This is a genomic window from Serratia sp. MYb239 (genome assembly GCF_002966855.1).
In the GTDB taxonomy this organism is placed as follows: domain Bacteria; phylum Pseudomonadota; class Gammaproteobacteria; order Enterobacterales; family Enterobacteriaceae; genus Serratia_B; species Serratia_B rhizosphaerae.
Map to the genome: position 1 here is coordinate 2,801,870 of NZ_CP023268.1, position 115,343 is coordinate 2,917,212.

Annotated in this window: 109 protein-coding genes and 1 riboswitch (2 of these 110 running past the window's edge); of the genes, 35 read left to right on the top strand and 74 right to left on the bottom strand. The window is 58.3% G+C overall.

Going from position 1 to position 115,343, the window contains the following annotated elements; translation table 11 throughout:
• From CLM71_RS13515 to CLM71_RS13540, 6 genes are all read left to right on the top strand, one after another.
• On the top strand, positions 1-823 hold the 3' portion of the coding sequence (locus CLM71_RS13515; RefSeq protein WP_105231465.1) for a tryptophan halogenase family protein. Its footprint begins 776 nt before the window's first position; the window shows 823 of its 1,599 coding nt (coding positions 777-1,599); the start codon falls outside the window, past its left edge; the stop codon is at positions 821-823.
• Positions 823-1,908, top strand: a complete 1,086-nt coding sequence (locus CLM71_RS13520; RefSeq protein WP_105231466.1) for a monodechloroaminopyrrolnitrin synthase PrnB family protein — start codon at positions 823-825, stop codon at positions 1,906-1,908. Before CLM71_RS13515 ends, CLM71_RS13520 begins: the two co-directional genes overlap by 1 nt.
• Before the next feature lie 43 nt (positions 1,909-1,951).
• Complete coding sequence (locus CLM71_RS13525) at positions 1,952-3,655, top strand: NAD(P)/FAD-dependent oxidoreductase (RefSeq protein ID WP_105231467.1); 1,704 nt, start codon at positions 1,952-1,954, stop codon at positions 3,653-3,655.
• A gap of 24 nt (positions 3,656-3,679) precedes the next feature.
• Positions 3,680-4,771 carry a Rieske 2Fe-2S domain-containing protein gene (locus CLM71_RS13530; protein WP_105231468.1) on the top strand — a complete coding sequence of 364 codons (1,092 nt, stop codon included), beginning with the start codon at positions 3,680-3,682 and terminating at the stop codon, positions 4,769-4,771.
• Positions 4,772-4,997: 226 nt separating this feature from the next.
• Complete coding sequence (locus tag CLM71_RS13535; protein ID WP_234008576.1) at positions 4,998-6,134, top strand: HNH endonuclease; 1,137 nt, start codon at positions 4,998-5,000, stop codon at positions 6,132-6,134.
• 17 nt (positions 6,135-6,151) lie between these two features.
• Complete coding sequence (locus CLM71_RS13540; RefSeq protein WP_158684815.1) at positions 6,152-6,625, top strand: YrhA family protein; 474 nt, start codon at positions 6,152-6,154, stop codon at positions 6,623-6,625.
• Positions 6,626-7,155: 530 nt separating this feature from the next.
• Here the strand turns inward: CLM71_RS13540 and CLM71_RS13545 are convergent.
• From CLM71_RS13545 to ftnA, 4 genes are all read right to left on the bottom strand, one after another.
• Positions 7,156-7,497 (bottom strand): YebY family protein, encoded by a 342-nt coding sequence (locus CLM71_RS13545; RefSeq protein ID WP_105231471.1) that lies wholly within the window; start codon positions 7,495-7,497, stop codon positions 7,156-7,158.
• Positions 7,498-7,565: 68 nt separating this feature from the next.
• The gene (gene copD, locus CLM71_RS13550; protein WP_105231472.1) at positions 7,566-8,447 is read right to left on the bottom strand and encodes a copper homeostasis membrane protein CopD; all 882 of its coding nucleotides are present in this window, start codon (positions 8,445-8,447) and stop codon (positions 7,566-7,568) included.
• A gap of 3 nt (positions 8,448-8,450) precedes the next feature.
• Positions 8,451-8,834 carry a CopC domain-containing protein YobA gene (gene yobA / locus CLM71_RS13555; protein WP_105231473.1) on the bottom strand — a complete coding sequence of 128 codons (384 nt, stop codon included), beginning with the start codon at positions 8,832-8,834 and terminating at the stop codon, positions 8,451-8,453.
• Positions 8,835-9,258: 424 nt separating this feature from the next.
• Positions 9,259-9,780: a non-heme ferritin gene (ftnA, locus tag CLM71_RS13560; RefSeq protein WP_105231474.1), complete on the bottom strand. Its 522-nt coding sequence runs from the start codon at positions 9,778-9,780 to the stop codon at positions 9,259-9,261.
• A gap of 387 nt (positions 9,781-10,167) precedes the next feature.
• On the opposite strand from ftnA, the gene CLM71_RS13565 reads away from it, so the two are divergent.
• The gene (locus CLM71_RS13565) at positions 10,168-10,398 is read left to right on the top strand and encodes a DNA polymerase III subunit theta (RefSeq protein ID WP_105231475.1); all 231 of its coding nucleotides are present in this window, start codon (positions 10,168-10,170) and stop codon (positions 10,396-10,398) included.
• A gap of 39 nt (positions 10,399-10,437) precedes the next feature.
• Here the strand turns inward: CLM71_RS13565 and pip are convergent, their stop codons facing one another.
• The gene (gene pip, locus CLM71_RS13570; RefSeq protein ID WP_105231476.1) at positions 10,438-11,397 is read right to left on the bottom strand and encodes a prolyl aminopeptidase; all 960 of its coding nucleotides are present in this window, start codon (positions 11,395-11,397) and stop codon (positions 10,438-10,440) included.
• Positions 11,398-11,660: 263 nt separating this feature from the next.
• Here pip and exoX point away from each other — a divergent pair, with 263 nt between their 5' ends.
• Entirely contained in the window at positions 11,661-12,329 is a 669-nt protein-coding gene (exoX, locus tag CLM71_RS13575) for an exodeoxyribonuclease X (protein WP_105231477.1), read from the top strand.
• A gap of 34 nt (positions 12,330-12,363) precedes the next feature.
• On the opposite strand, the gene CLM71_RS13580 is transcribed toward exoX, so the two are convergent.
• The 7 genes from CLM71_RS13580 to cspC form a co-directional block, all read right to left on the bottom strand.
• Positions 12,364-14,397 (bottom strand): S9 family peptidase, encoded by a 2,034-nt coding sequence (locus CLM71_RS13580; RefSeq protein WP_105231478.1) that lies wholly within the window; start codon positions 14,395-14,397, stop codon positions 12,364-12,366.
• 105 nt (positions 14,398-14,502) lie between these two features.
• Positions 14,503-15,156 carry a tellurite resistance TerB family protein gene (locus CLM71_RS13585; protein ID WP_105231479.1) on the bottom strand — a complete coding sequence of 218 codons (654 nt, stop codon included), beginning with the start codon at positions 15,154-15,156 and terminating at the stop codon, positions 14,503-14,505.
• 181 nt (positions 15,157-15,337) lie between these two features.
• A complete protein-coding gene (yebF, locus tag CLM71_RS13590) occupies positions 15,338-15,703 on the bottom strand; it encodes a protein YebF (RefSeq protein WP_105231480.1) in 366 nt (121 codons plus the stop codon).
• 63 nt (positions 15,704-15,766) lie between these two features.
• Positions 15,767-16,075, bottom strand: coding sequence for a N(4)-acetylcytidine aminohydrolase (gene yqfB / locus CLM71_RS13595; RefSeq protein ID WP_105231481.1), 309 nt, complete (start codon positions 16,073-16,075; stop codon positions 15,767-15,769).
• Positions 16,076-16,113: 38 nt separating this feature from the next.
• On the bottom strand, positions 16,114-16,434 hold the full coding sequence (locus tag CLM71_RS13600) for a YebG family protein (RefSeq protein WP_105231482.1): 321 nt from the start codon (positions 16,432-16,434) through the stop codon (positions 16,114-16,116).
• Between the two features lie 85 nt (positions 16,435-16,519).
• Positions 16,520-17,902 (bottom strand): ATP-dependent RNA helicase DbpA, encoded by a 1,383-nt coding sequence (dbpA, locus tag CLM71_RS13605; RefSeq protein WP_105231483.1) that lies wholly within the window; start codon positions 17,900-17,902, stop codon positions 16,520-16,522.
• A gap of 174 nt (positions 17,903-18,076) precedes the next feature.
• Positions 18,077-18,286 (bottom strand): cold shock-like protein CspC, encoded by a 210-nt coding sequence (cspC, locus tag CLM71_RS13610; RefSeq protein WP_015672709.1) that lies wholly within the window; start codon positions 18,284-18,286, stop codon positions 18,077-18,079.
• A gap of 243 nt (positions 18,287-18,529) precedes the next feature.
• On the opposite strand from cspC, the gene purT reads away from it, so the two are divergent.
• On the top strand, positions 18,530-19,708 hold the full coding sequence (gene purT, locus CLM71_RS13615) for a formate-dependent phosphoribosylglycinamide formyltransferase (protein WP_105231484.1): 1,179 nt from the start codon (positions 18,530-18,532) through the stop codon (positions 19,706-19,708).
• Positions 19,709-19,749: 41 nt separating this feature from the next.
• On the opposite strand, the gene CLM71_RS13620 is transcribed toward purT, so the two are convergent.
• Positions 19,750-19,995 (bottom strand): YoaH family protein, encoded by a 246-nt coding sequence (locus CLM71_RS13620; RefSeq protein ID WP_105231485.1) that lies wholly within the window; start codon positions 19,993-19,995, stop codon positions 19,750-19,752.
• A 68-nt stretch (positions 19,996-20,063) separates the two neighbouring features.
• The gene (locus CLM71_RS13625; RefSeq protein WP_105231486.1) at positions 20,064-21,074 is read right to left on the bottom strand and encodes a glycosyltransferase; all 1,011 of its coding nucleotides are present in this window, start codon (positions 21,072-21,074) and stop codon (positions 20,064-20,066) included.
• A 285-nt stretch (positions 21,075-21,359) separates the two neighbouring features.
• Between CLM71_RS13625 and pabB the strand changes: the two genes are divergently transcribed.
• The 4 genes from pabB (at position 21,360) to CLM71_RS13645 (ending at position 27,007) form a co-directional block, all read left to right on the top strand.
• Positions 21,360-22,733, top strand: coding sequence for an aminodeoxychorismate synthase component 1 (pabB, locus tag CLM71_RS13630; protein WP_105231487.1), 1,374 nt, complete (start codon positions 21,360-21,362; stop codon positions 22,731-22,733).
• Positions 22,730-23,308: a CoA pyrophosphatase gene (locus tag CLM71_RS13635; protein ID WP_105231488.1), complete on the top strand. Its 579-nt coding sequence runs from the start codon at positions 22,730-22,732 to the stop codon at positions 23,306-23,308. The genes pabB and CLM71_RS13635 overlap by 4 nt, the downstream gene beginning before the upstream one ends.
• Positions 23,309-23,754: 446 nt before the next feature.
• Positions 23,755-25,119, top strand: a complete 1,365-nt coding sequence (sdaA, locus tag CLM71_RS13640) for an L-serine ammonia-lyase (protein WP_015672717.1) — start codon at positions 23,755-23,757, stop codon at positions 25,117-25,119.
• Positions 25,120-25,396: 277 nt separating this feature from the next.
• On the top strand, positions 25,397-27,007 hold the full coding sequence (locus tag CLM71_RS13645; protein WP_105231489.1) for an EAL domain-containing protein: 1,611 nt from the start codon (positions 25,397-25,399) through the stop codon (positions 27,005-27,007).
• A 23-nt stretch (positions 27,008-27,030) separates the two neighbouring features.
• On the opposite strand, the gene CLM71_RS13650 is transcribed toward CLM71_RS13645, so the two are convergent.
• A complete protein-coding gene (locus tag CLM71_RS13650; RefSeq protein ID WP_105231490.1) occupies positions 27,031-28,578 on the bottom strand; it encodes a TerC family protein in 1,548 nt (515 codons plus the stop codon).
• Between the two features lie 547 nt (positions 28,579-29,125).
• Between CLM71_RS13650 and manX the strand changes: the two genes are divergently transcribed.
• The 5 genes from manX (at position 29,126) to mntP (ending at position 33,301) form a co-directional block, all read left to right on the top strand.
• Positions 29,126-30,091, top strand: a complete 966-nt coding sequence (manX, locus tag CLM71_RS13655) for a PTS mannose transporter subunit IIAB (RefSeq protein WP_105231491.1) — start codon at positions 29,126-29,128, stop codon at positions 30,089-30,091.
• Positions 30,092-30,145: 54 nt separating this feature from the next.
• Positions 30,146-30,946 carry a PTS mannose/fructose/sorbose transporter subunit IIC gene (locus tag CLM71_RS13660; RefSeq protein ID WP_105231492.1) on the top strand — a complete coding sequence of 267 codons (801 nt, stop codon included), beginning with the start codon at positions 30,146-30,148 and terminating at the stop codon, positions 30,944-30,946.
• A gap of 15 nt (positions 30,947-30,961) precedes the next feature.
• Positions 30,962-31,804, top strand: a complete 843-nt coding sequence (locus tag CLM71_RS13665) for a PTS mannose transporter subunit IID (RefSeq protein WP_105231493.1) — start codon at positions 30,962-30,964, stop codon at positions 31,802-31,804.
• 56 nt (positions 31,805-31,860) lie between these two features.
• The gene (locus tag CLM71_RS13670) at positions 31,861-32,331 is read left to right on the top strand and encodes a DUF986 family protein (protein WP_105231494.1); all 471 of its coding nucleotides are present in this window, start codon (positions 31,861-31,863) and stop codon (positions 32,329-32,331) included.
• A gap of 205 nt (positions 32,332-32,536) precedes the next feature.
• Positions 32,537-32,719, top strand: a riboswitch (yybP-ykoY riboswitch).
• 12 nt (positions 32,720-32,731) lie between these two features.
• A complete protein-coding gene (gene mntP / locus CLM71_RS13675; RefSeq protein ID WP_105231495.1) occupies positions 32,732-33,301 on the top strand; it encodes a manganese efflux pump MntP in 570 nt (189 codons plus the stop codon).
• A gap of 63 nt (positions 33,302-33,364) precedes the next feature.
• Here mntP and rlmA read toward each other — a convergent pair whose 3' ends face one another.
• A complete protein-coding gene (rlmA, locus tag CLM71_RS13680) occupies positions 33,365-34,183 on the bottom strand; it encodes a 23S rRNA (guanine(745)-N(1))-methyltransferase (RefSeq protein ID WP_105231496.1) in 819 nt (272 codons plus the stop codon).
• A gap of 159 nt (positions 34,184-34,342) precedes the next feature.
• Here rlmA and pgeF point away from each other — a divergent pair, with 159 nt between their 5' ends.
• A complete protein-coding gene (gene pgeF / locus CLM71_RS13685) occupies positions 34,343-35,056 on the top strand; it encodes a peptidoglycan editing factor PgeF (protein WP_105231497.1) in 714 nt (237 codons plus the stop codon).
• Positions 35,057-35,112: 56 nt separating this feature from the next.
• Here pgeF and cspE read toward each other — a convergent pair whose 3' ends face one another.
• From cspE to CLM71_RS13700, 3 genes are all read right to left on the bottom strand, one after another.
• On the bottom strand, positions 35,113-35,322 hold the full coding sequence (gene cspE / locus CLM71_RS13690; protein WP_002221949.1) for a transcription antiterminator/RNA stability regulator CspE: 210 nt from the start codon (positions 35,320-35,322) through the stop codon (positions 35,113-35,115).
• 41 nt (positions 35,323-35,363) lie between these two features.
• Positions 35,364-35,483, bottom strand: a complete 120-nt coding sequence (locus CLM71_RS13695; RefSeq protein ID WP_071823832.1) for a DUF2627 domain-containing protein — start codon at positions 35,481-35,483, stop codon at positions 35,364-35,366.
• A 293-nt stretch (positions 35,484-35,776) separates the two neighbouring features.
• Entirely contained in the window at positions 35,777-35,983 is a 207-nt protein-coding gene (locus tag CLM71_RS13700) for a hypothetical protein (protein ID WP_105231498.1), read from the bottom strand.
• Between the two features lie 284 nt (positions 35,984-36,267).
• Here CLM71_RS13700 and CLM71_RS23985 point away from each other — a divergent pair, with 284 nt between their 5' ends.
• Complete coding sequence (locus CLM71_RS23985) at positions 36,268-36,855, top strand: hypothetical protein (protein WP_158684816.1); 588 nt, start codon at positions 36,268-36,270, stop codon at positions 36,853-36,855.
• Positions 36,856-37,344: a lysozyme inhibitor LprI family protein gene (locus tag CLM71_RS13705; RefSeq protein ID WP_105231499.1), complete on the top strand. Its 489-nt coding sequence runs from the start codon at positions 36,856-36,858 to the stop codon at positions 37,342-37,344.
• Positions 37,345-37,399: 55 nt separating this feature from the next.
• Here CLM71_RS13705 and CLM71_RS13710 read toward each other — a convergent pair whose 3' ends face one another.
• Both CLM71_RS13710 and CLM71_RS13715 read right to left on the bottom strand, forming a co-directional pair.
• Positions 37,400-37,882 carry a type VI secretion system tube protein Hcp gene (locus tag CLM71_RS13710; protein ID WP_105231500.1) on the bottom strand — a complete coding sequence of 161 codons (483 nt, stop codon included), beginning with the start codon at positions 37,880-37,882 and terminating at the stop codon, positions 37,400-37,402.
• 259 nt (positions 37,883-38,141) lie between these two features.
• Entirely contained in the window at positions 38,142-39,152 is a 1,011-nt protein-coding gene (locus CLM71_RS13715) for an MBL fold metallo-hydrolase (protein ID WP_105231501.1), read from the bottom strand.
• A gap of 188 nt (positions 39,153-39,340) precedes the next feature.
• Between CLM71_RS13715 and CLM71_RS13720 the strand changes: the two genes are divergently transcribed.
• Entirely contained in the window at positions 39,341-39,637 is a 297-nt protein-coding gene (locus CLM71_RS13720) for a hypothetical protein (protein WP_105231502.1), read from the top strand.
• 37 nt (positions 39,638-39,674) lie between these two features.
• Here the strand turns inward: CLM71_RS13720 and CLM71_RS13725 are convergent, their stop codons facing one another.
• The 3 genes from CLM71_RS13725 to CLM71_RS13735 form a co-directional block, all read right to left on the bottom strand.
• A complete protein-coding gene (locus CLM71_RS13725; protein WP_105231503.1) occupies positions 39,675-41,063 on the bottom strand; it encodes an amino acid permease in 1,389 nt (462 codons plus the stop codon).
• 174 nt (positions 41,064-41,237) lie between these two features.
• Complete coding sequence (locus tag CLM71_RS13730) at positions 41,238-41,474, bottom strand: DUF4060 family protein (protein WP_105231504.1); 237 nt, start codon at positions 41,472-41,474, stop codon at positions 41,238-41,240.
• 60 nt (positions 41,475-41,534) lie between these two features.
• Complete coding sequence (locus CLM71_RS13735; protein WP_105231505.1) at positions 41,535-41,849, bottom strand: phage protein NinX family protein; 315 nt, start codon at positions 41,847-41,849, stop codon at positions 41,535-41,537.
• A gap of 164 nt (positions 41,850-42,013) precedes the next feature.
• On the opposite strand from CLM71_RS13735, the gene fos reads away from it, so the two are divergent.
• A complete protein-coding gene (gene fos / locus CLM71_RS13740; protein ID WP_105231506.1) occupies positions 42,014-42,439 on the top strand; it encodes a fosfomycin resistance glutathione transferase in 426 nt (141 codons plus the stop codon).
• A gap of 58 nt (positions 42,440-42,497) precedes the next feature.
• Here the strand turns inward: fos and CLM71_RS13745 are convergent, their stop codons facing one another.
• Both CLM71_RS13745 and CLM71_RS13750 read right to left on the bottom strand, forming a co-directional pair.
• Positions 42,498-42,770 carry a YebO family protein gene (locus CLM71_RS13745; protein WP_105231507.1) on the bottom strand — a complete coding sequence of 91 codons (273 nt, stop codon included), beginning with the start codon at positions 42,768-42,770 and terminating at the stop codon, positions 42,498-42,500.
• Between the two features lie 91 nt (positions 42,771-42,861).
• Positions 42,862-43,020: a PhoP/PhoQ regulator MgrB gene (locus CLM71_RS13750; protein ID WP_071889299.1), complete on the bottom strand. Its 159-nt coding sequence runs from the start codon at positions 43,018-43,020 to the stop codon at positions 42,862-42,864.
• A gap of 161 nt (positions 43,021-43,181) precedes the next feature.
• Here CLM71_RS13750 and CLM71_RS13755 point away from each other — a divergent pair, with 161 nt between their 5' ends.
• Positions 43,182-43,415 carry a YobH family protein gene (locus CLM71_RS13755; RefSeq protein WP_105231508.1) on the top strand — a complete coding sequence of 78 codons (234 nt, stop codon included), beginning with the start codon at positions 43,182-43,184 and terminating at the stop codon, positions 43,413-43,415.
• Positions 43,416-43,454: 39 nt separating this feature from the next.
• On the opposite strand, the gene CLM71_RS13760 is transcribed toward CLM71_RS13755, so the two are convergent.
• Positions 43,455-43,694: a DUF2766 family protein gene (locus CLM71_RS13760; RefSeq protein ID WP_015672738.1), complete on the bottom strand. Its 240-nt coding sequence runs from the start codon at positions 43,692-43,694 to the stop codon at positions 43,455-43,457.
• A gap of 177 nt (positions 43,695-43,871) precedes the next feature.
• Here CLM71_RS13760 and CLM71_RS13765 point away from each other — a divergent pair, with 177 nt between their 5' ends.
• Positions 43,872-44,084, top strand: coding sequence for a YccJ family protein (locus CLM71_RS13765; protein WP_061323113.1), 213 nt, complete (start codon positions 43,872-43,874; stop codon positions 44,082-44,084).
• Positions 44,085-44,525: 441 nt separating this feature from the next.
• Entirely contained in the window at positions 44,526-44,912 is a 387-nt protein-coding gene (locus CLM71_RS13770; RefSeq protein WP_105231509.1) for a helix-turn-helix domain-containing protein, read from the top strand.
• 821 nt (positions 44,913-45,733) lie between these two features.
• Here the strand turns inward: CLM71_RS13770 and CLM71_RS24150 are convergent.
• The 3 genes from CLM71_RS24150 to lysM all read right to left on the bottom strand — a co-directional run bounded on the left by CLM71_RS24150 (position 45,734) and on the right by lysM (position 46,775).
• Positions 45,734-45,898: a hypothetical protein gene (locus CLM71_RS24150; protein WP_172606273.1), complete on the bottom strand. Its 165-nt coding sequence runs from the start codon at positions 45,896-45,898 to the stop codon at positions 45,734-45,736.
• 24 nt (positions 45,899-45,922) lie between these two features.
• Entirely contained in the window at positions 45,923-46,138 is a 216-nt protein-coding gene (locus tag CLM71_RS23990; RefSeq protein ID WP_145961117.1) for a hypothetical protein, read from the bottom strand.
• Positions 46,139-46,328: 190 nt separating this feature from the next.
• Positions 46,329-46,775: a peptidoglycan-binding protein LysM gene (gene lysM, locus CLM71_RS13775; RefSeq protein ID WP_105231510.1), complete on the bottom strand. Its 447-nt coding sequence runs from the start codon at positions 46,773-46,775 to the stop codon at positions 46,329-46,331.
• Between the two features lie 258 nt (positions 46,776-47,033).
• On the opposite strand from lysM, the gene CLM71_RS13780 reads away from it, so the two are divergent.
• The gene (locus CLM71_RS13780; protein ID WP_105231511.1) at positions 47,034-47,225 is read left to right on the top strand and encodes a YebW family protein; all 192 of its coding nucleotides are present in this window, start codon (positions 47,034-47,036) and stop codon (positions 47,223-47,225) included.
• A gap of 70 nt (positions 47,226-47,295) precedes the next feature.
• Here CLM71_RS13780 and CLM71_RS13785 read toward each other — a convergent pair whose 3' ends face one another.
• From CLM71_RS13785 to CLM71_RS13815, 7 genes are all read right to left on the bottom strand, one after another.
• On the bottom strand, positions 47,296-48,375 hold the full coding sequence (locus CLM71_RS13785) for a porin (protein WP_105231512.1): 1,080 nt from the start codon (positions 48,373-48,375) through the stop codon (positions 47,296-47,298).
• Positions 48,376-48,993: 618 nt separating this feature from the next.
• Entirely contained in the window at positions 48,994-49,977 is a 984-nt protein-coding gene (gene astE / locus CLM71_RS13790) for a succinylglutamate desuccinylase (RefSeq protein WP_105231513.1), read from the bottom strand.
• Between the two features lie 34 nt (positions 49,978-50,011).
• Positions 50,012-51,352 carry an N-succinylarginine dihydrolase gene (gene astB / locus CLM71_RS13795; RefSeq protein ID WP_105231514.1) on the bottom strand — a complete coding sequence of 447 codons (1,341 nt, stop codon included), beginning with the start codon at positions 51,350-51,352 and terminating at the stop codon, positions 50,012-50,014.
• Positions 51,353-51,394: 42 nt separating this feature from the next.
• Entirely contained in the window at positions 51,395-52,867 is a 1,473-nt protein-coding gene (astD, locus tag CLM71_RS13800; RefSeq protein WP_105231515.1) for a succinylglutamate-semialdehyde dehydrogenase, read from the bottom strand.
• Entirely contained in the window at positions 52,867-53,901 is a 1,035-nt protein-coding gene (gene astA / locus CLM71_RS13805; RefSeq protein WP_105233402.1) for an arginine N-succinyltransferase, read from the bottom strand. The genes astD and astA overlap by 1 nt, the downstream gene beginning before the upstream one ends.
• Positions 53,902-53,953: 52 nt before the next feature.
• Complete coding sequence (locus tag CLM71_RS13810; protein ID WP_105231516.1) at positions 53,954-55,168, bottom strand: aspartate aminotransferase family protein; 1,215 nt, start codon at positions 55,166-55,168, stop codon at positions 53,954-53,956.
• Positions 55,169-55,717: 549 nt separating this feature from the next.
• A complete protein-coding gene (locus tag CLM71_RS13815; RefSeq protein WP_105231517.1) occupies positions 55,718-57,136 on the bottom strand; it encodes a PLP-dependent aminotransferase family protein in 1,419 nt (472 codons plus the stop codon).
• A gap of 231 nt (positions 57,137-57,367) precedes the next feature.
• On the opposite strand from CLM71_RS13815, the gene CLM71_RS13820 reads away from it, so the two are divergent.
• The 3 genes from CLM71_RS13820 to CLM71_RS13830 are packed head-to-tail and all read left to right on the top strand — an operon-like array spanning position 57,368 to position 59,936.
• Positions 57,368-58,771 carry a cytochrome ubiquinol oxidase subunit I gene (locus CLM71_RS13820; RefSeq protein ID WP_105231518.1) on the top strand — a complete coding sequence of 468 codons (1,404 nt, stop codon included), beginning with the start codon at positions 57,368-57,370 and terminating at the stop codon, positions 58,769-58,771.
• Positions 58,772-58,773: 2 nt separating this feature from the next.
• Positions 58,774-59,781, top strand: coding sequence for a cytochrome d ubiquinol oxidase subunit II (cydB, locus tag CLM71_RS13825; protein ID WP_105231519.1), 1,008 nt, complete (start codon positions 58,774-58,776; stop codon positions 59,779-59,781).
• Positions 59,781-59,936, top strand: a complete 156-nt coding sequence (locus tag CLM71_RS13830) for a DUF2474 domain-containing protein (RefSeq protein ID WP_370446954.1) — start codon at positions 59,781-59,783, stop codon at positions 59,934-59,936. The genes cydB and CLM71_RS13830 overlap by 1 nt, the downstream gene beginning before the upstream one ends.
• A gap of 30 nt (positions 59,937-59,966) precedes the next feature.
• Here CLM71_RS13830 and CLM71_RS13835 read toward each other — a convergent pair whose 3' ends face one another.
• The 18 genes from CLM71_RS13835 to CLM71_RS13915 form a co-directional block, all read right to left on the bottom strand.
• A complete protein-coding gene (locus CLM71_RS13835; RefSeq protein ID WP_105231521.1) occupies positions 59,967-60,236 on the bottom strand; it encodes a hypothetical protein in 270 nt (89 codons plus the stop codon).
• Positions 60,236-60,460: a hypothetical protein gene (locus CLM71_RS13840; protein WP_105231522.1), complete on the bottom strand. Its 225-nt coding sequence runs from the start codon at positions 60,458-60,460 to the stop codon at positions 60,236-60,238. The genes CLM71_RS13835 and CLM71_RS13840 overlap by 1 nt, the downstream gene beginning before the upstream one ends.
• Positions 60,461-60,633: 173 nt before the next feature.
• A complete protein-coding gene (narI, locus tag CLM71_RS13845) occupies positions 60,634-61,311 on the bottom strand; it encodes a respiratory nitrate reductase subunit gamma (protein WP_105231523.1) in 678 nt (225 codons plus the stop codon).
• A gap of 2 nt (positions 61,312-61,313) precedes the next feature.
• On the bottom strand, positions 61,314-62,039 hold the full coding sequence (narJ, locus tag CLM71_RS13850) for a nitrate reductase molybdenum cofactor assembly chaperone (protein ID WP_105231524.1): 726 nt from the start codon (positions 62,037-62,039) through the stop codon (positions 61,314-61,316).
• Positions 62,036-63,580, bottom strand: coding sequence for a nitrate reductase subunit beta (gene narH / locus CLM71_RS13855; protein ID WP_105231525.1), 1,545 nt, complete (start codon positions 63,578-63,580; stop codon positions 62,036-62,038). The genes narJ and narH overlap by 4 nt, the downstream gene beginning before the upstream one ends.
• Positions 63,577-67,338: a nitrate reductase subunit alpha gene (locus tag CLM71_RS13860; protein WP_105231526.1), complete on the bottom strand. Its 3,762-nt coding sequence runs from the start codon at positions 67,336-67,338 to the stop codon at positions 63,577-63,579. Before CLM71_RS13860 ends, narH begins: the two co-directional genes overlap by 4 nt.
• Before the next feature lie 333 nt (positions 67,339-67,671).
• On the bottom strand, positions 67,672-69,504 hold the full coding sequence (locus tag CLM71_RS13865) for a carbohydrate-binding protein CenC (protein ID WP_234008577.1): 1,833 nt from the start codon (positions 69,502-69,504) through the stop codon (positions 67,672-67,674).
• Positions 69,501-70,244: a glycosyltransferase family 2 protein gene (locus tag CLM71_RS13870; protein ID WP_105231527.1), complete on the bottom strand. Its 744-nt coding sequence runs from the start codon at positions 70,242-70,244 to the stop codon at positions 69,501-69,503. The genes CLM71_RS13865 and CLM71_RS13870 overlap by 4 nt, the downstream gene beginning before the upstream one ends.
• A 7-nt stretch (positions 70,245-70,251) precedes the next feature.
• Positions 70,252-71,307, bottom strand: a complete 1,056-nt coding sequence (locus CLM71_RS13875; RefSeq protein ID WP_105231528.1) for a glycosyltransferase family 4 protein — start codon at positions 71,305-71,307, stop codon at positions 70,252-70,254.
• Position 71,308: 1 nt separating this feature from the next.
• The gene (locus CLM71_RS13880) at positions 71,309-72,214 is read right to left on the bottom strand and encodes a glycosyltransferase family A protein (protein WP_105231529.1); all 906 of its coding nucleotides are present in this window, start codon (positions 72,212-72,214) and stop codon (positions 71,309-71,311) included.
• 84 nt (positions 72,215-72,298) lie between these two features.
• The gene (locus CLM71_RS13885; protein ID WP_105231530.1) at positions 72,299-73,147 is read right to left on the bottom strand and encodes an ATP-grasp fold amidoligase family protein; all 849 of its coding nucleotides are present in this window, start codon (positions 73,145-73,147) and stop codon (positions 72,299-72,301) included.
• Positions 73,140-74,423: a flippase gene (locus tag CLM71_RS13890; RefSeq protein ID WP_105231531.1), complete on the bottom strand. Its 1,284-nt coding sequence runs from the start codon at positions 74,421-74,423 to the stop codon at positions 73,140-73,142. The genes CLM71_RS13885 and CLM71_RS13890 overlap by 8 nt, the downstream gene beginning before the upstream one ends.
• 4 nt (positions 74,424-74,427) lie before the next feature.
• Positions 74,428-76,614: a polysaccharide biosynthesis tyrosine autokinase gene (locus CLM71_RS13895; protein ID WP_105231532.1), complete on the bottom strand. Its 2,187-nt coding sequence runs from the start codon at positions 76,612-76,614 to the stop codon at positions 74,428-74,430.
• Positions 76,615-76,635: 21 nt separating this feature from the next.
• On the bottom strand, positions 76,636-76,764 hold the full coding sequence (locus CLM71_RS24365; protein ID WP_255414250.1) for a hypothetical protein: 129 nt from the start codon (positions 76,762-76,764) through the stop codon (positions 76,636-76,638).
• 20 nt (positions 76,765-76,784) lie between these two features.
• Positions 76,785-77,834, bottom strand: coding sequence for a UDP-N-acetylglucosamine--undecaprenyl-phosphate N-acetylglucosaminephosphotransferase (gene wecA, locus CLM71_RS13900; RefSeq protein ID WP_105231533.1), 1,050 nt, complete (start codon positions 77,832-77,834; stop codon positions 76,785-76,787).
• Positions 77,835-77,908: 74 nt separating this feature from the next.
• Entirely contained in the window at positions 77,909-78,871 is a 963-nt protein-coding gene (locus CLM71_RS13905; RefSeq protein ID WP_105231534.1) for an NAD(P)-dependent oxidoreductase, read from the bottom strand.
• 174 nt (positions 78,872-79,045) lie between these two features.
• Complete coding sequence (locus tag CLM71_RS13910; protein ID WP_105231535.1) at positions 79,046-79,948, bottom strand: helix-turn-helix domain-containing protein; 903 nt, start codon at positions 79,946-79,948, stop codon at positions 79,046-79,048.
• Between the two features lie 673 nt (positions 79,949-80,621).
• Positions 80,622-82,016 carry a NarK family nitrate/nitrite MFS transporter gene (locus CLM71_RS13915; protein WP_105231536.1) on the bottom strand — a complete coding sequence of 465 codons (1,395 nt, stop codon included), beginning with the start codon at positions 82,014-82,016 and terminating at the stop codon, positions 80,622-80,624.
• Between the two features lie 353 nt (positions 82,017-82,369).
• On the opposite strand from CLM71_RS13915, the gene narX reads away from it, so the two are divergent.
• Positions 82,370-84,136 carry a nitrate/nitrite two-component system sensor histidine kinase NarX gene (gene narX, locus CLM71_RS13920; protein ID WP_105231537.1) on the top strand — a complete coding sequence of 589 codons (1,767 nt, stop codon included), beginning with the start codon at positions 82,370-82,372 and terminating at the stop codon, positions 84,134-84,136.
• A gap of 53 nt (positions 84,137-84,189) precedes the next feature.
• Complete coding sequence (gene narL, locus CLM71_RS13925; protein ID WP_105231538.1) at positions 84,190-84,849, top strand: two-component system response regulator NarL; 660 nt, start codon at positions 84,190-84,192, stop codon at positions 84,847-84,849.
• On the opposite strand, the gene CLM71_RS13930 is transcribed toward narL, so the two are convergent.
• Complete coding sequence (locus tag CLM71_RS13930) at positions 84,842-86,326, bottom strand: YchO/YchP family invasin (RefSeq protein ID WP_105231539.1); 1,485 nt, start codon at positions 86,324-86,326, stop codon at positions 84,842-84,844. The genes narL and CLM71_RS13930 overlap by 8 nt on opposite strands.
• A 254-nt stretch (positions 86,327-86,580) precedes the next feature.
• Between CLM71_RS13930 and CLM71_RS13935 the strand changes: the two genes are divergently transcribed.
• The gene (locus tag CLM71_RS13935; protein WP_105231540.1) at positions 86,581-87,870 is read left to right on the top strand and encodes an acyltransferase; all 1,290 of its coding nucleotides are present in this window, start codon (positions 86,581-86,583) and stop codon (positions 87,868-87,870) included.
• A 201-nt stretch (positions 87,871-88,071) separates the two neighbouring features.
• Positions 88,072-89,325 carry an EpsG family protein gene (locus tag CLM71_RS13940; protein WP_105231541.1) on the top strand — a complete coding sequence of 418 codons (1,254 nt, stop codon included), beginning with the start codon at positions 88,072-88,074 and terminating at the stop codon, positions 89,323-89,325.
• Between the two features lie 16 nt (positions 89,326-89,341).
• Here CLM71_RS13940 and CLM71_RS13945 read toward each other — a convergent pair whose 3' ends face one another.
• From CLM71_RS13945 to putP, 7 genes are all read right to left on the bottom strand, one after another.
• Positions 89,342-91,990 carry a nitrate reductase gene (locus CLM71_RS13945; protein ID WP_105231542.1) on the bottom strand — a complete coding sequence of 883 codons (2,649 nt, stop codon included), beginning with the start codon at positions 91,988-91,990 and terminating at the stop codon, positions 89,342-89,344.
• Positions 91,987-96,129: a nitrite reductase large subunit NirB gene (nirB, locus tag CLM71_RS13950; protein ID WP_105231543.1), complete on the bottom strand. Its 4,143-nt coding sequence runs from the start codon at positions 96,127-96,129 to the stop codon at positions 91,987-91,989. The genes CLM71_RS13945 and nirB overlap by 4 nt, the downstream gene beginning before the upstream one ends.
• Positions 96,130-96,138: 9 nt before the next feature.
• Positions 96,139-96,927 (bottom strand): ABC transporter ATP-binding protein, encoded by a 789-nt coding sequence (locus CLM71_RS13955; RefSeq protein ID WP_105231544.1) that lies wholly within the window; start codon positions 96,925-96,927, stop codon positions 96,139-96,141.
• Between the two features lie 10 nt (positions 96,928-96,937).
• Complete coding sequence (ntrB, locus tag CLM71_RS13960; protein ID WP_105231545.1) at positions 96,938-97,840, bottom strand: nitrate ABC transporter permease; 903 nt, start codon at positions 97,838-97,840, stop codon at positions 96,938-96,940.
• Positions 97,837-99,114: a CmpA/NrtA family ABC transporter substrate-binding protein gene (locus CLM71_RS13965; protein WP_105231546.1), complete on the bottom strand. Its 1,278-nt coding sequence runs from the start codon at positions 99,112-99,114 to the stop codon at positions 97,837-97,839. Before CLM71_RS13965 ends, ntrB begins: the two co-directional genes overlap by 4 nt.
• Before the next feature lie 269 nt (positions 99,115-99,383).
• Positions 99,384-100,637, bottom strand: coding sequence for a nitrate regulatory protein (locus tag CLM71_RS13970; protein ID WP_105231547.1), 1,254 nt, complete (start codon positions 100,635-100,637; stop codon positions 99,384-99,386).
• A 131-nt stretch (positions 100,638-100,768) separates the two neighbouring features.
• Positions 100,769-102,253, bottom strand: coding sequence for a sodium/proline symporter PutP (putP, locus tag CLM71_RS13975; RefSeq protein WP_105231548.1), 1,485 nt, complete (start codon positions 102,251-102,253; stop codon positions 100,769-100,771).
• 595 nt (positions 102,254-102,848) lie between these two features.
• Here putP and putA point away from each other — a divergent pair.
• Positions 102,849-106,820 (top strand): trifunctional transcriptional regulator/proline dehydrogenase/L-glutamate gamma-semialdehyde dehydrogenase, encoded by a 3,972-nt coding sequence (putA, locus tag CLM71_RS13980; RefSeq protein WP_105231549.1) that lies wholly within the window; start codon positions 102,849-102,851, stop codon positions 106,818-106,820.
• 176 nt (positions 106,821-106,996) lie between these two features.
• Here the strand turns inward: putA and CLM71_RS13985 are convergent, their stop codons facing one another.
• The 11 genes from CLM71_RS13985 to CLM71_RS14035 all read right to left on the bottom strand — a co-directional run.
• Entirely contained in the window at positions 106,997-107,275 is a 279-nt protein-coding gene (locus CLM71_RS13985; RefSeq protein WP_234008578.1) for a hypothetical protein, read from the bottom strand.
• A 211-nt stretch (positions 107,276-107,486) separates the two neighbouring features.
• Positions 107,487-107,669, bottom strand: coding sequence for a hypothetical protein (locus CLM71_RS13990; RefSeq protein ID WP_105231551.1), 183 nt, complete (start codon positions 107,667-107,669; stop codon positions 107,487-107,489).
• A gap of 284 nt (positions 107,670-107,953) precedes the next feature.
• The gene (locus CLM71_RS13995; protein WP_105231552.1) at positions 107,954-108,709 is read right to left on the bottom strand and encodes a sulfite exporter TauE/SafE family protein; all 756 of its coding nucleotides are present in this window, start codon (positions 108,707-108,709) and stop codon (positions 107,954-107,956) included.
• A gap of 36 nt (positions 108,710-108,745) precedes the next feature.
• Positions 108,746-109,795 (bottom strand): cell division protein ZapE, encoded by a 1,050-nt coding sequence (gene zapE, locus CLM71_RS14000; RefSeq protein ID WP_105231553.1) that lies wholly within the window; start codon positions 109,793-109,795, stop codon positions 108,746-108,748.
• A gap of 175 nt (positions 109,796-109,970) precedes the next feature.
• Complete coding sequence (gene tcyN / locus CLM71_RS14005) at positions 109,971-110,723, bottom strand: L-cystine ABC transporter ATP-binding protein TcyN (RefSeq protein ID WP_105231554.1); 753 nt, start codon at positions 110,721-110,723, stop codon at positions 109,971-109,973.
• Between the two features lie 4 nt (positions 110,724-110,727).
• Positions 110,728-111,390 carry a cystine ABC transporter permease gene (tcyL, locus tag CLM71_RS14010; RefSeq protein ID WP_054306766.1) on the bottom strand — a complete coding sequence of 221 codons (663 nt, stop codon included), beginning with the start codon at positions 111,388-111,390 and terminating at the stop codon, positions 110,728-110,730.
• Positions 111,390-112,190, bottom strand: coding sequence for a cystine ABC transporter substrate-binding protein (gene tcyJ, locus CLM71_RS14015; protein WP_105231555.1), 801 nt, complete (start codon positions 112,188-112,190; stop codon positions 111,390-111,392). Before tcyJ ends, tcyL begins: the two co-directional genes overlap by 1 nt.
• A 120-nt stretch (positions 112,191-112,310) precedes the next feature.
• A complete protein-coding gene (locus CLM71_RS14020) occupies positions 112,311-113,300 on the bottom strand; it encodes a D-cysteine desulfhydrase (RefSeq protein ID WP_105231556.1) in 990 nt (329 codons plus the stop codon).
• A 122-nt stretch (positions 113,301-113,422) separates the two neighbouring features.
• Positions 113,423-113,929: a flagella biosynthesis regulatory protein FliZ gene (fliZ, locus tag CLM71_RS14025; RefSeq protein ID WP_105231557.1), complete on the bottom strand. Its 507-nt coding sequence runs from the start codon at positions 113,927-113,929 to the stop codon at positions 113,423-113,425.
• Between the two features lie 25 nt (positions 113,930-113,954).
• Entirely contained in the window at positions 113,955-114,674 is a 720-nt protein-coding gene (locus CLM71_RS14030; protein WP_105231558.1) for an RNA polymerase sigma factor FliA, read from the bottom strand.
• Between the two features lie 186 nt (positions 114,675-114,860).
• Positions 114,861-115,343: the 3' portion of a FliC/FljB family flagellin gene (locus CLM71_RS14035; RefSeq protein ID WP_105231559.1), read on the bottom strand. The gene runs 579 nt beyond the window's last position; only the last 483 of its 1,062 coding nucleotides appear in the window; its start codon lies beyond the right edge, outside the window — the gene reads right to left on this strand; it ends in the stop codon at positions 114,861-114,863.

Consider the following 115,343-nt stretch of genomic DNA (forward strand, 5'->3'; position numbering starts at 1 on the left):
CGAACCCTACACCTCCTCGATCGCCATGAACGCGGGCTGGACCTGGAAGATTCCGATGCTGGGCCGGTTTGGCAGCGGCTACGTCTTCTCCAGCAAGTTCACCTCTCGCGATCGGGCCACCGCCGACTTCCTCAAGCTCTGGGGCCTTTCGGACAATCAGCCGCTCAACCAGATCTCGTTCCGGGTCGGGCGCAACAAGCGAGCGTGGGTCAACAACTGCGTCGCTATCGGGCTGGCGTCGTGCTTTTTGGAGCCTCTGGAATCGACGGGTATCTACTTCATCTACGCGGCGCTTTACCAACTCGTGAAGCACTTCCCCGACACCGCGTTCGACCCGCGCCTGGCCGACGCATTTAACGCCGAGATCGTCTACATGTTCGACGACTGCCGGGATTTTGTTCAGGCGCACTATTTCACCTCCTCGCGTGAAGACACCGCGTTCTGGCTCGCCAACCGGCACGAGCTGCGGCTCTCCGACGCCATCCAGGAGAAAATTGAGCGCTACAAGGCGGGCCTGCCGCTGACCACCACCTCGTTCGACGATGACACCTACTACGACACCTTCGACTTTGAGTTCAAGAACTTCTGGTTGAACGGCAACTACTATTGCATCTTTGCCGGCCTGGACATGCTGCCCGACCGCTCGCTGCCGCTTTTGCAACTGCGGCCGGAATCGATCGATAAAGCCGAAGCGATGTTCGCCAGCATCCAGCACGAGGCGGAGCGTCTGCGCACCAGCCTGCCGACAAACTATGACTACCTGCGCTCGCTGCAGAAAGGCTACGCGGAACAGTCGCGGCCCGCGTCGCCGGAGATCCTGTAGTGGAACGCGCCCTGGATCGGGCTGGTGCCTTCGCCGCCACCCACGCGGCCGTGGCGGCCTGCGACCCGCTGCAGGCGCGCCCGCAGGTACTGCAGCTGCCGGGCCTGAACCGTAACCAGGACGTACCCGGCATCGTCGGTCTGCTGCGCGAGTTCCTGCCGGTGGGCGGCGTGCCCGCCGGCTGGGGCTTCACCGAAGCCGCCGCCGCGATGCGGGACATCGGGTTCTTCCTGGGATCGCTCAAGCGACACGGACAAGAGCCGGCGGACGCGGTGCCCGGGCTGGAGCCGCTGCTGCTCGACCTGGCGCGCATCACCGAGATGCCGCCGCGCGAGACGCTGCTGCATGTGACGGTCTGGAACCCTTCAGCGGCCGACGCGCAGCGCAGTTATTCCGGGCTCGACGATGAAACGCACCTGCTCGAGAGCGTACGCATGTCGATGGCAGCGCTCGAAGCGGCCATCGCCGTGACCGTCGAGCTGACTGAGGTGCCCCTGCGCTCGCCCGCGTTTGCACAGGGCTGCGACGAGTTGGCCGCCTATCTGCAAAAAATGGTTGAATCGATCGTCTACGCGTACCGCTTTATCTCGCCGCAGGTCTTCTACGATGAGCTACGCCCCTTCTACGAACCGATTCAAATCGGAGGCCAGAGCTACCTTGGCCCCGGCGCCGTAGAAATGCCCCTGTTCGTGCTGGAGCATGTGTTGTGGGGCTCGCAATCGGATCATCCGGTTTATCTGGAATTCAAAGAGACCTACCTGCCCTACGTGCTTCCTGGATACCGAGCGGTCTACGCCCGCTTCGCCGGGAAGCCGGCGCTGGTAGACCGCGCGATCGCCGAGGCGCAAGCGGCCGGCGCGCAGGACGAATCCGTCCGGGCCGGACTGACGGCCCTCAACCGGCTCTTCGTGATCCTGCTGCGCTTCCGGGCGCCGCATCACCAATTGGCGGAACGGGTATACGAAGCCGGACGCAGCGGTCCCTCGGTCGGCAGTGGCGGATACGCGCCCAGCATGCTCGGCGACCTGCTCACGCTCACGCTGGCCGCACGTTCCCGCCTTCGCGCCGCTCTCAACCCGTCCTGACGCACGCGGCTGTCTGTTTCCTCTCATTAGGAGATTTGCCCTCATGACTCAGAAGAGCCCGGCGAACGGGCGCGATAACCACCACTTCGATGTGATCATCATCGGCTCAGGCATGTCCGGCACCCAGATGGGAGCCATCCTGGCCAAACAGCAGTTTCGCGTGCTGATCGTCGAGGCGTCGTCACACCCGCGCTTCACGATCGGCGAATCGTCGATTCCCGAAACCTCGCTGATGAACCGCATCATCGCCGATCGCTACGGCATTCCGGAACTCGACCACATCACGTCGTTCTACTCGACGCAGCGTTACGTGGCGTCGAGCACCGGCATCAAGCGCAACTTCGGTTTTGTGTTCCACAAACCCGGCCAGGAGCACGATCCGAAGGAGTTCACGCAGTGCGTCATACCCGAGCTGCCCTGGGGACCGGAGAGCCATTATTACCGACAAGACGTCGACGCCTACCTGCTGCAGGCCGCCATTAAATACGGCTGCACGGTGCTTCAGAATACGAAGGTGACCGAATTCCACGCCGATAAAGACGGCGTCGCGATTACCACCGCGCAGAACGAACGCTTCACCGGCCGCTATATGATCGACTGCGGAGGCCCGCGCGCGCCGCTGGCGATCAAGTTCAATCTCCGCGAAGAGCCGTGCCGCTTCAAGACGCACTCACGCAGCCTCTATACGCATATGATCGGGGTGAAACCGTTCGACGACATCTTCAAGGTCAAGGGGCAGCGCTGGCGCTGGCACGAAGGAACCTTACACCATATGTTCAAGGGCGGCTGGCTCTGGGTGATTCCGTTCAATAACCACCCGCGCTCGACCAACAACCTGGTGAGCGTCGGCCTGCAGCTAGACCCGCGTGTCTACCCGAAAACGGACATCTCCGCGCAGCAAGAATTCGACGAGTTCCTCGCACGCTTCCCGAGCATCGGGGCGCAGTTCCGCGACGCCGTGCCGGTGCGCGACTGGATCAGGACCGACCGCCTGCAGTTCTCATCAAGCAGCTGCGTCGGCGACCGCTACTGCCTGATGCTGCACGCGAACGGCTTCATCGACCCGCTCTTCTCCCGTGGGCTAGAGAACACCGCGGTGACTATCCATGCGCTCGCGGCTCGCCTCATCAAGGCACTGAACGACGACGACTTCTCCCCGGAACGCTTCGAATACATCGAACGCCTACAGCAAAAACTTTTGGACCACAACGACGACTTCGTCAGCTGCTGCTACACGGCGTTTTCGGACTTCCGCCTGTGGGACGCGTTCCACCGGCTATGGGCCGTCGGCACGATCCTCGGGCAGTTCCGGCTCGTGCAGGCGCACGCAAGGTTCCGCGCGTCGCGCAACGAAGGCGATCTCGACCACCTTGACAACGATCCCCCGTACCTCGGGTACCTGTGCGCGGACATGGAGGGCTACTATCAGCTGTTCAACGACGCCAAAGCCGAGATCGAGGCCGTAAGCGCCGGGCATAAGCCGCCCGAGGAGGCCGCAGCGCGGATCCACGCCCTCATCGACGAACGGGACTTCGCCAAGCATATGTTCGGCTTTGGCTACTGCATCACCGGGGAAAAACCGCAGCTCAACAACTCAAAGCACAGCCTGCTGCCGGCGATGAAGCTGATGTACTGGACACAGACCAGCGCGCCGGCAGAGGTGAAAAAGTACTTCGACTACAACCCGATGTTCGCGCTCCTCAAGGCGTACATCACCACCCGCATCGGCTTGATGCAGAAGAAGTAGCCGGCCGTTGAGGAGCCAAAAACAATGAACGATATTCAATTGAATCAGGCAAGCGTCAAGGCGCATCCCCCGAAGGCATACGACGCAACAACATCCGTGGCCGCAAGCTGGTACGTTGCGATACGTTCAAGCGACCTCAAGGACAAACCGAAGGCGCTAACGCTCTTCGGCCGTCCGTGCGTGGCGTGGCGCGGCGCAACAGGACAGGCCGTGGTGATGGATCGCCATTGCTCGCACCTCGGCGCGAACCTGGCCGACGGGCAGGTCAAGGACGGCTGCATCCAGTGCCCGTTTCATCATTGGCAGTACGACGAGCAAGGCCAGTGCGTTCACATTCCCGGCCACAGTCAGACGGTACGCAGCCTGGAGCCAGTACCACGCTCGGTGCGCCAGCCGACGCTGGTCACCGCCGAACGATACGGCTACGTGTGGGTCTGGTACGGCTCCCCGGAGCCGCAGCATCCATTGCCCGACATCGCCGCCGCCGACGTCGACAACGATGATTTTATGCACCTGCATTTCGCGTTCGAAACGACGACGGCGGTCTTGCGCATCGTCGAGAACTTCTACGACGCGCAGCACGCGGCCCCGGTGCACGAGCTCCCGATCTCGGCCTTCGAACTCCGGCTGTTCGACGATTGGCGCCAATGGCCGGAGGTCGGGCCGCTGGCCCAGTCAGGCGCGTGGTTCGGCGCTGGGATCGACTTCACCGTGGACCGCTACTTCGGGCCCTTCGGCATGCTGGCGCGTGCGCTCGGTCTGAACATGTCGCAGATGAACCTGCACTTCGATGGCTACCCCGGCGGATGTGTCATGACCGTCTCTCTGGACGGAGACTTCAAATACAAGCTGCTCCAGTGTGTGACGCCGGTGAGCGACGACAAGAACATCATGCACATGCTTATTTCGATCAAAAAGGTGGGCGGCGCCCTGCGCCGCGCGACCGACTACATGCTGTTCGGACTGCAGACCAGACAGGCAGCGCAGTACGACGTCAAAATCTGGAACGGGATGAAGCCGGACGGCGGCGGCGCGTACAGCAAGTACGACAAGCTGGTGCTCAAGTACCGGGCGTTCTACCGGGGATGGGCCGACCGCGCGGTCAGCGAGCGGTGATGCGTGAGTTGGGGGTCTTGCCCGGATGGGGTTCGGAGACGTCGTTTCGCCGGGTGCTTACAAACCTGATGAGCGGCGTCACAGTTAGCACGGTGTGAGGGTTCCGGCCATTTTAAAGCCTGTGATTATATCAGCCTTTACCTTAGTCACTCCCCTCGCGCATTGAAACCTTGGGCGTAGTTGGCTATGTTACGGCCATGTCAATTAACAAGGAATGTTGCTCATCGTGAAGAGGTTGCCTGATAACCTGTACCACCTGTTCTATGGGGAACTTGTACCTGAACTGTATGACCGGATCGTCACACCATCCCGTGCATGGGATAAAATTTGTCGCCGCTATACATTCGATCATAAAAGCGCCATAGGTTTTAGTAACTTTGGTTCAGATATCAAGGAACGCGTTGCCTGGGACTCTTCCCCGGTTGATGAGCAAGGCTATTATGCCAAGTCGATAAAACACAACATCGAGCATGGTGACGTTGTTTATATCGACACCAAGTCACTATGGAACCCGTTAGACTTCGCGTTTTACATCAATCATCAGGGGTTTCTGGTATCAAATTCTGGCTACAGCGCCTTTAAGCTTGATGGCGCCAACCGAATTATTCACTATTACGAGCAAGCTGTCGCATCGCGTCGCGGACAAAGCCGCCCGCGAGCTACCGTTCGGCCTGTTCCACAGCAGCCTCAAACCGCTAAAAAAGCGCTCAATACGTTAAATAGCAAAGCAGTTGGACGGTTGCTAGCCGCAGGCGGGATATATAACCAGAATGTGGAGGGGTTTGCTGAAACAGCAAAACAGCTCGGTGGAGAGGCTGCGGATGGATTTAATCAGGTTGCAAACCCTCAGTCTATTGGCTCGCTGATCGCACTATCATCCATCGTGGCCGTGGCAAAGCTTCCAAGTGGTGGCGTAGCCAATGTCAAATCACTGGAAGAACTACAACAATTCTTGGGTACATATAAAGGCGAGCGTAAATTACTGGATAATATCGATGTTATTAAGATGAACTATGTTCGACGCTCCAGAGAGGAAGCAAAACTATTACGCAGAGAATTTGATGGAAAAGTAAGGAAAAACTTTCTTAAGTCTATTTCTGATAACCCTGAGGTTACCAGAAGGTTTAACTCTGATGATTTAGAGCTCATAGCCAAAGGAAGGGTTCCTGAGGACTGGTCAGTTCATCATAAACTTCCATTAGACGATAGCGGAACTAATGACTTCAATAAGTTAGCTCTTATTAATGAGCGGTATGAACACGCTGTATTTACAACTACACAATCTCGTATTACCAGAGGAATGTCCTCAGGGGAGCCGCGTGAAGTACTTTGGCCTGTACCTAAAGGCGTTATCTATCCGTGAGATTTAAAATGAAGAATATGAATGATATTGTCGAAGAAATTCAAAAACTTGCTGAGTTGTTAGAGTACCCCGTGTACCCTGGTGTTACAGCTAACCTACCGTATTATGATTTCGGTAGGAAAATTGGCTCTCAGCAACATGATTTTTGGGCACAATATGGTCAGTTTATCCGTCTAATGGATGGTTTTCAGATAGATGGCATTCGTATATACGGCCTGGAAAATCATGGGAAGTCCAAGTATAACCGACTCATCGAATACAATGATGAACTAACCTTGATATCCCAAAAAGCCCCTAATGCTTATGTTGAATCATATGATCATCTAATCGTTATTGGAAATAATGGAACAGATACTTTCGTATACGACGTCCGTACACAAAAATGGGATATGCGGGATCGTATTGCCATTGATGAATCCTACGAATCTCATGACACATTTGAAAGTTTTCTATCCTCAGTAGTGAAAACTATACAGGTGAATAATGCCTAAAAAAAATTATAGATAGACCCTCTTCCCCTATCTGTAACTCTAGATAATGGAATATTTATCAGGTATATGATTTCCTGATAGACCCAGTGATTTGGTCGGGATTTTTTCCAAAAAACTTATCCCTATTCGTAATTTTCTTGGACAAGTTGAGCGCTTTCACCGAACGATGTAATTGCCGCCGTAGTGCTTAACCCAGTTGGCAACGACGATTGCATGCTTGCTTGATGCCGCCAGAAACGACAGTTCCCAGCGATGCGCGAATAACAATATAACACAATAAAATCAACAACTTAAAAAAAGACCGAATACGATTCCTATATTCGGTCTAGGGAAATGGCTCTTGGGAGAGAGCCGTGCGCTAAAAGTTGGCATTTATTGCAGGGCTTGTTCAGCCATGCACTTTAAGCGTAGCCTACACGGCGGCTTTTGCCAGCCAGGCGCACGGCGGGTGATAGTTTCCACGTGGCATTAAATGCGTACAGAATTCACCCGATTGTTAACCTATTGATAAGCCAACGCGACGACTGGCCCTACTTGGCGCACAGCGTTTGCGCACGCGCGCGGAACGGCTCGACGCTCATCTTTTCCCCGGAGTGATTGGCGTCATCCAGCAGGATGGTCGCCAGCGGCTGCGCACGTTGCTGGCCGGCGGCCACCTGCGCCTGGGCAATATCATTAAGCGGATACTGCATCAGCGTGCTGTTGTTCAGCACAAACAGCGCGCCGTCTTTACGGCACTGCAGGGTGACTTCCTCTTTGGTGAATGCCCACTGCTTGCCGAACTCCAGTTTGGTGACGTTTTCCAGACCTTCCGCGGCCAGTGCGCCGCCTGCGCCCGCCAGCAGTGCGAGGGCTAATAATGCACGTTTCATGTAATGACCTTCAGTAGCTATTTGGTTCAATTTTCCCGTAATCCGGGGGGATACCGCAAGTCGCAATATCACGTTGGCGCATAGGTGGCGAACAGGCTGACCAGCAGCAGTACCGCCCCGCCCAGCGCCAGCTCACTCCAACAGGCTAAGATTACGCCGCGCTGGGCCAGATTCGGCACGCTGTGCAACGCCGGCACGATCGCATACCGGTTGGTCAGCGCCACGCCCACCATCAGCAGCACCAGCGCGCTTTTTATCAGCAGCAAACGCTGATACGGCGACGATATATCCAGCGGCCAGCCGCCGACGATCATCAGGCCGTTGAGAACGCCAGTGATCAGCACCACCGCCACCGCCAGATGTCCCCAGCGGGAAAAACGGATCAGCGTGGTTACCGCTTCCGCACGCCACTGGGGCAGATGCAGGTAGCGCAGGCAGACCAGCAGCGGCAGCAGGCTGCCAAACCAGTAACCGGCGGCCAGCAGATGCAGCGCATGGCTGAGGCGGTGCAGCGTGCCGAACAGGCCGCTGTGCATCGCCGCATGGCCGATAAAGGCCATGCTGATCAACAACAATCCGCCGAGCAGCGCGCTCGCCGCGGCGCGCAGGCGCAGCGGCAACCACAGTGCCGCCAACGAACAGAGCGACAGCGCCAAATGCCAGCGCCACACTTCACCAAAGGTGGTGCCGAGCACCGCCAGCCAGATATCCCACTGATAGGTATCCTGCCAACCGTCCCCCATCAGGCCGGCCTGTACGGCCAGCAGCGCTACGGCTGAGACGGCGGCCGCCAGCGTCGAACCAGCCAGCCAAGGGCGCAGATCGCGGGAAAGTAACGCAGAGAGCCGCTGCGGCGACAGTAAGGCGGTGAACAAACCAATGCCGAACATCAGCATCACCGCCGTAAAGTGCACGAAGCGACACAGGACAAACAGAGTCGCCAGGGTCATCGGTTATTTTACGGTAAAGCTGTATTGGCCTTTGGTTTTATGTCCGTCAACGGAAACCACGTGCCAGTCGACCTGATATTTCCCCGCCGGCAGCACTTCCGGAATCGGAATGCTGGCTTTGGCATTATCCTTGGCGTCCAGTTGCAGTTTGCCGATTTTGACCGCTTTATTATCCGGGCCGATCAGTTTGACTTTGCTGAAGCCCGGTTCAATACCTTCCGAGAAGCTGAGCGTCAACGCCTGCGGCGCCGGGCTGACGGTGGCATCCGCCGCAGGCGTTTGCAATTTAAGGTGAGCATGCGCTAAAACCTGCTGCGAAGACAAACCGACAAACAGCGCGAACAGCGTGGCGAGCAGACGAGATGAGGAGCGAATTTTACCGATCACAGTGGTATCCCTTAATACAAAGATGAGGACGGAATACCCGTCAGCCTTCGGGGTGCAGGCAGCCTGGCGCTCCTGCCAGCCGAATAATACGGGTACTCGCGGGTCACGACCACGCCAGAGCCATATATCCCCTACGACCCGCGTTGCGTGCGGCAACCCAATTCATTGAGGGGGAGTCAGCAGCCCCGACCCGGCATGATGGCAACGCCGTGGGAACAGGAACAAACCGTGCGTGACGCACGCAGAAAACCTCTTCCGAACAGCGTATTCTGTTAGATCATAACGATGAGTTATCATCAAGTCGAGCACATCACTGCCATTTTTCAAAATGGCAGCACGTTTCGCTGTATAACCGCAATAACGGCAGGCATAAAAAAACCGCGCCGGCATTATCTGCCAGGCGCGGCTGTTTCCGGGCTGAAAATTACAGCTGGCCGTTGCTGTCTTCGCCGCCGGCCGCGCCCATTTTCTTCAGATCCTTGTCGATAAAGAACAGCGCTTTGCCGCTGGTACCGACCAGCGCCAGCTTATCCAGTACGGATTTGAACAGTTTCTCTTCTTCATGCTGCTCGGCAACGTACCACTGCAGGAAGTTGAAGGTCGAGTAATCATGGGTGGTCATCGCCACATGCGCCAGTTCGTTGATCTGACGGGTAATCAGTTGCTCATGTTCGTAGGTCTGCTGGAACACATCGGCCAGCGACTCAAACTCTACCGGCGGCGCGGCAATACTGCCCAGCACTGGCAGCGCACCGGTATCGCTCAGGTAATCAAACAGACGCTGCATATGCTGCATTTCTTCCTGTGAGTGCTCTTTCAGGAAGGCTGCAGCGCCTTCAAAGCCTTTATCCGCACACCATGCGCTCATCTGCAAATACAGGTTCGCTGAATAAAACTCAAGGTTGAGTTGTTCATTCAACTGCTTTGTCATTTCTTGCGTCAGCATAGTTATTCCTTTCAATTTTGCAGGCCAATATTTTATATGTGCCGTATTATGCACTGCCAAAAACAAAATAAAAACAGTTGATTTACATCAAATGATGATTAATTTAAATATTCTTATTTATCATTTGGTTAAAATTAAAACCCGCCAGTGTTAATATTTATGATAATTATTTTCATCTTGCCTGAGATCTAAAGGCGAATCATTCTTATTTGAAATAACAACAATAGATATCACAAATAAAAATAATGACGACATTAGCTGCCCAGCTATATAAAAATAATTATCATTACCCCGTAAGGCGCTCGCAGCGTCACGCCGGGCTTGCCAAGCGCTGCGCGGTGCATTACCTTCTGCGCAGATAAATGCGGTATCAGTAAGGAGCATAGCGTGGGATACAATCTGGCAGAACTCTCGAAAGAAGAGATGGACAAGGTTAACGTGGATTTAGCCGCTTCCGGCGTGGCGTTCAAAGAGCGCTATAATATGCCGGTGATTCCTGAAGTGGTGGAGCGTGAACAGCCGGAATACCTGCGCGACTACTTCCGCGAACGCGTCATCCACTACCGGATGGCGTCGCACAAGTTCTCTCGCCTGCCTTACGAACCGAAAAGCAAATAACAACAGCGGCGGATGCGGCTCTCCGCATCCGCCGCGCGCTTACACCGTTTTACCGGCAAAACGATCGGTAGCCAGCATCAGCTGGTGCAGAATCCCCGGTTCATCAAACGAATGCCCTGCCCCTTCTACGATATGCAGTTCAGCTTCCGGCCATGCCTGCGCCAAATCCCAGGCGTTTTGCACCTGGCAGGCCATATCATAACGGCCATGTACAATCACCGCAGGGATATGGCGAATCAGCGGCACGTTGCGCAGTAGCTGATCGTCGCTCTGCAAGAAGCCCTGATGGGTGAAATAGTGATTTTCAATGCGGGCAAACGCCAACGCAAAGTCATCTTCACCAAACGCCGCCGACTCGGTACTTGGCAACAGCGTGACGGTTTCCCCTTCCCAGATGCTCCACAGTTTCGCCGCTTCCAGCTGTACTTCCAGATCTTCGCTGGTCAGTCGCCGGCGATAGGCGGCGATCACATCCTGACGCTCCTCGGCGGAAAGAATCGACAGCACGCGCTGCCATTTTTCCGGAAAGAAGCGTGAGGCGCCATCCTGGTAATACCAGGACAGTTCCTGTTTACGCAGCGTAAAGATGCCGCGCAGCACCAGCTCGCTGACGCACTGCGGGTGCGTTTGCGCATAGGCCAGCGCCAGCGTCGAGCCCCAGGAACCGCCGAAAACCAGCCACTGCTCCACGCCGGCCATTTCACGCAGCCGTTCGATGTCGTCGACCAAATGCCAGGTGGTATTGTTGTCCAAACTGGCGTGCGGCCGGGAGCGCCCACAGCCGCGCTGGTCGAACAGCAAGACTTTATAACGCTCCGGGTCAAACAGCTGCCGATGATAAGGGGCAATACCGCCCCCCGGCCCGCCGTGGATAAACACCGCCGGTTTCCCCTCCGGGTTACCGCTTAATTCCCAGTAGATCCGATGACCGTCCCCGGTATCCAACCAGCCACTGTCATACGCTGCTAACGGCGGATATAACCCGCGTAATTGTTCCATTGCGCTTTCCGTCTCTCTGTGAATGATGCTTTCATCAAAGCCCATGCATGCCATCAGGTCAACGGCAAAACCTGAAAACTCCGACAGATAACGGGCAGTTCACGTTCGTTTGCTTAAAATGAATACGACCGGCTATTGCATTGCTTATCATTACGTCACCTTTCGGCGTTTTTCTCACCAGCGGCCAGCGCCTCTACGGCAACGAACGTTTGGCGACAAACTCAACAACCGTTATGCTGGGAGGAAAAAGAGGAAAGCATGACATGACGTTACGCATTATTGACACTGAAACCTGCGGCCTGGACGGCGGCATTGTTGAAGTCGCCTCCATCGATCTGATCGACGGTCAACTGGCCAATCCGATGAGTGATTTGGTATGCCCGGACCGCCCCATCAGCATTGATGCGATGGCCATCCATCATATTACGGAGGCGATGGTCGAGGATAAACCCCGTATCGCCGTCGCCATTAGCCGCTATCTCGGCAGTGATTACTACGTGGCGCATAATGCCGCCTTCGATCGCGGCGTGCTGCCGGAGATGCGGGGCCGCTGGATCTGCACCCTCAAACTGGCGCGCATGCTGTATCCGGATATCAAGTACGGCAACCAGTATCTGCGCTATGCGCTGAATCTCGACGTGCAGCTGCCGCAGGACAATACGCTGTATCCGCACCGGGCACTGTATGACTGCTACGTCACCGCCGCCCTGCTGCAGCGTATTATCAAGGACTCATCCTGGAGCGCCGAAGAGATGGCCGATATCACCGAGCGGCCCTCGCTGATAAAAACGTTTAAGTTCGGCAAATATCGCGGCCGGCTGATTGAGCAGATCGCCCAGGAAGATCCGGGCTATTTACAGTGGATGCTGAAAAATCTCACCGATCTCAACCCGGATATGAAACACACGCTGAAGTACTATCTGATTGGCTGACAGAACGGGCGGCAGCGCGGCCGCCCGTTCTGCTTTACTCGGCCAGCGACAGAATAAAGGCGTATTCCAGCGCGATATCCTCATAGGCTTTGAAACGGCCGGATTTACCGCCGTGGCCGGAATCCATATCGGTATACAGCAGCAGCTGACGGTCATCGGTTTTCAACTCACGCAGCTTCGCCACCCACTTGGCCGGTTCCCAATACTGCACCTGCGAATCATGCAGGCCGGTAGTCACCAGCAGGTGCGGATACGCCTGCGCCTGTACCCGATCGTAAGGGCTGTACTGTTTGATGTAATCGTAATACGGCTTCTCATTCGGGTTGCCCCACTCATCGTATTCGCCGGTGGTCAGCGGAATGGACTCATCCAGCATGGTGGTCACCACGTCGACGAACGGCACCTGTGCCACCACGCCGTGGAACAGCGCCGGCTGCTGGTTGATCACCGCCCCCATCAGTAAACCGCCGGCGCTGCCGCCCATGGCGTACACCTGCCCGGCGGCGCCGTAGCCCTGCTCAACCAGCGCTTCGGTGACATCAATAAAGTCGTTAAAGGTATTTTGCTTGTTGAACAGTTTGCCATCTTCATACCACAACTGCCCCAATTCGCCGCCGCCGCGAATATGCGCCAGCGCGAATACAAAGCCGCGGTCCAGCAGGCTCAGGCGGCTGCCGCTGAAGGCCGGATCCATACTGCTGCCGTATGAGCCATAACCGTACACCAACAGCGGATTGCCGCCCTGATTAAAACGGTCCGCCCGGTACACCAGCGAAACCGGCACTTCAACGCCGTCGCGCGCCTTCACCCACACCCGCTCGCTGCGGTAATTTTCCGGCGTAAAGTTATTCACCTCTTGCTGTTTGAGCAGTTTGCGCTCACCGCTGTCGAGGTTCAGTTCATACAGGCTGGCCGGGGTGGTCATGGAGGAGTAGCCATAGCGCAGCAGCGCGGTTTCCGGCTCCGGGTTGTAGTCCAGCCAGGTGACATAGGTCGGATCGTCGAAGGCGATACGCTGCTCTTCACCGCTGCACCAGTGGATTTGCCGCAGTTGCGTCAGGCCGGCGCTGCGCTCTTCCACCACCAGCCAGTCGCGGAACAACTCAAAGCCTTCCAGCATCACGTCATCGCGCGCGGCAATCAGCGTCTGCCACTGCGCTTCGTCCGCAACGTCGCTCTGGTACAGGCCGAAATTTTTACCGTCTTTGTTCGAGCGGATATAGAACGTCTGCCGATAGTGATCGATGGCATATTCATGATCTTTGCGGCGCGGCACGAAAATCTGCGGCGTCGCATCGGGCCGATCGGCGTCCAGCAGCAGGATTTCCGAGGTGGTGGTGCTGCTGAGGTGGATCAGGATATAGCGCTCTGAGGTGGTTTTTTCCAGCCCGACGTAAAAGGTATCGTCGGTTTCTTCATATACCAACCGATCGTTGGCCGGGTCCGTCCCCACGATGTGATGGTAGACCTGATACGGCAGCAGCGTCTGCGGATGTTTGCGCACGTAATACACGCTGGCGGAATCATTGGTCCATTCGAAGTTGCCGGAGGTGTTTTCCAGCACTTCTTCCGCCCAGGCGTCATTCTGAAGATGCTTAAAGCGGATGTCATATTGGCGGCGCGACAGGAAGTCTTCCGCCACTGCCATCATGCGGTTGTCCGGGCTGATGTCCAGACCGCCCAGGGTATAAAACTCGCGCCCCTGCGCCCGCTGGTTACCGTCCAGCAGCGTCTGCCAGGCATCGCTTTCCGCCGCCGGCTGGCGTACATAGAGCGCATATTCATTGCCGGGTTCATAGCGCGTCTGGTAGCGGTAGCCGTTGCGTACATAAGGCGCCGAGTGCTCCTGCTGCGGAATTCGCGCCACCATCTCTTGATACAACGCTTCACGCAGCGGCTGCTGCGGCTGCAGCATCGCGTCGGTGTAGGCATTTTCCGCCTGCAGATATGCCAGCACCTGCGGATCGCTGCGCTCGTCATCGCGCAGCCAGTAGTAGTCATCAACGCGGGTATCGCCGTGCAGCGTCATCGGATACGGGCGTTTTTCCGCCTTCGGAGGGGTCATCATTACCAAATCATCCACTTACGTCTATTGATGGGCGTAAGGGTGGCATGATTGCCCCTGCCTTAACAAGTAGGCGCCGCAGCTTTTATCCTGCGGCGCCGCATTGCATTACGCCAACTCACGCTTTTTCTGATTCACATCGCCCTCGATGCCCTGTTTCACATCGTCGGGAATTTTCAGCGAGCGCGCCAGCGCGTCAAGATAGCCGCGCTCCATAAAGTGATCGACATCGATCACCATACAGCTGAGGTAATACACTTCCAACGCTTCCTCTTCGTTCTTTACGCCGAGCGCCAGCGCATCGGGATTGAGCGGCTGTTCTATCGCCTGCTGCACCCAGGCCTGCGCTTCGTCGCCAATCTGCAGCTGCGTCAGGCTGTCGTCAATGGCACGACGCTCGTCATCATCAATATGACCGTCGCTTTTCGCCGCAAACACCAGCGCCTGCACCAGCCGCTTGGCGCGTAGATCGACCGGCGTCGACTGCATGCCGAACTGCGGCTCATCCTGATGGGTATCTTTCACCCGTGATTTGTATTTGTTCCACAGCACCGCGCCTGCCGCGGCGCTGCCGCCGATAATCAGTGCGTTTTTACCGAATTTACCGACCAGCTTGCGCGAGGATTTATTCGCCAGTAATACGCCAACCAATCCGCCCAGCGCGCCGGGCGCCAACAATTTGCCGATGCCTTCTGTACTGCTGTTCGCGCCTTTTTTTTGCCCCAACAGCGATTGAATCTGCTGCATCCAACTGTTTTTCATTGCATCCCCTCGCATGGATAGTAAAGCGAACGGGCACCTGTGCCGGAACGCTGCTAAAACTCCAGATTAGGGGATTTTTTGTCAATTAACGTATGGCGGGGAAAATTTGTGTGAGGCATTAGGCAAGTTGACAGGAAAGATTCGCCAATCAGGGCGCCTGCGTCGCGCCCTAGCGCAGGAGTTACTGCGGTTCGCTGTAAGCGATATCGCCGGTCTTGCAGTTAAGCGTGACGCGATAGGTTTTATCCGCCTTGCTGCCGCGCACCGTTAGCGGCACCTGCCAGAGGTCGTCCTCACCGCTGACCGCATCCGGGCTGACCCAGGCGACCGGCGTTGCGGTACCGAGCAGTTTTTTATCCGATGCCCAACGCGTGATGCGGTTTTGCAGGAAATCGCGCTTTACCTGTGCGGCGACGTCCGCCGCCTGCAGCCCGACGCACAGACCAACCTTCGCCGTCCGCTGCTCATGCTGCTGCGCCTGAGCACTGCCGGTAAAACCCAAAATAACCGCCAGCACGGTGGCCAGCCCCAATCCTGTTGCTCTCATATACCCTCCAGTTGTCATTACACTACCCGGAGAGCGCTGACTGGCATCAGGCCTGGCAGGCGATCAACATTTACGAAACACGATCGCAAACAGTTCATCCACCCCCGGATAGATCTCCTTGATAACCTGCCTCAGCGCATCGAGCGACATGTTTTCCTGCCTGGCGTGCTGTTCGGTCAACGCGTCCAGACGAACCGGCGTCACTGACAACACCTCGATAAAACAGAAAAACGCTCCGTCTTCGTGGCGACTGACGCGTAATACGTCGCCGGGCTGGAAATGCGATTCGCTGGCATCACGCAGGGTGATGGTTTTACGTTCGGCTAAAATATCCTGCTCGAAACGGCTGAAGAACGTGATTTCACCGCCCATCTTAGATCCTTTTTCATCACAATGCTGCAACATAGTGATTAAGCAGCCTGTTTTTCCGACGCGCTTCCCGCTTTTGTCGCCGCCTTCTTGTCACTCTTCGGTTTTGCCGCCTTAGCGTCCGCCTGCTGTGGCGCACCGCCGCGCAGAATGTGCGTCAGCATCTCTTTATGTTCCGCCAGGAAGAAGCTCAGCGTGTCACGCTGCTCTTCATCCAGCCCCAGCGGCGCCTGCTGCAGCCATTCACCGAGATTATCGGCCAGATCGAGCATTTTGTCGTAAGCGTCGGCTTCCTTTTTGCTGGCGAACGTCATTTTTTCCTCACCGTTTCTGACCACTACGTATTTAACTTCAACCGCCATGCGTATTCCCCAAAAGATTTAAATACTGTATATAAATACAGTATAAGTAATACCACGCGGAGGCACAAGCGGCCTCCGCGGTTAATTATTTCAGCAGGCGCGCCTTGCAGTTTTTCCCTTTGATTTTACCTTCACGCAGGCGCTGCAGCGCTTTACGGGCGCTGTTCTTGCGGATGGCCACATAAGCATGCATCGGGAACATATCAATTTTTCCGACCTCCGCCGCAGTCAGCCCCGCTTCGCCGGTCAGCGCTCCCAGAATATCGCCGGGACGAATTTTCGCCTTGCGGCCGCCGTCGATGCACAGCGTGGCCATCTCTGCTTCCAGCGGCGCGTTGCTCGCCCCGCTCAGTTCGCTTACCCGCGCCCACTTCAGATCTAGTTGCAGATACTCTTCCAACGCATGCGCCCGCGCCATTTCCTGCGGCGTACACAGCGTGATCGCCAGGCCGCTCATGCCGGCGCGGCCGGTACGGCCAACGCGGTGCACGTGCACTTCCGGGTCGAAAGCCATTTCGTAGTTCACCACCAGCTCAAGATCTTTGATATCCAGCCCGCGCGCGGCGACATCGGTCGCCACCAATACGCGGCAGCTGCGGTTGGCAAAACGCACCAGAACCTGATCGCGGTCGCGCTGTTCCAGGTCGCCATGCAGCGCCAAGGCGCTGATATCACGTGCTTCCAGCGCATCGCACACGCTCTGACAGTCGCGCTTGGTGTTGCAGAACACCACGCAGGAAGCCGGCTGATAATGCCGGATGGCGGCCAGCAGCAGCGCCGGACGCTGGTCGCGCGTCGTCTCATAGAAGCGCTGTTCGATGGTAAGCGGCGCATCATCGTCGTCCACTTCCACGCTGAGCGGCGTACGCTGTACGCGGGCGCTGATACGCTCAATACCGTCAGGATAGGTGGCGGAAAACAGCAGCGTCTGGCGCTGCGGCGGCGTATAGGCAATCACATCGTCGATATCGTCGGCGAACCCCATATCCAGCATGCGGTCGGCCTCGTCCAGCACCAGCACGTTCAGCGCGTCCAACTGCAGCGTTTTTTTACGCAGGTGCTCCTGCACCCGCCCTGGCGTTCCCACCACGATATGCGGCGCATGCACCAGCGAATCCAGCTGCGGCCCCATCGGCTGGCCACCGCACAGCGTCAGGATTTTAATATTCTGGGTAAAGCGCGCCAGACGGCGCAGCTCTTTGCTGACCTGATCGGCCAGTTCGCGCGTCGGGCACAGCACCAGCGCCTGCGTCGCCACCTGCCCGACATTGATTTTATCCAGCAGGCCAATGCCGAACGCCGCCGTTTTACCGCTGCCGGTTTTTGCTCTGGCGCGTACGTCCTGCCCTTGCAAAATTGCGGGCAGCGCCGCGGCCTGCACTGGCGTCATGGCGGCATACCCCAGTTCGTTGAGGTTGGCCAACTGTGCGGCTGGCAGCGACAGGGAAGAAAAGGAAACTGTGCTCACGGCGATAAACTCTTTATAGGCGGATGAAAAGGCGGCGCTGCCGGTCGGCAGCTTATCAGGGGCAGATGATAACAGAGAAGGCCCGGCGCCGTCATAATACCTGGCGGCCGTTCCCGGCGACTGCGCATAAAAAAACCCGCCTTAAGCGGGTTTTTTTGGCAGCGATGTCGCTAATTAGATAGCAACAACATCGGCTGCAGCCGGGCCACGTTGGCTGTCCTGGATGGAGAACTCAACCTGCTGGCCTTCAGCCAGAGTCTTGAAGCCATCGCTAACGATTGCGGAAAAATGAACGAAAACGTCCTTAGAACCGTCGGCTGGAGTGATAAAGCCGAAGCCTTTGCTTTCGTTAAACCATTTTACGTGACCAGTGATCTTAGCCATTTGACTTTCCTTTACTTGATAAACCTGCCTTTACGGCACTTACGGCGCGAAGGCCCTGCGTTATGTAGGTCTTCTTTCACCGCTGATTATTAACGCATAATCATGCCTACAGGGCAAATTTTTTCGTTTCTTCCGCCTATACGGTCTGTCGGCCGGCGGGCGCACCGGCTGGCAACACAATCGTTTTCGTATATACTGCGCGCTGATTTACATTGGCTTCATTTTCACATCAGGTACGAAATTATGCTAACTATTGGAACCGCCCTGCGCCCTTCCGCCACCCGAGTGATGCTGCTCGGATCCGGCGAATTGGGGAAAGAAGTGGCTATCGAATGCCAGCGTCTGGGGCTGGAGACGATCGCCGTTGACCGCTACGCCGACGCACCGGCAATGCACGTGGCGCACCGCAGCCATGTGATCAATATGCTGGATGGCGAAGCGCTGAAGAGCGTTATCGAACAGGAGCGCCCTGACTATATCGTGCCGGAGGTTGAAGCCATCGCCACCGCAATGCTGGTGCAGCTGGAACAACAAGGCCACCGGGTCGTCCCCTGCGCCGAAGCCACCCGCCTTACCATGAACCGCGAAGGCATTCGCCGTCTGGCTGCGGAAACGCTCGGGCTGCCCACCTCCACCTACCGCTTTGCCGATGATGAAGAGAGCTGCCGACAGGCAATCGCACATATCGGCTACCCTTGCATTATCAAACCGGTGATGAGTTCCTCCGGCAAGGGCCAGAGCCTGCTGCGCGATCCTTCCCAACTGAGCGCCGCCTGGGACTATGCCCAGCGGGGCGGCCGCGCCGGCGGCGGCCGGGTGATAATCGAAGGGCTGGTCAAATTCGATTTTGAAATTACCCTGCTGACTATCCGCGCCGTCGACGGCGTGCATTTCTGCGCGCCTATCGGCCATCGTCAGGAAGATGGCGACTACCGTGAATCCTGGCAGCCACAGCAGATGTCTGCCCTGGCGCTGGAGCGTGCGCAACAGATTGCCGCCCAGGTCGTTACAGCGCTCGGCGGTTACGGCCTGTTCGGCGTAGAGCTGTTCGTCTGCGGTGACAACGTCATTTTCAGCGAGGTTTCGCCGCGTCCGCACGACACCGGCATGGTCACGCTGATTTCGCAGGACGTCTCACAGTTTGCGCTGCACGTGCGCGCCTTTCTCGGTCTGCCAATCGGCGCCATCCGCCAGTTCGGCCCGGCGGCATCCGCCGTGATTTTACCGACGCTCGACAGCGGCGATCTGCGCTTTAGCGGACTGGATAAGGCGTTGGACGGCACCAATCAGCTGCGGCTGTTCGGTAAACCGGAGATTGCCGGACGGCGTCGTTTAGGCGTCGCGCTGGCCTGCGGCGACAGCACCGAGCAGGCAGTGGAGCGCGCCAAACAGGCGGCTGCAGCGGTTGTGGTGCAAGGTTAAACTGATGCGGGCGTAGCAGGACGCTGCGCCCGGAAATGATATCAATAATCGTCGTCGTCTTCGTGTTGCGGGTCAGCATCCTGACGGGGCGTATCCTGCCCATCGGGCGCGCTATCATCGGCCTCGTCTTCCTCATCAAACAGCACGGCAACCCGTTCTCCCTGATGCTTTTCACGAATTTCCTGTGCAACGCGGGCGATAGCTTCGCCGCTGCTCATGCCCTGCTCCATCAGCTGATGGATGCGCTCTGCGGCTTCCTGCTGTTCCTGGTGGTTCAGCGACGGCATTCCAAGCATGTTCTTATCTCCGGCAAATTTGGAGAGGGATTATACCGCGCGCCGCCGCCGCCGCAAGCTTAGGGTCGCGCGGCCTGTGAATAGCCGACATCCTCGCTTCGCCACCGCTTCAGACGATGGCGCCACAGCAGCACATGCCAGCCCTGTTTAATTCCGCGCGCATTGGCCGCCATCACTACGTCCATACCACGCTGATAGAACTCACGTACGATTTGCTGCTGCGCTGCCGGTTCCGGCTCGCGGCGAACGCTGTGGCAAATTCCCAGCGCCTCGCGGGTAATCTGCCAGTGAAACGCCGGGCGGATGGCAATGCGATCGGCGTAGCGTTGATTCAACGCCACCAGCATATCGATGATCTTCATATAATGACGCTGATAGTCGACGTTCGCCGCGCCGGTGCGGCGGCGGTTACTGATCGACTGGCCATGTACGCGCTGGCGATACAGCGGCGTGCTGAGATATTTCACCCGCCTGGCGTTAAACATCACCTCGGTAGTCCACGGAATATCCTGATGGTGTAAACCCGGTTCAAAATAGAGCCGGTGTTGTTTAATAAAATCAAGCCGATAAATCGCCAGCCATACCACGTGAATAAACTTCCGCGAATTTAATGCGCGTTCAAACCACCGAACCCCGCTAATAACGTCGGTGGATGCCAAACGCTGCGGCGGAATAATCGGCAGCAGCTCACCATTGTGCTCGAAATAACGCTCGCCGTTGCACTGCATCACATCCAGCTGATGTTTTTCCGCCTGCTCGATTAATGTTGCGTACATCTCCGGCGACAATACATCATCGGCATCAGGGAACGCGACATATTTACCACGCGCCACCGCCAGGCCGCGATTGCGCGCCACTGAAACGCCGGCATTATTCTGATCGATGACCTGAATATGTTCATAACGTGCGGCATAGTCGTGTGCTATTTCCGCGGAACCATCGGTAGCGCCGTCATTGACGATAATAATTTCCAGACGTTGTTCCTGCTGCGCCAATAAAGACTCAAGGAATGGCACCAGTAATTCGCCCACATTATGCATCGGGACGATAACGCTCAGCATTAACGACATAAATTTGCTCTATTACTTATTATCAGGTGGAAAGTTAACCTGTTTAATGTCACATCGCCCAACACCGCATGATTATCGCTGGCTGGAAAGTCTGGTATCGCCCAGAGCAATGTAAACACCGTGTAAATATTCGTGAATCTTTGCATATTTAAATTTCGTTTAAGGAGCAAAAAATGCTTCGCCGGCTATCCTTTGCCCTGCGCGTCAAACATGCGCACGATGCGCTAATGTGGCAAACTAACGCCCCAACACCGACGTTCCCGTTAGCCAGGTTTATAACAATTCATGACTGCTACCGCTCCGCACCTTAAATCCTTGCCTTATACCCGCGACATGCTGCTGCAGCTGTTTTCCCCGTTGTCCGCACAGCCGTGGGCCATGCTGCTGCATTCCGGCTTTGCCGAGCACTCCCATAACCGGTTTGATATTTTGGTGGCCGATCCCTGCGTTACGCTGACCACCCGCGGCGCGGCAACGGACATCCGCCATGGCGACGACTGCCTGAGTTCGACGGACGATCCTTTTACTCTGCTGCAACAGCAGCTATCAGCGCTGCCTTTCACCCCGCCGGCCGACGACAACCTGCCGTTTCAGGGGGGGGCGCTGGGGCTGTTCGGTTACGATCTGGGACGGCGGGTAGAAACGCTGCCGACGCTGGCCCGAGCGGAACTGACGCTGCCGGATATGGCCGTCGGCATTTATGACTGGGCGCTGATCGCCGACCACCAGCAACAGCGGCTCACCCTGCTGAGCTACGGCGATATTGAACAACGCTGGCAGTGGCTAAACAGCCAACGGCCGGTGCCGGCGGCGACGTTCCAGCTCACCGGCAGTTGGCAGGCGAATATGACGCGGGCGCAGTACGGCGAGAAATTTCAGCGCATTCAGCATTACCTGCGCAGCGGCGACTGCTATCAAATCAATTTGGCCCAGCGCTTCTCCGCGCCTTATCAGGGCGACGAATGGCAGGCTTTTCTGCGGCTAAACGACAGCAACCGCGCGCCGTTTTCCGCCTTTTTACGTCTGCCGCACAATGCGGTGATCAGCATTTCGCCGGAGCGCTTTTTATGGCTGGAGCGCCAGCAGGTACAAACCCGGCCGATTAAAGGCACGCTGCCGCGACTGGCCGACCCGCAACAGGACGCGGCTCAGGCGCAGCGGCTGGCCGAGTCGCCGAAGGACCGCGCCGAAAACCTGATGATCGTCGATCTGCTGCGCAATGATATCGGCCGCGTCGCGCAGCCCGGCAGCGTGCGCGTTCCCGAACTGTTCGTCGTCGAACCCTTCCCAGCCGTGCACCACCTGGTCAGCACCATTACCGCCCGCCTGCCGGCCGCTACGCCGGCGAGCGAACTGCTGCGCGCCTGCTTTCCCGGCGGCTCCATTACCGGCGCGCCCAAGGTGCGGGCAATGGAAATTATTGAAGAGCTGGAACCACAGCGGCGCAACGCCTACTGCGGCAGCATCGGCTATATCAGCGCCTGCGGCACCATGGACACCAATATCGCCATCCGCACGCTGATGACTGAAAACGGTCACATTCACTGCGCCGCCGGCGGCGGCATCGTGGCCGACAGCCAGGAACAGGCGGAATATCAGGAAACTTTTGATAAAGTAGGCAGAATCTTACCGCTGCTGGGGGAGTTTAACCCTTCGTGAACCCACCGACCTATCCCGATTCGCTGGCCGCCTTTATCAGCCGTTTTCAGCTACAGCTGCCGCAGGCGGTACAAACGCCGCACGGCGTACGCGCCGCCGCCGTGCTGGTGCCGATAGTATGCCGTGAGGAGCCTACGCTGCTGCTGACCCGACGCGCCGATACGCTGCGCAAACATGCCGGACAGGTGGCGTTCCCCGGCGGCAAGGCCGATCTGCAAGACGCCTCACTGATTGCCACCGCGCTGCGTGAAGCCGAGGAAGAAGTCGCCATTCCGCCTGCCGCGGTGCAGGTGCTTGGCCAGATGGCGCCGCTCGACAGCAGCAGCGGTTTTCGCGTGACGCCGATCGTCGGTCTGGTGCCGGCCGATATCCGCTTTCACGCCAATGAGGGCGAAGTGGCGGACGTGTTCGAAATGCCGCTGCACGAAGCCCTGACGCTGTCACGCTATTACCCGCTGGATATTCACCGCAACGGCTACCGCCACCGGGTGTATCTGTCCTGGTATCAGCGCCGCTTCGTCTGGGGGCTGACCGCCGCCATCATCCGTCGTCTGGCGCAGCAGGTCAGCCTGTAACCCCGCCTTTAAGTGATCTCCGTCACATCCCGCTCACGGACTATTCCGGGTTTCGGCACGAAAGCGATCGCCATCACTTCATCGGCCTGCCAATTCAACTATCTTGCAGGCCATTGAGGTTTTAAAAAAACTGTAAACCCTCTCTTAAACATTACGATATGCCTGTAAAATACGCTCAATCGGTATAAACCTCTAAGCAAATAGGGTTATGCCGACCGCGTGCGGTTAAGGAACGCCGGCGCGATGGCCCGAGAGACGCTCGGTACGACGCTGCTTACGGCAGGCGCCATGCCCGTAGCCATCACCCATTTTGTGACGCCACGGATTATTTAATTTCATGCGAAAAAGAGCGCCAAACCCGTAAGGCCTCTTTACAATATCGCTGTTCCCTGCGCGGTTTTTAACCGCTGCAGCCATAACAATATGCCTCTTTAAGGAGTTCTAGCGTGATTAGCGTTTTCGACATGTTTAAGATCGGCATCGGCCCGTCCAGCTCTCACACGGTTGGACCGATGAAAGCCGGCAAACAGTTTGTCGACGATCTGGTAAATAAAGGCCTGATGCCTTCTATCACGCGTGTTGCCGTTGATGTTTACGGCTCACTCTCATTGACCGGTAAAGGTCACCACACCGATATCGCCATTATTCTCGGCCTGGCCGGCAACCTGCCGGACAGCGTGGATATTGACGGTATTCCGGGTTTTATTCGCGATGTCGAACAGCGTCAGCGCCTGATGCTGGCAGGCGGCCTGCACGAAGTTGACTTCCCGCGCGACGGCGGCATGGTGTTCCGCAGCGACAACCTGCCGCTGCATGAAAACGGCATGTGCATCCACGCCTTCGCCGGCGATAAAGAAGTCTACAGCAACACCTATTATTCCATCGGCGGCGGTTTTATCGTCGACGAAGCGCATTTTGGCAAAGCCGACGTCAGCGAAGTCACAGTGCCCTATCCTTTCCATTCGGCGCGTGAAATGCTCGAGCACTGCCATAATACCGGCCTGTCGCTGTCCGGCATGGTGATGCAAAACGAGCTGGCGCTGCATAGCAAGCAGGATATTGAAGCCTACTTCGGCAACGTCTGGCAAACCATGCGCGCCTGTATCGACCGTGGTCTGAATACCGAAGGCGTGCTGCCCGGCCCGCTGCGCGTACCGCGCCGCGCCTCGGCGCTGCGCCGCATGCTGGTCGCCTCCGACAAACTGTCCAACGATCCGATGAACGTCATCGACTGGGTCAACATGTTCGCCCTGGCGGTCAATGAGGAAAACGCCGCCGGTGGCCGCGTGGTTACCGCACCGACCAACGGCGCCTGCGGCATCGTGCCGGCGGTGCTGGCCTATTACGACCACTTTATTGAGTCGGTCAGCCCGGATATCTATATCCGCTACTTTATGGCCGCCGGCGCTATCGGCGCGCTGTATAAGATGAACGCCTCCATTTCCGGTGCGGAAGTCGGCTGTCAGGGCGAAGTCGGCGTCGCCTGCTCCATGGCCGCCGCCGGCCTGGCCGAACTGCTGGGCGGCAGCCCGGAACAGGTGTGCGTCGCGGCGGAAATCGGCATGGAACACAACCTGGGGCTGACCTGCGATCCGGTGGCCGGGCAGGTACAGGTGCCATGCATTGAACGCAACGCCATCGCCTCGGTTAAAGCGATCAACTCGGCGCGAATGGCGCTGCGCCGCACCAGCGAGCCGCGCGTATCGCTGGATAAGGTGATCGAGACGATGTACGAAACCGGTAAAGATATGAACGCCAAATATCGCGAGACCTCGCGCGGCGGCCTGGCAATCAAAGTCCAGTGTGACTAAACCATAATAAGACCCCGCCAATCGGCGGGGTTTTTGTTTGTTTTTTCAGCCAATTAAAAACAATGAGTGACAACGTCACTCCATCATTCCTGACATGCTGTGCCTCTATCTCCGGTTTAACCCGCGTTTTATCCCTTTGTTCACGCCAACTGAAATAAATTATTACGCTATCATTTCCTCCTCTACCATCACGGCTAAAATTAGCCGAGAATCAGAAGGTAGGAGCAAGTCCGATGCTGTACATTGGATGACTTAGCGCAACAAGGATTCAACGTCGATGTTAATGACCCAATTTGCTGTCAACAAGTACCGCCATTATCGCTGGTTGCTCGCCGGCGCGGTTGGGTTGGCTATCCTGTTAATCTCATTATACATTCGCTACTATCAGGAAGTTAAAACCATCGAACGCAGCCAACAGCGGCTGGCGGCGCACACCATTACCAAAATAGAACGCCTTTTGCAGCCGGCCAGCGAGCAGGCCCGGCACACGATGGCGCTGGTCGGCCGCCCCTGCAGCACACTGACCGCGACGCTGCGTTATCGCGCGGCGCAGAACCAGGCGCTGCGCTCCGTGCTGTTGGTCAAAGATAACGACATTTATTGTTCCAGCCTGTTCGGCCAACGTCAGTATCAGCTCGACGCCCTCTTGCCACAACTGCGCCCGACCGCCGAGACGCAGTTGGTGCTGCGTCCGTCGCTGTCGGTGACCAAAGGCCTGCCGACGCTTGTCATGTGGACGCCGCAGGCTCAGGACGTCCACAGCGGCATTCTGCACGTGTTCAATATCGACCTGCTGTCGGATTTTTTGCTGGAGCCGCAACAGCCCTACGGCCAGCGTATCGTGCTTAACGTCGGCGCACAGAGTCTGGAGTATGCCAAACGAGAAATCATCGACAGCAACACCCTACGCGGTAACCTGCGCTATACCTCAGCCTCCGGACTGTATCCCTTCACCATCTCGCTGTTCGGTCCCTCAACCCAGCGAATGGCGCTCGACGCGCTGCCCGCCCATATACCGCTGGCATTGCTGATCAGCCTGCTGGCTGCCTATGTGGTCTATCTGATTACCGCCAATCGCATGAGCCTGTCTTACCATATCAGTCATGCCATCAACCGCCGCGAGTTCCAGGTTTACTGCCAGCCAATCATTAACGGCGCCAGTGGTCGCTGTCTCGGCATAGAAATTCTGTTGCGTTGGAACAGCAAACGACAAGGCTGGATCTCGCCGGACGTGTTTATCCCGCTGGCCGAGCAGCACGGGTTAATCACCCCCCTGACCCGCTTTCTGATGACCACGGTGGTGGAAAATCTGGCGCTGTTCCCGCCACGCCCTTCGTTTTATATCAGCATCAACGTCGCCGCCGAGCACTTCAACGCGCAGACGATCCTCGCCGATATCCGCCGCATCTGGCTGCCGGCCAACCCCATGCCGTCGCTGATGCTGGAGCTGACCGAACGCACCGCGCTGTCGGAGATTCAATACGAACATATTCGCGCGCTGAAAGAGCTGGGCGTCATGCTGGCGATTGATGATTTCGGCACCGGCCACAGTTCGCTCAGCTATCTGAAAAAGCTGAGTCCGGACGTATTGAAAATCGACCGCGCCTTTACCGCCGCGATCGGCACCGATGCCATCAACGCCACCGTCACCGATACCATCATCACGCTTGCCCACCGGCTGAAGTTAAAACTGGTGGCCGAAGGGGTGGAAACGGCCGAACAGGCCGACTACCTGTGCCTGCGTCAGGTCTATGCGCTGCAGGGCTATTACTTTGCCAAGCCGATGCCGATTCAGGAGTTCCCGCAGTGGCTGCAGCACTATGAAACGCACCAGCGTGCAGCGTCGGAAGTCCCCCACGCGGGGGGAGAAATGAAACCGGAGGCCTGAGCCTCCGGTGGGTGATTACTCGATTACTCGGGGTCTGCCTGTTCCGGCATTCCCTGACTGATCCTCACCAGTTCAATGCGGTATTCGGACGCCGCCAGGATTTCAAAGCGTAAACCGTTCTGTTCCAGCACTTCGCCCACCGCCGGCATCTGGCCGTAATGCGACAGCAGGAAACCGGCCAGCGACGCATAATCCTCCGTCGGGCTCACCAGATCCTGACAGTTCAGCGCCTGCTCCAGAGAATGCAGATCCGCACCGCCCTGCACCAGCCAGCTGTCGCCGTCGGCAACGATATCCGGCGTTTCATCCTCATCCGGGAATTCGCCGGCGATCGCCTCCAGCACATCCAGCGGCGTTACCAGCCCCTGCACCACGCCAAACTCGTTGGTGACCACCACCAGACGACCCTTGGCACGGCGCAGTACCGCCAGCAGGTTAATCACGTCCATGGTTTCCGGCACCACGATCGGCGGCGTACGTGCGGCAAACTCGGCGATATCCTCGCCCTGTTCCAACGCCACCAGCAGATCTTTGGCGCGCACCACGCCGATAACTTCATCCAGCTCATCACGGCACACCGGGAACAGGCTGTGCGGCGTATCCAGCAATTGCGCCCGCACTTCGTCGCGTGAGCGATCGCAATCGACCCACGAGATCTCAGTACGCGGCGTCATCACGCTGCGCAGCGAGCGCGAGGCCAGCGTCAGTACGCCGCTGATCATGTAGCGCTCTTCTTCCGCGAAGGCTTCATCCGCCGGTAGCAGTACGTCTTCCGTCGCCTGCTGCTGAGCACGCTGCTGCCCCATCAAACGCATAATGGCCTCTGCCGTACGCTCACGCATCGGCCGACGTTCCTGATGCTTGATAAAGTTGCGACGCGCAATCTGATTAAACAGCTCGATCAGAATCGAGAAGCCGATCGCCGCATACAGGTAGCCTTTCGGAATATGCAGGCCGAAACCTTCTGCGATCAGGCTCAGGCCAATCATCAGCAGGAAGCTCAGGCACAGCACCACAATGGTCGGGTGCGCATTGACGAAATTGGTCAGCGGCTTGGACGCCAGCAGCATCACCGCCATGGCGATCACCACCGCGGTCATCATCACCGGCAAATCGTTCACCATGCCGACGGCGGTAATCACCGCATCAAGCGAAAACACCGCATCAAGGATCACAATCTGCACCACCACCGCCCAGAACTTGGCATAACCGCGGTTGCCCTCATCCTGGTGCGAGTGCCCTTCCAGCCGCTCATGCAATTCCATGGTGGCCTTAAACAGCAAGAACACACCGCCGAACAGCAGAATCAAATCGCGGCCAGAGAAGCTGAACTCCGCCACGCTGAACAGCGGCGTGGTCAGCGTGACCATCCACGAAATCACCGACAACAGCCCCAGGCGCATAATCAGCGCCAGCGACAGGCCCAGAATTCGCGCCTTATCCCGCAGCTTCGGCGGCAGTTTGTCTGCCAAAATGGCGATAAACACCAGGTTGTCGATACCCAGTACGATCTCCAATACCACTAAGGTCAGTAACCCTGCCCAAATTGAGGGGTCCATTAAAAATTCCATGTCAGACTCCGGAAAAAGACAGATTAGCTAAGCGACGCGCAGGGGCGATGAATCGCATGTCGGACGCAGTGCGGCGGAAATAGCAAAAGTTCGGGGTGGTAGTACCGGGATATGGCCGGGCGGCCGTGATTGCTTGTGTGATGCCAGCAGGTGGCGGGTATAACCTTGGAAAACAGCGACTTCGGTGACAGTCCATAGGGTGGGCTGAGGCCCTTCACTCCTAATAATGAAAGAAGCGGATACTCTATCAGGAAAAATTTTACTGTCCAAGCCAATTTTAAATCGCCGCATTGATCTGCCAACAAGCTGAAAAAACATGCGATTTCTCTTAGTTAATAGCGGAGCAGCGTCACACTATTTATTTTTTCGCCCACTAAAATAAATGACGAAAGCAGCGGTCTATCCGGCCGGCCGGCTAACGCTGTACGACCAGGGCCGACTCTGCCTTGCCGAATTTCACCCATAATGGATCTGAACCGTGAAACTGACCGTCAGGAAGACGGCAAAAACAACGATCTGTACCTGAGGTTTAACGAGGAGGTAGCGAGTGGCAATAGCTATTATCATCGGCACACACGGGAGCGCCGCAGAGCAGTTGCTGAAAACGGCGGAAATGCTATTGGGCGAACAAGACAACGTCGCCTTTATCGATTTCGTTCCCGGAGAGAATGCCGAAACTTTAATTGAAAAATACCAGGAAAAAATCAGCGGCCTTGATACCAGCGGCGGCGTGCTGTTTCTGGTGGATACCTGGGGCGGCAGTCCGTTCAACGCTGCCAGCCGGGTCGCCGTCGACCAGCAGAATTATGAGGTGGTCACCGGCGTTAACATTCCCATGCTGGTAGAAACCTTTATGGCACGCGATGACGATCCGGGCTTTGATGAGTTGGTGGCCATCGCGGTGGAAACCGGCCGCGAAGGCGTGAAAGCGCTAAAAAAACCGCCGGAGGAAAGCCCCGCGCCTGCCTCCCCTTCGCCCGCACCGGCCAAGGCCGCGCCTGCCGTCGCCCTCGGCCCCAACGACCATATGAAAATCGGCCTGGCGCGCATTGACGATCGCCTGATCCACGGCCAGGTCGCCACCCGCTGGACCAAGGAAACCAATGTGTCGCGCATTATCGTGGTCAGCGATGAAGTCGCCGCCGACAACGTGCGCAAAACCCTGCTCACCCAGGTTGCGCCGCCGGGCGTCACCGCCCACGTGGTCGATGTGGCAAAAATGATCCGCGTGTGGAACAACCCGAAATACGCCAATGACCGCGTGATGCTGCTGTTTACCAACCCGACCGACGTCTGGCGTCTGGTGGAAGACGGCGTTGACATAAAGTCGGTCAATATCGGCGGTATGGCGTTCCGTCAGGGAAAAACCCAGGTGAACAACGCCGTGTCGGTGGATGAGAAAGATATTGAGGCGTTTAAAAAACTCAATGAACGCGGCATTGAACTGGAAGTCCGTAAGGTCTCGTCCGATACGCGTTTAAAAATGATGGACCTGATCAACAAACTTAATTAATGGCGACAGCCGTCATTATTCTACTCAGCGCTCTTGGTCAATAGGAGAAGTGCAATGGAGATAACCACGCTTCAGGTTGTACTGATATTTATCGTTGCCTGTATTGCCGGCATGGGTTCCGTGCTGGATGAATTCCAGTTTCACCGCCCCCTGGTCGCCTGTACGCTGATCGGCGTTATCCTCGGCGATATGAAAACCGGCATCATTATCGGCGGTACGCTGGAAATGATCGCCCTCGGCTGGATGAACATCGGCGCCGCGGTTGCGCCCGATGCCGCACTGGCCTCCATTATTTCCACCATTCTGGTTATCGCCGGCGGACAAAGCGTCGGCGCCGGTATCGCGCTGGCCATTCCGCTGGCCGCGGCGGGCCAGGTCTTAACCATCATCGTGCGTACGCTAACCGTCGCCTTCCAGCACGCGGCGGACAGTGCGGCCGAGCGCGGCAGCCTGCGCGCCATCAGTTGGCTGCACGTCTCCGCCCTGCTGCTGCAGGCGATGCGTATCGCCATTCCGGCCGTGATCGTTGCGGTATCCGTCGGCACCGCCGGGGTGCACGCGCTGCTGAACTCCATCCCGGAAGTGGTGACCACCGGCCTGAATATCGCCGGCGGCATGATCGTCGTGGTCGGTTACGCCATGGTGATCAATATGATGCGTGCCGGCTATCTGATGCCGTTCTTCTACGCCGGTTTTGTCACCGCCGCCTTTACCGATTTCAACCTGGTGGCGCTGGGGGTCATCGGCGTGGTGATGGCCGTGCTGTATATCCAGCTCAGCCCTAAATATAACAAGCCGCAGGTGGTTCAGGGCGGTCCCGCCCAATCGAACGACCTTGATAATGAACTGGACTAGGAATAGGTGAGAGAAATGGTTGATACCACTGCAGCTCAAAAGAAACTGACGCCGGCCGACGTTCGCGGCGTATTTATCCGCTCTAACCTGTTTCAGGGATCGTGGAACTTCGAACGTATGCAGGCGCTGGGCTTCTGTTTCTCCATGGTGCCGGCAATCCGCCGCCTGTACCCGGAAAACAACGACCAGCGCAAGCAGGCGATCAAACGCCACCTGGAATTTTTCAACACCCACCCTTACGTCGCTGCGCCAATCCTCGGGGTAACGCTGGCGATGGAAGAACAGCGTGCCAACGGTGCCCCCATCGATGACGCCGCCATCAACGGCATCAAGGTCGGGCTGATGGGGCCGCTGGCCGGCGTCGGCGACCCGATTTTCTGGGGCACCATGCGGCCGGTGTTCGCCGCGCTGGGCGCCGGTATCGCCCTGACCGGCAGCCTGCTGGGGCCGATACTGTTCTTCGTGCTGTTTAACCTGGTGCGTATACTGGTGCGTTACTACGGCGTGGCCTACGGCTACCGTAAAGGCGCCGATATCGTTAACGATATGGGCGGCGGCTTCCTGCAGAAACTGACGGAGGGAGCGTCGATTCTCGGCCTGTTTGTCATGGGAGCGCTGGTCAATAAGTGGACTACAGTTAACATTCCGCTGGTGGTGTCGAAAATCACCGATCAGACCGGACATACCACCGTTACCACGGTACAGACAATTCTTGACCAGCTGATGCCGGGCCTGATCCCGCTGCTGCTGACCTTCGGCTGTATGTGGCTGTTGCGTAAAAAGGTCAATGCGTTGTGGATTATCCTGGGGTTCTTCGTCATCGGCATCTTCGGCTACTGGATTGGCCTGCTGGGCTAGTTAACCACCGTCACGCCGGGGGCTTGCCCCCGGCTTTTTCAGTTAGGGAGTGTAAGATGTCGCTGACGGATATCGCCATCGTGCTGTTTATTGTCTTGCTGTTGCTGTACGCCATTTATGACCAAATCATCCAGGAGCGGCTCAAAGGCCCTACGCTGCTTAAAGTAAAACTCAAACGTCGCCACCGCATCGACAGCCTGATTTTTGTCGCGCTGCTGGCAATTTTACTGTACCGCAATCTGGTCAATCAGGGAGCGCCGCTGACCAACTGGTTATTAATCTCTTTGGCGCTGGTCGCCATATATCTTGCTTATATTCGCTGGCCGACATTATTATTTAAAACGCAGGGTTTCTTTTATGCCAATGCCTTTATTGCCTATTCCCGCATCAAGGCAATGAATTTAACCGAAGATGGCATTCTGGTGATTGCGCTGGAACAGCGGCGCTTATTGATTCAGGTCACCCAGTTAGACGACCTGCAAAAGATTTATGATTTTTTCATTGAAAATCAAAACATTAAAACGTAGCCGTTCACTTCCTATCGAATCCGGCGTCAAAAACGGTTAATTTATCCACGACGACGCCGATCCCTCTGCTTATTATTTCCACAATAACATCATCACTATCTGCTTTATTTTTCTCCTGCAATCATTTAATGAAAACAATTATCAATTTCATTAAATACCCCCAAGAATTAAACGTTGTCTTTGGCAAAAATAATATGATAAGGTTGCGTCCGTCATTGGGGAGTAGCCGGTTTCTGATTACGCACAATCAGAAACGCCCGTATCAACATACTCGTTTTGTCGTTTGAAACGTGGTGCGGGCAGCCAGAGTCAGGTTGGCGAGACCATAGGCACGTAACTCCGTCGTTTGGTTGGGGGTGGGTTGCGTGTATATGGAGCCGCCCGGCCGAGACTATTTCACATGAATCTATCCGCTACCCTGATCCTCGCTTTCGGCATGTCTATGGATGCGTTTGCTGCGTCTATCGGCAAAGGCGCCAGTCTGCATCAACCCCGTTTTCGCGAAGCACTCCGTACCGGCCTTATCTTCGGCGTCATTGAAGCAATTACCCCGCTGATCGGCTGGTCGCTGGGCCTGCTTGCCAGCCAATACATTATGGAGTGGGATCACTGGGTCGCCTTCGGCCTGCTGCTTATTCTCGGCGTGCGCATGATCGTCGGGGGGATACGCAACCGCCCGGACGAGGTTGAAAAGGTCAAACGCCACGGATTCTGGCTGCTGGTCGCCACCGCAATCGCCACCAGCCTCGACGCCATGGCAATCGGCGTCGGTCTGGCCTTCTTACAGGTGAATATCGTGCATACCGCCATGGCCATCGGCTGCGCCACCATGATAATGGCCACGCTGGGTATGATGATCGGCCGCTTTATCGGCCCGCTGCTGGGCAAACGCGCCGAAATCCTCGGCGGGCTGGTGCTGATCGGCATCGGGGTGAATATTCTGCTGGACCATCTGGGCTACCTGTCCTGACGGTCACATCAGGCATCGTTAAGGGCTGAACGCTGTTCAGCCCTTTTTTTCGCCCGGCCTATGCTACGCCTCACGGCGGTACAGGCTGATAGCAAAGTCCGTCTCACAATCAAAGACGTCGCTGGCCGCCAGCCGCTGCTGCACCTCCGGCGAGGCGCGCCAGGCAAATGGCGTCATCTGCAGCAAATTCGCCGCCTGCTCGCCCGGCAGCGCCATCGTATACGCCAGCCGTTCGCTGTGTTCACGTTGAAAACCGCTCAGCGTCTCATCATGCTCGTCATGTAGCTGAACCTGTTGATAAACCTGCTCTTTCAGCTGATATAAATGGCGCGGCGCCGGTGACACCGTCACAACCACCCCGCCCGGACGCACCACGCGCGCCAGCTCGGCCGCCTTACAAGGCGCATAGATGCGCAATACCGCGTCCAATGATGCATCGGCAAACGGCAGGCGATGGCTGGAGGCGACGCAGAACGCCACCTCAGGGTAACGCTTGGCGGCATAGCGAATGGCCACCTTGGCCACATCCAGCCCATAAACGGCCATCTGGCGCTGCTCTCGCAGCCGTTCAGACACCGCGGCGGTGTAATAGCCCTCTCCGCAGCCGATATCCAGCAGCGTCTGCGCATCGGCGCCCAGCGCATTATCCAGCAGCTCAGCCACTCGCTGACGTAGCGGCTGGTAAAATGCGCCCTCCAGAAAGGCGCGCCGCGCCTGCATCATCTCCGCACTGTCGCCAGGCTGCTTCGAGCGCTTGTGCTGTACCGGCAGCAGATTGACGTAGCCTTCCTTTGCACAATCGAACTGATGGTTATTTTCACAACGCCACTGTTGCTGGGTGAGCAGCAGCGGCAACTGGCACAACGGGCAAAGATAGGACATGGGTTTGGCTTCCAGAGAGATACGGCGCGGCTAGTCTAAATAAGCCCGGGTATTGATGCAAGGCGCGCCAGCGCGCGGTATACAGCCGACGCTAGCCAAAGCGGGAAAAAGCTCGCTACACTGGGTGCCTGTCTTTCAAATACGGATTGTTATCAGACCATGACCGATTATTCCGCACTGCTCAGCGCCATCCCGGCCATTCAGCACGGCTTTGGCAACAAAAGCGCGCTGCTGCCCGAATCGCTGCTGCCCTACCGCGATACGCTGCCCGAGAAAAAGCAGGTGCACGGCACACGTATCGTCGATGTGCTGCAGCCAGGGCAGCTCTGCGGCGAGGCAGACGGATTTTACACCACGCAGCCGGGCATTTTGCTCAGCGTGCTGACCGCAGACTGCCTGCCGGTGATATTCAGCCGCCGCGACGGTGCGGCGATCGGCGCTGTACACGCCGGCTGGCGCGGCCTGCTGGACGGTATTCTGGAACAGATGGCGCAGCGCATCGCGCACGATGACGATCCCGCCAACTGGGTGGCCGCCATCGGACCGGCTGCCGGCCCCTGCTGCTATGAAGTCAATGAAGAGCTGGTAGCGCAGTTTCAGCAGCGTCTGCCGCAGCCGCCCGCGCTGATCAGCCCGCGCTTTCGTCACCTGGATCTGGCCGCCATCGCCCACGATAAGCTGACGGCGCTGGGTTTTTCCGCCGTCGATCACACCGGCAGTTGCACCATCTGTACGCTCAACGATGAGCCACAACAGCCGCAGCGCTTTAAATACACCAGTTTTCGCCGCAACAGCCAACGTCGGGCGCAGGATCCGCAACATCCCGATATCAAAGGGCGTAATCAGTACGCCGCCATCATTATCAATCCCTGAATGACAGATACGAAAAAGCCCGCACGCTGGCGGGCTTTTTTTACAGCTGACGCTGATTAGATAGCAGTAACGTTTACTGCTGATGGACCTTTCTGGCCATCCTGGATTTCGAACTCAACGTTCTGGCCTTCAGCCAGGGTTTTGAAGCCGTTACCCTGGATTGCAGAGAAGTGTACGAACACGTCTTTGCTGCCGTCAGCCGGGGTGATGAAACCGAAACCTTTAGACTCGTTGAACCACTTAACTTGACCTTTGATCTTTGCCATCTTGAGTATTTCCTTTGGATTGTTTAAACCGCCCGTAGGCGTTACATAGACAAACTAGAGTCGTTACTGCTTGAGGCACTAAGATAAGGATCGGCAGAGAAGCGGTATTCAACGTTAACGTCTTTACTCAGAACTTCTTTACTGATAGAAATGCCACACATATACAGAACTGTACCTCGTTTTACCCAATTGCGTTATCACATACTCTGTATGCAATGGCAAGCCATTTTTAATCACTGATGGACGCGTCGCACATAATTGAAACGGTCAGCCGCGGCAACGGGCTGAACACGCTAAAATATGTTGAAGCTTTTCCTCTTTTCTGCTCTGCATCACGCATGCTCTGTACTCCCCGCCCCATCGGGAATTTAACAAAACTTTCGCTGCATATGCGTCGCTGAGCAAACGCTACAGGGCACGTTTTCTGACTTTAAGATTAAAGTTTTTTGAATATTTATGAATAATCTTCGCCGAACAATATTCTCCGCATTTGCTCCTGAGCGTTCCCGGTAACAACATGCAGGTTAACGCCGCCTGCGGCGATGAGGAACAGCGGTGTTAGTGTTAAGGCGTGCATGCGGATGCCCACCCGGCTCATTCGATATGGCCACAGCATCAACAGCGAATCGGCCTCTGCCGCCGTAAGCGATAAATGTGTCACGTTACAGGTTGCTTTGAATATCCATCTTGCTGCCTTATGACGTCATCACAAACCGTTAGGAATTCGCCCGTGTTTTCTCTCTTTTTTCTAATTTGTTTCCGTAGAAACCCGTCCGTTATTTCCCTCCCCCGAAAAAACTGATTATTACAACGAGTATTTGAGCGCCGTATCACACTCAATGCGGACAATTCCCCTTTCTCTTTGCAGAACGATTATTCAAAATCGGTGGTGCGTTTATTTTCTATACATCGACCAGGTCATTTTCTACGGATGGAGATTGAGTTATGTCAGAGCCAACGGTGGCGAGAGGAAAGTTTACTTATGATAACGAGGGTAATGATTCAGGAAAATGGAATTCACGACATTTACATTGGCCAGAAAAATACTCTGGCGTCACTATCGGCCGCGGCTACGACTTAAAACACCGCCAAAGGGAACAGGTCATTCGCGATCTTACCTGCGCAGGCATCAGCCAGGAGAAAGCCGAACTGATTGCCGGTGGCGTCAAACTGACGCGCGACGCAGCGCGAAATTTTGTACGTACTCATCGCGATCAAATCGGAGAGATCACCACAAGTCAGCAGATTCTGTTATTTAACCGAGTTTATGCTGAATATGAACGAGTGGCAAAACGTGTATATAAACGTCACGCAGCATCAGAAAATGGTTATATCCTTTGGGAGGACTTATCATCTGAAACCAGAGAGATTATTACAGATATGGTGTATCACGGCGTCGCCAACATAAAAACATATAGATCAGCAGCGAGAGATAACAAAGAGGAACTGATTAACCACATTCGGGATAATATTAATGGAGACCTTTCAAGACACAACGCCAGAATCAATTACCTGAGGAACAGTAAACAGTAAATGAACAATAAAAAAATATATCAATATTCGGCGCAAGCCATCCTGCTGCTACTCTCTGGTGTATGTTCTTCTTTTGCCGATGAAAGGAAACTCGCGGTTGTGCCAAATGTTGCCCAGCAGATAATTATTATACAACAAGAGAAATTATGCATCACTGAAGACTCCCGTGGCTCTAGCTCGCGTGCGATGGCCGAATGCGCCGATCTTTTGCTGTCAGACTCTCAACAGCAGCTGGATAACCGAATGGCCGAAGTCAAAGACTACCTGGCTTATTACGACCGCAGCACCAAGGGCTATGAAGACAACGGAAAAGAGTACCTGGCAGCGTTCAATAAATATTTGGCAACGTGGCGTGAGTATGTCAGCGCCAAATGCGGTTTTCTGTATTTTGAATTCAAGGATCCTGGTAAATATATAGAAACGCATACCTGCCAGGCAGCAGAAAACTACCAGCTGGAAACCTCACTGCGTCGCTTTGGCTCAAGTTAAGTTATCGGCATATCGCGCCTGCGTCAGGTGTCCTGCGCAGGCGCGTACTGACGTTTTAACAGCCCTGATTCTCTTTGATGTTCCAGCCAGCGGAGACTTCCGCGCCTTTTCCGCCTTTATCTGTTTGCTCCCAGTATTTATGCAAAACCTTAGCCGCCTGGAATTTATAGATAACAGGAATGATCGATTGCCTCAGATCGCCTTCATAGCGGGCCTCCGTGACTAAAACATCTTCCAGCGTCAAACGTAAATACTCAATGTTCTCGCCGCCGGCTTTATGGATAGCGAGTTCAACTTTGCTGATATGTTTACCGCTGGCGGCATACTGAAACAGCGTCGGCGTCGCCCTGTCGACATTGGTATAAATAACCAGATCGTCATAATGAACCTTACCCGCCCCGCCGCCGTTGCCGACGTGCATATTACCGGGTTGCGTGGCACCCAGGTCAAAGCCGGAAACATCAATCCATCCCTTATGCCCTGAATCTTGAGACTCACCGGAAACGCCATCCACCTTTAAAAACGCATTTGATGCCATTGCTCTCACCCATCCTTTTGGTTTGATTGAGGGCCAATCATAAATGAGGCATCCCCCTATCTAAAGAGAGGTTTCTGAATGGAATTCCGGCCTATGTTAAATATATTCTCGCCTCGCTTACGCGTCCGAATAACGGGTTATTCACAGCATGCCGCCGGCAATAACGGCTTCCCAGCGAGAGCACAAACAACGCATTAATCATTCCGGCGACAGTTCGCCTGCGGTGAAGGTAACAAGCACAATGACAGTCGCCATACCGTCAGGGCAATGCGATCTGCGCGCCGATTTTAATCGGCCGGAAGCCGTCCGGTTCAACGCCGGCAGCCTGCAGCGCTTGCCTAAGCTGCTCAGGCGGTTCATCCAGTGACTCATCCGCCAGTTCAAAAACGCCCCAATGCATCGGAATGGCGCGCGGCGCACCCAATTGTTGATACAACGTCACCGATTGCTGGGGATCCATATGCTGCTCTTGCATAAACCAGCGCGGCGCATAGGCGCCAATCGGCAGCGCCGCCAGATTAAACGGCCCCAGTCGCTGGCCTATCTCCGCCAGGCGTTCGGAATAACCGCTGTCGCCGGAAAAATAAAAGCGCAGCGCCGGGTGGTGAATCACCCAGCCGCACCACAATGACCGGTTGCGGTCCCAGAGAGATCGCATGCTCCAGTGCCGAGCCGGCACGGCGTGCAGCGCCGTCTCCCCCAGCGTCAGGCTGCCCCACCAGTCAAGCTCCTCAACCCGGGCAAAGCGATAACGGCGGAACCAGCGCTTCAGCCCCAGCGGCACCACCACGGTCGCCTGCGGGAAGCGCCGCGCCAGTTGCCGGATAGTGCGCCGGTCAAGGTGGTCATAATGGTTGTGAGAGATGAGCAGCACGTCCAGCGCCGGCAGTTGCGCCACCGACAGCGGCGCCGGCGTTTTGCGCTTCGGGCCGTAGAAACTCAGCGGCGACGCCCGCTCCGACAACGCCGGATCGATCAGGATATAACGCCCTGACAGCCGCAGCAGCAACGCCGCATGCCCCAGCCACCAGACGCCGTCATGTTCGCCGCCGAGATCCGCCGGTTGCCACCACTGCTCAACAAAACGCCGGTAGCCGGCCTGCGGCGGCGACGGCAAACCGAGCCGCTTACGCTCGTCCTGCCAGCGGCGTAAATCCCCTTCGCGCCGCAGCGACGGTTCCGGGTTGCGAAACCCTTGCGGCGTATGATGCGCCTTACCGGCGTCATAGTAGCGGTTAACCGCCCCTTTCTTGTTTGCTGCTCGCTTCACGGCTGACTCCTGCTGTTAATCTCCGCCACGTTAAGACGCCCCGGCAAAATAGCATACGGTGAGGCTGACCTTTTCGCCAATCGCGTTGTCTGAGTCACTGTAAGTTTTGCAGGGCCGACAAGAGCCTGTTAAGTATCTCTTAAGAACTTTATGTTTTACTGTTCGGGACAATCAGAAAAGGAGAAGTTATGGGTCGTTCATCATCACGCCAATCACGCAGCCGTCTGGGGCGCCTTCGCAGCGCGATGCGGGCGCAGGCGCAGTATTGGAAAATGTATGCCGCCATGAAACTGCGCCGCCTGCGCGTTCCGACGCCGCTGGTGCTGCTGGCCGGCGCCGTCATGAGCTTTTTTGTTCTGGGGCTGATGATGGCCAGCGTCGTGGCGATCGATATCATCACCACGCTGTTCCTGCTGTGTAGAAAAGTGTTCGGTGCGGGCCGTCATCCGCAGGGCAAACGCACTATGCCCGCCGGCAGCCGCTAAATCGTTCGGGAGGCGCCTGCTGCGCCTCCCTTAAAGCTTATGGCATGCGGCGCGTGCCGTTTTTCTTGACGGTCGCGGCGCGGCGGCGCGTGAGCGTAAAGCCTAACCACAACACCCCTATCCAGACCGGCATCAGCAGTACGGAAATACGAATGCTGTCAGTACAGTACATGATCAGCAAAATCATCGCCAGAAACGCCAGGCACAGATAGTTACCGAACGGATACCACAAAGCCTTGAAGTGCGGGATCACTCCCTGACGATTTTTTGCCGCACGGAATTTCAGGTGCGCCAGACAGATCATCACCCAGTTAATCACCAGCGTGGACACCACCAGCGCCATCAGTAATTCAAAGGCCTTGCCCGGCATAACGTAGTTAATCAGCACGCCGATCGAGGTCACCAGCGCCGACAGGCCAATCGACAGAATCGGCACGCCGCGCTTATTAACGCGCGTCAGCGCCTTTGGCGCATTCCCCTGCGTCGCCAGCCCGAACAGCATGCGGCTATTGGCGTATACTCCGCTGTTATACACCGATAGCGCCGCCGTCAGCACCACGACATTCAGCAACGTCGCCACCAGGTTGCTATCCAGCGCGTGGAAAATCATCACGAACGGGCTACCGCCCTCCACCACTTTCGCCCACGGATACAGCGACAGCAGCACGGTCAGCGAACCGATATAAAAAATCAAAATACGGTACACCACCTGATTGGTGGCCTTGGGAATACTGCGACGCGGATCGGCGGCTTCGGCCGCGGTAATCCCCACCATCTCCAGGCCGCCGAAGGAGAACATGATCACCGCCATCGCCATCACCAGCCCTTCCACCCCGTGCGGGAAGAAGCCGCCCTGCTGCCACAGGTTGTCGATGCCGGCTTCCGGGCCGCCGGTACCGCTGGCCAGCAGGTAGGCGCCAAAGAAAATCATCCCCATGATGGCGGAAACCTTAATAATGGCGAACCAAAACTCCGTTTCACCATAAATGCGCACGTTCACCAGGTTAATAAGATTGATCAGCACAAAGAACACCGCGGCAGATGCCCAGGTAGGGATCTCCGGCCACCAGTATTGAATATAGATGCCGACGGCGGTCAGTTCCGCCATACCCACCAGGATAAACATCGCCCAGTAGTTCCAACCGGAAAGGAAGCCGGCAAACTCGCCCCAGTATTTATAGGCAAAATGACTGAACGAGCCGGCAACCGGCTCCTCCACCACCATTTCACCCAGTTGGCGCATAATCAGAAAAGCGATAAAACCACCGATGGCGTACCCAAGCAGCACCGACGGGCCGGCCATTTTAATGGTCTGCGCAATGCCGAGAAATAAGCCGGTTCCGATGGCGCCCCCAAGGGCAATAAGTTGTATGTGTCTGTTTTTTAAACCGCGTTTTAACGGAGTATCCTGATGCTGACCGCCCATCTTATCCTCATATGGCTAGAAACCCTGCCGCAACTGCACAACGTTTCGCCAATCAATTATTGTATCTGCGGGCGGCTTTTTAACACTTAACCCCGAGTGCATCAAGGATTAGCGCCGGAAGCGTGCTGTCTCCGGCGCTGTTTTTCACCCGGGGAAGGATGGCAAACAGCCTGTTCAGCCCACCAGGCTGCACAGTTTCGTCAGCGTGCGCGCGCCGATCATCAGCGTTGCGACATAGGATTGACGACGCGTGACCACTTCAACCGCCACGCGATCGTTCTGATATTTGATAAGGTAGGTAGAGGGCCAGCCCTGACGACGCTGGCCGAAGCTTTCGGCATGACGGTCAATCGCCGCGTGGGCAACCACCAGATGGGCCAGGTTAGTATCACCTTTAATAATGCGTTTCATAAACAGCCTCCGCCACAGACAGTTCCGTTGTCAGATTATGGAAAACATTAACATTGTGTTTTAGTAAGACGCGTCGTCCGGCTGCTGGCTCAGCAGAAAGCAGATCATCGCGGCGCGCAGCGGGCTACTGCTGTCCGCCTGCCATTCTCCGTGAGCGGTGGAGATACGCGCCTGCCACTGCGATTGGTCGCAGTGTTCGGCGGGATTCAGACTGATTTTGTTGGCGCAGATAATCGGCCAGGCATCGGAGGGGTTCTTGCAGTAGTCTTTACCTTTGACGCCGCCGTAAGGGTACCATTTATCCGGATTTTCTCCGGTAAGCCTTGCAATACTGCGGTTTACCTCGGCGTCACTTTCTTCGTACCATTTAATCATCAGCTTTATCCATCTTTCGTAGGGTTGGCGCTACATTACGATGGCAATGCGACAGTTTTATGACATACAGGATTTACATTATCTGTATTAATGGATTTCGCCCGATACTGGCCGTCAACGGCGATTTACGCCGTATTTATTACTGAATCTCTGGAGAAAATGGCATGATCGCCGGACTGAACCACCTGACGCTCGCGGTACGCGATATTGAACGCAGTTTTCACTTTTATGTACGCACGTTGGGGTTAAAACCCCTGGCACGCTGGCGACAGGGGGCATATCTGGCCGCTGGCGACCTTTGGCTATGCCTGTCGCTGGACGACGCAGCGTCACCCTCGCCCGATTACACACATTATGCTTTCAGCGTCCCGCAGGCGGATTTTGCTACCAGCGTCGCGCGTTTGCGTCAGGCCGGCATTCGCGAATGGAAAAGTAACCGTAGCGAAGGCGAATCGCTCTATTTTCTCGATCCTGACGGCCACCGGCTGGAACTGCACGCAGGCGACCTCGCCAGCCGTCTGGCGGCCTGCCGGCGGCAACCCTATCAGGAGATGACTTTTTTTGAGGATGGTGAGAAGGCTGATGGTTAAAACTGAAACTGAGATAACCGACCGTGTCCTGCCGCCTTCTCACCAGAGATGAAGCGCCTTAGCGCTCGGGGATGACATCTTTGAATTCCATCGCCGGCCCGAAATCGTCATCGACAGCAGACACCGATTCACCGCGCGACTGGCGCGCTATCTGCTTCAGCAGCGCCGTTTGCTGCTGTTGCTGCTCGGCGATTTCCTGCAATAGACGAACCTGTTCGTTGGCCCGCACGCTGGCGCGGTTTACCAAAAACCACACCCACAATCCCAGCAACAGCGCGACCAGCGCAATCCCCAAAGAGAGCAGCGACGGAGAAAACCCTGCATCAGACATATACAACCCTACCTACAGCTAAATATCAGTCGCTATCTTACCACTCCCTCGCTGAACAAAAACATCCTTGTACGCACTGTTATAGCAGGATTTACCAAGGAATAATCCGAGTTATCGAACAGATCCCTAACGCAAAGTTTCCACCTTGATCACAATAGCTATCGAGGGCAAGCAGATTAAAGAACAGGCATGCCAGCACGGTCGCAACGATCAGCAGAATTTTGTTTCGCAACAAACTTAGCAGCCTCATTGTTACTCAGTTGACTTCCTGCAGTCTATCACAGGAAAGTTAAACGAAGTTTAACTCGCCGTTTAGATTTCCCCTTGCCGGTATGAATTTAAGAATGTTACGGTTGCGTCCCGCCCTCCGGCGTGGCTATATCACAGCAGCCTATTTAACAAGGAGTAGGAATGAGTAAGTTAATCAAACTGGTGGTCGTGGTGGCCGTGCTGTACGGTGCGCTGCTGTTTTCCGGCTATGGGGTACTGATCGGCAGTCAACAAAACGTCGCCGGGCTGGGATTACAGTGCAAATATCTCACCGCGCGTAATGTGGTAACCGCACAATATTTACACGGCGACAACGGGGTTATCGGCATTTCCGACTGCCCGCTGTTCAAGAAAATAGAAACGGTGGTGGACTAAGCGCACCACCGACCGGCCGCCTGTCCTGGGCGGCCTGGCTTAATCCTGCTTGAACTTCAGCTCAATCAAGGCAACGGCTTTTTCAATCGCCCGCTTGGTCACCGGATCGGCGCCCGCCGGATGCGTTGAAAAATCAATGCTCTTCAGCTGGCCGGCCATTTTGTCACGCACCTCGGTCGGCGCAATCACATCAATGACATCCAGAATCTGCTTAATCACCAGCTGGCAGGCGACCAGATCGGAGGCGATTTCCTGATCGTGAGTTAACGCATTGGACATAATCATTTCCTCTTTAAACAAACGCCGCACAGAATATCATGCTGATTGCGGCTTTGCCGCACCAAAGCCGCTTCAGCCTGAATTTTCAGTAAAACGGCGCATTCGGCATCAAAATCTGCGGCGTATTTGACCTATACTGGTAAGCATCATCAGCCAACATCACACAGGAGATGAGTTATGGCGAACCACAACGTGAAATCTTGGGCTACGTTGCGTGAAACTTCGGTTGAGATTGCCGAAGCGATTTTCGAACTGGCAGGGAATGATGAGGCGCTGGCGCAAAAGATCTGGGAGGAAGGCAGCGATAAAGCACTGGAAATGGCCTTCGCCAAAACCGACGCCGACCAGCTGTACTGGGGTGAAGAAACGGTCGAACGTAAAAACGTCTGACGGCCAAAGAACAAAAAGCCCGGGTGTCGCATACCCAGGCTTTTTCATGGAGTATCAGCGCCCTTTCCCGAGCGCGGCCAAAAAGAGCGTCACCGTTTCTCACCTCCCACGCCTTCCGCTTTCTTCACTCTCGCCGCCGGCGCCGCTAGAAATACGGCTACGCCAACAATGACAACCAGAGTAATAATCATGGTCGCTAACATAGAATCACCCCATCAACGCTGCGTTGTACGGTGGACTTTCTGCTGTTTGGTGCATATGCGGCCGGGCTACCTGATATCAGCGCAGCGGGGCTAGGGTTCAGATTAGCGGTATTCGTTATCGACTGACAAGCATTAGCGGTCGGATTATGTGACGCAGGTTGGCCACTGCGCGGCGTTTTTTGTCGGCGGCGGCAAGTTGTGTATACTCCCAGTATGTCGATCCCACACAGATGCACTGATGATACAAGAACATCACCTCTCGTTGGTCTGCGCCCTGAGTCAATGGGTTGAAACCCACCTTGGCCGTGTGATTCACCTTGAAGAGCTGGCGGAATACTCGGGCTACTCCCTGTGGCATATGCAAAAACTGTTTAAGGAAGCGACCGGCATCTCACTCGGCAAATATATCCGCGAACGGCGCTTGGCGGGAGCGGTTTATCAGCTGCGCAGCAGCAACGCCTCGATTTTCGACATCGCACTGGATTTTGGCTTCGGCTCGCAGTCCCACTTTACCTACATGTTCCGTAAGCGTTTCAATATTACACCCTATGATTTTCGCCAAGATCTCAGTGTCGATCTGCATATTGACCCACCGTTGCACGTTATCCATCAAAAAATGGCCTGAGCCTCGCCGGAAACAAAACGGCTGCCGGGTGGATTAATCAGATCGACATCCGACCAGTTGGTTATATAAAAATCTTTATAAATAATTTATAAATATAAAAAACCCGCCGCAGCGGGTTTTTTTATATTGTCTGCTGGTTTAATAAAACGCAGCTACTACCATAGCTGCAAGTGAGATCCAAAACACCGCCGTTGCAACAACAACATGGGATAATCTTGCACGATAGAGTATTTGGCTCATACTACCTCTCTTACTTCTTTCTGAAGGGCTGATAACCCGGGTCTTTCTAGGAAAGATCCTAGTCGTTTATGCCAGAGAATAACTTGCTTCAGATCACTATTTAGCTTAACAAGACTATTTATTAACAAACATGATTCATTGATCACAATAAATCAATAAAAAAGGCGAAAAAAGAATAAGAGATGTAAATGATATTCATTGCTGTAATCACAATGGCTGAATGGAGCCAGTCGGCAACGATTTTAATCGGCGTTCATATATATTAGGTTATATAAAAATAACTGATATCAATAAGCCAGCGGGGGCGGCAGGATGTGGCCATAAGCGCCGCAAGCGGATAACGCGGGAGCTTCACGCCGGACATGCCACCCATGCTCAATGAACGTCCCGTCACATTAAAGCGCCCGTAGCAAGACCGCCAATTACCGCATTTATAATAAGGTTAAAGCCGTTTCGATAATAATGGGTGCCACCGACGCAGTTCCCCAGCCAATAACCACACTCCGAGTGCGTCAATAATACGCTGCTCGTTCAGCCAGGCGGTAATGGGATGTTACGTTCAGCAGGCCGGCAGATTATAGCTATGGGTTTTTGATATAACAGCCTTTCACATCCAATTTATCATCGATGTGTTTTAGATCGGAAAAGTAGGTCATGCCAAACAGAACGGATACCACCAGCAAAGCGGAAACCAGCAGCCCGATAATGGCAATCAGTTTAGTTTCGTTATGGAGTTCATGCTCCATTTTCTCTCCCGTTGTTAAAAAGAATCACATCAGCCATAACGTGGCCGCCAAAGTGAAAAAAATCAACGTGCCCGATGCAACAAGCAACACCAAAACGGCAAATTGTGCGTCACCCAAGGTGTCGCGGTATGTTTTATCTTGCGGGGTGTTACGCCGTTGTCTCACGAGTTCTGTCTTCAGCATTTTATTGTTTTTTTGAAGCGATACCCGCCGCGCACTGGCGCAGGCCGTCGTTTGCACATCCGCTTCAAACCCCGAATCCCGCAGACGCTACCAACTTTCCCCCCGACGGTCAACAATCCCCGCCAGACCGGCCTGATACCAGCACGCAATATTCACATGTTTTATAAAAACAAAACTTTAATAAGACAAACTAATTAAAAATAACATAAAAAAAGCCCGATCGACGATCGAGCTTATCAATGCGTAATTACTGCGGAATACGCAGCACCTGTCCCGGATAAATTTTGTCCGGGCTGGACAGCATCGGCTTATTGGCTTCAAAAATCTTGTTGTACTGGTTGGCATCGCCGTAGACCTCTTTCGAGATCGCACTCAGCGTATCGCCTTTTTTCACGGTATAGAACGTGCTTTCACCCGCTGATTGAGCAACGGTGATGTGATCTTCCACGCCGCTGATGCCGGCCACGTTACCCACGGCAACCAGAATCTTCTCTTTCAGTTCCTGCGAAATACCGTCACCGCTGACCACCGCCTTACCATCAACCACCTGTACATCTACCTTGTCGGTATCCGGCAGGCCGCTCTTGTTAAGGTGCTCTTTCAGTTTAGCGCTCTGATCGGCCGCGTCTGCATTACCGGTCACTGTGTCCCACAGTTTTTCGCCTGCTTCTTTAACGAAGTTAAACAATCCCATATTCACTCCTGAGTTGAGGAAGAGATACCCCACCGTTGCCGCAGCAAGGCGGTAAGCACCACGTTCATTGCAATAAGACCCGTTAAGCTTAGCATCGCCGGGTGAATTTTCAATAAAACCCAATGGATTAGGCGGTTAGAGTAATCTGAAATTGGCCCTACCGATGATTAAATCATCACTAGGGTTAATGATTAAGCAGAAAAACCGTGCCACAATAGTGACAGCCTCGCGAATAATGGCAGAGGAGGAATCTGAACGATGTACGCTCTGGTGATGTTTGTCTGCTATCTGGACGGCGGTTGCACCGATATCATGGTGGATATTCTGCGTGACGAACAGCAGTGTCTGGTGGCAATGAAAGAACAGAACCTGCGCCACGCCGGCTGCTATCCGGTGGAGGACTTTATTGACGGCTTCTGGCTGCCCGCCAATGAGTATGCCACGTTTTGACAGCATGCCGGGACTGCGCCAATACGCAGTCCCGCTGTTTATCTTTGCCTGACGAGCCGGAAACGCGGCGTCAGAAGTGATAGGTCAGGCTGACCGCCACGATATCATCGTTGCTGAGCTTCAGCTTGTTATCATCGCTCAGCTGGTTAATCTGATAATCCACATAGGCGTACATGTTTTTGTTGAAGTAGTAGGTCGCGCCAACATCAAAATATTTCACCAGATCGGCATCCCCTATTCCTTCTATATCCTTGCCTTTCGACTGCACATAGGCCAGTGACGGACGCAGGCCGTTCTCAAACTGGTACTGCGCCACCAGCTCAATGTTCTGTGTCTTGTTGGCAAAGCCCTGCTCACCGTTGACGCTGATTGGCGTCATATTACGAGTTTCAGCATACATCGCCGCCAGATACACCTGGTTGGCGTCATATTTTACCGCCGTCGTCCAGGCGCTGGCCTTGTCGCCCTCACCGATTTTCGCGCGTTTCTGATCGCCGGTACGGTTGGAATCCGAGTAGGCCGCCGCAAAGCCGATGCCGCTGCCGCCGATATCCTGATAGTCCAGCGACAGGCCGTAGCCGTCGCCGTTTTGCCGCCGCAGCTCGCGGCTTTCATTTTTGCCCTGATACTGCAGCGCAATGTTCAGTCCCTCGACCAGGCCAAAGAAATCGCGGTTGCGGTAAGTCGCCAGGCCGGTGGAGCGGGCGGTCATAAAGTTGTCGGTATAGCTGTAGGAATCACCGCCGAACTCCGGCAGCATATCGGTGTAGGATTCCGCGTCGTAAACCACGCCGTAGTTGCGGCCATAGTCAAAAGAGCCGTATTGGCCGAAGCGCAAACCGGCAAAACCCAGACGGGTTTTAGTGCCGTTGCTGGCGTCGCTGCCCTCCGAGTTGTTTGCCTGGACATTGTATTCCCACTGGCCATACCCCGTCAGCCGATCGTTAATTTGCGTTTCACCTTTGAAACCGAAACGCACATAGGTCTTATCGCCGCCGCTTTCATCGTTATGAATAAAGTAGTGCTTGGCGTTGACCCGGCCGTAGAGATCCAGCTTATTCCCGTCTTTATTATAGATTTCTGCCGCATTGGCTAATGAGGACATTGCGCCCAGCGCAAGCGCCGCGCTTAATACACTGCGTTTCATCATTATTTTCCTGTTTATTTAGCTAAACCCTGCCCCTCACGCCCAATTTATACTTTGGGCTGTGATTGCTATCATTTAATATCTTATAAACGCCCCTAATAAGGGGCCATGTGACATTAGCATCATGAATCCTCACTGCAAATAAAAATTTGCGCAAAACAACGTGGATAAAGCATGATTTAATGTAACGTTATGTTAATGAAAGATTTTATTTAACGATATGATTTATAAATACTTTTGCACAATAAGTTATAACCAAAATGGTGCGACGCACCTTTTTGGTGCATAAAAATGAGAGGTGGCGCAATTTATCGGCAAACGCTATCGCAATGAAATTATTAGTGCGTTAATAAAAAGCGTTATTTAATTCACATTTCTTGCTTTGCTAATTCAGCGCGGTTCTTTAGCCAAAACTCGCATAATAGGAACCCTGCCGACAACAGACGGAACAAAACAAATCCTGATGGACTATTTTAAGATTAATAAACTCCGGGATGATGGCATACATCACCATCACCAAGTAATATCGGCCTGTTGTTATAAATTTTGTCTATGACAAAAAATCATAAGGCCCGGAACCGGGCCTTATTAATAAGAGAAACTATGCATCCGCACCGGCGGCTAAAATAGCGTACTGCGTTCAACCTCCGTCAGCAGCATACCGGCCCGTAACCCCAGCGCAACCTGCGGATTGGGGAACAAAATCCATTCCTTGGCATGTTGCACCCGATAGGCCTCACCGCTCTGCTCGCTGATCAGCCGGCCCTGCTCCAGCTCGGTAAAGTTGGCTGTATCATCGTTCAGGTGCAGCACAAAGTCCTGCTGGCGCTTAATCAGCGACTGCTCTACGTGGAAAACGCGGATCGCCGGCCCCTGACGCGGCGACGGCGCTTCGCCGCTGACCAGCCCCTGCAACGCACGGTTGATGGCGGCAAACTGCGCCAGATCGTTCTGTCCGAACGGACGCGCCTTGCCTAACTCCAGCGTACAGCTGGCCGCCGCCAGGTGCTCGCTGGTAAAGTGGCTGAAGGTGCCGCCCGGCGCCCGGTGAACCACCAGCGCGTCCAGTTCTGCCGCATCCAGCCGGGCAAGCAGCTGCGGGTGATAACTACGCGTCTGGAACGGTAAAATGCCAAAGCGCGGCAGGCGTGATTCGCGGATGGCGGTATGCAGATCGTAATGGAAGCGCTCTGCCGTTTCATGCTGAAAAAAGTTCGTCGCCAGCTGCTCCAGCTGCTGCGCGCGCGCCGTTTCGCCGCTGGCCGGAAAATCACGGTAGCGGCCGCCAAACATGCGGTTCATATCGGCATGCAGATAGCGCCGGTCGGCGCGCATTGCCGCCGGGTTGCCCAGCACCACCAACAAACGCACCGTCAATGTCCGCACGCTGCGTAAAACATCGCTGACCAGTTGGTTAAGCAGCTCAATCGGCGCGGTTTCATTGCCATGAATACCGGCGGAAAGCAGCACCGCCTGTTGGTAGCCCTGTTGCGGACAGATCTCCAGCAGCCCTTCCCCTAACCAGCGCCAGCGCAGCGTCGCCGTCTCCCCCTGCTGCGCCGCAGGCACTTCACCCGCCAAGGTCATGGCCAATAGATCAAACATGCATCCTCCGTCGGTTTAAATATATTTATCTGGCTCACTGCTGGAACGGATAAATCGATCCTAATCCCATGATGGAAGTCAGCGCATCCAACGCCTCCCGCCCTTCGCGCAGCAGCTGCGGATCGGCCAGGTCGGCGGCCGTCAGGCGGTCGCGGTAATAGCGATCGACCCAGTCATTCAGCGTGGCGAACAGTTGATCGCTCATCATCACCCGCGGATTAACGGCGCGCAGCTCTTCCTCGTTCAACGCCACCCGCAGCCGCAGACAGGCCGGGCCGCCGCCGTTGCGCATGCTCTCGCGCAGCGCAAACACCTGGATCTGGTCGATCGGCCCTGCGCCGGCCACCATATCATTCAGATAGCTCCACACGCCGGCGTGCTCACGTGACTCTTCCGGCACCACAATCATCATTTTGCCGTCGGGCTTGGTCAGCAGCTGGCTGTTGAACAGGTAGGTTTCCACCGCGTCTGCGACGGAAACCCGCGCCGTCGGCACCTCAATCGCCATCAGTTCGCTGTCGACAGCGGCCATTTTGCGGCGCAGCTCGTCCAGCGCCTGTCGCTGATGCAAAAACGCCTGCTGGTGATGGAACAACACCTGCTGATTACTGACCGCAATCACATCGTTATGGAACACGCCCTGATCGATGACCGCCGGGTTCTGTTGAATAAAGACCGTATGCTGCTCATCCAACTGGTGCAGACGGGCAATCGCCTCGCTGGCCTCACGCGTCTGACGCGCCGGGTAGCGTGTCGGCTCACATTCGCCGCCAAACTCCTGCCGGCCATAGACAAACACCTGCACCCCGCGCCGGTGGTAGTCGCTCCCCAGGCGGTTATGATTAGCCGCGCCCTCATCGCCGAACAGCGCCACCTGCGGCAGCGGATCGTGATGAACAAAATGGCGCGCGTCGCTGAATATCGCCCGCAGCGCGGCGGACGTGGTGTCCGCCTCAATCGCGCGGTGAAACTTATTATTCAGGTTGGCAGGGGTGAAATGTACTTTGCCATCGGCGCTGTCGGCCGACGGTGATACGGTGGCCGCATTGGCGGTCCACATCGACGAGGCTGAACCTACCGCCGACAGCAGGCGCGGTGAAGTGCGCTGCGCCTGCGCCAGCACCGCTTCATCGCTGCCGCTGAACCCCAAACGCCGCAGCGTCGGTAAATGCGGACGCTCCTGCGGCGGCAGCACGCCCTGCTGAAAACCGAGATCGGCCAGCGCCTTCATTTTCAGCAGCCCCTGTTTGGCCGCCAGTTTGGGATTGGAAACGCTGTTCTGATGCTGCGTAGATGCCTCATTACCAAACGACAGTCCGGCATAATGGTGACTCAGCCCCACCAATCCGTCGAAATTGACCTCATATCCCGCCATACGGCTCTCCCAGGGCCGGCAATCAGCCGGCCCCTTTCGCGATTAATTAAAGGACACGCCAGGGGACAAACTGGCCGGCATCTGCAAGGTTTCGCTTTCCAACGACGCCATCGGCCAGGCGCAATAGTCCGCCGCGTAGTAAGCGCTGGGGCGATGGTTGCCCGACGCGCCAACCCCGCCGAACGGCGCGGCGCTGGATGCGCCGGTCAACGGTTTATTCCAGTTGACGATACCGGCGCGCGCTTCCAGCAGCAGTTGCTCAAACTGGGCGCGCTGCGGCGAGATCAGTCCCACCGACAGGCCGTAACGCGTCTGATTGGCGATGCGTAGCGCCTGGTCGAAGTCGTCATAGCGAATAATGGTGGTCAGCGGCCCGAAGTACTCCTCGTCCGGCAGAGCCGGCACCTCGCTGACATCGATGATTCCCGGGCTGAGCAGCGCGCTGCCGCTTTCCAGCCGCTGCATGGTCAGCAGCGCCTTGCCGCCGAGCGACAGCAGGTGGTGCTGCGCCGCCAGCATTTTCTCTGCCGCCGGCGAAGAGATCACCCCGCCCATAAACGGCTGCGGTTCGGCGTCCCAGCGGCCGACGCGCAGCGCGGCCGCTACCTGCACCAGACGCTCGATAAAAGCATCGCCCTGCGCGCCGCGTTTCACCAGAATACGCCGTGCGCAGGTGCAACGCTGTCCGGCGGAGATGAACGCCGACTGGATAGCCAGATTAACCGCGGCATCGCAATCGTCGATCTCTTCCACGATCAGCGCGTTATTGCCGCCCATTTCCAGCGCCAGAATTTTCTCCGGCTGCCCCGCCAGCTGACGATGCAGCTGGTAACCGGTGCCTGCGCTGCCGGTAAACAACAGGCCGTCAATCTGCGGGTTGGCCGCCAGCGCTTCGCCGGTTTCCCGCCCGCCCTGCACCAGGTTGATCACCCCGTCCGGCAGCCCGGCCTGCAGCCACAGCTTCAGCGTCACCTCCGCCGTTAACGGCGTCAGCTCGCTGGGCTTGAACACCACGCTGTTACCCGCCAGCAGCGCCGGAACAATATGGCCGTTAGGCAGGTGCCCCGGGAAGTTGTAAGGACCGAACACCGCCAACACTCCGTGCGGACGGTGACGCAGCGTCGCCGCGCCGTCAGCCATTTCGCTGCGGCTTTCGCCGGTGCGGGCCTGGTAAGCCTGCAAGGAAATGCCCACCTTGCCGATCATCGCCTGTACTTCGGTCAGCGTTTCCCAGCGTGGTTTTCCGGTTTCACGGCTGATGGTTTCCGCCAGCTGCGCCTTATGTTCTTCCAGCAGCGCAGCGAAGCGCTTCACCAGCCGCTCGCGTTCGGCAAACGGCGTGCGCGCCCAGGCAGGAAACGCGCTGCGCGCCGCTTCGCAGGCGGCATCCACGTCGCCGGCATCGGCGCCGTTGGCCTGCCACAACGGTTGATTATCAACCGGGTCGGTTTTACTGAACGCCGCGCCGTGTCCCGGGCGCCAGACGCCATTAATTAACTGTGCCGCATGTGACATTAAACTTTCTCCTGTGTAAAAAGGGCCACCACGCGCACCGGGCTGCCCTGCTCCACGCCGAGCGCCGCAGCGGTGGCGGCGTTCATGTGCAGACGGTCGTCATACAGATCGGCCGCGACCAGCAGCGCGCGATAGTGTTGATAGTTTTCGTTGGCCACCAGCAGCAGCGGCGCATCGGCGCGCATCGGCTTCTCATCTAGCACCACTTTTACCAGCCGGCTGTGTTTCACCGCGCGGATATCGTCGATTTCCGCTTCCAGCGTCGGGCCGCCGTCGAAGATATCGACATAACCCTGATAGCGCAGGCCTTCGGCCTCCAGTAAACGGCGCGCCGGCACGGTGTGCGGATGCACTTCGCCAATCACCTGCTGCGCATCCTGCGACAAAAAATCAACGTATAGCGGGTGCTTCGGCATCAGCTCGGCGATAAACGCTTTCTGGCCGGTGCCGCTCAGATAGTCCGCCTCGGCGAACTCAATCGAAAAGAAGTGGCTGCCGACGTTTTCCCAAAACGGCGAACGGCCGTCTTCATCGGAAAAACCGCGCATTTCGGCAATCAGTTTGCGCGCGAAGCGCTCGCGGAAAGCGGCGATAAACAAGAAACGCACTTTAGACAATAATTTGCCGTTTTCACCGTGACGGTAGTCCGGATCGAGGAACAGCGTGCAGAGTTCGGAATGGCCGGTGTGGTCATTGCTGAGAAACAGCGTCGGCACCGTTTTGTAGACGCCCAGCGGCTTGGAGGCATGCACCTGTGAGCCAACCCGGAAGCTGTACCACGGCTCCGTCAGTCCCACTGCGACCTCAATGGCGCTGACGCCCACCACCTGCTGGCGCTCGCTGTCTTCCAGCACAAACAGATAGCACTGTTCACCGGGGGGAAGTTCGCCTTGCCAGGTTTTCAGCGCCCGCTCAATGCGTGCCGACAAGGTATCTTCATTTTGCGGCAAAGAGGTGAGGCCAATACCGGATTTACCGGCCAGCGTCAGCAGATCTGACAAATCACGACGCTCAATGGGGCGAATAATCATCATAATGCGAACCTCTACGTCATTCGGCGGCACCGCTGACGACGCCGCCGAGAAATTAGCTGCAAATACGTGCTACCGCTCGCGCAAAGCGCGCCAGACCTTCGCGTACGTCCGCTTCCGGGATCACCAATGACGGCGTGAAGCGCACCACATTCGGCCCGGCGATCAGCGCGATCACCCCTTCTTCATTGGCATACTGGGTAATTTGTTTGGCTTTGCCGGCATAGTCCGGCTTCAGCACGCAGCCAATCAGCAGGCCGCCGCCGCGGATTTCAGAGAAAATCGGGTACTGCTGATTAATTTTATTCAGCTCCTCGATAAACCACAGATGGCGCTGCTTCACCCCGTTCAGCACTTCCGGCGTATTGATCAGCGAGAACACCGCACCGGCCACCGCCGTCGCCAGCGGGTTACCGCCGTAGGTGGTGCCGTGCGTGCCGACGCCGAGGGTTGTCGCCAGCGCATCGGTGGTCAGCATCGCGCCGATCGGGAAGCCGCCGCCCAGCGCTTTGGCGGTGGTCAGCACATCCGGTACCACGCCGTACTGCGTATAGGCGTACAGATCGCCGGTGCGGCCCATACCGGTTTGCACCTCATCGAAAATCAGCAGCGCGTTGTGGCGATCGCACAGCTCGCGCAGCCCCTGCAGGAATTCACCGTCGGCCGGCAGCACGCCGCCTTCCCCCTGAATCGGCTCGACGATCACCGCGCAGGTGCGGTCGTTAATCATTTCCGCCGCTGCGGCCAGATCGTTATACGGCGTATGGGTGATGCCGCCCGGCAGCGGCGCGAAGTCCTGCGAATACTTCGGCTGCCCGCCGGCGGAAACGGTAAACAGCGTGCGGCCGTGGAAGGCATTGTTGAAGGCCACAATCTGGTTTTTCTCGGCGCCGAACTTATCCAGCGCATATTTGCGCGCCAGCTTCAGCGCCGCTTCGTTAGCTTCCGCGCCGGAGTTACAGAAAAAGACTTTGTCGGCGAAAGTGGCGTCAATCAGCATCTTCGCCAAGCGCAGCACCGGCTCGTTGGTATAACCGTTGCCCAGGTGCCACAGTTTGCCGGCCTGCTCCACCAGCGCCGCCTTCACCACCGGATGCGCATGCCCCAGCGCGTTCACCGCAATACCGCCGGCAAAGTCGATATACTCTTTACCCTGCTGATCCCAGACGCGGGAACCCTCGCCGCGCACCAGAATAAAATCGGCGGGAGCATAAACCGGGATCATCCAGTCGTCGAAAGACTGGCGGGTAACTGCGATTGGCTGTTCCATAGTGACCTCATGACGTAAGCGAAAAACAGATTTTTGAGCCGAAGGGCCGTTTCTGCACGGTAAAGCGATACAACAATACAAAAAACCGCTCGGAATCTGATGGCGCCTGGCGATGATAATGCTCTCTTTCACCGGCGTTTGAGATACAAATCTGTTACATAAAGGCGGTTTTTTACTATATCTGTCGTGTAGCTCAGCCAGCAACGGGCCATTAATGTTAACGGACAGTTAAAATACATGCCGTCTGATAAAGAGTGTAGAGCAGTTATCGTGCCAATAGCGGATTTGGGAGGTATTTCTCATTTTTTTTCGTTAAAACAACGGCTTATATTGCATATGTATGCAAGTTTTATGCATTTGTACTGCATAAATGTAAAAACGCAGCCTGAAAACGCCATAGGCAACGAAATACTATTCATTAGCAAAAAGTTTTGTTTTTTCTGATCGCGCTCGCAAAAAATAAGCGGCCTAACGAATGTCGGCCGCCCGGCCATGCGCCATTACGGTGCAAATGCTCTATTTTGCCCCAGCAATATGGGGGGAAATTCCCTAGGATTCTGGCGACAGCTGGCGGATCAGCTCGCCGAGGGTGCGGATCGCCGCCTCCAGCCGGTCACTCCACTCAAACGAGGCGTTCAGGCGGAAACAGTGGTTGAAATGGTCGCCGGTCGTAAACATACGGCCGGGCGCAATACTGATGCCCTGCGCCAGCGCGCGCTGGTACAGCGCCATCGCCGACAGGCCCGGCGCCAGCTCCAGCCATAAAAAATAGCCGCCGTCCGGCTGGCTGACGTTGACCGTCGGGGGAAAATAATGCGCAATCGCCTGACGCATCGCGCTTTGCCGCTGCGCCAGCAGGCGACGTAAACGCCGCAAATGCGTGTCATAACCGCCGTGCAGCAAGTAATCGGCGATCGCCATCTGCATCGGTACGCTGGCGGATACGGTGCTCATCAGCTGCAGACGCTGGATCTGTGCGGCATGCCGGCCGGCGGCGACCCAGCCGACGCGAAACCCCGGCGCCAGACACTTGGAAAAGGACGAGCAGTGCAGCACCAGTCCGTCCGTGTCCAGCGCCTTGGCCGGCAGCGGCCGTTCAGCGCCAAAATAGAGCTCGCCGTAGACATCATCCTCAATCAGCGCGATCTGCCGCTGCCGCAGCAGCGCCACCAGCCGCTGTTTATTGACCTCCGGCATCGTGGCGCCCTGCGGGTTCTGGAAATGGGTCATCAGCCAGCAGGCCTTGATCGGATACTGCGTCAGCGCCTGTTCCAACGGCTCCAGTTCAATACCGTGCTGCGGATGGGTCGGTATCGCCACCGCTTTCAGCCGCAGCCGCTCCAGCGCCTGTAGCGCGCCATAAAAAGCCGGCGACTCAATGGCCACATAGTCGCCGGGTTGTGTGACAGCCTGCAGGCTAAGGCTGAGCGACTCCATCGCGCCGGCGGTAATGACAATTTCATCCGGCGCCACCTGCATGCCGCTTAACGCATAGCGCTGCGCAATATTGCGCCGCAGCGCATCATTGCCCGGCGGCAGGTTAACCAGCGAACTGTGCGGCGTGAACTTGCGCGCCACGCTGCTGAGCGCCCGCGCCAGTTTCGGCTGGGTAAACAGCGTCGCATCCGGAAACGCCGAACCGAATGGCACAATCTGCGGATCCTTGCAGGCCTGCAACACGTCGAAAATAAAGGCGTTGATATCCACCTGCTCGCTCAGCAGCAGCTTTTCACCGTGCGTCGCCTGCGGCAACGGCTGCGGCCGGGCGGCCACGTAATAGCCGGACTGCGGGCGCGCCACGATCCAGCCCTGGCTTTCCAGCAGTTGGTAGGATTGCACCACCGTCATCAGGCTGAGTCCCGCACGCCTGCCGCTTTCCCGCAGAGAAGGCAATTTATCGCCGGCGCGCCACACCCGGTTTTGGATCTGTTCGCGGATTTGCTGCGCCAATTGTTCATATCGTGTCATAAATGCGCCAAAAGAAACTGTTATAGGTAAAAGTAAAATAACTGTCACTATTATAGTCAATGTACTCCGTGTTTAACTGACCACCAAGTTTTCTTTGCTTTCCGGCGATGATTTACGGGTGATTTTTCCGCCGCCAGACGGCCATCCGAACGCGGTTTCTCGCCGGGAGGTCATTGAAAAAAACACGTCTATACTGAAGAGGTCATGTTATGTACAACCCTAGGGGGCGCTATGCTGGGTCTTGATGCACTCGAGCTTGCCAGAATACAGTTCGCCTTCACCGTATCCTTCCATATTTTGTTCCCCGCAATCACCATTGGGCTAGCCAGCTATCTGGCAGTGTTGGAAGGTTTATGGCTGAAGACACAGGACGACACTTATCGGCAGCTCTATCATTTCTGGTCGAAAATTTTTGCCGTCAACTTTGGCATGGGGGTGGTCTCCGGTTTGGTGATGGCCTACCAGTTCGGCACCAACTGGAGCTTTTTCTCCGAATTTGCCGGCAATATCACCGGACCGTTGCTCACCTATGAAGTGCTCACCGCATTCTTCCTTGAGGCCGGTTTCCTGGGGGTCATGCTGTTCGGCTGGAATCGCGTCGGCCCTGGCTTGCACTTCTTCGCCACCTGTATGGTGGCGCTCGGCACGCTGATTTCCACCTTCTGGATCCTGGCGTCGAACAGCTGGATGCAAACGCCGCAGGGCCATGAAATCATCAACGGCCAGGTGGTGCCGGTGGAGTGGCTGAAGGTGATTTTCAACCCGTCATTCCCCTACCGGCTGCTGCATATGTCCACCGCGGCGTTCCTGGCTTCCGCCTTCTTTGTTGGCGCCTCCGCCGCCTGGCACCTGCTGCGCGGACGCGATACGCCGGCAATGCGCACCATGCTGTCGATGGCGATGTGGATGGCGCTGATCGTCGCCCCTATTCAGGCGTTTATCGGCGATGCGCACGGTCTGAATACCCTTAAACACCAGCCGGCCAAAATCGCCGCCATCGAGGGACACTGGGAGAACGTCGCCGGTGAAGCCACGCCGCTGATCCTGTTCGGCTGGCCGGATATGGAGCGGGAAGAGACGCGCTTTAAGCTGGAAATTCCCTACCTCGGCAGCCTGATCCTGACCCATAGCCTGACGGAGCAAATCCCGGCGCTGAAGTCCTTCCCGCCGGAAGATCGCCCCAATTCCACCATCGTATTCTGGAGTTTCCGCGTCATGGTGGCCATGGGCCTGCTGATGATTCTGGCCGGCGTCTGGAGCCTGTGGCTGCGCTGGCGCGGCGGCCTGTACCACTCGAAGCCCTTCCTCTACTTCGTACTGTGGATGGGGCCTTCGGGGCTGATCGCCCTGCTGGCGGGCTGGTTCACCACCGAAATAGGCCGTCAGCCGTGGGTGGTCTATGGCCTGCTGCGCACCAAGGACGCGGTTTCCGCCCACGGGGAACTGCATATGAGCATCAGCCTGCTGGCGTTTATCGTGGTGTACTGCTCGGTGTTCGGCGTCGGCTACGCCTATATGATGCGGCTAATCCGCAAAGGGCCGCAGCCGCATGAAGGCGAGCAGCCGGACGACACCGAAGGCCGGCCGGCGCGTCCGCTTTCCGCGGTCAAAGAGCATCTGGACGACAGGAGTTGAACATGGGTATCGATCTTCCGCTTATCTGGTTTTTGATTATCGTGTTCAGCACCATGATGTACGTGGTGATGGACGGTTTCGATCTGGGCATCGGCATCCTGTTTCCATGGGTCAAAGACAGCAGAGACCGCGACGTGATGATGAACACCGTCGCACCGGTCTGGGACGGCAACGAAACCTGGCTGGTGCTGGGGGGCGCCGCGCTGTACGGCGCCTTCCCGCTGGCCTATTCGGTGATCCTCGACGCGCTGGCCATTCCACTGACGCTGATGCTGATCGGCCTGATTTTCCGCGGTGTGGCGTTTGAATTCCGCTTCAAGGCCACCGCCGACAAGCGTCATATCTGGGATAAGGCCTTTATTGGCGGCTCGCTGCTCGCCACCTTCTGTCAGGGTATCGTGGTCGGCGCCATTCTGAACGGCTTCCCGGTTGAGAACCGCGCCTATGCCGGCGGCCCGCTCGACTGGCTGACGCCGTTCGCGCTGTTCTGCGGCCTGGGACTGGTGGCGGCTTACGCCCTGCTCGGCTGTACCTGGCTGGTGATGAGAACCGCCGGCGAACTGCAGGCGCGTATGTACCGCCTGGCGACGCCGCTGCTGCTGGCTCTGCTGGTGATTCTGGCGCTGGTAAGCATCTGGACACCGCTGGCGCATCCGGAAATCGCCGACCGCTGGTTCAGCCTGCCGAACCTGTTCTGGCTGCTGCCGGTGCCGATTCTGGTGCTGCTGAGCGCCTGGGGCATCTGGCGCGGGGTGAATCACGACGCGCACTACTCGCCGTTTCTGCTGACGCTGTTGCTGGTGTTCCTTGGCCTGAGCGGGCTGGGCATCAGCATCTGGCCGCTGCTGATCCCGCCGTCCATCAGCCTGTGGGAGGCGGCATCGCCGATGCAGAGCCAGGGCTTTATGCTGGTAGGCGCGCTGTTCATCATCCCGATTATTCTGGTCTACACCTTCTGGAGCTACTACGTATTCCGCGGCAAGGTGAGCCATGAGCAGGGTTACCACTGATGAAGGAGGCGACGATGAAAGAGAAAGACGCCGCCCCCTGGTGGAAACGCGTCGGCTGGCTGGTGATCATCTGGAGCGCCAGCGTGCTGGGGCTGTTTGTGGTGGCGACGATTTTCCGCATGCTGATGACCGCAGCGGGGATGAAGTCGCACTGACCCCCGCCATCATCTCCCGCGCCGCCGGCACTATTTGCCGGCGGCGCCGTTCGGAAAGTAAAACGACACCACCAGCGTCACCAACGGCAATGCGCCGATTTTCAGCAGTTCGAACATCTGCCGCAGCGGCTGGTTGTCATCCCAGTAGGCATGGGCGGCAAATACGCCGGCGCTAATCACAAACAGACCGCTCAATACTTGCCTGGCCAGGCGCAACCGCTCCATTTCGTCAAATGTCGCCGTGGCGTCAAGGTACAGCGCGCCGACGTCCACCAGCTTCTCCCGCCGTTGCGCACACATTAAAACAGCCCCTGCACCTTGCCGATCACTTCCAGTTCACCGCCGTCGGTGTCGCGCACCACGGCAAGCGTGGTGCCGTCCTGCCTTAACCAATGATGGTCGGCAAGCGCCAGTAACGAAAAGGCTTTCACAATCACCTCGGTTTTGGCTAATCCATGACGTGCGGCCATGGCGTTTAAACTGTCATCAATCTCATTGGAAACCAGTAACGGCAAACGACGCATATTCCACCTCCTGTGGCCTTGGCTAAGGTGGGAAGACTGTAACGCCATTGACGTCGCTGTTCAATTAGTGAACTGCGTAACGCTTCGCAGAAGCGACAGGTTTTTCTCGGAAAATCATCGGGAAACAGCAAAGGGAAAAAAATCCGCGCTGGCAGACAGCGCGGATGGCAGGATTAACGACGGCTGCGCACCAACTGATAACGGCGGGTCAGATACTCGACCGGCGCGCTCCAGATATGCACCAGACGGCAGAACGGGAACAGCACGAACAGCGTCATCCCCAGCACCATATGCAGGCGGAAGATCAGCGCCACGCCGTCAAGGTGCTGCGACGCGCCGCCCTGGAAGGTCACCACCGCCTGCGCCCAGCCCACCAGCTTCATCATCTCGCTGCCGTCCATATGCTGGGCGGAGAACGGAATGGTCAGCAGCCCCAGACAGACCTGCACCACCAGCAGCGTCAGGATCAGAATATCGGCGACGCTGCTGGTTGCCCGCACCCGCGGGTTGGTCAGACGCCGCTTCAGCAGCAGCGCGCCGCCCACCAACGTCATCAGGCCGCAGATGCCGCCGGCGATCATCGCCAGCTTCTGCTTCACGTCGATCGGCAAAAATGCCTGATACATCCAGTGCGGCGTCAACATGCCGAACAGGTGGCCGAAGAAAATTCCCAGGATGCCGATGTGAAACAGGTTGGAGGCCAGCCGCATCCCCTTTTTATCCAGCATCTGGCTGGAGCCGGCGCGCCAGCTGTACTGGCCGTAATCGTAGCGCAGCCAACTGCCGACCAGAAAAATCGTCCCCGCCAGATACGGATAAATATCGAAGAAAAACTGATTGAGAAATTGCATGATTAGCGTCCTTTGGTTCCGGTTAACGCATCCGACAGATCGAGATACTGCGGCGCCACCGCACCGGCGAAGCGCCGCTGGTGTGCGGTTTGCTGCGCGGAAGCGCAGCCCTGCGGTTCGCCGAGAAACTTAATCTGTTCCTCTTCCCATACCGCATCCAACGCCTGCGGCGTATCATCGCGCGCCTCTGCGGCCACCTGCTGCTGCAGCGCCTGCGCCTGAATATCGCTGCCGGACAGCGCCAGCAGAATGTCGAACAGCACGCCGTATGCGCTGCTGCGCTGATGCAGGCGCGCACCCAGCAGCGCCAGAATCGGCGCGATGTCCTGCAACCCCTCGCGCGCCGCCTCATGGCTGCGGCTGGCGAGATACTCCAGATACAGCGGCAGAAAATCCGGCAGTTCGCGGCTGTCGATCTGTAACCCGTCGGCGCGATACTGCGCCATCAGGTCGACCATCGCCTGCCCGCGGTCGCGCGATTCGCCGTGCACATGCTCAAACAGCAGCAGCGAGGTGGCGCGGCCGCGGTCAAACAGCTCGCAATAGTCGGCCTGCGTGTCCAGCAGCGGGCGGGCGCACAACTCGCGGATAAACTGCATCAGCTGCGCGCTGTAGTGCAGATCCAGCTCGCAGGCCGGCTCCAGCGCCGCCAGCAGCTCATCCTGATGATCCCACAACGCCTGATCGGGATAGTCCAGCAGGCGGGCGATAATCCGTAATGTCATCATGAGGCATCCTCCGGACGCGCAGTTTTCTGCGACACGTCAATCGCATCGATACGGCGGCTGTTGAACAGGTTGAACTTACCGTCGCTGCCGTGGCAGCCGTCGCCGAAGCTGAAGCCGCAGCCTTTGCTTTCCGGGAAGGCCTCGCGCGCCAGCTCACGATGGCTGGACGGCACCACAAAGCGGTCTTCGTAGTTGGCGATCGCCAGATAGCGGTACATTTCCTGCGCCTGCGCTTCGCTCAGGCCCACCTGTTCCAGCGCGCTGGTGTCCACCACGCCGTCCACGCTTTCGGCGCGCTTGTAGTGGCGCATCGCCAGCATACGCTTCAGCGCCAGCAGCACCGGCGCGGTATCGCCGGCGGTCAGCAGGTTCGCCAGGTACTGCACCGGGATACGCAGGCTGTCGACGTCCGGCAGTACGCCGTTGTGCGCCAGCTCGCCGGCATCCGCCGCCGACTGAATCGGCGATAACGGCGGCACGTACCACACCATCGGTAAGGTGCGGTATTCCGGGTGCAGCGGCAGCGCCAGCTTCCAGTCCATCGCCATTTTGTACACCGGCGACTGCTGCGCGGCGTCGATCACGCTCTGCGGCACGCCGTCCGCCAGCGCCTGGGCAATCACCGCCGGATCGTGCGGGTCGAGGAAGATATCCAGCTGGCTCTGATACAGATCCTGCTCATTTTCCGTCGCCGCCGCCTGTTCGATACGGTCGGCGTCATACAGCAGCACGCCCAGGTAGCGGATACGCCCGACGCAGGTTTCCGAACAGACGGTCGGCTGGCCGGCCTCGATGCGCGGGTAGCAGAAAATACATTTCTCCGACTTGCCGCTTTTCCAGTTAAAGTAGATTTTCTTGTACGGGCAGCCGGTCAGACACATGCGCCAGCCGCGGCACTTGTCCTGGTCAATCAGCACAATGCCGTCTTCGCCGCGCTTATAGATAGCGCCGCTCGGGCAGGTCGCCACGCACGCCGGATTCAGACAGTGCTCGCACAGGCGCGGCAGATACATCATGAAGGTGTTTTCAAACTGGCCGTACATCGCCTTTTGCATATTGGCGAAGTTTTTATCCTGCGAGCGCTTTTCAAACTCGCCGCCGAGGATCTCTTCCCAGTTCGGGCCGTTCTCGATCTTCTTCATGCGCTGGCCGGTGATCAACGAGCGCGGCCGGGCGATCGGCTGCTGCTTGCCCTGCGGCGCGGTATGCAGATGCTGGTAGTCGTAATCAAACGGTTCGTAGTAATCATCCAGCGCCGGCACGTGCGGGTTGGCGAAAATCTTCGACAGCACGCCGACGCGGCTGCCCATGCGCGGCTCCAGTTTGCCGTTGATTTTGCGGATCCAGCCGCCTTTCCATTTGTCCTGATCTTCCCAGGCGTGCGGATAGCCGACGCCCGGCTTACTTTCCACGTTGTTGAACCACGCGTATTCCATACCTTCGCGGCTGGTCCAGACGTTCTTACAGGTGACCGAACAGGTATGACAACCGATGCATTTGTCCAGATTCAGCACCATGCCGACTTGCGAACGAATTTTCATTTGGCTTTCTCCTGCTGGCTGCCCTGGGTGTCGTCGTTACCTTCGCCATCCAACCAATCGATACGGTTCATCTTGCGCACGACCACAAACTCATCGCGGTTGGAGCCGACGGTGCCGTAGTAGTTAAAGCCATAGCTCAGCTGCGCATAGCCGCCGATCATATGCGTCGGTTTCGGGCAGACGCGGGTGACCGAGTTGTGGATACCGCCGCGCTGGCTGGTGATCTCTGACCCCGGAATATTCACGATGCGCTCCTGCGCGTGGTACATCATGGTCATACCGCCCGGAATGCGCTGGCTGACCACCGCACGGGCGGTCAGCGCGCCGTTGGCGTTGAACGCCTCAATCCAGTCGTTATCGGCAATGCCCAGATCGGCGGCGTCCTCCTCGCTCATCCAGACGATCGGCCCGCCGCGCGACAGCGTCAGCATCAGCAGGTTGTCGCTATAGGTGGAGTGGATACCCCATTTCTGGTGCGGCGTCAGGAAATTCAGCGCCTTCTCTTTATTGCCGTTCGGCTGCCGGTTAAGCAGCGGCTGCGCGGCGCGGGTGTCGATCGGCGGACGGTAGACCAACAGGCTCTCGCCAAAGGCGCGCATCCACTCGTGATCCTGATAAAGCTGCTGACGGCCACTGAGGGTGCGCCACGGGATCAGCTCGTGCACGTTGGTGTAGCAGGCGTTGTAGGAGACGTGCTCGTCTTCCAGACCGGACCAGGTCGGGCTGGAAATAATCTTGCGCGGCTGGGCCTGAATATCACGGAAGCGAATCTTTTCATCTTCCTTGTTCAGCGCCAGATGCGTGTGATCCCGGCCGGTGATGTTGCTGAGCGCCTGCCAGGCTTTTACCGCCACCTGGCCGTTGGTCTCCGGCGCCAGCGACAAAATCACTTCCGCCGCGTCAATCGCACTATCGATCTTCGGCCGGCCGGCCGCCGGGCCGTCGGTCTTCACGTAGTTCAGCTGTTTCAGGAAATCGATCTCCGTCTGGGTGTTCCAGCTGATGCCCTTACCGCCGTTGCCGAGCTTGTCCAGCAGCGGGCCGAGCGAGGTAAAGCGCTCATAGGTAGCCGGATAGTCACGCTCAACCACCATGATGTGCGGCGCGGTTTTGCCCGGAATAAGGTCGCATTCGCCTTTTTTCCAGTCCTGTACGCCCAGCGGCTGCGCCAGCTCGGCGGCGGAGTCATGCTGGATCGGCAACGTCACCACGTCGGTTTCCTGCCCTAGGTGGCCGACGCACACCTCAGAGAAGGCCTTGGCGATGCCCTTGTAAATTTCCCAGTCGCTCTTCGACTCCCAGGCCGGATCGACCGCCGCCGACAGCGGATGAATAAACGGATGCATATCCGAGGTATTCATGTCGTCTTTTTCATACCAGGTGGCGGTCGGCAGCACGATGTCGGAATAGAGGCAGGTGCTGGACATGCGGAAATCGAGCGTCACCACCAGATCCAGCTTGCCTTCGCCGCCCTGATCCTGCCACTCCACGTCCTGCGGTTTAACGCCGCCCTGCTGTCCCAAATCCTTGCCCTGAATACCGTTTTCCGTCCCCAGCAGGTACTTCAGCAGGTATTCATGGCCTTTACCGGAGGATCCCAGCAGATTGGAGCGCCAGACGAACAGGTTGCGCGGGAAGTTCTGCGGGTTGTCCGGTTGCTCGGCGGCAAAACGCAGCGCCCCCTGCTTCAGGCTGTCGACGGTGTAATCCAACGGCGATTGTCCAGCCGCGGCCGCCTGCGCCGCAATCCGCAACGGGTTGGTGTTCAACTGTGGCGCGGACGGCAACCAGCCCATACGTTCGGCGCGCACGTTGAGATCGATCAGGCTGCCGCTGAAGCGGGATTTATCCGCCAGCGGCGACAGCAGTTCCTCGGTAGCGACGGTTTCATAACGCCACTGGCTGGAGTGGTTGTAGAAGAATGAGGTGCCGTTCATCTGGCGCGGCGGTCGCTGCCAGTCGAGGCCGAAGGCCAGCGGCAGCCAGCCGGTCTGCGGCCGCAGCTTCTCCTGGCCGACGTAGTGCGCCCAGCCACCGCCGCTCTGGCCGACGCAGCCGCAGAAGATCAGCATATTGATCAGACCGCGGTAGTTCATATCCATGTGATACCAGTGGTTCATACCGGCACCGACGATGATCATGGAACGACCGTGGGTTTTCTCGGCGTTCTCGGCAAATTCACGCGCGATGCGGATGATGTGATGACGGGAAACGCCGGTAATCTGCTCCGCCCACGCAGGGGAATAGGCCTTGATGTCGTCATAGCCGGCGGCGCAGTTGGCGTCGTCCAGCCCGCGATCGAGGCCGTAGTTCGCCAGCGTCAGATCGTAGACGCTGGCCACCAACGCCTCGCTGCCGTCCGCCAGCTGCAGACGTTTCACCGGCAGCTTATGGCGCAGCACCTGCTCCAGCGCCACGCTGTTGAAGTGTTCGCTTTCCGCGCCGCCAAAATACGGGAAACCGACCTCGGCCACCTCATCGTGTGACCCCAGCAGGCTCAGCTGCAGCTCAACCTCCTGCTGCGCCTGGCCGGCGCGCTGCTCCAGGTTCCATTTACCCTGCTCGCCCCAGCGGAAACCGATCGCCCCCTGCGGCGCCACCAGTTGGCCGCTCTTTTCATCCAGCGCGACGGTTTTCCACTGCGGATTGTTGTCCTGCCCCAGCGCGTCCACCAGATCGCTGGCGCGCAGCATGCGGCCGGCGGCGTAATAACCCTCGTCGCGCGGCTCCAGCAGCACCAGCATCGGCATATCGGTATAGCGGCGCACGTAATCGCGGAAATAGCCGACCTGACGATCCAGATGAAACTCTTTCAGCATCACATGGCCCATCGCAAGCGCCATGGCGCTGTCGGTGCCCTGCTTCGGATTCAGCCACTGGTCGCAGAGTTTCGCCACTTCGGCGTAGTCCGGCGTCACCGCCACGGTTTTGGTGCCCTTGTAGCGCACCTCGGTAAAGAAGTGGGCGTCCGGCGTGCGGGTCTGCGGCACGTTGGAACCCCAGGCGATAATATAGGAGGAGTTATACCAGTCGGCGGATTCCGGCACGTCGGTCTGCTCACCCCAGGTCATCGGCGACGCGGGAGGTAAATCGCAGTACCAGTCGTAGAAGCTCAGACAGGTGCCGCCGATCAGCGACAGGTAACGCGCGCCGGACGCGTAGGACACCATCGACATCGCCGGGATCGGCGAAAAACCGATAATACGGTCTGGGCCGAAGGTTTTTGCGGTATAGACGTTGGAGGCGGCAATCAGTTCGTTCACCTCCTGCCAGCTGGAACGCACAAAGCCGCCGCGGCCGCGGGCGATTTTATAGCTCTTGGCCTTGTCCGGATCGCTGACGATAGCGCCCCAGGCCTCGACCGGATCGCTGTGCTGCGCCTTGGCTTCACGCCACAGTTTCAGCAGGCGTTTGCGCATCAGCGGATATTTCAGGCGGTTGGCGCTGTACAGATACCAGGAGTAGCTGGCGCCGCGCGGGCAGCCGCGCGGTTCGTGGTTCGGCAAGTCGGGGCGGGTACGCGGATAGTCGGTCTGCTGGGTTTCCCAGGTCACCAGACCATTTTTCACGTAGATCTTCCAGCTGCACGAACCGGTGCAGTTGACGCCGTGGGTCGAACGCACGATTTTGTCGTGCTGCCAGCGGCTGCGGTAGCCGTCTTCCCAATCTCGGTTGCTGTCAAGCGTCTGGCCATGTTCGCCAGAGAACGGTTCCGCCAGCTGTTTAAAGTAGCGGAACCGGTCTAAAAATTTGCTCATCCGGAGTTCTCCTGAAGGCTCTTATCGTTATTTTCCCTCACTGCCCGGCGCCTGCGCCGGGGTTCGGGTCTGGGGTCATCATGATGGACGTCATTGCTCAATCTGCGGCCAAGGCTACTGATGCAAAGGCGGCGGCAAATTGATTGCGATCAACACAACATGATGGGAAAAACGCGGGCAGGCGCGGCAATACCCCTTTTGGATAACGCCAGAAAACTCAATTTGATATTGATTTATAACAAGAAATTAAAAACGTCGCCGCCGGTGCATATCTTGTGCATTGCTGTCGGCTATTTGGGGGTACTCCTGCGCCGCAGCGGCGGCAAACCGGATTCAGCGACGCAGCCACCGATGGGAGCTGCCCAGCGGCGGCAGTGGTATCTCCAGCTCGCGGCGTGTCTGATGACGCCAGCCATCCGGCAACTGCAGATGCAGCGTCACCGGGCGCGCCTCCGGATTGGCGACCAGCAGCAGCGCACGGTCGCCACGCACGAAGATTCGCGCCGCCGCTGCGGATCCCGGCAATTTCAACGTTACACCGTCACCCGTAAGCAAGTAAGGGCTGAAACCGTTAACCTGACGCGCCACACGGGCGATACCGCGCCACTGCGTCTCAAACGCCGCGCGGTCAAAATGGCCACGCCGCTGCTGATAAAACAGGTCGTTATAGGAATAAAACAGCAGCCCGCGCGCGCCGCCGATCAGCGCCAGCCAGGCCTGGGTGCGGACTTCATCTTCCGTCGGCGCCCGCGCAGAACGCCGGTCATCATAGGCGGCATGATCCATAATCTGAATCACCATCCAGGCGCCCTTCACCCCGCGCGCCGCGCGCACGGTTTGCTGCGTATCATGCAGGGTGCGGCGCAGGTGAGGCTCCGAACCGACCGGATAGGGATCGGTCGCCAAAATATCCGCACTGTTGAAATAGTCATCCAGCGTGGCGGTTTTATTCAGCACCTGAAACGTCGGGTGGTGGCGGTCAAGCCGCTGCACCTGCTGGTGCCTGGCCGCAATCTGCGGCAGAAACTCCAGCCCCAGCTCATCATTGATATACCAGGCCAGTAAATTAGGCTGGTTTTTCAGCCGATTAATCTGGGCGGCGGCCAACGCCGCATAGCTGCCGCGCGTCGCCGGCGCAAAACGGCTGCCGGCATAGAGATCTTTGATGGCGTAGATAACCTGCAGCCCGTGACGCCGGCTGCGGCGAAAAAAAGCGTCGGCGTCCTTGCCAACGCCATAACGGTAATTGAGCACGCTGTTGAAACCGGCGGCGGCGATACGCGCCAGATCGTCATCGCCGCTGCGGGTGGTGTAAATCCCCAGCGGAAATATCCGTTCGCCGCGGCGACGGGTAAACCCCTGTCCGTCAATCGCCACCGTCGGCGTCGGCTGACCGATATCCAGCGCGATCTCACTGCTGCGGCTGCGCCCCGTCGGCGCTTCGGTCACCTGCTGACGCAGGCGATATTCCCCCGGCGGCAACGGCGGCGGCGTATAACCCAGCCAATAGCGCTCGGCGATATAGCGCCGCTGGTTCGTCTGGTCGACAACTTTGCGCTGCCGATCGAGCAGCACGCTGCTGACCGTCACCCACTGTGGATGCGGCGTTTCAATCAGCGTGCGACCGCCCGCCGGATAGAGCGCCGCCTGCGGCGACAGCACGCAGGCATACGCATCGTCGAACCACGCCGTCCCGGTGGTGCCACGGCGCAGATACAGCCCCAGCGTCACCCGCGCCGCCCGCCGGGGCACGCGATACAAGGCCGAGATATGCCGCCAACCGCTGTTGCCGACGATTCCCGTCGGGTAGCGCCCCTCCAGAAAACGCCCCTGTGCATCAAAACTCTGGATATACACGCTGGCGCCGCGATCCTGCGGCGCCCCCTGCAGCCCGCGCCCTTTCAGCCAGGCGCCAAACGCGATAGCCTGTCCGGGCTGCGCCGCGACCGTCTGGCTGAAGGTGTGGTAACGGGCGGCATCCTGATTGTGATAGCGCAGGCTGGCCCTGCCGCCGTGCGCCGCGCTATCCTCTCCGGCACCTTCGCCGCGCCAGCCCTGCAGCCCCTGTTCGAAACCGGGGTTTTGCAGTAGATTCGGCGCACACTCCTGCGGCGGCATCCCCTGCAGCAGCGCGGCGGCGGCAATCGCCGGCATCAAACCGCTCATTGCCGCTTCATCGCCGCATTCAACAGGTAAGCAAAAAACAGGTAACAAGATTTCTGGTACGACAGCCCCAGATACTGACGGTAGATTTTCCACTGCCAGTCCGCCGCCTGCAGCTTATTGCCGGACAGCGAATGGTCGGAAACCCGGTAAAATGCCAGCGGTTCCGGCACGCAGTACGCCAGGCCGTTGTATGCCCGTTCCAGCACCGCCAGCCACATCAGGTAATCTTCATGCCCCACCGGCTGCTGATAGACCTTACCGGTGCGCCGCTGATTGTAGATACCGGTCAGGTTGCCGATGCGGTTGCTCCTGAGCATCGCCGGGTAGTCAATAACTTCCGCCGCGCCGCGGTAGTTCTTCACCTGATGCAGATCCTGCTCAAAGGTGTAATAGTGCGAGCACACCACGTCGTAGCGGCCGGACTGCAAAATCTCCACCTGCCGCGCCAGCTTGTTACCCAGCCACACGTCATCGCTGTCGCAAAACGCCAGGTAGTCGCCGCGGGCCATATCGATACCGATATTGCGCGTGGCCGCCACCCCCAGGTTGCGCGGGTTGCGAATATAGGTCACACGCTCATTCCTCAGCGACGCCACAATGTCCGCCGTCTCATCGGTGGAGGCGTCGTCAATCACATACAGCTGAAAGTCGGTAAAGCTCTGGTTGAGCACGCCCAGAATCGATGCCCTGACGGATGCCGCTGCGTTATAGGCCGGCATAATAACTGATACTTTTTCCATATGTTCCTCACGTGATAATCCGTTGCCACAAGGGGTAAATACGTTCCGGCGTAAAGCGCTGCGCCTGCCGCCACGAAGCGTGCGCAAAGCGTAGCCGCAGTGCGTTATCCGCCATCAGCGCCAGCACCCGCTCGCAGAACTGCGGGCTGTCGCCGTCCGGCACCAGATAGCCGTTCACCCCGGACTCAATCAGTTCCGCCGGCCCGGTTTGACAGTCATAAGCCACCAGCGGCAGGCCAAAACTCAGCGCTTCAATCAGCACCATCGGCAACCCCTCGTAACGGGAGGTCATCAGATACAGACTGGCCTGACGGTAATAGCGCGCCACGTCCGGCGTCGCCGGCAGCAAAGAGACCTGACGCTCCAACCCCGCCTGCGCAATCTGCCGTTGCAGCGCCGGCCGCGCCGGGCCATCCCCGACGATCAACAGCTGCCATGACGGCGCCTGACGGGCGATCTGCCGCCAGGCGTCAATCAACCGGTCAAAGCCTTTCTGTTCGGTGAGCCGGCCGATGGCCAGGGCGACGTTGCGCCGTTGACCGCAGTCGGGCGGCTGCGGCGTAAACGGCGAAACGTTCTCGATCACCAGGCATTTATCCTGCCGGATCCAACGGCCGATCCGCGCCCGATCTCGGTGCGTCAGCAAAATCACCCGGTCGCCCAAGGCATAAATCAGCAGTTTCAGCCAGCGCATCGGCCACGGATACTGCTGAAAACTGACGTGTTCACTGAGCAGCAGCCGGCTATCGGGACACAGCAGGCGCAAATACGGCGTCATCACCACCGACAAACGCCCCATCGAGACGACAATGATGGCGTCGTAACGCCCGCGCCGCAGCGCCCACGCCAGCCGCCATGGCCAACACGGTGCCCGGCTGCCGATCGGGCGCAGCGTCACCGACTGCGACAGCGGAAAAAACGCCCGCTCGCCGCCGAAAGAGAACAGCGTGACCCGCATGTCGTCGCTGTCAGCCAGCGCATTGGCCAGGCCGCTGGCGACGCGTTCGGTTCCGCCTTTCCCGGCGATATTCTCAATAACAATGGCAATATTGCGTGACGTCATTTCACCTCCGAAAACCGTTGCGGGCATGGCGCAGCAGACGACCGCCCAGCGGAAAAAGACCTAACCGCGTCAGGCAGTCGCCGTACAGCTTGATCAGTTTGAATTTGCCGCTCAGCGAGTGCTGAAGAGTGCGCGAAGAGTAATAACTGAACGCCTGCTGATTCTCGCTGTAGAGGGAAGCCAGCAGATGTTTGCAGGCGAAGCCGCTGATATGCTGCGCGCTTGAGGACAGGAACGCGTCGATAAACAGATCGCTGGCTTCCAGGTTCAGTCGCGTGCTCATCCGACTGGCGCGGCCAACGTCCAGATACACTCCTCCGCCGGCATCGTGGGCAATCTGCGCCCCCAGATTGGTGGCGTTGACCAGAAAACCCCAGTCCTGGTGCTTATACAGAAATTCGGGAAACAAAAAGCGTCGATCGCTTTTTTTACGCATGCTGATGGTGGAAGAACGGATGTCGCCCATCTCCAGGAACAGGAAATCTTCCCCGGCGCTGCCGCTCTGATACTGGAAGGTATAGTCGCGCACCGATACGCCGCTCACCTCGGCGTAATTACCAAAAATAATGTCAATACTGACGTCTTCGTGGTATTTCAGACGGCGGATAATATAGTTGGTGGTGAAGTAGTCGTCGGCGTCGAGAAAAAACACCACCTCCGCCTCCGCCAGCCGCACGCCCAGATTGCGCGATACCGCCGCATTGCTCTTTTGCTTCTTCTCATGCAGCATTACCTGACTGTGGGCGCAGGCAATTTGCCGCACCTGAGCGATATCAATCGCATCCGAGCCGTCATCCACCAGAATCACCTGGTAGTCGAATCCCCGACAGGCGGCAAAAATGCGGGAGAGCGTCTTCGGTAAAAATCCTGCGCTGTTATAAATTGGCATAACAATTGAGAAATCCATTTCTTACCTCAAGGATAATGGTGGGTAATCGCGTTTATCTGCGGTAACGGAGGGCATGGAGCAATGTCGGCGGCATGCCCTCCGTTACTCGGTAAAGTAGCCGCCCCATTCCTGCTCGATGCGCTCCGGCATCAGGCGGGATAAACCTGCGCCGGGCGTAAACGTCAGCTCGCCGAAGTAGACCCGCTCCCCCACCTGATAAAAATCGACCCGCAGATAGGAAAACTGCTGCGCCGTCAGGCGCGCCAGGCGCAGCATGTCCGCCAATTGCGACGGTGCGGCCAGAGGCTGCTCGGCGTTAGGCAGGACAAGGCGAATTTCCGTGCGGTTCCAGTTTTCATCGAAAACATCCCGCCGGTGTTCGCCAAAGCGCTGGTAATCCACCTGAATAAAAATGCGAATCACGCCATCGCGGTTGAAGCAGTGAAACTTGAGATCGTGCGGCACCTCGCCGTTTTCCAGCAGCAGCCGTTCGACCATGATGCATGGCTCAATATCGCGGTAGTGCCGCTCACGGCTTTGCTGATAAAAATTGGCGCGCATCCAGCACCGGGTTTGATCGTAGAGTTCGGCGTAGCTGACCTGTTCCTTATCAAACACCAGCCGGTTATAACCGCTACCGTGGTTGGCCTTGAGCACGAACTGGCGTGGCAGACGGCGAAATACGTCATAACTCAGTTCCGCGCCGTGCGCGTACAGTTCAATCAGATAGGCGTCACCCCAAAGCCCGGCGATAAACTCGCGCACTTTGTATTTATCCGACAGCATGGTGTAAACGCTGCGCGGATAAATCTTGCGCCGCATCAACTTCTCGCTATAGCCGCGCGGGTGCGCCAGACGCGGCCACCGCTTAAAGTACATCGCATATTTCACCTGATGGTGCAGCGCATCGGGCAAACACCGAACGATCCCTTTCAATAAACGATTAAGCATGCCGCCTCCTTAGCGTGCGAATAAAACGTGGCAGAGCGTAATAACAGGTCAGTTGCAAACGGACGATCCGTCCGCCGCGGAAAAAAGCGTTTAACACAAACAGTGAGAAAAATTCAGCCAGCAGCGTCGACAGCGCCGCGCCGGGCAACCCGTAACGCGGGATCAGCATGGCGTTCATCACCACGTTGGCCAACGCCACCAGCGGCATCTTCAGCGCAATAAAACGGTAACCGGCCAACAGCACCATGCTGCGATACGCCACCGTCCCCAGCACCGAAAACAGCGCGGTCAGGGTACTCATCGCCAAAACATCGGCGGCCGGGCGGAATGCCTCGCCATACAGCCACGTCACCAGCGGCGTGGCGTAGCCGCCCAGTATCAGCAGCGCCGGCAGAGAAATCAGCAGCGCCAGCAGGCACAGCAGACGGATACGGTATTCCCGTTCCGGACCGGCGGCGCAGCGGGCAATCCCCGGCATCAGCGACGTCACCAGCGCCAGAGGAATAAAGATCCAGCCCTGGCCCAGCGTTACGGCGGCGCTGTACCAGCCTACCGCCTGCGGCCCGAGCAGATTGCCGAGCATGATTTGATCGATGCGGGTATAGATGACGATCGACAGCCCGGCAGCGGCCAGCGGCAGACCGACACGCAGCAGGTAGCGGCCATAGCGCCGCATCGCGCGCGCGTTAAACGGCGCCGGCGGTGAGCCGCGACGAAACAGCCACAGACGCGTCAGGTAAGGCAGCGCGCTGGCGATAAGATACGGCACGGCAAACCACACCAGCGGCAGCGCCGCGCCGATCAAAGCCAGCCGCAGGACGATCGCCAGCGCTAACGCCAGGTTGTTAATCAGCGTATTGCGCTTCGCCTGCAGCCGGGCATCGTAGTAAATCTTGTAAACGTCCTGGACGGAAAAATAGGCGCTTGCCAGCAGCAGCGTGCTCATCCAGGTTTGCGGCGCCGGATGGTGATAAAAACTCCATAACCACAGCGGCAGCGCCAGCAGTAAAAACAGCCGCCGCCGCAGCTGCATAGAGGCCATCATCAGCCGGACGCCGCTGTCAGGGCGGCGGGCAACGCGGTTGAAGATCACGCTGTCGGCGCCCAGCTGCACCAGCGGCACCACAATAGCGATCGTCGCCAGCAGATAGTTCAGCGCGCCGAACTGCGCCGGCCCCAGATAACGCGCCACATAGACGGAAACGAACACGCCCGACAGGCTGAGCGATACCCGCTCCAGCATCAGCCAGAACGCATTGTGCAAAATCGCCTTCATAGGGCTAGGTCCTGTGCACCGTGTCGCCCTCTTCCCGGTGGCTGGGGTAGGCAAAGTTGTAATAACCGACATCGGTAACGGCCTTTTTCACCACGCCGTTGAGAATCACGCCTTTGACGGATACGCCGTTCTGTTCAAAGCGGCGCAGGCTGGCTTCAACCTGTTTTATGCTGTTAACCGCGAAACGCACCACCATCAAAGAGGTTCCCGCATGATGGCCGATAATCGCCGCATCGGTGACCGCCAGAATCGGCGGCGTATCAATCAGCACGATATCGTAACGCTGCCCTGCCCAGCGCAAAAAGTCCGTAAAACGCGGGTGCATCAGCAGTTCGGAAGGGTTTGGCGGCACCTGACCGCGCGGGACAAAATCCAGATTGGCCTGCGCCGTGGTGCGCACCGCCAGGCTCGGCTCAGTGCGGCCGACCAGCACGTCGGACAACCCGTGCCGTGCGTCGTTGCTCAGCCAGCGATGCAAAAACCCCTTGCGCATATCGCCGTCAATCAGCAGTACCTGCTGGCCGGCCTGAGCCAGCACCGCCGCCAGATTAATGCTGGCGAAACTTTTCCCGCTGGCCGGACTGGCGCCGGACACCATCAGGATATTGTTGCTCGCCTCCATCATCACGAAGTGCAGACTGGTGCGCAGACTGCGGAGCGCTTCAACGGCCAGATCCTCCGGCTGTTCCAGCGCCAGGGTCGGCAGCCGCTCACCGCCGGAGCGCGTCAGCAAAAGCTGCTGACTGCGGTTGCGCTTCGTCTGCCATAATGACAGCGGCACCGTGGCATACACATTGATACCGCGCTTTTCCAACACGGCGCTATCGTCAATGCCCCGGTGAAAAGCACCGCGCAACAGAACCACCGCGGCGGCAATCGTCCCGCCGCTCAATAGCGACAGTATGACGATCAGCATTTTTTGCGGTTTTACCGGCTTAATCGTCGTTTCCGCCGCATCGATAATGCGGATGTTCCCCACCGTACCCGCCTTGCTGATGTTCAACTCCTGCTGTTTGTTCATCAGCTGCATATACACCTGCTGATCAACCTGTACATCACGCGTCAGGCGCAGCACCTCCTGTTGGGTTTTCGGCAGGTTCTGCACCTGTTTGCCCAGACGCGTTTTTTCCTGCTCCAGCGTGGCGCGTTTTTCCAGCAGGGCGCGATATGCCGGGTGCGCGCGGGTATACAGCTTGGAAATCTCCGATTCTTTGAAGGTCAGTTCATTAAGCTGCGCCTCCAGCTGCACCAGCGTATCCAGCACCGACTTGGCTTCCAGCGACAGGTCCACCGAATCATTTTGCCGGCGGAACTGGTTCAGCCGGTTTTCCGCCTGATTCAGCGAAGATTGAGTCTGCGGCAGCTGACGCGCCAAAAACGCCAGCATGCGCTGCGCCTCTTCGGTTTTGCGGTCGACATTCTGTTGCAGATAGTTTTCGGTGATGCTCTGCAGAATCCGTCTGGCGTACTGCGGATCTTCATTCTCCAGTTTGAAGGTCATGATGCCGCTCTCTTTACCCGCCAGGGTGATGCTCAGATTGCGGCGCAGATCGTCGATGGCCTGCTGACGCGCCAGCTTTACCACGCTAAACGTCGCGCCCGGCTCGGCGGACAGCGTCGTCACGCGCAGACGCCATGCGCCGTCCTGCAGCGTCTCCCCCGCCCGGCCGCGCAGCACCGTCCGCCCGTCCTGGCTCAACGTAAAGCGCTGGTTCTCCCGCACGCTCAGGGTCAGGACTTTACCCAACATGTCCGTCGGCACCGCCAATTCGGCAATCGCCAACTGTGGGACCGGCCGGCCAAGCAAACGCGCTACGCCTTTGCCCACCAGCGGGAAAGCATCCGCGCTGACCCGCACCGTCAGTCCCAGGCTGTCCACGGTTTTCCCCAGCACGTAGCGGGAGTTAACCAGCGCAATCTCATCCTGCGTAGCGGAAAACTGCTCGCCGGCATTGTCCAGCGATTGGCGCAGCAGCGACGCGCCGGTGGTCGGCTGCTCCACCTGCGCCATCGCCGTCGCCTCATAGATCGGCGTCGCCAGCAGCGCGTACAGCAGTCCCAGCAACGCCGCCAAGATGGTCGCCAGCGCCAGACGCCAACGGTTATCCCACAGCAGGCCGATCAGGCGCTCCCACTCCAGTTTCTCTTCCACATCGGCCACCGCACCGGGTTGTGCACTATTTTTTATCATCGCTGCTCCTTGCATCGACCATTACCTTTTACCAATTACGCAGCCGCAGCGCGGCCCAGCTTCACCGGTGATATAGTGAAATGCGGCGAAAGTGGCATCCACCGACGGATCCTCTACAGCCCGCGCCAGGCGGGTAAAATCAAAATTCATGCAAGCATCCTGCTACAAAATTAACGGTCGGCTGCCGGCGAGCCGGCGGCCATTGTTGTCCGCCGAGGTTCACGTACCAGCAGGAAATAGCCGCCGGAACACAGCATAAATGCCGCCAGCATCAGGCTTTCCTGCCACGCCATCAGCTCGCCGGACAGGCCGACAACGGCCAGAGCCAAAGCCAGCAGACCGCTTACCGCCAATGCCTGGCGGGCGCTAAGACCACGGCGCATCAAAATATGGTGCAGATGATCGCGACCGGCTCGAAACGGGCTCTGACGCCGGGCGATACGACGCAGCATGACGCTCACCATATCCATCAACGGCATGGCAATCAGCCACAGCGCGCCGACCGGACGCATCACAGCACCGTCGCCCTGCGTCGCGCTCAACAACAGCCACAACACGGTAAATCCCATCACCATGCTGCCGGCATCGCCCATAAAGATTCGGTAGCGGCGCCCAAAAAAACCTAGGTTAAACAACAAGTAGGCCGCCAGGGTGACAATCAGACTCAGGCACCAGAACGCCGTGTCCAGACGGCCGCCCAGAGCGAACATCACCGCCAGTCCGGCCAGCGTCACGCAGGACTGTATGCCCAACTGACCGTCAATACCGTCGACCATGTTGTAAGCGTTAATCGCGCCCCACACCGCCAGCGGCGTCACCAGCAAGGCGCCGTAGCCAAGCTGCAACGCTTCGCCGCCCCATAGGCTGCCCAGCGAAGAGAGCCGCATGCCGGCCGCCAGCATCATCACCAGCGCCAGCCCGCCCTGTACCGCCATACGCGGCGCGACCGACAGCTCAAAGCGGTCATCCAGCACGCCCAGCAGCAGCAGCGCCGTCACGCAGCACAGGTAGACCGCCATATGAGGCACGCCGTCCGGCTGCCAGAGCGAGAACAGAGCCACCGACAGATAAATCGCGATGCCTCCGCACAGCGGAATATGGCCCTGATGCTGTTTGCGGGCGCTGGGCTTATCGACCAGCGCCAGTTTCAGCGCCACTCCCCTGGCGATCGCCATCAGCAGCAACGCCAGAAAAAATATCACTCCCAGTTGATAAACCATTTCTCCCTCCTTGCTCCCTGAAATGACGCCGCCTGCCGTCCTCCGATTTCCTGGTGCGTCAGCGCACCATGGCATCAGCGCGCGCGAAACTCATGCCTGATGGTTTTGGCAATCGCATCCTCCAAAGGCACCGGTGCAACAAAATCAGTGCGCACATCGCTTTTGAACTGCGTTCTGGCGCAAAACTTCTGCACGCGGATGCGGCTGACGGGAAACTGACGCCGGGTGACTTTACTCACCAAATCCAGAGCGCCGGCGCCGCACAATCCCAGCCAATAAGGGATGCGTAACGTTTTGCTATTTTTGCCCAGCGAAGCCGACACCGTGGTCACCAGCTGATTCATGGTCAAATCGGGTTTATCGACATAATTGCAGATCTGATAGGCGGGCTGTTGATCGAGCGCGTGTTCCAGCCGGGCGGCGATATTCTCGACATACGCCATCGACTTGAAATTATTCCCGCTGCCAATCATGACAAACCGCCCGCCGGCAATTTGGCGCAGCAGGTTATACACATTGCCGCGGTTGCCTTCGCCAAAGACCACCGTCGGCCGGATTATCGTCAATTTGTTTTGCTTATCCGCCTTGCGCCAGGCTTCATAAACATATTCCGCTTCCAGTTTGGATTTGCCGTAGTGGTTAAAAGGATCAAAGGCGCCGTCTTCGCCGGTTTCCTGCTGGACAAAGCCATATACCGCCACCGAAGAGGTAAAAATGATCTGACGAATACCCAGCGCCGCAGCCTGTTGGCAAAGGTGGCGTGCGCCCTCCACATTCACTTGATAATAAAGCGAACTGGGCTGCACGTTATCCTTGTGCTCCGCCGCCAGATTGATCGCCACGTCACAACCGTCCAGCGCGGAGCGCAGGGTTTGCGGTTGCGTGATATCGCCGTATTGATAAAGTTCGGGGTAATCCTCACTCGGATTTTTATCAATAATGCGCAGCGTGAGATCGCTGCGCGAACGCAGACGTTTGACTAACCGTGTGCCAATAAAGCCGGAGCCACCGATAATAGCTACTTTACGCTCATCCATAATATTCACTCAGCCTGTTATCGTTATTTCCGCCAGTGATTCTGGCAGAAAGCCAATAGCGATTAACTATCGGACACAGACTGAACAAATTAACTTCCCCTTTCAAATAACAAAAAATAAAATAGCAGTCGTCACGCCATGTAAAACAGGATTAAAAGTGAAATTTCTCTTTGTCTAATTCTCTCTTTCGCGAGAAACAAATGAGTTCATCAGATTGTCCGGCAGGGTAAGCTGAATTTCGCTGCTCTCCTTTATTTCATCATAACGATATTGCTGCCGGAACCGCCCCTTCTTGGGATCAATGCATTCAATCGTCACCTGCAAGGACTTATTTCCCTGATACATGCACAGCAGCGAGCGCGACGAAGGTGCATCAGGATTATCGGCATTGCTGAACTTTAACGTCAGCATCACCCGCGTCGGGCTGTATATACGGCTTCCTTCCGCGAGCGGACGCGCCTGACTTCCCAGGTAAAAGAAAACATTTGCGATAACCGCGAATAACGCCAGCACGGACACCAGTTTGACGCCGCGGGTAATCAACAGGGAAAAAGTCCCCGTTTGTCTCTTTTGCGGTTTAAACGGCTGCGTATGCCAAAGCGGATGCTGAGCCGCTATTTTTTCTTGATTCATCTCAGAATCGCGCTCGGCGCTTATTGCCATATCCTCAGAAAAACTCCCCCGACCAACACTTTCAGATGATTCCTGTTGAATATCCTCTTCCACCAAAGATTCGTGCTCTAAAATAGCTTCATCATCATGGCTGTCATCGCTCAAGAAATTAAATATTGCACGGTTTTCAACCCTGTAACCTAAGCGAGGGATGGTTCTGATAATGGTATGATCGCTATCGCCGATCTTCTGGCGAATGGATTTAATGGTCTGATTTATCGTTGAATCAGAGCAGTAAGTACCTTTCCATATGCTTTCTATAATCTCTGCCCGAGTCACCAGTTCGGGGGAGTTGGCAACCAACAGTGAGAGTATTTGATACTCCTTCCAACGTAGGCGGGTGCTTTTCCTGGAAGGGATCAATACATTGAGATTCCTAATCGTTATTCTTTTATCGAGATCCACGTTAATTTCCTTAATGAGCCCACTCCTGCACGCGTGATATAGAAATAAGAAAAAACGACAAAGAAATCAAATCTAAACTTAACAAGTTGGCGAATTTATATTTTTACCCATATGAAAAGTCAATTTCACTCATGCTATTTATACATATCCATATAATTTAAATGCCTTTTTAACCCCTGGTGGAAAACTGTTTCCCTGCGCAATCACCCGGCACAACACCGCACCCAACCAGATGAATTAAAAAAGAAAAGCAGACCAGCACAAACAAAAAACAGACAATAAAATCATAAAATTTCATCATAAAATCAATCAAGTGAAAACAATAAGCACTCGGCATTTCGACCTAATCCTATTGTAAAGCAATCGTGAAAAGTGGCATGAAAGAAGAATGAGACTAATCTCATTGAATGAGTGCCGGACAATTAATTTAAAATGGGAAATTCTGGGGGGGTTTTACTATTTATATTACAGGGAAGGAAGCATGAAAATCATTAGAATAAATAATCTGACACCCAATCCATTATTAAATAACATAATTAACCATTGGGTGTTGGCGCATGTTTTCTTAGGAATAATACCCATCCTGTTATTTAATATTATTGATATTACAGGGCTTAATCATATTGTTGCAGGTATCTCTCCTAGCGCGGAGATACCTGCAGGGAAAGGCGTATTATCCGCGCGGCTTACGTCCGTATACCAACCAGGTAATCACCACGCAGAGAATATAAAACACCAGGAATACCTTCATCGCCCCGGCTGGCGAGCCGGTCATTGCCAATGAGGTGCCAAAGGCTTTGGGGATAAAGAATCCGCCCACCGCGCCAATAGCGGAAATAAAACCCAGCGCGGCGGCAGAGTCGGTCACCGCTTCGCGCTGTGCCTCTTCATCGCTGCCGCCGGCGGCCTTGACGCGGTCGACGGTAATTTTACGGAAGATCACTGCGATCATCTGGAAGGTGGAGCCGCTCCCCAGCCCTGCCGTCAGGAACAGCAGCATAAAGACGCCGTAAAAGGCGATAAAGGAACCGGATGAACCGGCGTCCGGCAGCGTCAGGAACAGCAGCCCGGCAAATACCGCCATCAGTACAAAGTTGATCAGCGTCACGCGGATGCCGCCAAAGCGATCCGACAACGCACCGCCGACCGGACGCGCCAGCGCGCCAAGGAACGGGCCAAAGAAGGCATAGTGCAGGATCACCACATCCGGAAACTGGGTTTTCGACAGCATGGCGAACCCGGCGGAAAAACCGATAAAAGAACCGAAGGTGGACAGATACAACAGGCTGAGTAACCACAGGTGCCCGCGCTTCAGGACCGGCAACTGCTGGCGCAACGACGCCTTGGATGCCGCCAGGTCGTTCATGCCGAACCAGGCCGCCAAGGTGGCGACCAGCAGAAACGGCACCCATATCCAGGCGGCGTTTTCCAGCCATAGCTGGCTGCCGTCCGGCTGCTGATGGCCGCTGCCGCCAAACAGCGTAAACATCCCCAGCGTAATCGCCAGCGGAGCCGCCAGTTGCATCACGCTGACGCCGAGATTGCCCAGGCCGCCGTTCAGCCCCAGCGCACCGCCCTGCTTCGCTTTAGGGAAGAAGAAGCTGATATTCGCCATGCTGGAGGCGAAGTTGGCGCCGCCGAAGCCGCACAGCAGCGCGATAATCACAAAGATGTGGAAAGGCGTAGCGGGATCCTGCACCACCATCCCCAGCCACAGGCAGGGGACGATCAGCAGACAGGTGCTGATCGCCGTCCAGCGCCGGCCGCCGAAAATCGGTATCACGAAGGAGTAAGGCACGCGCATAATCGCGCCGGATACCGAAGGTAACGCCGTCAGCATAAACAGCTGATCGGTGGTGAAGTTAAAACCGACCTTGTTCAGATTGACGGCAACGGCGCTGAACAGCATCCAGACGCAGAACCCCAGAAGCAGACAGGGAATCGAGATCCACAGGTTGCGGTTGGCGATACGCTGCCCACGCTGCTGCCAAAACTCGCTGTCCTCGGGCCGCCAGTCCTGAATAACCGCGCCCGTTTTTTTGTTTGATGACGTTGCTATGTGCGACATAAATAACCTCGAAAGCACGCTGATAATTGCGCTCACCCTAGAGCTCCCCCCTTAGTGCAAAGTTGACATAAATCAAGCCGGGTGCAGGTAGCCGTCGCCGCAAAATGCCCCCAACTCTATTAGGGAGTAAACGCCAAATCGTTTAAATGGTTTTTATATTCAACCAGATAGCCATCGCTCAATACGCAGGAAAGCCGGTGTGCCGGAGGCGGGGAAACTAATGGTTACTTCGTTATAGGTATGGGGTTATCTGCAGGGATAATGAAAAATAGCGCCAAATTGTTATCGGAACGGCTCGCCCGTCTTCCGATTGTTCCTCACTTCGCGTCGTTGTTTTCAGGAATCTGCGCCGTATGAAATCATTACTGGCTCCGCTCTCCATCGTTAATCAGGTCGCCGTGCTGATGCTGCTGCTGGCGCTGCTTGGCATCGGCGGCATGAGCATCTCCGCCTGGATGGCGCAAAGCATTCAGGGCAATGCGCATGCCATCAACAAGGCGGGATCGCTGCGTATGCAGAGCTATCGTCTGCTGGCATCGTTACCGCTGGATGCGCGCAGCGAGAAGCTGATTGCTGAACTGAACCGCGATGCCGACAGCGAGGATTTACAACGTTCGGTGGCGCAGGAAGGCCTTACGCCGCAATTTTATGCGCTGCGCGACTACTGGCAGCACACGCTGCAGCCCCGCCTGCGCCAGGCGCAGCACCCCGCCGACGCCGACGCGCAGGTGGCGCACTTCGTCGGCCTGCTGGACGCGCTGGTATCGGATATCGACCGTCAGACCGAACGCCGGCTGCTGGCGGCAACGCTGGTGCAGTGGGTGTTTATCGCCCTGACGCTGCTGCTGCTGGCCGGCACCATCTGCTACCTGCGCCGCCGCCTGCTGCACCCCTGGCGTCAGCTGGTCACCATGGCGATGGCGGTCGGACGCGGCGATTTCAGCCGGCGCTTCCCCCAGCGCGGGCGGCAGGATGAAATGGCCTCGCTCGGCGGCGCCTTGAACGGCATGTCGGATGAACTGTCCACCATGTACGCACGTCTGGAACAGCGCGTGGCGGAAAAAACCGCCGATCTGCAGCAGAAAAACCAGGTTTTGCGCTTTCTTTATCACGCCAGCCGCCAGTTGCATACCAGCGATCCGATGTGCAGCCGGCTGATGCCGGTGCTCAGCCAGCTGCAAACCCTGACGCCGCTGCGCGCCATGCAGGTCAGGCTGTACGAAAACAACAGCCAGGAGCAGTTCCAGCAGCTCAGCAGCCATGAGCCGCTGCGCCCGGAGCACTGCCACAATCCGTCCTGCCGCGCCTGCCTGAGTGACGACGTCATAGTGGATGAAGGCCCGACGCTCAGCTGGAGCCTGAGCGATAAACTGGGTAACTACGGCCTCCTGCTGGCGCAAAGCCGGCAGCCATTAAGCGATGAACACCAACAACTGGTCAGTACGCTGGTCGAACAGCTTACCAGCGTATTGGCGATTGAGCGGCAGGTCGACCATCAGCAGCAATTGATTCTGATGGAAGAGCGCGCCGCCATCGCCCGCGAGCTGCACGATTCGATCGCCCAATCCCTGTCGTGTCTGAAGATGCAGACCAGCTGTCTGCAGATGCAGGGAGCGGGCCTGCCGGCCGACAGTCTGACGCTGGTGCAGCAGATGCGCGAGGAGCTGAATACCGCCTACCGCCAACTGCGCGAACTGCTGACCACGTTCCGTCTGCAGCTGAGCGAGCCAGGCCTGCTGGCGGCGCTGCAGAGCACGGTGCGGGAGTTCAACACACGCCTCGGCATCGACATCGCGCTGGATTATCAGCTCGGGCCACGCACCGTCCCGGCTTACCAGGCAATCCACCTGCTGCAAATCGCCCGCGAAGCCCTCAGCAATATTCACAAACACGCCAAGGCGACGGAAGTCCGCATTCAGGTGACCAACCGTCAGGGGGAAGTGACGCTGACCGTCAGCGATAACGGCTGCGGACTGCCGCCCAACAGCGAACGCCCCGACCATTACGGGCTGATAATTATGCGCGATCGCGCCAAAAACCTGCACGGCCGCTGTGAGATCGTCTCCGGAGACGCAGGCGGAACAACGGTCAGCGTGGTATTCCGCCCGGAGATCCCCTGATATATCAGGGAATAGCGCCGGTCGCCGGCCATTGAACATTTACAGGAGAAGTTATGACCACCGAAACTGAAGGTGCCGCCACCATACTGCTGATTGACGATCACCCCATGCTGCGCAACGGCGTCAAACAGTTAATCAGCATGGATTCCCGCTTGCAGGTCATCGCCGAAGCCAGTAACGGCGCGCAGGGCGTTGAGCTGGCGGAACAGTTTGACCCGGATCTGATCCTGCTGGATTTGAATATGCCCGGCATGAACGGGCTGGAAACCCTCGACCAGCTGCGGCTGACCGCCCTGTCCGGCCGGGTGGTGGTGTTCAGCGTCTCCAATCACGAAGACGACGTCGTCAGCGCGCTCAAACACGGCGCCGACGGCTATTTGCTGAAAGATATGGAGCCGGAAGTCCTGCTGAAGGCGCTGCATCAGGCCGCCGCCGGTCAGATGGTGCTGAGCGAAACCCTAACGCCGATCCTGGCCGCCAGCCTGCGCGACAACCGTCCGGCCGCCGAACGCGATATCCAGCAGCTGACCCCGCGCGAGCGCGATATTCTGAAGCTGATCGCCCAGGGGTTACCGAACAAACTGATCGCCCGCAAACTGATGATCACCGAAAGCACGGTGAAAGTGCACGTCAAACACCTGTTGAAAAAGATGAAGCTAAAATCCCGCGTCGAGGCCGCCGTATGGGTGCTGCAGGGAAAAACCGTCAGTTAAGCGCCGGCACCTGCGGTGTCTGCAGCATTTTCGGCTCGGACAGTTCGTCTTCCCGGCCGCCGCCGGCGCTCAGCGGCGGCGTCAGCTGCAGCGTGATCCAGTTGGAAGTCACGCGCTGCTGTTTTTCATCTTCCAGCGTCACCGACAGCCGGTAACGGTTTTCCGCTCCCGGCGTATCGTCCCAGGCCGGCATAATCACGCTCCAGCCGTGCGGATCGGTATTGTTGCGCGGCGGCGTCAGACTCAGGGTTTGGGTATCACCCTGCCAGCTGACGCGGGTAATCTTGTTGCTGGCGCGAATATCCACCACCAGCTGCAGCGTTTCACCCGGCTGCAGGTTCCACGGCGGCGTCGCCAAAAACACCTGCAGCGTCTTGCGTTGTTTAAACTCCAGCACCGGCACACTGTTGCGTTCGATCGGATCGTAGCGGCTGCCGCGCAGCGACTTGGCCTGCGCCACGTATTCCGGCGAGATCTGCTTCGACAACGGCACGCCGAAACGGTAATTGACCGACAGCTCCACCCTGTCTTGCGTTTCACCGCCGTCGCCCAACTTGTGCTGCGCCTTCAGCGTCATCAGCGGCACCGGCGTATAGTTCAGCCCCAGCTGCATGGCGCGCGGATCGCGCTGTTTATTGCCGCTGCCGAACAGGTCGACATTGTCGCCGAGATACTGCTCATAGCTCAGCGTAGCGCCAAGCTGGCGGTAAAACGGCAGATAACCCTGGGTGGTAATATCATAGCCGCGCGCCGGACGGCTGAGGAAAACACCGTCGCTTTGCTGCTCACGCATCGCCGAAAGCGGCTGATAGTAATTGGCGGAAAAACGCAGGTAATCCCCCCAGGCTTCGGCGCCGACGCTGGCGCGGTTGCGCTGGTTCTCCAGATCGCTGTCAAACACCGTGTTGTAGCCCAGCAGCCAGTCGCCGCTGACCCAGCGCTGACCCAGCCCCAGATTGGCCAATGAACTGTCGGTGCGCTGCTGGAAACCGAGCTGGCTGTAGGTCAGCAGACCGTTAACATCGTACAGCGGGCTGAACAGTTGCCCTTTACTGCCGGAAAAGTCGCCGTCCGAAGTCAGCGCCAGCGAGACATTCGCCGTTCCCAGCGGCGACAGCAGTTCCTGCGCCTGCTGCTGCAGCAGACCGGTCGCCTGGCCGATGGCGTAGTTCTCCGCCTGGGTGCGCAGTTGCTCCCTCGACACCTTATTCAGGTTACTCTCACCAAAGGATTTGGCCTTGGTCGCCCACTCTTTTTCCCGCGCGCTTTCCAGCAGCGTGCTGCCGCCCAGCTCCGGCAGGTCGGCGGCGGCGTTTTTATTCCGGTTCACCACGGAGTCGGGCGCCGGCGGCGACTCTGCCGCAACAGGCAAGATGGGAAGCAGAGGAACTAACAGACACAGCAGCGAAACCCGGCGGGCCGCACTGCCGTCAGCAATAGGTCTAACTTTGCGGAAATGTTGAATCAAAACTGCCATTAAACTCGCACCACGTCCCCGTCCACGGGAGAGGGTAAACTCAATTTTTGCTACGGTTACTCCGAACCGCAGACAGCCAAAGATGTATTCACTATAGCACAGGCCCGCGCCCGTTATCCGTGAGTCGCCGGAGTAAACGACGATACCGCAGCATAGTCCGTAGCCCCCAGAAAACAATCAGATAAAACTCAATCGGCAATGACATGAAACCTGCTATGCTTCGAACCACTTTGACGTGCAGAGCAGGAGGCTGAGTGAGCCAGAAACAACCAAGTAAAGAGCGCTTTATCGGCCTGGAGTGGCTGAGATTTCTGCTGGGGTGCTATGTGATGGTGTACCACACCGCCCACCAGTACCCGCAAATCCGCAGTATTCCCATGCTGCCGGAATTCACCAGCATGGGCTTTTTCGCCACCAGTACCTTCTTTATCCTGTCGGGTTTTCTGCTGAGTCACGTCTATTTCAACGGCAATCAAATGCGCGAACCGGCACGCACTTTCTGGGCCAAACGCTTCTTTAACCTGTATCCGATTCATATTGCGGCCTTGCTGATTGCCATCCTGACGGTCACGCTAATGCAGTGGTGGGCGATTCCGCCGGAAGGCCCCGCCGCCAGCCTGCGCTTTGTGATTTACGACACCAATGAAGAGCTGGGGCGGACCAACCCGGAAATGTTCCGTCACTATATGACCAACCCGCAGCTGGCGTTTAACACGCTGCTGCAACTGCTGATGCTGCAGGCCTGGAACCCCTACTTCCTGACCTTTAACGCCCCGCTGTGGTCACTGTCTACCCTGTTCTTCTTTTACCTGCTGTTCCCGCTGCTGGCGCCGCGTCTGCTGGCCGTACGCAATAAAAAGCTGTGGTTTGTGCTGCTGTGGGGGCTGTATCTGCTGCCGGCTATATGGGTGATCTGGCAGCAGCAATATGGCATGCCGTATACCGGCCTGTTGCAGCGCGGCCCGCTGTTCCGCCTGCCGGAGTTTCTGGCCGGCATCGTCTGTTACGCCATCTTCCGTCAGCGACGCGCCGATGCGGTGCCGCACGGCGCCGTCTGGCGCTGGGGCTGCGTCGCCTTTATCGCCGCCTGCTTTGTCATCGCCACCTTCCTGTTCACCCACGGCGGTGCCAAATACTGGTACTTCCTGCTGCATAACGGCCTGCTGCTGCCGGCGCAGTGCGCGCTGGTCTATCTGAGCGCGCTGGCCCGCACCCCGGCCAGCCGCTGGGTACAGCACTGGTCGCCACGGCTGGGGGCCGCCTCGCTGTCGATCTTCGCACTGCACGTGCCGCTGTTTAACCTGTTCCGCACCGTTGAACAGTGGCTGCGCGGCGATCCGCTGGGCTGTTTCAGCAGTTGGAGCGCCTGTATCGCCGCCGCCGGCGAGGTGAAACTGTCGATTACCGGCTATCTGCTGTATCTGTTGCTGAGCGTGATGCTGTGCCTGCTGTTCCAGGAGCGTTTCGTCGTGCCGCTGCGCAACGCGCTGACCCGCCGCTTCCTGCCGGCCAAGCGCCAGCCGGCCGGCAACGGCGGCGCATAAGCGCGGCGCGCTCGCCTTTTGCCGATTTATTCGCCCCATTTCACTGAATTTCATCTCTCCCGTTTTCCTTCTTCACCCCGCAGCCAACCGGCAGCGGGGTGAAACCTGCGTCATTTCACCAAAACTCACATGCGCGCGGGAAGCGACGAATGTTAGCCTGCACTACGCATTCAGGGACATTCGGGCAACGGAGAACCGCTTATGCCAAACTCATCCGCCGCGGCCGCAGGCATGCCGGAAACGCGCTTTCCCGCGCTGGGGTGGCTGTTGCCGCCGCTGGCTTTGTGCGTCTGGTTCGCACCTTATATCTCGCTGGTAGCGGGCTGCGGGCTGATCGCCGCCGTGATGCTGCTGCGCCAGCGGCCCAGCCGCAGCCTGAGCCTGGCCGCCTTTCTGATCCTGACGCTGATATCAGCGGTGCCGCTGGCGACCAAAACGCTGGAGCCGCGGATGAACGACAAGGTGAATTACTACCTTGAGATGCTGCAGGCCAGCGGCTACGGCCTGACGGAGTGGCTGACGCAGTTTTCCGGCGCGGACTTTCTCTCACACCTGCTGTTCAAACTGAGCGCCATGCTGTTCGGCAGCGGCAACGCCGCCTTCGCCGCTTTCTTTATTGTCAGTTTCTCGCTGCTGGCCCTGGGCGTCTATCGTCTGACGCGGGTCTACTTTGCCGTCATCCTGTTTCTGTTCTGCTGTCAGTACAATTTTCAGGGGCTGTACGGCAATCTGCTGCGTCAGGGGCTGGCGCTGTCCTTTCTGGTGCTGGCGGCGGCAGAGCAGCGACGCGCGCCAATGCTGCTGTGGATTATCCTGGCCTCTCTGAGCCACTTTTCGTCCTACCTGTTCCTGCCTTTCCTGCTGCTGCCGGCGCGCTGGCGCACTATCGGCACCCTGCCGGCGCTGGCGGCGTTCGCCGCCTGCTACCTGGGCGGCGCGCTGCTGATGCCCAAACTGCTGGCGCTGGTCGGCAACGACTTTCTGGCGACGCGCGCCGAGGCCTACGTCAGCGGCAGCTTCGGCAATAATCCGCTGCGGAAAATTCAGATAACGCTGCTGTATATCGCCGTGGTGGAGGCGCTGTATCAGTTTTCCCGCTTTTACTTCCGCCACCGCGACCACCCGGCGCTGCAGAGCGCCTACGCGGTGCGGCTGATGTTTCTCTATACCTGCGCCATCTTCTTCGCCACCAGCAGTTTTGAAGAGGTCGCTAACCGCTACTCGTTCAATATGATGATTTTCGTGCTGATCTTCATCGTCATTATCTGCGGCCAGTTGAAAGACGCCGTCAGCCGGGTGCTGCTGACGCTGCTGTGTTTCAGCCTCGGCGTCGCTTCCTATCTGTACATCAATCTGATTGGCGTACAGCAGTTTTGGTACGGCGATCTGCAGGCGCTGCTGACCGACAGCCTGCCGGCGGTGTTCGCCAAGCTACAGATCAGCGGTGCGCTGTAGTCAAAACGCCCGGCCTTCAGGCCACCTGCCGGCCGGCGTGCTGCGCCAGCAGCTTCTTCAATTCCGGCAGGCAAGAACCGCAGTTGGTGCCGCACCGCAGCGCTTCGCCCAACGCTTCAGTGCTGCCGCAGCCCTGAGCGATCGCCGCCATAATCTGCGGCTCCCCGACGCCAAAACAGCTGCACACCGTCCGCCCCTGCGCCGCCTGCCCCGGCGCGGCGCGGCCGGCCAGCAACGCCAGCCGCGGCGGCCCCGACGGCGGCGCCTGCTCAAAGGCCGCCAGGATTGCCGCCCGATCGAGCGCCAGCGCCTGCCGGCGCACGTAAAACGCCAGTTGCACCTCTCCCCGCCGCCAGCCGATCAGGTGATAGCCGTGCTGCGACAGCGACGCACTCTGTAGCGTCAACCCCTCCAGGCCAAAGTGCTGTTGCAGCCAGGCTTCCCAATCCGCCACCGGCTGCTGGCCGGCCATAATAAAATGCGTCGCCTGCGCCTGCGTGACCCGGCTCCAGTAGATGCCTGCCGGCGGCGTCGCCGTGCCGCGCAAAAAGATCTCCGCCTGCCAGCAGGCAGGCCAGCGGCTGACGCGTACCGGCGCATGCTTGCTCTCCGGCTGGCCGGACAGCGCGTCGACCACCGGCGGGATCAGGCTGTCCACCCGCCCCTGCGCGGTGAAACGGTCATTCCAGTGCATCGGTACGAAGACGCTGCCGCGCCGCTGGTCCGTCGTCAGCTGCGCACGCGCGATCATCCAACCGTGGCGCGTGGCAAGGCGCGTCAGCTCGCCGTCGGCAATGTCCAGCGCCGCCGCATCCTGCGGGTGCAGCGCGCAGAATGGCTCGCTGATATGGCGCATCAGTCGCGCCGTTTTGCCGGTACGCGTCATGGTGTGCCACTGGTCACGAATGCGTCCGGTATTCAATACCAACGGGTAGCGCAGCGTCGGCGCATGCTGCGGCAGACGCGGAGCGATCGGCAGCAGCCGCGCTTTGCCGTCGGGGTGGAAGAAACGCCCGTCGGCAAGCAGCCGCTGACACCCCGTCGGGTATTGCGCGTTCACCGGCCACTGCAGCGGCGTCATCTGCCGCCAGGCCTGGCGGTCAAGCCCGGCCAGCCCGCTGATATCAAACGCCCGCGTCCCCTGATTCTCAAAACCGGACAGCGCCGCATGCTCGCTGAAGATCTCGGCCGGATGGCGGTAGTCGAACGCCGCGCCGTAGCCCATGCGCTGCGCCACCTGGCTGAGGATCCACCAGTCGGCGCGCGCTTCGCCCGGCGGCGGCAGAAAAGCGCGCTGGCGGGAAATGCAGCGCTCCGAATTGGTCACGCTGCCCTCTTTCTCCCCCCATGCCAGCGCCGGCAGGCGGATATGCGCCAGCGCGGCGGTATCGGTGTCGGCCATCACCTCGGACACCACCACCAGCGGGCACTCTTTCAGCGCCTGACGCACCCGATCGGCGTCCGGCAAAGACACCACCGGGTTGGTGCCCATAATCCATACCGCCTTCACCGTACCGTCGGCCACCGCGCGGAACAGATCCACCGCGTTCAGCCCCGGCCGGCGCGCAATGTTCGGCGCCTGCCAGAAACGCCGCACGCGGTCGACCTCCTCCTCGCCAAAGCCCATGTGTGCTGCCAGCTGGTTGGCCAGCCCGCCCACTTCGCGCCCGCCCATGGCATTCGGCTGACCGGTCAGCGAAAACGGCCCGCAGCCCGCCCTGCCGATGCGGCCGCCGGCCAGGTGCAGGTTGATAATGGCGTTGCATTTATCCGCTCCGCTCGACGACTGGTTCACCCCCATGGAATACAGCGTCAGCCAGTTTTTCGCCTCCGCCAGCAGGTGGAAGAAGGCCGTCACCTGCGCCAGCGGCAGCTGACAGTATTGCGCCACCCGCTGTGGCGTCCACGCTTGCGCCGCCTGCAGCGCCGCCGCCGCGCCTTCGGTGTGGCGTTGTAAAAATGCCTCATCCAGCAAGCCCTGCTGCGTCAGCCAGTGCAGCGCGCCGTTAAACAGCGCTGCGTCACTGCCGGGACGCAGCGCCAGATGCAGATCGGCGTCGTCACAGCTGGCGGTGGCGCGCGGGTCGATCACCACCACCTTCATCACCGGCCGCTGCTGACGGGCGCGCATCAGGCGCTGGTAGAGGATCGGATGCGCCCAGGCGGCGTTGGATCCGCACAGGATCGCTACATCCGTCAGTTCAACATCCTGATAGCTGCAGGGCACCGCATCGCCGCCGAAGGCGCGTTTGTAGCCCACCACCGCCGACGCCATGCACAGACGCGAATTGGTGTCGATATTGGCCGCGCCGATAAAACCTTTCATCAGCTTATTGGCGACATAGTAATCCTCCGTCAGCAGCTGGCCGGACGCGTAAAACGCCACCGCCTGCGGCCCGTGCTGCGCAATGATCTGCGCAAAGCGCCGGGCGACCGTCTCCAGCGCCTGCGGCCAATCGACCTGATGACCGTCAACCTGCGGCTGCAGCAGCCGCCCCTGCAGATCCAGCGTTTCCGCCAGCGCGCTGCCCTTGACGCACAGCCGGCCGCCGTTGGCCGGGTGCGCCGCGTCGCCGCTGACGCTGATAGCGTCGCCCTGCGTCGTCACCGCCACGCCGCAGCCGACGCCGCAATACGGGCAGGTGGTGCAGTGCAGCGCGCTCATAACGCCGCCCCCGCCATCTCCTGCGCCTGTGGCTGCAGCGGGCCAGGCTCGCCGTACACCCACACCCGCTCCTGATCCACCCGCACCGGCCAGACCTCGAGGCGCACATTGCTGTCCTCCAGGCTGACGCCGTCACGCAGGCGGAAGCGCTGCTTGTACAGCGGCGAGATCACCACCGGCTCGCCCGCCGCGTCACCCAGCAGACCGCGCGCCAGTACGTTGGCCGAACTGCCCGGCTCGCGGTTGGCCAGCGCGTACACGCCGGCGCCCGGCAGGTGAAACAGCGCCACCTGCCGTCCGGCCACCCGGGCGGCGATGCCGCTGTGCGGCGGAATATCGCCCAGCGCGCACACCTCTTCCCACTGCGCCTCAGGTTCCCGCGCCGGCTGCACCTCAATCACCTGAGCGCGCGCCTCGGCCGGGCGGCGCTGTCCGCGCTCCGGCTGCCACACTACCGCCTCGTCCGGCTGGTCACTGTTGACGAACGCGCGGAACTGGCGCAGTTTCTCCGGGCTGGCCAGCGTGGTTTGCCATTCGCACTGGTAGCTGGCGATCACCGTCTGCATCTCGTTTTCCAGTTCCGCGGCGATGCCGAGGCTGTCCTCCAGCACCACCTGCCGCAGATAGTCCAGCCCGCCCTCCAGATTATCCATCCAGGTGCTGGTGCGCTGCAGCCGGTCAGCGGTGCGGATATAGAACATCAGGAAACGGTCGATGGTGCGGATCAGCGTAGCGCTGTCCAGATCGCTGGCAAACAGATCGGCATGGCGCGGTTTCATGCCGCCGTTGCCGCACAGGTAGAGGTTCCAGCCCTTGTCGGTGGCGATCACCCCCACGTCTTTGCTCTGCGCTTCGGCGCATTCACGCGTGCAGCCCGATACCGCCATCTTGATTTTGTGCGGCGAACGCAGCCCCTTGTAGCGGTTCTCCAGCTCAATCGCCAGCCCGGTAGAATCCTGCACGCCATAGCGGCACCAGCTGGAACCGACGCAGGATTTCACCGTGCGCAACGATTTGCCGTAGGCGTGGCCGGTTTCAAAACCGGCCTCCACCAGCTGTTGCCAGATCTCCGGCAGTTGCTCCAGGCGCGCGCCGAACATATCCACCCGCTGGCCGCCGGTTATTTTGGTATACAGCTGATAGCGCTGGGCGATCTGTCCGATGGCGATCAGCCCCTGCGGCGTGATTTCGCCGGCCGGTACCCGCGGCACGACCGAATAAGTGCCGTCCTTTTGAATATTGGCGAAGAAGCGATCGTTGGTATCCTGCAGCGGCAGGTGCTGCGGCTCCAGCAGGTATTCATTCCAGCAGGAGGCCAGAATCGACGCCGCCAGCGGCTTGCAGATTTCGCAGCCGTGGCCGCGGCCATGTTTTGCCATCAGTTCGTCGAAGCTGCGGATATTACCGACCCGCACCAGGTGGTACAGCTCCTGGCGGGAATAGGCGAAATGTTCGCAGACGTCTTTTTTCACCTCGACGCCGCGCTGCGCCAGTTCATGCTCCAGTACCTGTTTCACCAGCGCCGCGCAGCCGCCGCAGCCGGTGCCCGCCTTGGTGCAGCTTTTCACCGCCGCCAGATCGCCGCAGCCCTGTTCCACCGCCGCGCCGATATCGCCCTTGCTGACGTTATGGCAGGAGCAGATCTGCGCGCCGGCCGGCAATGCGGCCACCCCCAGCCCTTTTGGCGCCCCGCCGGCGGCGGCCGGCAGGATCAGGCTTTCCGGCGCCGCCGGCAGCGGCAGATCGTTCAGCATCATCTGCAACAGCGTGCTGTATTCGGCGCTGTCGCCCACCAGCACCGCCCCCAGCAGTTTTTTGCCGTCGGCGGAAACCACCAGCTTTTTGTAGACCTCCGCCGGTCCGTCAACCCAGCTGTAGCTCTGGCTGCCGGCGCTGCGGCCGTGGGCGTCGCCGATTGACGCCACCTCCACCCCCAACAGTTTCAGCTTGGTGCTCATATCCGCACCGCAAAACTGCGCGACGCCGCCGGCCAGCGTATCCGCCAGCGTGCGCGCCATCTGATAGCCCGGCGCCACCAGACCGAAAATCTGCCCGTTCCACAGCGCGCACTCGCCGATGGCGAAAATCGCCGCATCGCTGGTGCGGCACTGGTCATCAATCACGATGCCGCCGCGTTCACCCAGCGCCAGATCGGCATCCCGCGCCAGCTGGTCGCGCGGGCGGATGCCGGCGGAAAACAGGATCAGGTCGGCCTCCAGCCGCCCGCCGTCGGCAAAATGCATGCAGTGACGGTGTAACAAACCGTCCTCTATCGCCCGGGTTTCCTTGCCGGTATGCACATTAACCCCCAGCGCCTCGATTTTTTTACGCAGCATGGCGGCGCCGCCGTCATCCAACTGTACGCCCATCAGGCGCGGCGCGAATTCCACCACGTGGGTTTCCAGCCCCAGCTGACGCAACGCGTTGGCCGCCTCCAGCCCCAGCAGGCCGCCGCCCACCACCACGCCGACCCGGGCGCTCTCCGCGCTGGCCGCAATGGCCGCCAGATCGTCCAGCGTGCGGTACACCAGACAGTCCGGCCGCTGGTTACCGGGGATCGGCGGCACAAACGGATAAGAACCGGTAGCCAGCACCAGTTGGTCATAGGCGGTTTCCCGCCCTTCGCTATCCGTGACGCACTTGCGCTGACGGTCGATGGCGCATACCCGCAGGCCCAGCCGCAGTTCAATGCCGTAGCGGTCAAAAAAGCCATCTTCCACCACCGACAGCGACTGCGCGCTGCGGCCGGCAAAGAATTCGGACAGGTGCACGCGGTCATACGCCGCCACCGGTTCTTCGCCAAACACCACAATGTGGTAGCGCTGATGCAGCTCGCGCGCCACCAGCTGTTCCAGGAAGTGATGTCCCACCATGCCGTGACCGGCGACCAACAATACGGGTTTGTGCATATCGCTTTTCCTCTCGTTCGCCGTCACTGCGGCTTCACACTCTGTCCTGCCGAACAGCAGCGCCGCCGGATCCGTCACCGGGCGGCCCAGCCGTTGCAGATAAAATTGCGCGTCGCCGGCGTCGCCATACAGCAGCACGCCGTGCAGTACGCCGTCGCGCAGCAGCAGGCGGCGGTAGTGCTGCGCCTGCGGATCTTCGGCGTAATGAACCTCATCGCCCTCTGCCGGCTGTACCTCGCCGGCGCACAGCATGTCGATGCCGCTGACCTTTAAGCGAGTGTTCAGCGGCGCGGGCCGGAAGGGTTCACTCGCCTGCCCGGCCAGCCGCTGCGCCAGCAGCGTCGCCTGCTGCCAGCACGGCGCCACCAGACCGAAGGTGGTTTCCCCCAGCTGGCTGCACTCGCCCACGGCGTAGATCGCCGGATCGTCGGTCTGCTGGCGCTCGTCCACCATGATGCCGCGCTGACAGGCCAGCCCGGCCTGCTGCGCCAGCGCGATGGCCGGCCGCACGCCGGCGGCAATGACCGCCAGATCGCAGGCCAGTTCGCGCCCGTCGCTCAGTCTGGCGCCCTGCAGTTCGCCGTCGCCGTAAAAGGCGCTGACCTGCGTCGCCAGATGGCTGTCGATGCCGCGTGCCGCCAGGTTGTTCTGCAGCATGCCCGCCGCGCGCGCATCCAACTGACGCTCCATCAGCCACTCGCCCCGGTGCACCACCGCGCTGCGCACGCCGCGGGCGGCCAGCGCCGCCGCCGCCTCAATCCCCAGCACGCCGCCGCCCACCACCAGCGCCCGCGCCCCCGGACGGCAGCGGCCGAGCATCGCCTCGACGTCATCCAGCGTGCGGAAGCCGTACACGCCGGGCAGTTCAATCCCTGGCGTCGGCGGCAGCCACGGCCGCGAACCGGTGGCGAACACCAGCTGGTCATAGGCGACGCTGCCCGCACGGGTGATAACCCGCCGCGTCTGCCGATCCAGCGCCAGCGCCGTTTCGCCATGCCGCAGCGCGACGCCATGCTGGCGATACCACGCCAGCGGATGCAGCAGCGCGTCGTCGAAGGATTTCTCGCCCGCCAGCAGCGGCGACAGCAGAATACGGTTGTAGTTGCCGCGCGGCTCCTCGCCGATCACCGTGATGGCATAGCGCTGCGGCGCCAGCTGGCACAGCGTCTCCACCAGCCGCATGCCCGCCATGCCGTTGCCGATCACCACCAGGCGTTGCTGCGTTGCCATACTCATCTCCTACGCCGCCTTGGCGTGCTTTTCGTACAAAAACGTCAGCACCTGCTGGCGGTAACGGTGATAGGCCGGGTCATCCGCCAGCGCGACGCGAGAGCGCGGACGCTCCAGCGCTACCTGCAGAACTTCACCGACCGTGGCGGCCGGGCCGTTGGTCATCATCATCACCCGGTCAGACAGCAGCACCGCTTCGTCGACATCGTGGGTGATCAGCACGATGGTGGTATGCAGCCGCCGCTGAATATCCATCACCGCATCCTGCAGATGAGCGCGGGTCAGCGCGTCCAGCGCGCCGAACGGCTCATCCATCAGCAGGACTTTGGGCTTCATCGCCAGCGCGCGGGCAATGCCGACGCGCTGCTTCATACCGCCGGAAATTTCATGCGGCCGTTTATGCAGCGCATGGCCCATATGCACCAGCGCCAGGTTATGTTCGATCCAGTCGCGCATTTCAGCGCGGGTCATCTGGCCGCGGAACACCTGATGCACCGCCAGCGCCACGTTCTCGTAGGTGGTGAGCCACGGCAGCAGCGAGTGGTTCTGGAACACTACCCCACGCTCCGGGCCGGGGCCGTCGATCTGGCGGTTATCGCACAGCAGCACGCCGTCGCTCGGCAGCGTCAGCCCGGCAATCAGGTTCAGCAGCGTGGATTTGCCGCAGCCGGAGTGGCCGATCAGGCTGACGGTTTCACCCGGCTGAATATCGATGCTGACCTGATGCAAGGCGACAAACTCGCCCTGCGGCGTATCAAAGCGCTGGCTGACGTTCTGGATCTGGATAATCGGTTTCATCGCGGGCTCCTTAATGGCTCTGATAACTAAAACGCTTTGCCAACCACATCAGCCCCTGCTCGAGCAGCAGGCCGACCACGCCAATCACCAGAATGGCGACGATGATGTTTTCGACGTTGAGGTTGTTCCACTCATTCCAGATCCAAAAGCCGATGCCGACGCCGCCGGTCAGCATCTCCGCCGCGACGATCACCAGCCAGGCGATGCCGATCGACAGCCGCACGCCGGTCAGCACATACGGCAGCACCGCCGGGAACAGGATCTTGCGCATCACCGTCCACTCCGACAGTTTCAACACCCGCGCCACATTGAGGTAATCCGCCGGGATACGCGTGACGCCCTCGGCGGTATTGAGGATCATCGGCCAGATAGAGCAGATGAAAATGGTCCAGGTCGACGCCGGTTCGGAACGCTGGAACAGCAGCAGGCCGATCGGCAGCCAGGCCAGCGGGCTGACCGGACGCAGCAGGGAGATAATCGGCCCCAGCATATGCGCCATAAAGGCGAAGCGGCCGACCAGAAAGCCGACGGGAATGCCCACCAGCGCCGCCAGCGCAAAGCCGCCCGCCACGCGCTGCAGCGACGCCAGCACGTTCCAGCCCAGTCCCTGATCGTTCGGCCCGGCGTAATAAAACGGGTCGGCAAACAGCGTCAGCGCCGCCTGCCAGGTAGCCAGCGGCGTCGGGATGCCCTCGCTGTTTTGCGCGACAATCTGCCAGACGGCGATCGCCAGCAGCAGGCCCAGCAACGCCGGCAGCGCACGCCGCAGCAGCGGCTGCCAGCGCAGGCGGCGGCGCGGCGGTGTCTTGGTTTCCGGAACCGGGGCAGCCGCAGTCTGCACCTCTTTCAACGGGACAATCTGCGCGCTCACCGGCTCGGCGGCGGCGTCGATACGTTCAGCCAGATTTTTCATTGCCTACCTCTCACGTCACGTTTAACAGCAAAACTGTTGGCGTACGCCGCCGGGTTGCTGCCGTCCCAGCGTTTGCCATCGATCAGGGTGCTGGCGCGCATCGCGCTGGCCGGCAGGCTGACGCCGCCGACCGCCGTCGCCGCCTGCCGGTAGATATCGATACGGTTAATGCGCGTGGCGACCGCCAGGTAGTCCGGTTCGGCCTTCAACAGCCCCCAGCGTTGCTGCTGGGTCAGGAACCACATGCCGTCGGACAGATACGGGTAACTCACCTCGCCGTCGCGGAAAAAACGCATGGCATGCGCGTCCTGCCAGCGTTTGCCCAGGCCGTTCTGGTAGTCGCCCAGCATGCGCCCGGTAAGAAACGCCGCGCTGGTGTTGATGTAGGCGCGCCCCGCCAGCCGGTTGGCGCTTGCCACACGGTTGGCGTCGGAGGCGTCGATCCAGCGCGCGGCATCCAGCACCGCCGCCGTCAGGGCGCGCGCGCTGTTCGGGTGGGCGCGCACCCAGTCGTCGGTGGTGCCCAGCACCTTTTCCGGATGATCCGGCCAGATTTCCTGCGTGGTGACGGCGGTAAAGCCGATGTTTTCGGCAATCGCACGCTGGTTCCACGGCTCGCCGACGCAAAAACCGCTCATATTGCCGATCTTCATGTTCACCACCATCTGCGGCGGCGGCACCACCAGATTGCGCACGTCGTTGTAGGGGTGAATGCCGGCGTGGGCCAGCCAGTAATTCAGCCACATGGCGTGAGTGCCGGTGGGGAAGGTCTGCGCGAAGCTGTAGGCGCCCTTTTCCTCGCGGTCGATCAGCGTTTTCAACGCGGCGGCGTCACGCACGCCGGCCTGTTTCAGCTGGTTGGCCAGGGTGATGGCCTGGCCGTTATTGTTCAGCGTCATCAACACCGCCATATCGCGCTGCGGGCCGGCGGCGCCCAGCTGCAGGCCGTAAATCATGCCGTACAGCGCATGGGCGGCGTCCAGCTCGCCGGACAGCAGCTTGTCGCGCACCGCTGCCCAGCTGGCCTCTTTGCTGGGAATGATTTCGATGCCGTATTTCTCATCAAACTTTTTCACCGCCGCCATCACCACCGAGGCGCAGTCGGTGAGCGGAATAAAGCCGACGCGCAGCCGTTTTTTCTCCGGCGCGTCCGACCCTGCCGCCCAGGCGGCATTGAACAGACCCGGCGCCATCATGCTGCCGCCCAACGCCGCGCTGCCGAGCAGAAAGCGGCGGCGCGACAGCGCCATTCCCGGCGATTTGGTGTGCGTCATCAACAGCTCCTCATCTGGGTGCGAAAAACAAAAAAGGCGTCCCGTCGGCGCGCTTCACCCACGGTGAAACGCACAGAAAGGACGCCTTTATCCAAATTAGTCAGGTCATCAACCGCCGTTGGCTGATAACGCATAAAACAATGCAGTTTACGTGCCAATGTTTGTCAGCGCCGGCTGGCGCGGGCCAACGCGCACGGCGACCACGCGGTATGGCGGCGATTGCACAACGGCGAGGCATCGCCTGCACTGAGGCCGTGCAAATCCCCCGGCTATTTCCCCGGCAGGATATCCGCCACCGCCAGCATGGCGCGGGCAATATCAATCAGACGCTTATTCTGGTCCATCGCCATTTTGCGCAGCAGCTGGTAGGCGCTCTCTTCCGTCAGACCGCGATACTGAATCAGCAGGCTTTTGGCGCGATCGATTTCCCGCCGCTCCTGCAGGGTGGCGCGCGTCGCCGCCAGCTCCTCCGACAGAGCCTGCAGGCGCTGCGACTGCTGCCGGATCATCGCCATCAGCGAACGCCCCAACTGCGGATTAACGCCGTCGTCGAGCAGTGCGTCGCCGTCGGCCGTTGCGCTGACAAACACCGTATAGCCCTGCTCCGGCGCGGGCCACGTCGGCTCCTGCTGCGTCAGCGCCCGCTGCGCCGCGGCCAGGCTGGCGCGGCAGCCGTCCATCAGCGCAACCTCCAGGCGATCCTCAATCTGTTTCATCGCATCAATGCGCGCCGAGGTGATATCAAACCAGCGCAGGCTGAGATCGCCGCCGGGCTGCCGCTGGGTGCAGGCAACGCGCCGCAGGCGTTCAAACTCGCGATCGTCCTGCTGCTGCAGCCGCCGCCACTGCGCCAGCGACGCGGGGTCGGCAAACTCGGCGAAGGTGTGAAAACAGCGATCCTGTCCGTCCATCAGCTGCGGCAGCCGCTGCTGCGCCGCGTCGTCAAACTGCCCGGCGGCAAAGCCCGCCGCCCCCAGCGCCCGCTCCTGCCCGGCCAGCTCTTTACCCTGCATAAAGCTGAACATGGCGATCAGCCGGCGCGCCATGGCCGGTTCCAGGCAGGCATCCGTCGCCTCATACACCAGCGCCAGCAGGCTGTGAATGATCGCGTTAAAATGCTGCATCGCCTCGGCGGGCGTCAGGCTGCGCGCATCCGCCTGCTGACGCAGCGCCGGCAAAGCGGTGAGATGCTGCAGCGCGCCGGCGATACGGCCGAACAGCCGGCCGGCGGCCGCCAGCGGCGCGGTGGTGGCATCCATCTGCGCCAGCAGACGTTGCACCGCCCGCTCGGCCTGCGCCACATCGTCGCGCCGCGCCGCCAGCCGATCGCCGAACAGCGCACCCTGCGAGCAGAGATAAATATTTACCGTGCCCCGCTCGCGCTGCAGCATATGGATCAGTTGGCTCACCTGTCCCACCAGCTGCCCCATGTGCAGCAGCTGTTGCAGTACGGCGATCTCACAGCGTTTCGACGCCAGCAGGAAATCGGCGGCGCTGGGCGGAAAGGCGGAATTGCGGCTCATGGTGCAGGCTCCGTTCAGCTAGAATAGGCGGAAACCTGCAAAAGCCGTGCCGGGGCGTCATCGCCGGATACGGCATAAAAAGGCCTCCACAGTGGGAGGCCGTTGGTCATCCATGCTGTCGTCAGCAGGCGTTACACGGTTTTAAATTCCGCTTCCGCCTGGTCGAAACGTTTGGTCATGGTGGCTGAAGGCTTGCGGCCCATCAGGCTGACCAGCACGATCGCAATGCTGGCGAACAGGAAGCCAGGGATGATTTCATACAGATCCAGCCAGCCGTACTGTTTCCACACCAGTACCGTGATCGCACCCACCAACATGCCGACCAGCGCGCCGTTGCGCGTCATGCGCGACCAGGTGACGGAGAGCAGCACCACCGGCCCGAAGGCGGCGCCGAAGCCGGCCCAGGCGTAGCTCACCAGCCCCAGCACCCGGTTTTCCGGGTTGGCGGCCAAGGCAATGGCGATCAATGCCACCACCAGCACCATAACACGGCCGACCCACACCAGCTCACGCTGGCTGGCGCCTTTGCGCAGGAAGGCTTTGTAGAAATCTTCGGTAATAGCGCTGGAGCACACCAGCAGCTGGCAGCTCAGGGTGCTCATTACCGCCGCCAGAATTGCCGACATCAGGATACCGGCCACCCACGGGTTGAACAGGATCATCGCCAGTTCGATAAACACCCGCTCGCCGTTTTCCGATACGTTGCCCGCCTGCGCCGGGTTATTGGCGAAGTAGGCGATGCCGAAGAAGCCGACCGCGATGGTGCCCGCCAGGCACAGGATCATCCAGGCCATGCTGATGCGGCGCGCGCTGCGGATGGTGCGGTGAGAGTCCGCCGCCATAAAACGCGCCAGAATGTGCGGCTGACCGAAGTAGCCCAGCCCCCAGCCGAGCAGCGACAGGATCGCCACCAGATTCAGCCCTTTGAGCATATCCAGGTTGGCCGGGTTCTTCGCCTCAATCACCATCATGGAGGTATCAATGCCGCCGACGGCCAGGATCACGAACACCGGCGTCAGGATCAGCGCAAAGATCATCAGGCCGGCCTGCACGGTGTCGGTCCAGCTCACCGCCAGGAACCCGCCGATAAAGGTGTACAGAATGGTCGCCGCCGCGCCGGCCCACAGCGCGGTTTCATAACTCATGCCGAAGGTGCTTTCAAACAGGCGTGCGCCGGCAACGATGCCGGAAGCGCAGTAGATGGTGAAGAATACCAGGATCACCACCGCCGAAATTATCCGCAGCAGTTTGCTGTTGTCTTCAAAGCGGCTGGTGAAGTAGTCCGGCAGCGTCAGCGCGTTGTTGTTGGCTTCGGTATGCACCCGCAGCCGGCCCGCCACCAGTTTCCAGTTCAGATAAGCGCCGATCGCCAGGCCGATGGCGATCCAGCTTTCGGAAATGCCCGACATGAAAATCGCGCCCGGCAACCCCATCAGCAGCCAGCCGCTCATATCGGATGCGCCGGCGGAGAGCGCGGTCACCACGCTGCCCAGGCTACGGCCACCAAGGATGTAATCATCGAAGTTGTTGGTCGCCCGGTAGGCGAGTAAGCCGATCAGCACCATCCCGAAGATATACACCAGGAAGGTCACCAGCATAGGTGTGCTTATTGTCATTCAACTCTCCACTTTCATTTTCCCCTTCATCCTTCGCCGGCAACGCCGTGAATTCTTTCGGGTGTTTTAATTCGCGCTGTAGTGCGGTGTCTGTCGCCTGCCGACGCGTCGGAACGAAACGCCGTCGGCGCAGTGCGTAGTCAATCTCGTTTTTGCCCGGTATTGTCAGACCGCTGGCTATCCTAGATGACCTTTTTGCCATTCAACAACACTTTTAACAACAAAGTTACACAAAGTTCACCCTGCGTCACATTTAACCAGGTTATCGGTTGCACTCCCCCTACGCACCCGTAGTTGCACCCCGGCAGAATAAACCATAAAAATTCAGGGGTGACCGGTTATACTGCATATTCCCCGGCAGCCACTGAATAACGAGCAAAAACCATGCCGCTTCCTGCGGCCAAAAAATCGAGTTAACTCACACTTCGTTAATCAGCCTGATTTAACAAGGTTGCACAAAGTTGCAACATGCAGGATATTGTCTGCCTTCAGACATACACAACATATTTCACGAGCCTATCCCCGCAGGCTAAAAGCGGCCCGGAATTTGTATAGCCTGCCGGGATAGGTTCTAAACACACAGGAGCTGGATGGTATGGGCACGACCACAATGGGCGTCAAGCTTGACGAGGCAACGCGCGATCGCATTAAAAACGCTGCACAACGCATCGATCGCACGCCGCACTGGTTAATCAAGCAAGCCATTTTTAATTATCTCGAACGTCTTGAGAGCGGTTCCGATATCCCTGAAATTCCTGCAGTTAATGCCGCCAGCAGTGGCGACGCGGACGACATTATGCCGCAACCGCAGGAAGAGTCCCACCAGCCGTTCCTGGAATTTGCCGAACACATCCTGCCGCAGTCGGTCACCCGCGCCGCCATTACCGCCGCTTACCGCCGCCCGGAGCAGGAAGCGGTGCCGATGTTGCTCGAACAGGCGCGATTACCGGCCGATCTTGCACAGGCCACCCACAAGATGGCCTACGGCATCGCCGAGAAGCTGCGGAACCAAAAGAGTGCACACGGACGCGCCGGCATGGTGCAAGGCCTGCTGCAAGAGTTCTCGCTTTCGTCACAGGAAGGCGTGGCGCTGATGTGTCTGGCGGAAGCGCTGCTGCGCATTCCGGACAAACCGACCCGCGACGCGCTGATCCGCGACAAAATCAGCACCGGCAACTGGCACTCCCACCTGGGACGCAGCCCGTCGCTGTTCGTCAACGCCGCCACCTGGGGGCTGCTGTTCACCGGCAAACTGGTGTCCACCCATAACGAAGCCAACCTGTCGCGCTCGCTGAACCGCATTATCGGCAAGAGCGGCGAGCCGCTGATCCGCAAAGGCGTCGATATGGCGATGCGCCTGATGGGTGAGCAGTTCGTCACCGGTGAAACTATCGCCGAAGCGCTGGCCAACGCGCGCAAGCTGGAAGACAAAGGCTTCCGTTATTCTTACGACATGCTGGGCGAAGCCGCGCTGACCGAGGCTGACGCACAGGCCTATATGGTCTCCTACCAGCAGGCGATCCACGCCATCGGCAAAGCCTCCAACGGCCGCGGCATTTATGAAGGCCCGGGGATCTCGATCAAGCTGTCCGCCCTGCACCCGCGCTACAGCCGCGCGCAGTACGAGCGGGTAATGGAGGAGCTGTATCCGCAGCTGCTGTCGCTGACCCTGCTGGCGCGTCAGTACGATATCGGCATCAATATCGACGCCGAAGAGGCCGACCGTCTGGAGATCTCGCTCGATCTGCTGGAAAAACTCTGCTTCGAACCGCAGCTGGCCGGCTGGAACGGCATCGGCTTCGTTATTCAGGCCTATCAGAAGCGCTGCCCGTTTGCCATTGACGCGGTGATCGACATCGCGCAGCGCAGCCGTCGCCGCCTGATGATCCGTCTGGTGAAAGGCGCCTACTGGGACAGCGAAATCAAACGCGCCCAGATGGACGGCCTGGAAGGCTACCCGGTCTACACCCGCAAGATCTACACCGACGTCTCCTACCTGGCCTGCGCACGCAAGCTGCTGTCGGTGCCGAACCTGATTTACCCGCAGTTCGCCACCCATAACGCCCACACGCTGAGCGCGATTTATCATATGGCGGGCAACAACTACTATCCGGGGCAGTACGAGTTCCAGTGCCTGCACGGGATGGGCGAGCCGCTCTACGAGCAGGTGGTTGGCAAAATCGCCGACGGTAAACTGAACCGTCCGTGCCGCATCTACGCACCGGTCGGCACCCATGAAACGCTGCTGGCCTATCTGGTGCGTCGTCTGCTGGAAAACGGCGCCAACACCTCGTTCGTCAACCGTATTGCCGACACCACGCTGTCCCTCGACGAGCTGGTGGCCGACCCGGTGCTGGCGGTGGAAGCGCTGGCCGCCAGCGAAGGCCAGATTGGCCTGCCGCATCCTAAAATTCCGTTGCCGCGCGATCTGTACGGCGAAAAACGCGTTAACTCCAGCGGTCTGGATCTGTCGAACGAACAGCGTCTGGCTTCCCTGTCCAGCGCCCTGCTCACCAGCGCCGCGCAAGAGTGGCGCGCCGATCCGATTATCGACGCCGACGCCGATCAGGGCGTGGAACAACCGGTGATTAACCCGGCCGAACCGAGCGATATCGTCGGTTACGTGCGTGAAGCCACCGAAGGCGAAGTCAGCCGCGCGCTGGACGCCGCCGCCGCCGCCGGCCCTATCTGGTTCGCCACCCCGCCGGAAGAGCGCGCCGCGGTGCTGGAACGCGCCGCCGAGCTGATGGACAGCCAACTGCAGAATCTGATTGGCATTCTGGTACGCGAAGCGGGCAAAACCTTTAACAACGCCATCGCCGAAGTGCGTGAAGCGGTCGACTTCCTGCATTACTACGCCGGCCAGGTGCGCGACGATTTCGCCAACGACAGCCACCGTCCGCTGGGGCCGGTGGTCTGTATCAGTCCGTGGAACTTCCCGCTGGCGATCTTCACCGGGCAAATCGCCGCGGCGCTGGCCGCCGGCAACAGCGTGCTGGCCAAACCGGCGGAACAGACGCCGCTGGTAGCGGCGCAGGCGGTGCGCATTCTGCTGGAGGCCGGCATTCCGCACGGCGTGCTGCAATTGCTGCCGGGCCTGGGGGAAACCGTCGGCGCGCAGCTGGTTAATGACGAGCGCGTGCGCGGCGTGATGTTCACCGGCTCCACCGCGGTGGCCGGCATTCTGCAGCGCAGCATCGCCGGACGTCTGGATCCGCAGGGGCGGCCGACGCCGCTGATCGCCGAAACCGGCGGCCTGAACGCGATGATCGTCGACTCCTCGGCCCTGACCGAGCAGGTGGTCACCGACGTGGTGGCTTCCGCGTTCGACAGCGCCGGCCAGCGCTGCTCCGCGCTGCGCGTGCTGTGCATTCAGGAAGACGTGGCGGAACACACGCTGCAGATGCTGCGCGGCGCGATGGCGGAGTGCCGCATGGGCAACCCGGAACGTCTGTCCACCGATATCGGCCCGGTGATCGACGCCGAAGCCAAAACCGGCATCGACCGCCACATTCAGACCATGCGCTCCAAAGGCCGCAACGTGTATCAGGCGGCGCAGAACAACGCGCAGGATGAGAAAGAGTGGCCGCGCGGCACCTTCGTCAAGCCGACGCTGATCGAGCTGGAGAGCTTCGACGAGCTGCAAAAAGAGATCTTCGGCCCGGTGCTGCACGTGGTGCGCTACCGTCGCGCCAACCTGGAAGCGCTGGTCGATCAGATCAACGCCGCCGGTTACGGCCTGACGCTGGGCATTCACACCCGTATTGATGAAACCATCTCACGGGTGACCGAGCGCGCCAAGGTGGGCAACCTGTACGTTAACCGCAATATGGTCGGCGCGGTGGTCGGCGTTCAGCCGTTCGGCGGCGAAGGCCTGTCCGGCACCGGTCCGAAAGCCGGCGGCCCGCTGTATCTCTATCGCCTGCTGGCTAACCGTCCGGAAGACGCGGTGCAGCGCACGCTGGACCGTCAGGACGCCGAGCGCCCGATGGAAGCCAGTGCGCGTCCGGCCCTGCTGGCGCCGCATCAGGCGCTGGAGAAATGGGCGGTGGCGGAGAACCTGCGCGATCTGGCGCAGCTGGCGCAGCGCTATGCCGAGCTAGGCCAGGGCGGTACCGTACGTCCGCTGCCTGGCCCGACCGGCGAACGCAACACCTATGCCCTGCTGCCGCGCGAGCGCGTGCTGTGTCTGGCGGATAACGACGCCGACGCGCTGACGCAGCTGGCTGCCGTATTGGCGGTCGGCAGCCAGGCGCTGTGGCCGGAAGCGGAGCTGCAGCGCACGCTGTACCGTCGTCTGCCAAACGAAGTGCAGGCGCGCATCGCCTTCACTAAAGACTGGCAGAGCGATAAGGTGGAGTTCGACGCCGCCATGCATCACGGCGACGCCGATCAGCTGCGTATCCTGTGCGAGCAGATCGCCCAGCGCAGCGGCGCCATCGTCTCCGTGCAGGGCTTCGCCTACGGCGAAACCAATATTCTGCTGGAGCGCCTGCTGATTGAACGCTCGCTGAGCGTCAACACCGCCGCCGCCGGCGGTAACGCCAGCCTGATGACTATCGGCTGATTAGTTACCACTCGGTAAGACAAACCCCGCTTTTGGCGGGGTTTGTCTTTTGTGGGCAGCATCGATGATTACCCTGTTGAAAATCCGACTATCCATACCGGATAATCAAGCACTGCGCTCACCAAACAGGTTATCAGAGCGGTTTCATCACCCAACGCACCGCTCTTCGTTCAGACTCAGGCGGTAGGATCGAGGCCCGATACTTTGGCAATCGTCAACATGACGCCCCCGACCGCAATCATGCTCATCCAGATAAAATGCATCCAGTAGTATATCGTGATCCATCCTGTCAGCTCGCGAGGTAGGGACTGCATAAAGGTATAGGCATCAGCGGGCGCAAAGGTATCTTTCCCGATTTTTATCTTTTTATTTTTCAACAAATTATAAAAAAACACGGTCGGGAAGTAGCTGCCAAAGTAGCCAAAATATACCGCAAGTTGATTAAAATCGTTCATATATAAACCCTCCCTTTCGTATACAGCAACGAGGCGTTCATACTTTTTGCGGTTTATCCCGAAAAAAATCATGGTAAGGAAACCAATAAAGCAAGCTAGGAAAAATATTATTGCTCCGACATATCCCAACATCAAAAACATTAGCCACCCACTATTTTATAGATAAAATCACCGCCAAATTCACCGATCGCATTCCCCGCAGCACCGCCAGTCAGATAACGATCAGGATATGTCCGGGTTTCACCCAGGGCGTATCGGCATTAAGCTGCATAAAATAACGGGCAGCTTCGCTGCGTGGGTTTCTGAACAGAATATTGCCTTGTGAAGAGAGCGTACCCGGCGTTTCAACGACGCAATAACCGGGCTCAATACGTTGACGGGGAGGAAAGGCCATTAATAAGACTCCTTGTCATAATGACGCCATAGGGGGTATGTGAGTGACGTACCTTAAACGATCTCTGTCCAAGGTTTCAACGATTACAATGGGCATATATCACAGAATACAAAGCACAGAAAACACCAAGGAAAACAGCTGCGTGTTACGGTTTCAGCTACTGACAGCCCCCGTAATCAAGGAGAGTATGGCGGTAGAACGAATACCTGTGCGGGAGCGAGTTTTAACCATCAGGCGACTTTATTTTCAGCCTCGCCCTTATTGGTATGGAACATGGTCAGTATTCACAGTGAGATGGTCAGATAGCGGAAGATCAGCATACTGCCCGACGCCAGCAGGATCACATTAATCAGCTTCAGGAACTGTTCGCGCGACATGTTCAGCGTGAAATAGCGGCCAAGCGTGATCCCTAACAGCATACCCGGCACCAGCGCCAACGCCAGCAGCAGCAGATCGGCATCAAAATAGACCCCGGCCAGCGCAAAAATCACCACGCGGGTCAGCGTGCTCAGGCCGATCAGCGTGGTTTGCGTAATGCGCATCGCCTCTTTGCTTTCAATCCGTCCGCTGAGGTAAATCGCGTAAATAAAGCCGCCGCTGCCGAACAGCGCGCTGAACACCCCGCCGAGCAGGCCAAACGGAACGGAAGCTCTGGCAGAGAAACGGCGATCCGGCTTCAGCCCGCTTAATGCGTAGGCGGCATACAGCACCACGAAAATCCCCAGCGCCAACAGCAGGATATCGGGCCGGGTTCTCAGCAGAATGAGCGCGCCGATCAGGCTGCCGGCGATCATCAGCGGCACCAGCCGTTTTAATTCCGGCCATTGTGCATTGCGCCCGTCGCGGCTCACATTGACCATCGCCGCGCACATATCCAACAGCGCCAGCAACGGCACGATTTTCGCTACCGGGATATACAGCGCCATCACCGGGCTGGCGATCAGCGCAGTGCCGAAGCCGGCAATGCCGAAGATGACATAAGCCACCAGTAGTGCACCGGCCAATACCAGATAGTGGGAAAGCTGCAGTGCGTCTTGCATGTCAGTATCCGCCTAATTGTATGATCGTGGCCGGCGCTATACCGCGGGCAGGTAGTGTTTCAGCTGGCTCAGGCGGCTGCGGGTGCGCTGGATATCATCCAGTTCGACGCCGTCGGTCATCACCGCCAGCGGATAGTCGCTGATCACATACAGCCGGCAATTCTGGTCGTAGAGCACGTCAATCACGTTGATAAAACGCTGCTGCGCCGCCGGAGACTGGGTCGCCAGCGCCGGAACATCCTCAATAATCCAGCAGCGGCAGCGCTCGCATAACGCCAGATAGTCCATCACCGCCGTAGGCGCCGCGCACAGCGCGGCAAAGGAAAAGTGCAGAACATCCCCGGCGGGAGAAAGCACCGCCAGGGTACGGTAACCGACCTCAAGGGCATGCGGCAGGCCGTCAGGCTCCGGCAGCCCGCACTCCCGGCGCTGCGCGGCATTGCCGGGACACAGATAGACGCCCCGGCAAAACGGCGTGCTGTCATTCGCGCCCAGCGAACGGTAGTCCTGGCCGCCGGCCAATGCGAAGATCTCCATATGCTGTTTTATCAGGGCGATCGAAGGCACAAACCGTTGGTGATAAAGGGGATTGGCTAACAATTCATCCGGTGGATAGTTGGAAGTCACCACCAGCAGGATTTTCTGGTGAAAAATAAAGTCCAGCAGGGGTTTGATTAACATTGCATCGCCAATATCGTGCAAATGAAATTCATCGAAACACAATAACCGGCAGTCGCCCAACTGAGCGCTTAATACCTCGGCTATCGGCTGCCCTTGGGTATCCTGCGCGGCAAGTCGTTGATGCAACTCGCGGAAAAAATGATGAAAGTGTATGCGGCGTTTATCTTTTATCGGCGCCGCGTCATAAAAAGCGTCAAGAATAAACGTTTTTCCCCGCCCTACTTTTCCCCAAATATAAACGCCGTCGCGGTGAGCGTGACCGTTCTGCGGATTCAGGTTGGCAGCAATCAGCGCGTTTAAGCTGGAAATAACCTGTCGTTGATCGGAATCAAGCGTAAATTTATTCGCCCTGGCTTTGGTTTCCATGATTGCCGGGAAATCAAAAGGCGTCCCAATGCTCGCCATAGCATTGCTCCATGCATAACGGGCGGAATTGTCATCGCAATACCGGCCCTGTCGGTAATGTTATTTTTAGTTAAGTGAAGGATAGAGCCTGCGTCCGCGCTTTGTTCCGCAGAATATATATTGTGTGATTGAATTCACAGCACGAAGCCGGGCGTATCAGCGCCCGGCGCTCTATTTACTGGTTAATAAACTTATCGAGGAACTGACGGGTGCGCTGGTGCTGAGGGTCGGCAAACAGCGTCTTCGCCGGCCCCTGTTCGACGATGCGGCCGTTGTCCATAAAGATGGCGCGGTCGGCGACGTCACGGGCAAAGCTCATCTCGTGGGTGACGATCACCATGGTGCGCTTCTCTTCCGCCAGCGCGCGGATGGTGTTGAGCACCTCGCCCACCAGCTCCGGGTCCAGCGCCGAGGTGGGTTCGTCAAACAGGATCACTTCGGGCTGCATCGCCAACGCGCGGGCGATCGCCACCCGCTGCTGCTGGCCGCCGGACAGCCGCTTCGGATAGGCCTGCTCTTTACCGCTCAGCCCGACCTTCGCCAGCAGTTCGCGGGCGCGCTGCTCAGCCTTGGCGCGCTCCTCACCCTTCACAATCACCGGCCCTTCGATGATGTTCTCCAGCACCGAACGGTGCGGGAACAGATTGAAGTTCTGAAACACAAACCCCACCTGCTGACGCAGCTCACGCACCTGGCTCTTTTGCTTGCCGAGCGAACGCGCGCTGTCGATCTCGATATCACCCACGCGGATGGTGCCGGAATCCGGCACCTCCAGCAGGTTGATGCAGCGCAGCAGCGTGGTCTTCCCCGAGCCGCTCGGCCCGATGATCGCCACCACTTCGCCGGAATTCACCTCGAGATCGATACCGTGCAGCACCGTATGGCCATTGAACTTTTTCACTACGTCCTTTACTTCGATGGCGCTCATGGGCTTATTCCTTATCCTGACGGTTAACGTGCGATTCCAGACGGTTCTGCAGCGCAGACAGCAGCGTCGCCATCAGCCAGTAGATCAGCGATGCTGCCAGATACATGGTGAACACCTCCAGCGTGCGCGAGGTGATCAGCTGCGCCTGGCGGAACAGCTCCGGCACCTGAATGGTCGCCGCCAGCGAAGTGTCTTTCACCAGCCCGATAAAGCTGTTGCCCAGCGGCGGCAGCGCGGTACGCGCCGCCTGCGGCAGAATCACCCGGCGCAGGGTCTGCCACGGCGACATGCCGATACTGGCGGCGGCTTCCCACTGCCCTTTATCGATCGAGGAGATCGCAGCGCGCAGGGTTTCCGACGTGTAGGCCGCCGTGTTGAGCGACAGGCCGATCAGTGCCGCCGGGAACGGGTCAAACTCAATGCCGAACTGCGGCAGGCCGTAATAAATCATAAACAGCTGGGCAATCAGCGGCGTGCCGCGGAACAGTGACACGTAAATACGCGACAACCACGACAGCGGCCAGAAATGCGAAAGGCGCATCAGCGCCAGCAGAAAACCGAGAATCAGCCCCAGCGCCATGCCGCCGAGGCTCAGTTGCAGCGTAAGTATGGCGCCCTTCAATAAAAACGGCGCTGAATCCAGCGCCAGTTGGATACTCTCTTGCATTATTTCGTTACGTCCGCGCCAAACCATTTGTCAGAGATCTTCGCCAGCGTGCCGTCTTTCTGCATCTCGGCAATCGCCTGGTTAATGGCGTTCAGCAACTCCGGGTTATTTTTGCGCACCGCCACGCCGGACTCCTGACGGGAGAACGCCGGGCCGGCGACCGCCAGCGTGTTACCGGTTTTCTTCACCAGATCCAGCGCCGCCAGACGATCCACCAGAATCGCGTTGATGCGGCCTACGCGCAGATCCTGATATTTGGTCGGATCGTCGTCATAGGTGCGCACGTCAACGCCCTGCACGTTTTCGCGCAGCCATTGCTCGTAGTTGGTGCCGAGGCCAACGCCAACCTTTTTACCCTTCAGGTCTTGCGGCTTGCTGATTTGCCCTTCGTTGCCCTTCTTCACCAGCGCCTGAATACCGGACACGGTGTACGGCGTAGAGAAATCATATTTTTTCTTACGCTCGTCGGAAATAGTGACCTGATTGATCACCACGTCGATACGTTTGGAATCCAGCGACGCCAGCATACCGTCCCATTTGGTCGGGCTCAGTTTGGCTTTAACGCCCAGATGCTGCGCCAGCGCGTTGGCGAAGTCCACTTCGAAGCCGGTCAGCTTGCCGTCTTCCCCCTGGAAGCTGAACGGCGGATAGGTGCCTTCCAGGCCCACTTTCAGCGTACCGTTGTGTTTTACCTGATCCAGCAGATTGTCTGCCGCGAAGGTGTTTGCACTCAGGCCGGTGGTCAGCGCCACCGCCATCATCCCCAGAACCAGCTGGCGTCGAACGTTAGAAAAGAGCATAGCTACCCCGTATAGAATGTTATCTTTTTTGATTTCAGGACTTTAACAGCCTGCATGGCGGTATAAAGGAATATTACCTAATAAATATAGTTCAGAATGGAATATCACTACACCCCCGGCCTACACCTGCGGGTGATAAGCGAACAGCGCCGGCGCACCGCCGGTATGCACAAACAGGATCGGGCCGTCATCGCGGAAGCGCCCTTGGGCAATACCGTCGATCAGTCCGGCCATCGCCTTGCCGGTATACACCGGGTCGAGCAATAGGCCTTCCTGCTGCGCCAGCAGTTGCACCGCCGCCATCCCTTCGTCATTCGGCATACCGTACTGCGGCGCGAAATAGTCATCCCACAGCGTAATCGGCGCCAGCGCCTGTTCCAGCCCCAGCGAACGGGCCAGCGCCTGCTGAATCTGTTCGACTTTCGGCAGCTGTTCTCCGGCGCGGCGTGAAACGGTGACGCCAATCAGTTCGCTCTCCGGCAGCAGTTGCTGCAGCCCGACTGCCAGACCGGCGTGGGTGCCGGCGCTGCCGGAGGCCACCACCACGGAGCTGAAGGCAACGTCCTTGCCCTGGCTGGCGATTTCCAGCGCGCACTGCACATAGCCCAGCGCGCCAAGCGCGTTGGAGCCACCCACCGGCACCACGTAAGGCCGGAACCCCTGCGCTTCCAGGCGCGTCGCCAGCGCCTCCAACTGCTGCTGCGGCGCGTGCAGTTCATCGCACATCACAACTTCCACGTTGAACAGATCCAGCAGCAGGCGGTTGCCGTTGGTCAGGTAGTTTTCAGCTTGAGTATTGATGGGATTTTCCAGCAACGCCACGCAGTGCAGGCCAAGTTTGGCGGCGACGGCGGCGGTCTGGCGGACGTGGTTGGACTGGATGGCGCCGGCGGTCACCAGCGTGTCGGCTCCCTGCTCGAGTGCATCGGCGGCCAAAAACTCCAGTTTTCTCAGTTTGTTGCCGCCCAACGCCATCGGCGTGACGTCGTCACGTTTAACGTATATTTCACGGCCAAGGTAGTCAGAAAGGCGGGACAGTTTCTCCAGCGGCGTGGCGGAGCCAACCAAATCGAGGCGCGGGAATTGCGCCAGTTGCTGTTGCAGATTCACAGCTTACTCCCAGTAAAGCGGTATTAACGTCTGACAGCTAGGTGTAACAGAAGTGACGTCAATAATCACTTATTATCGATCGCGGGAGCGCCGACGGCCGCCCCGGGGCGACCGTCACAGGCTTAGTAACTCTTCTGCCAGGCGAGGTACTGGTCGTATTTGCGCAGGGCAATGCGATAGTTGTTATGTCCGGCGCTGGGCAGGTCGTCAATCAGGTGATGGCAGCAGCCGTTGCTGAGTTTCTCCGCCGGATAATTGCGCGCGCACAGCATTTCGTCCAGCCGCCGCAGGCGCACCACATATTCACGCACGGTGCTGTGGCTCATTTCGGTCTGTTCGAACAGATATTGTTTGAACGCCATAATGTCGAAGTAGCTCGGGTGGCTGTTGCAGGAGATTTCGCTGCAGAAACGGCATAGTGCGGTCAGCTCCTGCTGCACGCTCTGCCACACCTGTTCATCGATCGGCTGGTCCATGCGGGCGATGGCTTCTTTGTTGATGATTTTACCGCGAAACACCAGCGCCATGCGGTCCAGCTGTTTACCGCACTGACCGCAGTGGGTCTGAGTGTGTTTGTAATCTTTTACATAACGGCTCAGCGGCCGCTTTTTCAATACTGTTCCAGACATTAATGAGGGCTCCTGTTATCGCCGATCAATCATTAGCCAAACGGGCGCGCAAGCGTTTGATCGCCTGGCTGTGTAATTGACTGACGCGTGATTCGCCAACGTCCAGCACCGCGCCAATCTCCTTCAGGTTCAACTCCTCCTGGTAATACAGCGTCAGCACCATTTTCTCGCGCTCCGGCAGAGCCTCGATGGCGCCAATCACCCGCTGACGCAGGCTCCCCTCCAGCAGCAGCTGCAGCGGATTGGCCTCCTCATGCCCGTCCAGCATCAGTTCGGCGCTTTCGCCCTGCTCCTCCCGCCACTCGTCGTAAGAGAACAGCTGGCTGTTATTGGTATCCAGCAGGATCTGACGATAATCGCTGAGCGAGATATCCAACGCCTGCGCCACTTCCTGTTCGGCGGGCGGGCGCCCCAGTTGCTGCTCCAGCTGCTGCATCGCCTGCGCCACCTCGCGCGCGTGACGCCGCACGCTGCGCGGCACCCAGTCGCGGCTGCGCAGTTCATCGAGCATCGCGCCGCGAATGCGCTGCACCGCATAGGTGGTGAAAGCCGTTCCCTGCAGGGCGTCGTAACGTTCGACGGCGTTCAACAGCCCGATACCGCCGGCCTGCAGCAGATCGTCAAGCTCCACGCTGGCCGGCAGCCTGACCTGCAGACGCAGCGCCTCATGGCGCACCAGCGGAACGTAGCGCAGCCAGAGAGAGTTTTTGTCCATCACGCCTTCGGCGGTATACAGATCGCTCACTATGTCTAAAACCTGCGGGTAAAGGAGTCAGCGCTATTATCCGCAGCGGCGGTAATGACAATCGACGGAACAGCCGCAGAAAACGGGCCTTATTTGCCCCATGCGGCAACGCACCGGTACGCAAGGATAAAAAAACCCCGCCGAGGCAGGCGGGGTGGTAAGCGACGGTTAATCGGAGAGAGGTGATTAACGCAGCAGAGACAGCACGTTCTGAGTTGACTGGTTAGCCTGCGCCAGTACGGACGTCCCCGCCTGCTGCAGGATGTTGGCGCGGCTCATGTTGGACACTTCGGTCGCGTAATCGGCATCCTGAATACGGGACTGGGAAGCAGACAGGTTGTTGACGGTGCTGTTCAGGTTGTTGATGACAGAATCGAAACGGTTCTGTACCGCACCCAGGGAAGAACGCAGCTTATCAACCTGAGACAGGGCTTTATCCAGGGTATCCAGCGGCGTTTTCATGGTGACGGCGGTACCGCCTTCGGTGACTTTACCGTCTTTATCCACGGTCGCTGACGCGTAAGTTTTCTCGCCGGTGGTCGCATCGGTGGTTTCAACGAACATGCTGTCTTTACCGTCCGCATCTTTACCGGTGATCAGCGTTTTACCTGCCGCCAGGCCGCTCTTCGCCGTATCCGGGTCATAGCTGACATCTTCACCGGTAGACGC

Coding starts and splice junctions, on each gene's coding strand:
- CLM71_RS13525 (WP_105231467.1), top strand. CDS start 1,952: ATGACTCAGAAGAGCCCGGCGAACGGGCGCGATAACCACCACTTCGAT.
- CLM71_RS13530 (WP_105231468.1), top strand. CDS start 3,680: ATGAACGATATTCAATTGAATCAGGCAAGCGTCAAGGCGCATCCCCCG.
- CLM71_RS13540 (WP_158684815.1), top strand. CDS start 6,152: ATGAATGATATTGTCGAAGAAATTCAAAAACTTGCTGAGTTGTTAGAG.
- CLM71_RS13545 (WP_105231471.1), bottom strand. CDS start 7,497: ATGAAACGTGCATTATTAGCCCTCGCACTGCTGGCGGGCGCAGGCGGC.
- copD (WP_105231472.1), bottom strand. CDS start 8,447: ATGACCCTGGCGACTCTGTTTGTCCTGTGTCGCTTCGTGCACTTTACG.
- ftnA (WP_105231474.1), bottom strand. CDS start 9,780: ATGCTGACGCAAGAAATGACAAAGCAGTTGAATGAACAACTCAACCTT.
- pip (WP_105231476.1), bottom strand. CDS start 11,397: ATGGAACAATTACGCGGGTTATATCCGCCGTTAGCAGCGTATGACAGT.
- exoX (WP_105231477.1), top strand. CDS start 11,661: ATGACGTTACGCATTATTGACACTGAAACCTGCGGCCTGGACGGCGGC.
- CLM71_RS13580 (WP_105231478.1), bottom strand. CDS start 14,397: ATGATGACCCCTCCGAAGGCGGAAAAACGCCCGTATCCGATGACGCTG.
- CLM71_RS13585 (WP_105231479.1), bottom strand. CDS start 15,156: ATGAAAAACAGTTGGATGCAGCAGATTCAATCGCTGTTGGGGCAAAAA.
- yebF (WP_105231480.1), bottom strand. CDS start 15,703: ATGAGAGCAACAGGATTGGGGCTGGCCACCGTGCTGGCGGTTATTTTG.
- yqfB (WP_105231481.1), bottom strand. CDS start 16,075: ATGGGCGGTGAAATCACGTTCTTCAGCCGTTTCGAGCAGGATATTTTA.
- CLM71_RS13600 (WP_105231482.1), bottom strand. CDS start 16,434: ATGGCGGTTGAAGTTAAATACGTAGTGGTCAGAAACGGTGAGGAAAAA.
- cspC (WP_015672709.1), bottom strand. CDS start 18,286: ATGGCTAAGATCACTGGTCACGTAAAATGGTTTAACGAAAGCAAAGGC.
- purT (WP_105231484.1), top strand. CDS start 18,530: ATGCTAACTATTGGAACCGCCCTGCGCCCTTCCGCCACCCGAGTGATG.
- CLM71_RS13620 (WP_105231485.1), bottom strand. CDS start 19,995: ATGCCGTCGCTGAACCACCAGGAACAGCAGGAAGCCGCAGAGCGCATC.
- CLM71_RS13625 (WP_105231486.1), bottom strand. CDS start 21,074: ATGTCGTTAATGCTGAGCGTTATCGTCCCGATGCATAATGTGGGCGAA.
- pabB (WP_105231487.1), top strand. CDS start 21,360: ATGACTGCTACCGCTCCGCACCTTAAATCCTTGCCTTATACCCGCGAC.
- CLM71_RS13645 (WP_105231489.1), top strand. CDS start 25,397: ATGTTAATGACCCAATTTGCTGTCAACAAGTACCGCCATTATCGCTGG.
- CLM71_RS13650 (WP_105231490.1), bottom strand. CDS start 28,578: ATGGAATTTTTAATGGACCCCTCAATTTGGGCAGGGTTACTGACCTTA.
- CLM71_RS13660 (WP_105231492.1), top strand. CDS start 30,146: ATGGAGATAACCACGCTTCAGGTTGTACTGATATTTATCGTTGCCTGT.
- CLM71_RS13665 (WP_105231493.1), top strand. CDS start 30,962: ATGGTTGATACCACTGCAGCTCAAAAGAAACTGACGCCGGCCGACGTT.
- CLM71_RS13670 (WP_105231494.1), top strand. CDS start 31,861: ATGTCGCTGACGGATATCGCCATCGTGCTGTTTATTGTCTTGCTGTTG.
- mntP (WP_105231495.1), top strand. CDS start 32,732: ATGAATCTATCCGCTACCCTGATCCTCGCTTTCGGCATGTCTATGGAT.
- rlmA (WP_105231496.1), bottom strand. CDS start 34,183: ATGTCCTATCTTTGCCCGTTGTGCCAGTTGCCGCTGCTGCTCACCCAG.
- pgeF (WP_105231497.1), top strand. CDS start 34,343: ATGACCGATTATTCCGCACTGCTCAGCGCCATCCCGGCCATTCAGCAC.
- cspE (WP_002221949.1), bottom strand. CDS start 35,322: ATGGCAAAGATCAAAGGTCAAGTTAAGTGGTTCAACGAGTCTAAAGGT.
- CLM71_RS13695 (WP_071823832.1), bottom strand. CDS start 35,483: ATGTGTGGCATTTCTATCAGTAAAGAAGTTCTGAGTAAAGACGTTAAC.
- CLM71_RS23985 (WP_158684816.1), top strand. CDS start 36,268: ATGTCAGAGCCAACGGTGGCGAGAGGAAAGTTTACTTATGATAACGAG.
- CLM71_RS13705 (WP_105231499.1), top strand. CDS start 36,856: ATGAACAATAAAAAAATATATCAATATTCGGCGCAAGCCATCCTGCTG.
- CLM71_RS13710 (WP_105231500.1), bottom strand. CDS start 37,882: ATGGCATCAAATGCGTTTTTAAAGGTGGATGGCGTTTCCGGTGAGTCT.
- CLM71_RS13720 (WP_105231502.1), top strand. CDS start 39,341: ATGGGTCGTTCATCATCACGCCAATCACGCAGCCGTCTGGGGCGCCTT.
- CLM71_RS13725 (WP_105231503.1), bottom strand. CDS start 41,063: ATGGGCGGTCAGCATCAGGATACTCCGTTAAAACGCGGTTTAAAAAAC.
- CLM71_RS13730 (WP_105231504.1), bottom strand. CDS start 41,474: ATGAAACGCATTATTAAAGGTGATACTAACCTGGCCCATCTGGTGGTT.
- CLM71_RS13735 (WP_105231505.1), bottom strand. CDS start 41,849: ATGATTAAATGGTACGAAGAAAGTGACGCCGAGGTAAACCGCAGTATT.
- fos (WP_105231506.1), top strand. CDS start 42,014: ATGATCGCCGGACTGAACCACCTGACGCTCGCGGTACGCGATATTGAA.
- CLM71_RS13745 (WP_105231507.1), bottom strand. CDS start 42,770: ATGTCTGATGCAGGGTTTTCTCCGTCGCTGCTCTCTTTGGGGATTGCG.
- CLM71_RS13750 (WP_071889299.1), bottom strand. CDS start 43,020: ATGAGGCTGCTAAGTTTGTTGCGAAACAAAATTCTGCTGATCGTTGCG.
- CLM71_RS13755 (WP_105231508.1), top strand. CDS start 43,182: ATGAGTAAGTTAATCAAACTGGTGGTCGTGGTGGCCGTGCTGTACGGT.
- CLM71_RS13760 (WP_015672738.1), bottom strand. CDS start 43,694: ATGTCCAATGCGTTAACTCACGATCAGGAAATCGCCTCCGATCTGGTC.
- CLM71_RS13765 (WP_061323113.1), top strand. CDS start 43,872: ATGGCGAACCACAACGTGAAATCTTGGGCTACGTTGCGTGAAACTTCG.
- CLM71_RS13770 (WP_105231509.1), top strand. CDS start 44,526: ATGATACAAGAACATCACCTCTCGTTGGTCTGCGCCCTGAGTCAATGG.
- CLM71_RS24150 (WP_172606273.1), bottom strand. CDS start 45,898: ATGGAGCATGAACTCCATAACGAAACTAAACTGATTGCCATTATCGGG.
- lysM (WP_105231510.1), bottom strand. CDS start 46,775: ATGGGATTGTTTAACTTCGTTAAAGAAGCAGGCGAAAAACTGTGGGAC.
- CLM71_RS13780 (WP_105231511.1), top strand. CDS start 47,034: ATGTACGCTCTGGTGATGTTTGTCTGCTATCTGGACGGCGGTTGCACC.
- CLM71_RS13785 (WP_105231512.1), bottom strand. CDS start 48,375: ATGATGAAACGCAGTGTATTAAGCGCGGCGCTTGCGCTGGGCGCAATG.
- astE (WP_105231513.1), bottom strand. CDS start 49,977: ATGTTTGATCTATTGGCCATGACCTTGGCGGGTGAAGTGCCTGCGGCG.
- astB (WP_105231514.1), bottom strand. CDS start 51,352: ATGGCGGGATATGAGGTCAATTTCGACGGATTGGTGGGGCTGAGTCAC.
- astD (WP_105231515.1), bottom strand. CDS start 52,867: ATGTCACATGCGGCACAGTTAATTAATGGCGTCTGGCGCCCGGGACAC.
- astA (WP_105233402.1), bottom strand. CDS start 53,901: ATGATGATTATTCGCCCCATTGAGCGTCGTGATTTGTCAGATCTGCTG.
- CLM71_RS13810 (WP_105231516.1), bottom strand. CDS start 55,168: ATGGAACAGCCAATCGCAGTTACCCGCCAGTCTTTCGACGACTGGATG.
- CLM71_RS13815 (WP_105231517.1), bottom strand. CDS start 57,136: ATGACACGATATGAACAATTGGCGCAGCAAATCCGCGAACAGATCCAA.
- CLM71_RS13820 (WP_105231518.1), top strand. CDS start 57,368: ATGCTGGGTCTTGATGCACTCGAGCTTGCCAGAATACAGTTCGCCTTC.
- cydB (WP_105231519.1), top strand. CDS start 58,774: ATGGGTATCGATCTTCCGCTTATCTGGTTTTTGATTATCGTGTTCAGC.
- CLM71_RS13830 (WP_370446954.1), top strand. CDS start 59,781: ATGAAGGAGGCGACGATGAAAGAGAAAGACGCCGCCCCCTGGTGGAAA.
- CLM71_RS13835 (WP_105231521.1), bottom strand. CDS start 60,236: ATGTGTGCGCAACGGCGGGAGAAGCTGGTGGACGTCGGCGCGCTGTAC.
- CLM71_RS13840 (WP_105231522.1), bottom strand. CDS start 60,460: ATGCGTCGTTTGCCGTTACTGGTTTCCAATGAGATTGATGACAGTTTA.
- narI (WP_105231523.1), bottom strand. CDS start 61,311: ATGCAATTTCTCAATCAGTTTTTCTTCGATATTTATCCGTATCTGGCG.
- narJ (WP_105231524.1), bottom strand. CDS start 62,039: ATGATGACATTACGGATTATCGCCCGCCTGCTGGACTATCCCGATCAG.
- narH (WP_105231525.1), bottom strand. CDS start 63,580: ATGAAAATTCGTTCGCAAGTCGGCATGGTGCTGAATCTGGACAAATGC.
- CLM71_RS13860 (WP_105231526.1), bottom strand. CDS start 67,338: ATGAGCAAATTTTTAGACCGGTTCCGCTACTTTAAACAGCTGGCGGAA.
- CLM71_RS13865 (WP_234008577.1), bottom strand. CDS start 69,504: ATGAGCGGTTTGATGCCGGCGATTGCCGCCGCCGCGCTGCTGCAGGGG.
- CLM71_RS13870 (WP_105231527.1), bottom strand. CDS start 70,244: ATGGAAAAAGTATCAGTTATTATGCCGGCCTATAACGCAGCGGCATCC.
- CLM71_RS13875 (WP_105231528.1), bottom strand. CDS start 71,307: ATGACGTCACGCAATATTGCCATTGTTATTGAGAATATCGCCGGGAAA.
- CLM71_RS13880 (WP_105231529.1), bottom strand. CDS start 72,214: ATGGATTTCTCAATTGTTATGCCAATTTATAACAGCGCAGGATTTTTA.
- CLM71_RS13885 (WP_105231530.1), bottom strand. CDS start 73,147: ATGCTTAATCGTTTATTGAAAGGGATCGTTCGGTGTTTGCCCGATGCG.
- CLM71_RS13890 (WP_105231531.1), bottom strand. CDS start 74,423: ATGAAGGCGATTTTGCACAATGCGTTCTGGCTGATGCTGGAGCGGGTA.
- CLM71_RS13895 (WP_105231532.1), bottom strand. CDS start 76,614: ATGATAAAAAATAGTGCACAACCCGGTGCGGTGGCCGATGTGGAAGAG.
- CLM71_RS24365 (WP_255414250.1), bottom strand. CDS start 76,764: ATGAATTTTGATTTTACCCGCCTGGCGCGGGCTGTAGAGGATCCGTCG.
- wecA (WP_105231533.1), bottom strand. CDS start 77,834: ATGGTTTATCAACTGGGAGTGATATTTTTTCTGGCGTTGCTGCTGATG.
- CLM71_RS13905 (WP_105231534.1), bottom strand. CDS start 78,871: ATGGATGAGCGTAAAGTAGCTATTATCGGTGGCTCCGGCTTTATTGGC.
- CLM71_RS13915 (WP_105231536.1), bottom strand. CDS start 82,016: ATGTCGCACATAGCAACGTCATCAAACAAAAAAACGGGCGCGGTTATT.
- narX (WP_105231537.1), top strand. CDS start 82,370: ATGAAATCATTACTGGCTCCGCTCTCCATCGTTAATCAGGTCGCCGTG.
- narL (WP_105231538.1), top strand. CDS start 84,190: ATGACCACCGAAACTGAAGGTGCCGCCACCATACTGCTGATTGACGAT.
- CLM71_RS13930 (WP_105231539.1), bottom strand. CDS start 86,326: ATGGCAGTTTTGATTCAACATTTCCGCAAAGTTAGACCTATTGCTGAC.
- CLM71_RS13940 (WP_105231541.1), top strand. CDS start 88,072: ATGCCAAACTCATCCGCCGCGGCCGCAGGCATGCCGGAAACGCGCTTT.
- CLM71_RS13945 (WP_105231542.1), bottom strand. CDS start 91,990: ATGAGCGCGCTGCACTGCACCACCTGCCCGTATTGCGGCGTCGGCTGC.
- nirB (WP_105231543.1), bottom strand. CDS start 96,129: ATGGCAACGCAGCAACGCCTGGTGGTGATCGGCAACGGCATGGCGGGC.
- CLM71_RS13955 (WP_105231544.1), bottom strand. CDS start 96,927: ATGAAACCGATTATCCAGATCCAGAACGTCAGCCAGCGCTTTGATACG.
- ntrB (WP_105231545.1), bottom strand. CDS start 97,840: ATGAAAAATCTGGCTGAACGTATCGACGCCGCCGCCGAGCCGGTGAGC.
- CLM71_RS13965 (WP_105231546.1), bottom strand. CDS start 99,114: ATGACGCACACCAAATCGCCGGGAATGGCGCTGTCGCGCCGCCGCTTT.
- CLM71_RS13970 (WP_105231547.1), bottom strand. CDS start 100,637: ATGAGCCGCAATTCCGCCTTTCCGCCCAGCGCCGCCGATTTCCTGCTG.
- putP (WP_105231548.1), bottom strand. CDS start 102,253: ATGACAATAAGCACACCTATGCTGGTGACCTTCCTGGTGTATATCTTC.
- putA (WP_105231549.1), top strand. CDS start 102,849: ATGGGCACGACCACAATGGGCGTCAAGCTTGACGAGGCAACGCGCGAT.
- CLM71_RS13985 (WP_234008578.1), bottom strand. CDS start 107,275: ATGAACGATTTTAATCAACTTGCGGTATATTTTGGCTACTTTGGCAGC.
- CLM71_RS13990 (WP_105231551.1), bottom strand. CDS start 107,669: ATGGCCTTTCCTCCCCGTCAACGTATTGAGCCCGGTTATTGCGTCGTT.
- CLM71_RS13995 (WP_105231552.1), bottom strand. CDS start 108,709: ATGCAAGACGCACTGCAGCTTTCCCACTATCTGGTATTGGCCGGTGCA.
- zapE (WP_105231553.1), bottom strand. CDS start 109,795: ATGGCGAGCATTGGGACGCCTTTTGATTTCCCGGCAATCATGGAAACC.
- tcyN (WP_105231554.1), bottom strand. CDS start 110,723: ATGAGCGCCATCGAAGTAAAGGACGTAGTGAAAAAGTTCAATGGCCAT.
- tcyL (WP_054306766.1), bottom strand. CDS start 111,390: ATGCAAGAGAGTATCCAACTGGCGCTGGATTCAGCGCCGTTTTTATTG.
- tcyJ (WP_105231555.1), bottom strand. CDS start 112,190: ATGCTCTTTTCTAACGTTCGACGCCAGCTGGTTCTGGGGATGATGGCG.
- fliZ (WP_105231557.1), bottom strand. CDS start 113,929: ATGTCTGGAACAGTATTGAAAAAGCGGCCGCTGAGCCGTTATGTAAAA.